The following is a 115,343-nucleotide window of genomic DNA, read 5'->3' as shown; positions in this document are numbered from 1 at the left end:
CGGCGTCGCCGTCGACCCGGACGACGCCGGGCCCATGTTCACCGTCTTCCTGTACCGCACGGGGGAGCAGGACAACGCAGTGCTGCGCGCGGAGCTGGACCTCGACGGCATGGAGCTGCGCGACCTCACGACGATCCTCGACGGCATCCCGAGCGCGTCCAACCACAACGGGGGCCGTCTCGCGCTCGGGCCGGACGGATACCTGTACGTCACCACGGGCGACGCCGGGGACACCGCGAACGCGCAGGACCCGGAGTCGCTGGGCGGCAAGATCCTGCGCATCACGCCCGACGGCGAGCCGGCGCCCGGCAACCCGGACGCCGGCTCGCCGGTGTGGTCCCTGGGACACCGCAACGTGCAGGGCCTGGGTTGGGACGCGAGCGGGCGGATGTTCGCGAGCGAGTTCGGGCAGGACCAGCTCGACGAGCTCAACGTCATCGAGCCGGGCGGCAACTACGGCTGGCCCGACGTCGAGGGCCCGGGCGAGGGGTTCGAGCCGCCGCCGGGCGTGACCTTCACGGACCCGGTGGCGTGGTGGCCGACGTCGGAGGCGTCGCCGTCGGGCATCGCCGTCACCGAGGAGGCCGTCTACCTGGCGTCGCTGCGCGGGGAGCGCCTGTGGCGCGTGCCGCTGCTCGGCACCGCGTCGGACGTGGCGGACGGGGAGAGCCCGGGCTTCGGGGAGCCGCAGGCGCTGCTGGAGGGCGAGTTCGGCCGGCTGCGTGCGGTCCACGCGGGGGCCGACGGCGAGCTGTACGTGCTGACGAACAACACGGACGGCCGGGGCACGCCGAGTGCCGAGGACGACCGGCTGCTGCACGTCACGCTGACGCCGGCGGGGTGATCCTGGGAGCCGCACGTACAGTTGCAGACGACTAGGGCTGTGGATAATCTGGTCGGCGAGAACGGGGCCCGTCGTAGGCTCGAAGCATCGTAAGAATCGGAAGGGGTGAACAGGATGTCCGCAGATCCCGGCGCGCACCGGAGGGTGCCGCGCAGCTTCGTCTACGCCGACCACATCCCGTACGTCACCCCGGAGTCATTGGATGATCTGCGGGGGCCGAAGCGCGGCGTTGTTCGCGTCTGGCCACCGATCTCTACGGCACCTGACCCTGTGTACGACGTGGACGATCCGGCGCAGCGCTGGAGCCTGTACAGCGCGACGGTCCGCGACGGCATCGCGCGTGATCACGTCCAGATCCTCGATCGGCGATTCCTGCTCGAGCTCTGGCCCGAGCTGAACCTGCCGATACGGTGCCGAGCGATCTGGGAGAGCAAGTTCCCGGAGCTCGCGGCTCGAAGCATGGCGAGAACGGCCTGATGCGCCCGTTCCACGACCGCCTCGCCCGGATCGGGCTCGAGGCGGTGGAGAAGTATGGGTTCGTGCTCGCGGGCGGTTACGCGATCTCGGCAAACGGCATGGGGGATCGACCGTCATCTGACGTCGACCTCTTCACCGATCTCGGCGACCCCGAGCAGTTCGCAGAGGCGGTCGAAGCGCTCCGCCATGCGTTCCGAGTGGACGGGCTCGTGGTAACCGACAACCGGATCGGTCCCACGTTCGCCGACCTGCGGGTTGTTGACGAAGCCACGGAGACCTGGAGCGACATCCAGCTCGGGTGGGACTACCGCGAGTTCCCGCCGCGAATGCTCGAGATCGGCCCCGTGCTCGACCCACGCGATGCCGTGGCGAACAAGATGGGGGCGCTCTGGTCGCGTGGTGAGGCGCGTGACTACATCGACATCCACACGGTCCTTGAGTCCGGCCGCTTCACCCGGGTGGACGTCCTTGCAATGGGCGACCAGATCGAGGCCGTTCCCCTGGACCGACGCATGCTTGCGGAGAGGTTTCGGCAGGCCGGCCGGTTCTCTGCCGCGGACTTCGCCCAGTACGACGTCGGCTCGGTGCAGCGCATCGCGATCGTCGAAACCTTCCTCGACTGGGCCGACGAGGTCGACCCCGCAGTAGTGCGCTGACCCGCCCCGCCGCCGTCGGGCAGCGGCTGTGGATAACGCACGGCTCGCCATCGCCGCGCAACTACCATTGACGTCATGCCGGAAGCCGAGAAGACCTTCTACCTCACGACGCCGATCTACTACGTGAACGACGCCCCCCATATCGGGCACGCGTACACGACGGTCGCTGCCGACGTCGTGACGCGCTGGCACCGCCAGCGCCAGGAGAGCGTCTGGTTCCTCACCGGGACGGACGAGCACGGCGAGAAGGTGCTGCGCACCGCCGAGGCGAACGGCGTGACCCCGCAGGACTGGGCGGACCGGCTCGTCGAGACGGCGTGGAAGCCGGTGCTCAAGACCCTCGACGTGCGCAACGACGACTTCATCCGCACCACGCAGGAGCGGCACGAGACCTCGGTGCAGGCGTTCCTGAAGGACCTGTACGACAAGGGCGAGATCTACGAGGGCGCCTACGAGGGCCCGTACTGCGTGGGCTGCGAGGAGTACAAGCTCCCGGGCGAGCTGATCGACGGGACCGGTGACTTCGCGGGGCTCAAGCTGTGCCCCATCCACGGCACGCCCGTCGAGATGCTCTCGGAGCAGAACTACTTCTTCAAGATGAGCGCGTACGCGGACCGGCTGATCGCGCTGTACGAGGAGCACCCCGAGTTCGTGCAGCCGGCGTCGGCCCGCAACGAGGTCGCCAGCTTCGTCAAGCAGGGCCTGCAGGACCTGTCGATCTCGCGCTCGACGTTCGACTGGGGCGTCCCGATCCCGTGGGACTCCTCGCACGTGCTGTACGTGTGGTTCGACGCGCTGCTGAACTATGCCACGGCCGTCGGCCTCGACAGCAGCGACCCCGAGCGCAAGGAGCAGTTCGCGCGGACCTGGCCGGCCGACGTGCACCTCGTCGGAAAGGACATCCTGCGGTTCCACGCAGTGATCTGGCCGGCGATGCTCATGGCGGCGGGCCTGCCGCTGCCGAAAACCGTCTTCGCGCACGGCTGGCTCCTGGTGGGCGGCGAGAAGATGAGCAAGTCCAAGCTCACGGGCATCGCGCCGTCGGACATCATCGACACCTTCGGGTCGGACGCGTTCCGCTACTACTTCATGCGGACCATCGCGTTCGGCGGCGACGGCTCGTTCTCCTGGGAGGACATGACCGCCCGGTACAACGGCGAGCTCGCCAACGGGTTCGGGAACCTCGCGTCCCGGACCGCGGCGATGATCGGCAAGTACTTCGGCGGCTCGCTGCCCACCCCGGGAGAGCTGACCGACGCCGAGACCGGCCTCGCCCAGGTCGCGGCCAAGGCGGTGGCCGACGCCGAGGCGGCGATCGACCGGCTGGCCATCCACGACGCGGTGTCGGCGGTGTGGACCCTCGTGGACGCCACGAACGGCTACCTCGCCGACACGCAGCCGTGGAAGCTCGCGAAGGAGCCCGGCGAGCTCGACGAGACCGGCGCGGGGGTCGACGGCGGACGCCTCGCGACGTCGCTCGTCACGGCCACGGAGGCGCTGCGGTCGCTCGCGGTGCTGCTCAACCCGATCACGCCGAAGGCGGCGGCCGGGCTCTGGGAGCTGCTCGGTGCGGAGGCCTCGCTGGGGGCGCTCGACGCGCAGCCGCTCGACGGCGCGGCGATGTTCGGGGTGCTGCCCGCGGGCGCCACCGTGACGAAGGGCGCCGCCCTGTTCCCGCGCCTCGACGACCCGGCGGTCTGAGCGACCAGAAGATGGCAAAGCGCACCCGCGAGCGCGGATTTCCGGCCGACCCGGATCCGCTGCCCGTCCCCGTCGTGGACAACCACACCCACCTCGACCACATCGCAGCGGTCCTGCCCAGCAAAGGGCCAGACGGCGAGCCGGGTGGTTACGCCTGGCCGCCGTCCATCACCGACCACCTGGCCCGCGCGGCGGCGGCAGGAGTGGACCGCGTGGTCCAGGTCGGCTGCGACCTCCCCTCGGCCCGCTGGACAGCCGACCTGCTCGCCTCGTTGAGCGCAGGGTATTCGCGGGGCCCGGGACCGGATGCCCCACACATACCCAGCACCCGACGAGGGGCTCAGGTGTTGGGGGCCGTTGCCGTTCATCCGAACGAAGCGACCCTGCATGCCGGCGTCGACGAGGTGGGGCCCGACGGGCTCACCCCCGCGTTCGAGGAGCGCCACACCGTGGGCCTCTCCGATGCGATCGCTGAGATCGCGGACCTCGCCAAGAGCAACGACCGTATCCGCGCGATCGGCGAGACCGGCATGGACCTGTTCCGCACGGGCCCGCGCGGCGAGCAGGCCCAGCGGGACGCCTTCCGCGCGCACATCGCCCTGGCCAAGGAGCTGGGCCTGGCCCTGCAGATCCACGACCGGGACGCGCACGCCCAGGTCATCGAGGTCCTGCTGGCCGACGGCGCGCCCGAGCGCACCGTCTTCCACTGCTACAGCGGCGACGCCGAGATGGCCCGCGTCTGCGCCGAGCACGGCTGGTACCTGTCGTTCGCCGGCCCGGTCACGTTCAAGGCCAACAACCACCTGCGTGCGGCCCTCGCGGTGGCGCCGCGCGAGCTGATCCTCCTGGAGACCGATGCCCCCTACCTCACGCCGCACCCGTACCGGGGGCAGCCGAACGCCCCGTTCGCGGCGGCCCATACGGTCCGGGCGATGGCCGCTCACCTCGGAGAAGACCTCGCGACGCTGTGCGCCGACATCGCCGCGAACTCGGAGCGCGTCTACGGGAACTGGTAAGAATGGCGCATTGAGGCGAAGAAAGCGGCATTTGATTTCATGCCCTGATCGCTTCTCCCACACCGTTTGTTCCGTTACGGTCTGGTGCTCGTGGTGAGGTACGCACGGCCGTGGCTCGCGAGCAGACCGGCCCGCTGGCTGGTCCGTGGTGCCGTCGTCGGCGCGCTCGCTGGTGTGAGCGGCATGTATGTCGCCAACGCGTCGATGCTGACGATCGACTACAACGGCGACGTCCGAACGGTCGGCGTCTACGGCAACACGGTCGCGGCCGCTCTCGCGTCGCAGCACATCGAGCTGGATCGCGACGACATCGTGCAGCCCGCCGCCACCGCCGCCGTCGGCCCCGGCGGCACCGTGGTGGTCCGCACCAGCCGCGAGGTCACGGTCGAGCTCGACGGCCAGATCATCACGCTCCGCACCACCGCGGGCACTGTCGGAGAGCTGCTCGCGGCCCTCGGGCCGCGCGGCGACGGCGCCCTCGCGACGGCCTCCCGGACCACGCGGCTGGACCGCGACCCGGTCCGGTTCTCCACGGTCAAGAAGGTCAACATCGCCGTCGACGGCTCAGTGCTCGCGTTCAGCACCACCCAGTCGACGGTGCGCTCCGTGTTCAAGGAGGCGGGCATCGCGCTGGCCGACGGCGACGTCACCTCCGTACCGCTCGACGCCGCGGCCGTGGACGGGATGATCGTCATGGTCAGCCGCGACGCGTCGTCGTCGCGTACGGTGACCGAGGTGGTGCCGTTCGAGACCGAGACGGTCGAGGACTCCAGCCTCCCGGAGGGCTACGAGTCGATCCGCACGGCGGGCGTGGCCGGCGAGGCCGAGGTGACGTACAAGGTGAAGACGGTCGGCGGCGCCGTCGTCGAGCGCACCGTGGTGGATCGCAAGGTCGTCCGCAAGCCTGTGAACGAGGTGCTCGTGGTGGGGACCATGGACGTCGCCACCGCCCCCGTGGACCCGGGCTCCGCCCGGGCGCTGGGCCAGGCGATGGCCGCCGAGCGGGGCTGGGGCGCCGACGAGTTCTCGTGCCTGGACCAGCTCTGGCAGAAGGAGAGCGGCTGGCGCTGGAACGCGGACAACCCCAGCAGCGAGGCGTACGGCATCGCCCAGGCGAACCCGGGCTCCAAGATGGCCACCGTCGGGAGCGACTGGCTGACGAATCCGGCCACCCAGATCGAGTGGGGCCTGGGCTACATCTCGGGGCGCTACGGCACGCCGTGCGGCGCGTGGGCGCACTCGGTCGAGATCGGCTGGTACTGAGCACCCTTTTAACCCGGGAAGATTTAGGACATTGGATACCTTTCCCGGCCTTTTGCAGGCTTAATCTCTGGATAGGCTTGCATTTGATAACGGTAGGGTTACGGTCTCTGGGACCGCCGGATCGGACGGTCGGGCCCGCGCCCCGCGCGGGAGGTGCGTGAGACTCGTGCCGCCCCGGCCCCCGTGCCCGGACCGCGCGAGGACTGGACCCGCGTGAGATCTCCCCACCAAGCTCAGGTCACCCCCGGTGATCCCCCCTTCAACCCCGAGGCCGGCGGCAGCGTCGGCATCACCGAGCTCTACGACTCACTTACCCCACCCCCTCAGCCCCTCCCGACGCCGTCCGCCCCGCCGCCGCTGCGGCGCCACCACAGGGCAGCCCTCCTCGCAGGTGCCGCGGCCATCGCGGTAGCCGGCGCCGGCGGCATCACGGCATACGCCTCCGCCCACAAGACCATCACGCTCGACGTGGACGGCAAGGTCACTACCGTCGAGACCTTCCAGGGCGACGTCGCAGACCTCCTCGCCGACCACGGCGTCGAGGTCACCGACCGGGACTCCGTGACACCCGGTACCGACGGCACGCTGCGCGACGGCGGCATGGTCGTGGTCCGTTACGGCCACCAGGTCACGATCCAGGCCGACGGCGAGCGTCGGACCACCTGGGTCGCCGCGCTCGACGCCGACCAGGCGCTCGCCACGCTCTCCGGGCGGTCGGGCGACGTCGCTCTCGTCCCGTCCCGCTCGGGCGGTCGCGTGACGCTCCCGATGCGGCTCGACGCCGACGGCCCGGTGAACCTGGTGGTCGGCGGAGAGACCCAGCGGGTGGCCGACGGCGCCGCGAACCTCGACGAGCTGCTCGCCGCGAACGACGTCACGGTCGACGCGGACGACCGGGTAACCGTCGAGCGCGGGCAGCCGGTCAGCCCGGGCGCCCCGTCGGTGACCGTCGTCGTCAAACAGGTCCAGACCTCGGTCGAGCGGACCTTCACCCGGCTGTCGTTCGACACGACGAGGGCGGAGGACCCGGACCGCTTCGAGGACCTCGACCCGTACGTGGCGACCGAGGGCGCTGTGGGCAAGCGCGTCACGTCGTGGGACGTCACCAGGGTCGACGGCAGGATCGTGGACCGGGAGAAGCGGGCGACGGCGATCGAGCGCAGGCCGGTCGACGAGGTGATCATGTACGGCACCAAGGCCCGTCCCGAGCCCGAGCCCGCGCCTGAGCCGGAACCTGAGCCCGCGGCGCCGGAGCAGGCCGAGGAGCCGGAGCCCGCGCCGGAGACCGGGTCGGTGGTGACCGGCGGTGTCTGGGCCAGCCTCGCGGAGTGCGAGTCGGGCGGTGACCCGACCACCAACACCGGCAACGGCTACTACGGGCTCTACCAGTTCTCCCAGCCCACCTGGGAGGCGATGGGCGGCTCCGGCCTCCCGTCGGACGCCTCGGCCGCCGAGCAGACGATGCGCGCCCAGGCGCTCCAGCAGCAGTCCGGCTGGGGCCAGTGGCCCGGATGTGCCGCGGCGCTCGGCCTGTACTGACCCTGTCCGCACCTGTCAGACGTACGGGTCACCAGAATGACCCGTACGTCTGACGCGGCGTTCCAGTTGGACGCTTGTCCTGGACGAGTGACCGAGAACACAGCCGGATTGCCTCGAGATTTTTGCCCGAGCGATAACAGATCAGTTACGTTCGGTTGTCCTCGCTGGCGTGAGGGTGCGATGTGGTGTAAGCCACAGCATCCCCGCGGCGGCAGGACGGCACTGAACGCGGAACCTCGTGGGCAGTGTGAGACCGCCGGATCGGCCGGTCGAGACCGCGACGGCTCGCAAGAGCCGCCTGGCCCCCAGGCCGAATCGTGGTAGGGACTCCCGCGCGAGCGGGCGCGTCCCGTCTCGCCGCCCGTGCCCGGAACGTCCGACGACTGGACACGAGTGAACCCCCGTTTTGAGCAGCAGAGTTCTGGCTCCATCCCCAGCACCAACTCAGAGTCCGAGGCCGTAACGCCTCAGGCCGCCCCCTCGAAGCGTCGCCGTCGCTGGCCTCTCGTCGCCGGCCTCGCAGCCGTTGCGATCGCCGCTTCCGGATCCGTCGCCTTCGCAGAGGCGCGCAAGACCGTCACGCTCGACGTCGACGGCACCGCCAAGACCATCACCACCTACTCCGGTTCCGTCGAGGGCATGCTCGAGTCGCAGGGCATCCGCCTGGGCGAGCGCGACGTCGTGGCCCCCGGAACCGATGCCAAGCTTGCCGACGGCGACCAGGTGGTCGTCCGCTACGCCCGCCAGGTCACCATGACCGACGGCGAGGACGAGCGTGACGTCTGGGTCACCGTCACCGACGCGAGCGAGGCCCTCACCACCCTCGCCGAGCGCGGCGGCGACGTCGCCCTGGTGGCGTCCCGCTCCGGCGACCGCGCCTCGCTCCCGCTCCGCCTCAACGACGACGGCCCTGTCGCCGTCGTGGCGGATGGTTCGACCCAGGTGGTCGAGGACCACGCGGAGAGCGTCGACAGCGTGCTCGCCGACGTCAAGGTCGAGCTCGACAAGGACGACCGCGTGAGCATCGTCCCGGTCTCCACCCTGGCCGAGGACAAGGCGATCGACGTCAAGACGGCCAAGTCCGCCAAGCAAGCCGGCGCGGACGTCGCCGTCCAGGTGCAGCGTGTCGAGACCAAGAAGGTCACCCAGAAGTTCGACCTGGACTACGACACCAAGACCACCAAGGACAACGACCGCTACGAGGACGAGGACAACCTCGTCCGGACCGAGGGCGAGGAGGGTGTCCGCACCCGCGTCGTCCTCCTGCGTACGGTCGACGGCGAGGTCGTCGCTCGCAAGGAGCTCTCCAACAAGGTGACGAAGCAGCCGGTCGACCGGGTCGTCGTCGAGGGCACCAAGGAGCGCCCGGTCGTGGAGGAGACCTCCGTCGAGGACACGAGCGAGTCCAGCACCACGGTGCCGTCGGGCTCGGTCAAGGAGATCGGCCAGCAGATGGCCGCCGCCCGCGGCTGGACCGGCTCGGAGTGGACCTGCCTCGACCTCCTGTGGGAGCGCGAGTCGGGCTGGAACTACCAGGCGGCCAACCCGTCGTCGGGCGCATACGGCATCCCGCAGGCGCTGCCGGGCTCCAAGATGGGCACGGCGGGCTCGGACTGGGCGACCAACCCGGCCACCCAGATCGAGTGGGGCCTCGGCTACATCGCGGACCGCTACGGCACGCCGTGCGGTGCGTGGGGCCACTCGGAGTCGGTGGGTTGGTACTGATCCAGTTAGGCTCACCTGCATGAACGACACCTCAAGCGCCCTGCTCGGTCCCGCGGAGATCCGCGACCTGGCAGGGCGCTTGGGTGTTCGGCCCACGAAGACGCTGGGCCAGAACTTCCTGCACGACGGCGGCACGGTCCGCAAGATCGTGCGCATCGCCGGGCTCCGGCCCGGCGAGCGGGTGGTGGAGGTCGGTCCCGGGCTGGGCTCCCTGACCCTGGGCCTGGTGGAGGCCGGCGCCTCGGTGGTGGCGATCGAGATCGACCCGGTCCTGGCCGGCCAGATCACCGACACGGTGCTGGGGCGGTTCCCGGACGCCGACTTCGAGGTGGTGCTGTCCGACGCGATGGACGTCACCGTCCTGCCCGGCGAGCCGCCGACGGCGCTCGTGGCGAACCTCCCGTACAACGTGGCCGTTCCCGTGCTGCTCACCATGCTGCAGCGGTTCGACTCGCTCGAACGCGTGCTCGTGATGGTCCAGGCCGAGGTGGCCGACCGGGTCGCCGCCGTGCCGGGCTCCAAGATCTACGGCATCCCTTCGGTGAAGGCCGCCTGGTACGCGTCGGCCCGCCGCGCCGGAACGATCGGGCGCAACGTCTTCTGGCCCGCCCCGAACGTCGACTCCGCGCTCGTCCAGCTGGAGCGCCGGGAACCGCCGTCGACCTCCGCGCCGCGGGAGCGGGTCTTCGCCGTCGTGGACGCCGCGTTCGCGCAGCGGCGCAAGACGCTCCGGGCCGCGCTGTCCGGGCTGTTCGGCTCCGGAGTCGCTGCCGAGGCGGCGCTCCGCGCCGCGGGCGTGGACCCGGGCGCGCGCGGCGAGACGCTCGTCGTCGAGCAGTTCGCGCGTATCGCGGAGCAGCTCCCCGACGCGTCGGACACAGGGGGCAGCCCGGTGACCCCCGCGGCTGACAGCACGGAGGGGGCCGAGTGATCCCGCGTCTCGCAGCGGCCCCGCCGCCGTCGGTCCGGGTCCGCGCGCCCGGCAAGGTCAACCTCGCGTTGCGGGTGGGCCCCGTCGGCGACGACGGCTACCACCCGCTGGCGACGATCTTCCAGGCCGTGTCGCTGTACGAGGAGGTGACGGCCACCCACGTGGCGCCCGGCACCGGCATCTCGCTGACGGTCTCGGGCCCGCAGGCCGACGCCGTCCCGACCGACGAGACCAACCTCGCCTGGCGCGCCGCCGTGCTGCTGGCCGAGCGCACCGGCCTGTCGGCCGACGTCAAGCTGCACATCACCAAGGGTGTGCCCGTCGCCGGGGGCATGGCGGGCGGGTCGGCGGACGCCGCCGCGGCGCTCGTGGCGTGCGACGCGCTCTGGGAGGCCGGGGTGCCGCGCCCCGAGCTCGTGGAGCTCGCCGCCGAGCTCGGGGCCGACGTGCCGTTCTCGCTGCTGGGACACACCGCCGTCGGAACGGGCCGGGGCGACCTGCTGACGCCCGCGATGACGCGCGGCGAGTTCCACTGGTGCTTCGCCACGCAGCGCAAGGGCCTGTCGACCCCCACCGTGTTCCGCAGGTTCGACGAGCTGGCCGGCCCGTCGACGCCGAAGGTGGCCCCCACCGACGACACCGCGATCATGCACGCGCTGCGCGCCGGAGACGCCGTGGCGCTCGGCAGGGCGCTGCACAACGACCTGGAGGCCCCGGCCGTCGACCTGCGGCCCGAGCTCGCCGAGGTGCTGGAGGTCGCCACCGAGTCCGGGGCGCTGGGTGCGGTCGTGTCCGGGTCCGGGCCCACCGTGGCCGCGCTGGGCCGGTCCAGGCAGCACGCCCTGGCGCTGGGCGCCGCGTGGACGGCGGCCGACGTCGTCGATGCGGTCTGGACCGCCACGGGCCCGGCTCCCGGAACCCAGCTGGTAACCGCGATCGCCCGCTGACGAGGCGCTTGGTTGTGGGCGTGATCGTTGCGACTACGTGCCCGCTTCAGGCGCAATGATCGCGCCCACAACCAGTTAGTAGGCGATCTGGGGGACGAAGACCGTTGTCAGGTGGGTGTGGCGGGTGATCCAGCTCGTGCGGCGTCTCGCCAGGTCCTTCTCGGTGGTCAGGACGCACTCGACCACACGCTCGACCGAGCCTGTCATCGCGCTGAGCGCCAGCGCGGCGCCCACGCCCCACTCCTCCAGCAGCACCTGGGTGCCCGCACCCTGCACGAGCTGCAGCGGAGCGCTCGCACGGCGGGCGAACGCGACCAGCGAGTCCTGGTGTGCCGCGGGGATGTCGCCCTCGACCAGGGCGCACGCGAGGTCGGGCAGCAGCCCCGCCGTCGCGACGGCGGCCGCGGCCACCGGACCGGTGCCGAGCACCGCGACGCGTGAGGGATCCACGCTCGCAAGGGTGCGCAGCGCCTGCACCGCCCGGACGGCGTCGGTGAAGACTCCGCGGTTGTACGGGTCGCCGGCGTCGTCACCGGGCAGCTCGACCACGAGGTGCGCGAACCCGCCGGGTGCGAGCCACTCCAGGTCGCGCGAGGCGTCGCGACCGGCGGGCCGCAGCTCGACCAGGCCCGGCAGGGTCGAGGCTGCCCCGACCGGTGTGACGAGCCAGCCCGCCACGGGGCGGCCCTGGAACCCGGCGAACGTCACGGTCTCGGCAGCGAGGTCGCGGGAGCGGGCGGACGCGGCGGTCAGGACCGGTGCTACCTCGATGTCGCGGTGCGCGGAGAGCGTCTCCGACCAGAACAGGTCGAAGTCCGCGGGTTCGTCGGTGGCAGGCGGCGTGGCCGGTGCCACCGTGACGAGCGGCAGGTCGTACTCAGACACGGCGGAGACCTCCGGGTGGTGGGCGTGCGCTGGGAGCCTACAGCCCGTACATAACAGGTAAATCTCGGCCCACGTCCGCGCCCTCGCTCCGCCCCCTCAGATGATCTTGCCCAGCCACGCGAGCTTGCGCGGGAACCGGTAGTCGCCGCCGCCCTCGTGGTTGTTGTACGGGTAGACGTCGATCTCCTTGACGACCGCCCCGGCGCTCCCCGGCCCCCAGTTGTTGAACGCGGCGTACACGGTGGACGGCGGGCAGGTGGCGTCCATGAGCGCCACCGAGAACAGGCCGGCCGAACGGGCCCGCCGGGCGAACGACACCCCGTCGAGGTAGGAGAATGTGCGCCAGACCTGCGCCTCGACCGCCGGATCGCGGTACACGGAGAGGTACTTCGTGATCTCGCCGTACGGGAGGTTGTCCGTGATCGACACCGCCCGGCGGTAGTGGCTCAGGAACGGCACGTCGGGCATCGCGGCCACGACGTCGGGCACGAGGCCCGCCACCGCGATGGTGATGCCGCCGCCCTGGCTGCCGCCGTGCACCGCCACGCGCCGCGGGTCGAGACCCGGGATCGCCCGCGCCGCGTCGACGGCGCGGGCACCGTCGGTGAAGACGCGCCGGTAGTAGTGGTCGTGCGGGTCGAGCACGCCGCGGGTCATGAAGCCGGGCGACGCCGGGCCGGACCCCACCGGGTCGGGCGTGTCCCCGCCGGCGCCCCAGCCCGAACCCTGGCCGCGTGTGTCCATCATGAGGTGCGCGTAGCCCGCCGCCGCCCAGTGGATGCGCTCGTGCGGCAGGCCCCGCCCGCCGCCGTAGCCCTGGTACTCGACCACGACGGGCAGGTCGCCGTCGGAGTGCGCGGGCCGCGTGAGCCAGGCCTTGACGGGGTGCCCGCCGAACCCGGGGAACGTGACGTCGTCGACCAGGATCTCGGTCAGCCCGACGTCGATGCGCTCCACCTTCGGCGCCTCGTCGAACGTGCGGGCCTCCGCAAGGGTCGTCGACCAGAACTCGTCGAAGTCACTGGGCTCGTCGACCTCGGGGGTGTACCTCTCGAGATCGGACAGCGGCATGTCGAACTGGGCCACGTTTGCTGCTCCTCGGCGTCGTCGTCGGCTGGGTCAAACGGCGGAGTCCTCCGGCTCGGTCGCCGTCGACCGGGGTGAGCCTAGCGCGCGACTACCCTTGGTAGGTGGCACATCTCCTCGGCGCAGACGGCATCGCGCTGACCATCGGTACTCGCACCCTCCTGGCGGACGTCTCGCTCGGGCTCGACGACGGCGACCGCGTCGGCGTGGTCGGCCCCAACGGCGCGGGCAAGTCGACCCTGCTCCGCATCCTCGCGGGCACCTCGCTGCCCGACGGCGGGCGGGTCACCAAGGTGGGCGGCTCCACCCTGGGCATGCTGGACCAGCGGGACGAGCTGGCCGCCGACGCCACCGTCCTCGACATCGTGCACGGCGACGCCGAGACCCACGTCTGGGCGTCGGACGCCCGGATCCGCGAGGTGCACGACGGCCTGCTCGCCGACCTCGCCTGGGACGCCCCGGCCGAGAAGCTCTCCGGCGGCCAGCGCCGCCGCGTGGCGCTCGCGGCCCTGCTCGCGCGGGACCCGGACGTGCTGCTGCTCGACGAGCCCACGAACCACCTCGACGTCGAGGGCGTGGCCTGGCTCGCCGCGCACCTGCGCGAGCGGTACGGGCGCCCCGGCGCGACCGGTGCGCTCGTGGTCGTGACGCACGACCGCTGGTTCCTCGACGAGGTCTGCACCCGCATGTGGGAGGTGCGCGGGGACGACACGGGCGCAGTCGACGGGTACGAGGGCGGCTACGCGGCCTACATCCTGGCGCGCGCCGAGCGGGCCCGGCAGGCCGCCACGGCCGCCGAGAAGCGGGACAACCTGCTGCGCAAGGAGCTCGCGTGGCTGCGCCGCGGGGCACCGGCCCGCACGTCCAAGCCGAAGTTCCGGCTCGACGCCGCGTCCGCTCTGATCGACGACGAGCCGCCGCCCCGCGACTCGATGGAGCTGACCCGCATGGCGACGCGGCGGCTGGGCAAGGACGTGCTGGACCTGGAGTCCGTCAGCGTGACGGTCCCGGGCAAGGTTCTGTTCGACGACGTGACCTGGCGCCTGGGCCCCGGCGACCGGTACGGCGTCGTCGGCGTCAACGGCGCGGGCAAGACGACGCTGCTCGCGCTGCTCGCCGGGCGGCGCGCCCCGGACTCCGGGCGGGTCAAGCGGGGCAAGACCATCCACGTGCGAGAGCTGACGCAGGACGTCGCCGAGCTGGACGAGCTCGGGGGCCTGACGGCCGTCGAGGTGATCGAGCAGGAGAAGGGCCGGGTCGTCGTCGACGGCAAGGAGCTCACCGCGGCGCAGCTCACCGAGAAGCTCGGCTTCACGCGGGAGCGCGCGTACACGCCGGTGCGGGACCTGTCCGGCGGCGAGCGGCGTCGGCTCCAGCTGCTGCGCCTGCTCGTGGCCGAGCCGAACGTGCTGCTGCTCGACGAGCCCACCAACGACCTCGACACCGACACCCTCGCGGCCGTCGAGGACCTGCTGGACGGGTGGCTGGGCACGCTGATCGTCGTCTCGCACGACCGGTACCTGCTGGAGCGGGTGGCGGACCGGCAGGTCGCGCTGCTCGGCGACGGCACGATCCGCGACCTGCCCGGGGGTGTGGAGGAGTACCTGCGGCTGCGGGCAACGGCGAAGGCCGCCGGCGCCTCGGCGTCGGGTACGCCCGCCGGCTCGGGCGGCGGTCCCGGCGCTGGTTCGGTCGGCGGCGGGACGACGTCGGGCGCTGCTCCGGCCGGGGACGGCGACGAGTTCTCGCAACGCGACATCCGCGCTGCACGAAAAGAGGTCTCCCGAATTGAGCGTCGTCTTGCGAAGATTGCCCAGAAGGAGGCCGAGCTGCACGAAACCATCGCACAGCAGGCAACGGACTACCAGGCTGTCGCACGGCTGGACGCGGACCTCCGCGACCTCGTGAGCGAACGCGACGAGCTCGAGGCGGCCTGGTTGGAAGCGGCGGAGGTGGCGGGATGACCGACAACGAAGTGGCACCGCTCGACGGCGTGGACCGAGCTCTGGTCGACGCACTGCGCAAGGACGGTCGCACCACGCTCGCGGTGCTGTCCGAGATCTCGGGACTGTCCCTGTCCGCGGTGCAGGTGCGCGTGCGAAAACTGGAGGCGCGCGGCGTCATCACGGGCTATCGGGCGGTGGTCAACCCGGAGGCCGTCGGGCTGCCGCTCTCCGCCTTCATCGAGATCACGCCCCTGGACCAGGCGCAGGAGGACGATGCGCCCGAGCGGCTGCGGGGCATGGCCGGCATCGAGTCGTGCTACTCGGTGGCGGGCAACGCGAACTACCTGCTCACCGCCCGCGTGGCATCGCCGCGCGCGTTGGAGGAGCTGCTCGGGAAGATCCGCCGCACGGCGAAGGTCTCGACGCGCACGACGGTGGTGCTCCAGACGTACTTCGAGGGGCAGACGACCGAGCCCGCCTGAGCTCCACCCGCGCCGGGCGCGCGTGAGCGACCTGGTGCCCCGCGCTGGGCGCTCAGCGCAGCGTGAGGGCCGGGTGGTCCAGCGTGAGCGTGCCGGCGTCGGCGTCCAGCTCGGCGGACACACCCAGCGGCACGGTGAGCGGGTCGGGCCCGTGACCGAACCCGAGCTCGCCCAGGATCGGGATGCCGAGCGGCCCGAGCAGGTCCAGGACTATCGGCTCGACCGGCTCGCAGTCCTGCCACGAGCCCAGCACGATGCCCACCGCTCCGTCGAACCAGCCGGCGCGCAGCAGGTGCGTGAGGAACGAGTCGATCCGGTAGGCCTTCTCGTCGACGTCCTCCAGCAGCACGATCCCGCCGGCGGCGGACGGCGGCGTGGTGCCGACCCCGACGGACGTGGTCAGGAGCGAGAGGCAGCCGCCGGTAGTGATGCCGCGGGCTGTCCCGCCGACCAGGGTGTGCGCCTGCGGGCTGGTGACCGTCTGCGCGGTCTCCGGCTCGAACAGGGTGCGCCGCAGGTGCTCGCGAGCCGGCTCGGACTTGAGGAACGACACCGTCCCCGACATCGGGCCGTGCAGCGATACCAGCCCGAGCCGGGCGGCGACCGCCTGGTGCAGCACCGTGCAGTCGCTGTACCCGACGAGTACCTTGGGATCGGTGGCGGCGAGCGCGTCCCAGTCGACGAGCTCGACCATCCGCGCCGCCCCGTACCCGCCGCGCGCCGTGACTATCCCGCGGACGTCGGGATCGAGCCAGGCCTCCTGGAAGTCGGCGGCGCGCGCCTCGTCGGAGCCGGCCAGGTACCGGTGTCCCGGGTGGGTGTCCTGGACGTGCGGCATCACCTGCACGTCGAGGCCCCAGTCCCGCAGGTGGGCGATGCCGTCGTCGAGCCGGTCGGCAGGCACGGGACCGGAGGGGGCGACGACGGCGACGGTGTCGCCCCGACGCAGTCGCGGCGGGCTGGTCAGGGGCCGCAGCATGCCGCCGAGATTACCTTTCGGTTCGGCTTGCGCTCGCTGACGGTACTTTCTTTCATCCATCTGAAATCTTCCTACGTACTGTCGTGGTGAGTCGGCCCAGCAGACCCGACAACAGTTGGTGATCTTCTGCCGACAGACCGGCCATCAGCTCCTCCTCATGGGTGAGCAGCTCGCGCACGGCACGCTCGACGAGCTCGTGGCCGGCATCGGTCAGGTTTACGGCGACCGCCCGCCGTCCGGCGTCGGACGACGACCGGGCCACCAGCCCGTCGCGCTCCGCCCGCGCGACCCGCTGGGAGATCGCCCCGGCGGTAACGAGCGTCTGTGCCGCGAGCTCCCGCGTCGTCAGGGACCACGGTGTGCCCGAGCGGCGCAGGGTGCTGAGCAGGTCGAGCGTCGCGGGATCGATCCCGATCCTGCGCAGGGTCCGACGCCGGTCGTCCGCCAGGGTCTTCGCGACCCGCCACAGCGGCGTGATCACGCTGATCGACGACACCGGCACGCCCGGCAGCTCGCGTTCCCAGGCCGCGGCGATCACCGCTGGAGGAACGGCCGCCGCGGTGTCGAAGGGGTATTCGGTCACGCGGACCTCCTGTACGTTTAGGTCTAAACATACACGCGATCGGGAGGCAGCAGCATGCCCAGACTTGTTCTCGTCACCGGCGGTTCCGGCGGCATCGGCGGCGCGGTGGCGCGCCAGTTCGTCGAGCAGGGCGACACCGTGGTCATCACCGGTCGCGACGCCGCTCGGCTCGATCGCGCCGTCGAGATGACGGGCGCGCGCGGGGTTCGTTGCGACGTCGGGCAGCCCGCCGACGTCGAGGCGCTCATGGCGCAGCTTGACGCGCCCGTCGACGTGCTCGTGGCCATGGCCGGTGGCAACACGGACTTCGACGGACCCGAACCGGTCGGTCTCGTGCAGGTGGCAGATGGCTGGCGTGCGAACATCGAGGCGAACCTGCTCAGCACGGTGCTGGTCGTGAAGGCCGCCCTGGAGGACATGCCGGCCGGCGGGGCCGTCGTCACCGTCGGTTCGATCGGTGCCGAGTACGCGGGAACGTCGTACGGCGTCGCGAAGGCGGCGGTGCAGGCGTGGACCGCGGGCTTGTCCGCGACGGTCGGTCCGCGTGGGATCACCGCGAACTGCGTAGCGCCCGGGTACATCGCGGACACCGGATACTTCAAGGGCAGACTCACCGACCAGCGCCGCGACCGGCTTGTCGCCGCCACGCACGACCGGCGCCCTGGTCTGCCCGAGGACGTCGCCTCGCTGGTCTCGTTCCTCGCCTCGCCCGGGGCTCGCCACATCACCGGGCAGACGCTGCACATCAATGGCGGGGCGCACGCGACGCGGTGATTCGGGCGGCCACCGAGCAGCGACTGGTCTTGATCTCTGCGACGGCGCTCATGTTCTGGTCTGAGCCGGATCAGTGGCCGGATCCGTGTTGCTTGCTATTCTTGGACCAGCCTCCCCCCATGGGGTGCGAGGAAGTGAAGCCGGGACCCCCCGCCGGAGGACGGGAGCCCGGCTTTCGCGTGTCTACTGCAGGTCGATGTCGATCTCCAGGACTGCGTCCCCGAGCAGTAGCCGGATCTCCACCTCGCTCGCATGCCGGGCGGCGCTTACGGCCCCCGCCACGGCGTCAGGAACCCACAGCATCGGTTCCTCTTTCGGTCGGCCGAAGTCGACGCGCAGGTTCTTTGAGATCATTTGCTGGCTGTAGAGCGCTGCAGCCATCGTTGTGTCGCGCCGGTTGAGGGACTCGTGCCGCGTCTCGAGCCAGACCTTGGTCACGCCCATCTGGTCAAGCTCGTACAGCAGGCGCTCCATGCACTTTCGTCTCGCCCGCTATTGACGTCGGGGGTCGACTGGCGCCGCGACCACGACGACGTGCGCAAGGTCCTGGATACTGATCGCGGAGGCGATCTTGGCGCGACGTGATCTGGTCTCGTCGCGCCAGTGGAGTCGACCGTTGGCTTTCCACACGAGCTCGCGAAGCGCATCGCGAACCGGCTCGCACGACGTCGGGTCGGCAACGACCGCCGCGAGCAAGTAGAGGCCGCGATGTCCGTCGGATGCACGGCGCATCGACTCGTCGACCCAAGCGTGCAGCACAAAGTTGCCGGGGTCGGCAAGGTCACTCTCCATCGGGCAATCATCACGCATGGTTCGTCTGGCTACATGTTGAAAACTGTTGCTTATACGCAACGGGTGGCCTTTCATGGCCAATGTATCCGAAGTACCGTCGTGTAACGCATCGTGATCATGATGGGTTTTCTCCCGGTGCGTCGCTTCCGTCTTTTAAGGGTGGATTGTTACGCTCGCGCTCGCCAGCACATTGCCCGGCTTCGGCGTCGGGCAGACGAAGGAGCGCCGAGGGAATGCCCACCACCCGAACCTGGCTGCAGGCGGGCGGAGGCACCGTGGTCGCCGCCCTGATCATCGCTGCCGTGGTGCAGGCGGTGAACTCGACCGCGACGTGGGTGTCGAACGACCCGGTCGGCGAGTGCGGCAACACGTCCGGTGGCGAGGTGGTCGCCGCCCAGAACGTGCTGTGGGCCGGCACCGGGCTGAAGCCCGTGGACGGGGCCTGGGACAGCGAGTCGGAGGTCGCGACCGAGGCGTTCCAGGCGTACAACGGCCTGCCCGTGAGCGGCTGCGTCGACACCAGCACGTGGGTCACCATGCGCGCGCTCGCGATCTCCCTGTGCGACCCGGAGTTCGAGTGCCAGGGCCCCGACCACCGCATCCGCTACGCCGCTCCGGGCGGCTCGCGCGAGGCGTACTTCGCCGAGAACGACTGCGACTGGGGCTCCTACGTGCAGCCCGGGGTGGCCCGGAGCCCGGTCGCGTCGAACAAGGTCATCGCCCTCTCGCGCGACGCCGTCACCGAGATCGAGTGCGGTGGCTGACGTGGTCACCACCATCGAGGAACCGAAGATCCGGCCGGAATGGCTGCTCGGCGGGGCCGTCACGCTGCTCGGCGCGATCATCATCGTCGTGGTCACGATGGTGATCGGTTCGGGGGAGGACGAGCCCGTCGTCGTCCCGGCGGACGCCACGGAGCTCACCTCCGGCACCTGTGCCGAGGACCTGCGCCAGCCGCACTGGGTGCCCGACGCCGTCCGGCACGCCGTGGCCGAGTGCCCCGCCGACATCTCGGCCGGGATCGGCCGCACGACGGCGGAGGACCACCTCGGGACGTGGATCACGTACACGCTGGACGGGGCAGAGAACGCCGAGACGTTCCGCGGCGAGCCGGGCCTCGCGTGGCCCGAGGAGGAGGTCCGCTCGGGCGCGTACCACCCGGCGTCGGCCATCACCTATGTGGCTTACCCGGGGTCGGGGGAGCTGTCCGAGGAGCTTTCCGGGGACAACGTGACGGTCGAGTCGCAGGATCTCCCGGAGTCGGGCCTGGAGGCGCGGGTCACCCGCGTGGACAACAACGGCTTCGGCCCGGTGCGCGTCGAATGGACCGACGACGCCGGCTCCTACCTGCTGCTCGCCACCCTCGGCCGCACCTCCACGGGGACCGCGGGGCCGACGGTGACGGAGCTGATCAAGATCGCGGACAGCGTCGCGGCCGAGGACAAGTGACGGGCCGGACGCCCAGGTCTGGGGCCTGAGCATCCGGCACGCCGGTCAGAGGGTTTCCGTCAGGACCTCGTCCAGGGCCTGCACCCCGGACTCCAGCGCCTCGACGGTGACGGTCAGCGCCGGGCGGAACCGGACCGACCGCTCGCCGCAGCCCAGCAGCAGCACGCTCCGCTCGGTGAGCGCGGCCAGCACCCGGTCGCGGACCTCACGGGACGGCAGGGTAAGTGCGCACATCAGGCCGCGGCCGCGGACGTCGGTCACGCCGTCGTGCCGGGTGGACAGCTCGATGAGCGCGTCGTGGAGCCGCTTGCCCATGGTCCGGGCCCGGTCCACGAGGCCCTCGGCCTCGTAGGTCTCGAGGATGCGGCGCGAGCGCACCATGTCGGTGAGGTTGCCGCCCCAGGTGGAGTTGATGCGCGACGAGACGGCGAACGCGTTCTCGGGGACCTCGTCCACGCGGCCGCCGGCCATGATGCCGCAGACCTGCGTCTTCTTGCCGAACGCGACGACGTCGGGCGTCACACCGAGCTGCTGGTAGGCCCACGTGGTGCCGGTGATCCCGGCGCCGGTCTGGACCTCGTCCATGATGAACAGCGCGTCGAACTCCTGGCACAGCAGCTGCATGCCCTGGAGGAACGAGGGGCGGAAGTGGTGGTCGCCGCCCTCGCCCTGGATGGGTTCCATGATGAAGGCCGCGATGTCGTGCGGGTTGGCCTCGAACGCGGCGCGGGCGGCCCCGAGCGCGGCGGCCTCGGCCGCGTCCATGTCCTTGCCCTCCGCGATGTACGGGGAGGGGATGCGCGGCCAGTCGAACTTGGGGAACCGGGCGACCTTGCCCGGCTCCGTGTTGGTGAGCGACATCGTGTACCCGGAGCGGCCGTGGAACGCGTGCTCCAGGTGCATCACCTGGGTGCCGAGCTCCGGGGAGCGGCCGTTCGCCTCGTTCAGGCGGGACTTCCAGTCGAACGCGACCTTGAGCGCGTTCTCCACGGCGAGCGCGCCGCCGTCGATGAAGAACAGGTGCGGCAGGGCGGGGTCGCCCAGCACGCGCGCGAACGTGTCGGCGAACCGCGCCATCTCGACCGTGTAGATGTCGGAGTTGGACGGCTTGTTGATCGCGGCGGTGGCGAGCTCCTCGCGGAACGCGGCGTCGTCGGCCAGGGCGGGATGGTTCATGCCGAGGGGTGAGGAGGCGAAGAAGGTGAACAGGTCGAGCCACTCGCGGCCGTCCCGCGCGTCGACGAGCGTGGAGCCGTGCGACCGGGTGAGGTCCAGGACGAGGTCGAACCCGTCGACCAGGAGGTGCTCGCGAAGGGTGGGGAGCACTGCGGTGGGCTCAAGGTGTGTCGTCATGCTGGAAAGGTTGGCAATGATCCTGCCAAGTTTCAATGACTATGGAAAAGTTCCTGTCAGGGCCGTGCGCGCCCCGGGCGCCTCGTGGCGAGCAGCTCCGCCGTTCCGAGCGCCAGCGTGGATGCGAGCATCACCAGCAGCGCCGCGGTCCAGCCGCCCGACGCCGCGTGCACCGCGCCGATCACGGCGGGTGCGGAAGCCGCCACCGCGTAGCCGAACGCCTGCACGGCCGCGACCGTCCGCCGGGTCTGGGCCACGGTGCGGCACCGCTGCGCGACGATGGTGAAGATCACTACGAAGTTCCCGCCCTGGGCGATCCCCGCGAGGCTCACCCACAGCAGCCACCACTGCGGCGCCAGCAGCAGGCCCGCGGGCAGCGCCACCCACAGGAGCCCCATCATCACCGCGGCGCCGCGCATCGGCACCCGGGCGGCCAGCGCGAGCGGGACCAGGACGCTGCCGGCGATGGCGAGGCCCTGGAACGGCGCCGCCGCGTTGCCCGCCGTGGTCACGGACACGCCCAGCAGGTCGCGCAGCAGCTCCGGCAGCCAGCCCGTCACCGCGAAGTACGAGAACGACTGCCCCGCGAACGCCACGACCAGCACCCAGGTGATCGGGCGGCGCAGGACGCCGCTCCACGTCTCGTCGGGCCGCTCGACGATCGCCCGGGCAGGGGTCCCGGTGGGGCCCTCGACCAGCGTCTCGGTGGGGGCCTCGCCTGGCGCGGCGCCGCCGTCGGGCACTGGCCTGGCGATCCTCCGGGTGGTGACCAGCCACACCACGAGCGCCGCTATCGCAACGAGCGACCACGAGGCGACCGCACCCTGCCAGCCCAGCACGGCCGCGAAGGACGCGGTGAGCGACGTCGCGAAGACGGACCCGAGGTTCATCGTCGACGAGTACAGGCCCGTCGCCAGCGCCGTCCTCGAGGAGAAGTCCCGCGCGATGATGACCGGGACCACCACGTTGCCCACGGTGATCGCGCAGCCCAGCACGACGGTCCCCGTGAAGGCCGCAACCACGGCCGCCGTACCCGAACCGGCCGACCGGATCAGCGTCCCCGCGATCACCCCGACCAGGGCGACAGTCACCGCCGCGTACGGCCCGACGCGGGCGATCAGGCCCGACGCCGCCGGCGCCACCACGCTGAAGCAGAGCGCCGGGATGCCCACGAGCAGGCCCGCCAGGGTCTGGTCCAGGCCGAGCCCAGCTGCGACGTCGGCCATGACCGGCGGGAGGGATGTGATGGGGGTGCGCAGGTTCAGGGCGAAGACGAGGACCGCGACGAGCAGCGCGGAGCCGCCTGCCGCTGTGCGGATGTTGCTCATGATGCCGTCATTGTGCGGGACGGGGGCAGTTGGTTGCGTCGGGCGTCCATCGCATCGCCACAAGCAGGGCCGATCGGTACCCCGGGTCCCCGGGAGGGAATGTGGCTTTCCCGCTAGATTGGGCGACCGGTCAGGACTGGATCAACCGAGGGTCTTTGAATGAACAAGCGGCAGGTCTTCCGAGGTGTGGGAGCGCTCGTCGGTGTACTCATGCTGTCGGGGTGCGGTTTCGACCTCGGCAAGCTCGACTACACGGAGCCCGAGTTCGTGGGCTCCTACGTGGGTGACGGGGCGGCGACCGTCGTCGCGCTCGGCGAGGACCGGACGTTCACGGCCGTCGGAGTCCCGAGCGACGTGCTCGACGACGCGATGGACGGCACCGCCGAGGACGCCCCTGCCGAGATCGAGGGCACCTGGAAGTACGTCTCGAAGAACGCGGCGGACCACGTCGAGCTGACCGTGACGGACGCCGACGGCATGCCGGCGAAGCTGGGCGAGCTGCCGCTGTACGTCGCCGACGCCGACGACCTCTTCTTCCTGCCCGACCAGCTCGGCCGCGAGAAGATTGTGGTGAGCCGGAGCCGCTGAGCGGCCGGCGCCACTGGCGCCGCTACTCGTCGAACTGGGCGGTCACCGTGCGCAGCAGGGCCGCCAGCTGCGGGCGCTCCGCGGGGGACAGGGCGGTCAGCACCTTGGCCTCGATGTCGAGCAGGTCGCTCATCGCCGCGTCGACCCGCGCCAGGCCCTCCCCGGTGAGCTCGACCAGGACGCCGCGGCGGTCGTCCGGGGACCGGTGCCGCTGCACGAACCCGCGCGACTCCAGGCGGTCGATCCGGTTGGTCATGGTGCCGCTGGTGACGAGGGTCTGCGTGACGAGCGTGCCGGGCGACAGCCGGTACGGCGCGCCGGCGCGGCGCAGCGCCGAGAGCACGTCGAACTCCCAGGTCTCGAGGCTGTGCCGGGCAAACGCGGTCCGGCGCGCGAGATCGAGGTGGCGGGCCAGGCGGGACACCCGGCTGAACACCGTGAGGGGCTCGAGCTCGAGGTCGGGACGCACGTGGTGCCACGCGGCGACGATGCGGTCGACCTCGTCGGCGGGACCTGTGTGCTCCATGGCGAGAGGCTACCGGATGTCTCGATATCAAGAATCTCGACAGGGCGCGTGGCGCTGCCCGTGGTCGGAGGCCTTGGGGCGACCGTAGGCTCAGGCCTCGTGGGAACAGACATCAGGGTGCACCAGGCGTACGCGGGCCGGGTGCTGCACGGCGCCGGGGCACGGTCACTCGTGCCGGACGAGATCGAACGGCTCGGGGCACAGCGGGTGCTCGTGGTGGCGGCGCCGTCGTCGGCGGAGGTTGCGGAGGACCTGGCCACGGCCCTGGGGGAGCGGTATGCCGCGACCTTCGGGCGTCCGGCCCAGCACACGCCGGTCGAGGTGACCGCGGAGGCGCTCACCCTGGCCAGGGAGGTGCGGGCGGACGCGATCGTCGCGATCGGCGGAGGGTCGTCGATCGGGCTCTCGAAGGCGCTCGCGATCCGGACCGGGATGCCACAGGTCGCCGTGCCCACCACCTACGCCGGCTCGGAGGCGACGCCCGTGCTCGGGGAGACCGAAAACGGCGTCAAGACGACGCGGCGCGACCCCGCCCTGGCGCCGGGCACCGTCGTCTACGACCCGGAGCTCACCTTGTCGATGCCCCACGGGCTCACGCTGACCTCCGCCCTCAACGCGCTGGCGCACGCCGTCGAGGCGCTGTGGGACACCGAGGCGAGCGCCGCGACCCGCGCGTACGGGATGGAGTCCGCCGACGGCATCCTGACGGCGCTGCCCGCGGTCCTGGACCGCCTGTCCGACGTCGTCCCGCGTGGCCGGCTCCAGGAGGCGGCGTGGCTGGCGGGCGCGTGCCTGGCGCAGGCGCGGATGGGCCTGCACCATCAGCTCGCGCACGTGCTCGGCGGGACCTTCGGCCTGCCGCACGCGGAGCTGCACGCCATGCTCCTGCCGCACGTCATGCGGTTCAACCTGGTCGCGGCGCCCGACACGGCCGCCCGGCTGGCGCGGGTTGCGGACGGCGACCCGGTCCTCGCGGTGTCGGCGCTCGCGGCTCTGCACGAAGGTCCGACGACGCTCGGGGCCCTCGGCCTGCCGCGCACCGCGCTGCGCGAGGTGGCCGAGCGGGTGGCGGCGAGCCCCTATCCCAACCCGCGGCCGGTGACCGCGGACGCCGTGGAGGAGCTGCTGCTCGCGGCGTGGTGAGGCTCAGCGGTCCGTGCGGTCCGTGCGGTCCGTGCGGTCCGTGCGGTCCGTGTCGTCCGTCTTGCGGCCGAGCAGGTGCGCCTGTGGGAAGCCCCGCACCTGGTCCTCGCCCGGCGCGATCACCATGTGGGCCACCTCGTGGACGCCGGTCTGCCTCAGCAGGCCGATGACGTGGTCGAGCGAATAGCGCCAGGCGGGCGACACCTTGTGGTCCCAGGGCTCGGCCGTCGCGCCGGCGGCGTCCAGCGCCGGGAATGCCGCGAGGAGGTAGCCGCCGGGTGCCAGTACGCGACTCAGCTCGGCGAGCGTCGCGGGCAGCACGTCCGGCGGCGTGTGGATGAGCGAGTAGTTCGCCAGCACACCGGCGAGGCTCCCGGACGTCACGTCGAGCGCGCCCATGTCGCCGACGTCGAACCGGATGCCCGGGCTGGCCTCGCGGGCCAGCGCCACGAGCTGCGGTGAGAGGTCGACGCCGAAGGCATCGACGCCTCGGTCTTGCAGGTACCTGGTCACGTGCCCGGGCCCGCAGCCGACGTCGGCCACGGGCCCGCCGCCTGCCTGCCGGACCAGGCCGGCGAATGCCTCGACCAGCACGTGGTTCAGCGGCCTTCCGGCAAACGCCTCGCCCGCGAACGCGGTGTAGGCCTGCGCCATGGCGTCGTAGTCGGCGCCGACGGTCGTGAGGTGCTCGGAGGACGTCACGACGGGCAGCGTAGAACAACGCATGGTGTGATGCGCCCAAAGCGCCAACTGCTTGCTGAGCACTGGGATATCAGTAGTATTAGCAGTGCGAGGGGCACTAGCCCCGAGAAGTGAGCCCGGGAGCCTACCCTTCAGGTGGGTGGCCCGGGCTTCGCGTTGTCAGGGCACCTCCTGAAATCGGACGACCATGGGGCGTACCCGGTCGCGCCAGGATCCAGCCCGTTGCCATGCCCACGCGACCGCGTCCGCAGCCCAGAGCAACGGCTCCTCGTGGCGGTGCATGTGGTCGTACCGGGTCTCGCTCTTGTGCAGCTCCTCGTACAACCACCGGCGGTCCTTGCCGACCACACTCTCGTCAAGATCCAGGACGACGATTCCGGCTTCCGTTGCCAAGCAGTGCTGCGCAAGCTTCCGGACGCACATCTCGCGTTGCTGCAGACCACGTCGCCCGGTGGCCTGGACGACCACTGCGGTGACGTCGTGCGCGACCAAGGTGTCCAGGACGGCGTGGCGAAGCTCGTCTCGCGCACCGTTGAAGTGCACGCTGCGTCGACCCCGTGGCCGAAGCTGACGGAGTGCGTGACGCAGGGACTGCAGATGCCTCGGATGAACGAATGCGGCCGCCATCAGGTACCCACGGGACTTCGACTCGTCGATGAAGGCGTGGGCGCGGCGGGGGACTTGATCTGGCGTGTGGCGGTTGGGATCGCTCGGCCTCACGGGCTTCCTGTCGTCGTAGATGCACGAAGGCGAGCCCGCACACCCGGGCTCGCCTTCTCGTTACATCAACTCTATGGCACCTGGTGCGGTGTTGCCCGGCGAATGCACCGACCTGTGGAGCGGGGCCTGGCGCGCCCGCCAGGCAGCCCACATCGAGTGGACCTTGACTCAAAGATATGTCCGGTTTATCGCAGTGTGCTGCTCGATTTCGGACCCACTATCACAGGGTGAAACTGGGCGCGCATTAAAGAGGAATATCCATTTCCCGTTGCAGAGTCCGTGTCGTGTGCTTAATGTGTGGAACGCGAACACTGTTCCGCTCGCAGGTGATCATCCTGTGATTCCCGTTTTCTGGAAGGAATAGCAACATGACCGTCGTTGACGTCCTCACCACTCTGCTCGACTCCCTCGGCATCACCCTGGCGCAGATTCGCGCCATCCTGGGTATCTGAGCAGGCAATACGCCGCGCGGGGAACTCGGCGGCGGCGTTAGCACCATCCCCAGCCAAACGAACACCTCCTGCGGAACTACGCAGGAGGTGTTCGTTCTTTTGCGCCCGCGCACACTTTGTTTCCCCGGCGCAAATGCGGTTGACAGGTTCGGGCATTTCACCGGCTGACCGGCATTTCACCGGGCGATATTGACGTGCCGTCAGTTTGTCGCGCTGCCGAGCCTTAGCGCGACAGTTTCGTCAGTGCCGGCTTCTTCTCCATGTTGTGCAGGCCGTTCCACGCCAGGTTCACCAGGTGTGCCGCGACCTCGGTCTTCTTGGGGCTGCGCGCGTCCAGCCAGTACTGGCCGGTGAGCGCGATCATCCCGACAAGCATCTGCGCGTAGAGCGGCGCGGTCTTGGTCTCGAGCCCGTTCCCCTTGAACTGCGGCTCCAGGATCGCCTCGACCTGGGTGGCGACGTCGCCGATCAGGCTGGAGAACGTCCCGGTCGCCTGCGCGACGGGAGAGTCGCGCACGAGGATGCGGAAGCCGTCCTCGGACGACTCGATGTAGTCCAGGAGGGCGAGCGCCGTGCGCTCCAGCAGGACCTTCGGGTGGCCGCCGGAGCCGAGCGCACCCGTCAGTGCGGTGGTCAGCGCCTGCACCTCGCGGTCCACTACCACCGCGTAGATGCCCTCCTTGCCGCCGAAGTGTTCGTACACGACGGGCTTGGAGACCTCGGCGCGGGCCGCGATCTCCTCCACGCTGGTTCCTTCGAAGCCCTTCTCGGCGAACAGTCCGCGGCTGACCGCGAGCAGCTGCTCACGACGCTGACTGGCCGTCATGCGAGGTCTGTGGGTACGTCGGTTGTCGGCGGCCATGGGGTTCATTGTGCCCGAATGGGAGTTACGGACATGTCCGGAGCAGGGCGGCCCGGCGAACCGTGTGGCTGACGCCCCGGCTGCTTCGGCATGGGGCATGCCCGCGGACCTGGCAGACTGTTCACGGACGTGCGACGGTGGCACACGCCCGCTTCGGGTCACGACGGAGCCTCGCGCGCGCCCGGTCCGCCTTGGTGTAATCGGCAGCACAGAGGTTTTTGGTGCCTTTAGTCCAGGTTCGAATCCTGGGGGCGGAGCCATCCGGATCTGACGAACCCACCGATCGGAGCACTCGTGACCGAGACACCTCAGCCGGCAGCAGTGATCGTTCTTGCCGCCGGCCAGGGCACCCGCATGAAGTCGGCGTTGCCGAAGGTCCTGCACCCGCTCGGTGGCAAGCCGATGGTGGGACACGCGCTGACCGCCGCTCGCGAGCTCGAGCCGGCGCAGGTGGCCGTGGTGGTCCGCCATGAGCGCGACCTGGTCGCGGAAGCCGTCGGGCAGCTCGATCCCGGCGCGGTCCTCGTGGACCAGGACGAGATCCCCGGCACGGGCCGAGCTGTGCAGTGCGCCCTGGCCGCGCTCGACTCCAAGGCGCAGGCGGCCGCGGCGGCCGCGGGTATCGCCGACGGCGAGATCCTGGGCGAGGGTGTCGACGGCCCCGTCGTGGTGGTCGCGGGCGACGTCCCCCTGCTCGACGGCGCCACGCTCGGCCAGCTGCTGGCGGCGCACCACGCGGACGGCAACGCCGTCACCATCCTCACCACCGAGGTCGACGACGCGACCGGCTACGGCCGGATCGTCCGCGAGAAGGACACGGGCGATGTGCTCGAGATCGTGGAGCACAAGGACGCGAGCGCGGACCAGCTCGAGATCCGGGAGATCAACTCCTCGGTCTACGTGTTCGACGCCGCCACGCTCCGCCGCGGCCTGGGCGGCCTCGACAGCAAGAACGCGCAGGGCGAGGTCTACCTGACCGACGTCGTCGCGTTCGCCCACGCGGAGGGCCTGCACGTGCGGGCCCTGCTCGCCGACGACCCGATGCTGGTCGAGGGCGTCAACGACCGGGTGGCACTCTCCGTCCTGGCCCGCGAGATGAACCGCCGCATCGTCGAGGAGTGGCAGCGCGCGGGCGTCACCGTGCAGGACCCGGCAACCACCTGGATCGACGTCGACGTCGAGCTCGCCCCCGACGTCACGCTCCTGCCCAACACGCAGCTCAAGGGCGCCACCGTGGTCGCGACCGGCGCCACGATCGGCCCCGACACGACGCTGACCGACGTCGAGGTCGGCGTCGGCGCCACGGTGATCCGCACGCACGGGTCGCTCGCCGTCATCGGCGAGGGCGCCTCCGTCGGCCCGTTCGCCTACCTGCGCCCCGGCACCAGCCTTGGCCGCAAGGGCAAGATCGGCACCTTCGTCGAGACCAAGAACGCCGAGATCGGCGAGGGCAGCAAGGTCCCGCACCTGTCCTACGTGGGCGACGCCGAGATCGGCGAGCACACCAACATCGGCGCCGCGTCGGTGACCGTGAACTACGACGGCGTGCACAAGCACCGCACCGTGATCGGCTCGCACGCGCGCACGGGCGCGGACAACATGTTCGTCGCGCCCGTGACGGTGGGCGACGGCGCGTACACCGCCGCCGGGTCCGTCATCCGCCGGGACGTGCCCGCCGGTGCGCTCGGCGTCACCGCCGGGCAGCAGCGGAACATCGAGGGCTGGGTCGCCCGTCGTCGGCCGGGGACGGCCGCGGCGGAAGCCGCCGCGAACGCCCAAGGCGGGGCAACCGGCCTCAGTGACCAGGCGCAGTGGCAGCTCGCCCAGCAGAATGCAGCCGGGGCCCCCGCGGCCCCGCAGGCCGCGGCCGCCCAGGCCGAGCCGGCCGACCAGGCCCCCGCCCCTGGGGCCGACAAGAAAGGAAAGTCCCACTGATGACCAGCACCATCCCCGGCCCGAACCGCCACCCGCTCGTCCTGGCAGCAGGCCGCGCACACCCCGAGCTGGCGAAGAACGTCGCGAAGGAGCTGGGCATCGACCTTCTCGGCGTTTCCGCGTACGACTTCGCCAACAGCGAGACCTACGTGCGGTTCAGCGAGTCGGTGCGCGGCATGGACCTGTTCCTGCTGCAGTCGCACACGATGCCGGTCAACCAGTGGATCATGGAGCAGCTGCTCATGGTCGACGCCGCCAAGCGGGCCTCGGCGCACTCCGTCACCGTCGTCGCGCCGTTCTTCGGCTACGCCCGCCAGGACAAGAAGAGCCGCGGCCGCGAGCCGATCTCGGCCCGCCTCATCGCCGACCTGTTCAAGACGGCGGGCGCGGACCGCCTGATGAGCGTCGACCTGCACACCGCGCAGATCCAGGGCTTCTTCGACGGCCCCGTGGACCACCTGTGGGCGATGCCGATCCTCGTCGACTACGTGCGTACCCGCGTGGACGTCGAGAACGTCACCGTCGTCTCGCCCGACGCCGGCCGCATCCGCGTCGCCGAGATCTGGGCCTCCAAGCTGGGCGGCGGCCCGCTGGCGTTCGTGCACAAGACGCGCGACGTCACCCGGCCCAACCAGTCCGTGGCCAACCGCGTGGTGGGCGACGTCCAGGGCCGCGACTGCGTGCTGGTGGACGACCTCATCGACACCGGCGGCACGATCGCCGAGGCAGTCAAGGTGATCATGGCCGCCGGCGCCAAGTCCGTGACCGTCGCGGCGACGCACGGCGTGCTGTCCGGCCCTGCGAAGCAGCGCCTCACCGACTGCGGGGCGCGCGAGGTGGTCGTCACCGACACCCTGCCGATCGAGGACGACCGCCGGTTCGAGACGCTCAAGGTACTCTCCATCGCGCCACTGCTGGCGTCCGCGATCAACGAGGTCCACTCCGACGGATCGGTGACCTCGCTCTTCGACGGCAACTCCTGATCCGCGACTCCTGATTCGCGGCGCGGAGGTGGGCACTTGACTCGGACACGGTCAACGGAGGACCGTGTCTTGACATCGATCTGGGAGGGTCAGTGACCGTCACCGTCGTGGTCCCTACGTTCAACGAGGGACCCAACGTCGCCGCGCTCACCGAGCGGCTCTGCGCCGCGTTCGGTGTGCTGCCCGACGACGGTCGCCGCTCCGGCGTCCTGCAGGGACCCGAGGGCGGTCCCGCGCCCGTGGGGGCGCCCGAGCTGGTCGAGATCCTCTTCGTCGACGACTCGACCGACGACACCCCCGACCGGATCCGCGAGGTCGCGGCCACCGCGCCCGTCGCCGTGCGGGTGCTGCACCGCGAGTCGCGGCAGGGCGGGCTGAGCGGCGCCGTCGTGGCCGGGCTGCGGACCGTCACGACCGAGTGGGCGGTCGTGATGGACGGCGACCTGCAGCACCCGCCGGAGCTCGTGCCGGCGCTCGTCACGCGCGGGCGCGAGTCGGGGCTCGACATCGTGGTCGCGTCCCGGTACACCGGCGACGGCGACGCCGGGGGGCTGGACGGCTGGTGGCGGCACGGCGTCTCGATCGGCTCGGCCCTGCTGGCGCGGTCGATGTTCCCGGTCCGGCTGCGCAACGTGACCGACCCGCTCACCGGGTTCTTCGCCACCCGGGTGGACCGGCTGGACCTCGACGCGCTGCACCCGCGCGGCTTCAAGATCCTGCTCGAGCTCCTGGCCCGCAACACCCTGGTCGTGGGGGAGGAGCCGTTCGTGTTCGGCGAGCGGTACGCCGGGCACTCCAAGGCCACCTTCAAGACGGGGCTGCGGTACCTGGAGCAGCTCGCGGCGCTGAGGTTCGGGCGGATGTCGCGGTTCGCGATCATCGGCGGCTTCGGCGCCGTGCTCAACATCGTCATCCTGTGGCTGCTGACCACGCTGAGCGTGCACTACGTGGTGGCGGCGGTGATCTCCGCCGTCGTGACGATCCTGATCAACTTCCTGCTGCAGGAGCGGTTCGTGTTCCGCGACCTGCGCAACGAGGGCCGCGGCGTCTGGTCGCGGTTCGCGCACTCGTTCGCGTTCAACGGCACCGAGGCGGCGATCCGCCTGCCCGTGCTGTGGTGGCTGGTCGAGCACACCGGCATGTGGCCGGTGCTGGTGCAGGCCATCACGCTCGTCGTCGCGTTCCTGCTGCGGTTCGTGTTCCACGTCCAGGTGGTCTACAAGCCCCGGCGCACGCAGCCGGCGATCGGTGTCACACCGCCTCTCGGTGCGGACCGCGCCGACGAGCGGGTACAGTAGTCAGGTTGCCTCGGCGAGGGACGCCTGACGGCCGCGGCGGGAGCTGATCCCGCAAGCAATCGGCCGGCGTCCGTGATCGACTGGGCGGCCGTCGGCGGCCCTGGGCGGAGTACCACTCCAGCACTCCGTCCCACGTGCCCGCTCCGCGCCCGTCACGTGTCCCGCGCCGACGCAGCCGCCCCCATCGAGTTGCACACAGACCTTCCAGGAGTGAATTCCCATGGCCGAGATCAAGCTCGTCGCCGAGTCCCGCACCGAGTTCGGCAAGGGTGCGGCCCGCCGCATCCGCCGCGACAACAAGATCCCCGCGGTCCTGTACGGGCACGGCGGCGACCCGGTGCACGTGACCCTGCCGGGCCACGAGTCCATGCTGGCGCTGCGCCAGACCAACGTGCTGCTGAACATCGACCTGGACGGCAAGGGCCAGCTGGCCGTCGCCAAGGACGTCCAGCGCGACCCGGTCCGCAACGTCATCGAGCACATCGACCTGCAGGTCGTGCGCGCCGGCGAGAAGATCACCGTCGACATCACCGTGAACATCGTCGGCGAGTCGGCCCCCGGCACCATCCACCTCGTCGAGGAGCAGTCGCTGTCGGTCGAGGCCGAGGCCACGCACCTGCCCGAGTCCGTCGAGGTCTCCATCGAGGGCCTCGAGACCGGCACGCAGATCCACGCCGGCGACATCACCCTCCCCGAGGGCTCGACGCTGCTCACCGACCCGAAGGCCGTCGTCGTGCTCGTCACCGAGCCGCGCGGCGAGGCAAGCCCGGACGAGGAAGAGGCTTCGGCCGCATCCGCCGAGTCGCCCGCCGAGGCGTCCTCGGAGGGCTGAGTCGCTTCCCGCGACCCAGCGCGTCCGGCCGTGAGCCCGAACGCGACCGGGCCGAGGTAGAACCTGCAGGCGCGCGCACGAGAGGATCGTGCGCGGCGCGGGGTCCTACCTCGGCCCGACGGCTTTCCGCGGGCGGGCCGTCCGCGTGAAGGATCTCCGTCGTCTTGAAAGGACGTGACATGAGTGACCGGCCCTGGCTCGTCGTCGGGCTCGGCAACCCCGGCCCCAAGTACGCCGGCAACCGGCACAACGTGGGGCAGATGGTGCTGGACCTGCTGGCCGAGCGCACCGGCGCGCGCTTCTCGAAGCACGCCCGGGCCCAGGCCGTCGTCGCGGAGACCCGGCTCGGGGTGCTGCCCGGCGGGGCCCCCGGCCCCCGCGTGATCCTGGCCAAGCCGACCACGTACATGAACACCTCGGGCGGCCCGGTCAGCGCGCTCGCGAAGTACTACGACGTCGAGCCCGACCAGGTGGTCATGGTGCACGACGAGGTGGACATCCCCTTCGACACGATCAAGCTCAAGATCGGCGGGGGCGAGGGCGGCCACAACGGGCTGCGCGACACCACCAAGGCGCTCGGGACCAAGGACTACCACCGGGTGCGGGTCGGGGTCGGCCGTCCGCCCGGCCGCATGGACACCGCGGACTACGTGCTGCGCGACTTCAGCGGGACCGAGAAGAAGGACCTGCCGATCCTGGTGGACGACGCGGCGGACGCCGTCGAGCTGCTCCTCACCGGGGGCCTGCTGGCGGCGCAGAGCAAGTACCACGTGGCCAAGGCCTGAGCCGTCCGGCAGGGCCTGACGGGCCTGGATGCAAACGGGTGAACCGCGGGTGATCATGCCTTCCTGGCACCGCGCAGGTGGCACTTACGCTCCTAGAGTGGCGACGTGCGCAACACTTCCGCACTACCCCAGAACCAGGCCCGCCGCGGCCTCCGCCCGATGGCGGGCGTCGTCGCTGCCGCCCTTGCTCTGTCGTCGGCCCTGCTGGCCGTGGTCCCGGCCACCACCGCGGAGGCCGCCCCCTGCGACCCCGGGGGCAACCCGATCGTCTGCGAGAACTCCAAGCCGGGCACGTCCCCCCAGGTGTGGGACATCGAGGACGCCGGCGACCCGAGCATCCAGGGCTTCGCGACGGAGATGAGCGTCGACACGGGCAACCGGGTCTCGTTCAAGATCGACACCAACGCGAGGGCGTACACGGTCGACATCTATCGGACGGGCTGGTACCAGGGGCTCGGTGCGCGCAAGATCGCGTCGGTCAGCCCGAGCGCCACGCTGCCGCAGAACCAGCCGGAGTGCGCCTGGGCCGAGGCGACCGAGCTGGTCGACTGCGGGAACTGGGCCGTCTCGGCCGGGTGGGACATCCCGGCCACCGCCGTGTCCGGGGTGTACATCGCGCTCCTGACCCGGACGGACACCGGCGGGCAGAGCCACATCACGTTCGTCGTGCGCGACGACGGGTCACAGGCCGACATGGTCTTCCAGACAGCGGACACCACCTGGCAGGCCTACAACACCTACGGCGGGTCCAGCTTCTACAGCGGCGGCGGCAACGGGCGGGCCTACAAGCTCAGCTACAACCGCCCGTTCAACACCCGCGGGCTGGAGAACGGGCGCGACTTCTACTTCAGCGCCGAGTACGCGATGGTGCGCTTCCTGGAACAGAACGGCTACAGCGTCACCTACATCGCCGGAGCCGACACCGACCGCGACGGGGCCAGGCTGCTGAACCACGAGGCGTTCCTGTCCGTCGGGCACGACGAGTACTGGTCGGGCCCGCAGCGGGCCGCCGTCGAACAGGCCCGGGACGCCGGGGTGAACCTCGCCTTCTTCGCCGGCAACGAGATGTACTGGCGCACGCGCTGGGAGCCGTCGGTGGCCGGTCCGGCGACCGATCGCCGCACCCTCGTGTCGTACAAGGAGACGTGGAGCCGCGCCAAGATCGACCCCTCGAGCCAGTGGACCGGCACGTGGCGCGATCCCCGGTACGCGAGCACCGCTGCCGGTGCGGGCCGCCCGGAGAACGGGATCATCGGCACCCTGTACACGACGAACTACTCGGACCTGGCGCTGACGGTCACGTCCGAGGAGGGCAAGCTGAGGATCTGGCGAGGCACGACGCTGGCCGCCCTGCCCGCCGGGACCTCCCAGGCGCTGGCGCAGCATACGGTCGGGTACGAGTCGAACGAGGACCTCGACAACGGGTTCCGGCCCGCCGGCCTGATCCGGATGTCGACGACGGTGGGCAACGTACCGGAGTACCTGCAGGACTTCGGCAACACGGTGGCGCCCGGCGTCACGAAGCACACGATCACGATGTACCGCGCCGCGAGCGGCGCACGGGTGTTCTCCGCCGGTACGGTGCAGTGGGCCTGGGGCCTGGACCAGCAGCACGACGGGAACGGCGCTCCCGCGGACTCGCGGATGCGCCAGGCGACGGTCAACCTGTTCGCGGACATGGGCGTCCAACCGGGCACCCTGGCGTCCGGCATCATCCCCGCGACGCGGACGACGGACACCACGGGGCCCACGACCCAGATCCAGAGCCCGGCTGCGGGGCAGTCGTACCGCGGCGGGTCGACCGTCACCGTCACGGGCACGGCCATCGACGTCGCGGGCCGGGTGGCCGGCGTGGAGGTGTCGCTCGACGGCGGCAAGACCTGGCACCCCGCCACGGGCCGCGCGAGCTGGCAGTACACCGGACAGGTCTTCGGTTCAGGGGCGGTCACGCTGCGCGCCCGTGCGATCGACGACTCCGCGAACATCGGGGCCGTCGCAACGGTGGGCGCATCGGTGACCTGCCCGTGCACCGTGTTCGGCAGCACGCCGCCACCGAACGGGCCGGCCGACGACTCGTCGGCGGTCGAGCTGGGCATGCGGTTCGTCCCGGCGGTCGACGGTTACGTCAGCGGCGTGCGGTTCCACAAGTCCGCGGCCAACACGGGCACCCACACCGGGACGCTGTGGAGTGCGGCCGGCGCGCAGCTCGCCCGGGTGCAGTTCACCGGTGAGTCGGCGACCGGCTGGCAGGAGGCGTCGTTCACCGGCGCGGTACCCGTCGTCGCGGGGCAGGCGTACGTGGTGTCCTACACCGCGCCCAAGGGGGGCTACACCGCGACCCCGTGGGCCTTCCAGACCAAGGGGCGCGACGCCGAGCAGCTCACCGTCGAGGGCGGGTTCGGTGCCGCCCCGGCCGGCCTCTACGGGGCGCCCGGCACGGTCCCGACCCAGAACTGGGACAACGCCGCCTACTACGTCGACCCGGTGTTCACGACTACCGACAGCTCGCCGTTGACCGTCACCGCGCGTACCCCGGTGTCGGGTGAGGTCAGCGTGCGCCTGGACGCCCCGGTGCGCATGACGTTCTCGAAGAGCGTCGTGGCGTCGTCGATCAGCATCACGCTGACCGACGAGGCCGGCACGGCGGCCCCCGGAACCGTGTCCTACGACGCCACCACCCGCACGGCCACCTTCACGCCGTCGGCACCACTGGCAGGTTTTGTCACGTACCGGGTGGTGGCCACCGCCCGGTCCGCCGAGGGCACCACACTGTCCGACGGCGGGACCTGGACCTTCCGGACGCTCCGCCCGCCGTCCACGACGTGCCCGTGCGGTCTGTTCGACGAGGCGACGGTGCCGGGCACCGCGGCCGCCGCCGACACCGCCGCCGTCGTGCTGGGCACGCGCTTCTCGCCGCGCGTGAACGGCAAGGTCCTCGGGCTGCAGTTCTGGAAGTCGACCCAGATCACCGGGCCCTTCGTGGCCTCCCTGTGGGGCAGCAGCGGGCAGCTGATCGCGCAGGCGACCGTCAGCACCCCGGTGGCGCAAGGGTGGCAGGACGTCACGTTCGACGTACCCGCCGACGTGACCGCCGGCCAGGAATACACGGTGAGCTACCGCGCACCGTCCGGCCGTTACCCGGTGACGCTCGGCGCGCTCGGTGCCGCCAGCACGGTCGGGGACCTGTCCACGCCGCAGAACGCGGGCGTTTACGTCTACGGCTCAGGTCGCCCCACTACCGCGACGTCCACGTCCTACCTCGTCGACGTGTCGTTCGAGCCGGCCGCCGTCGCACCCACCATCGTGTCGCGGACGCCGTCCGCCTCCGCGATCGACGTGCCGACGAGCACCAAGGTCTCCGTCACGGCGTCGCACTCGCTGGCAACCTCCGGCACGACGCTGACGCTGACCGGCCCTGGCGGCACGGCCGTGCCCGGCAGCCTCGCGATCTCCGGCACGACGGCGACCCTGACGCCCACGAGCGCGCTCCAGCCGGGCACGGCGTACACGGCGTCGTTCACGGGCAGGACCACAGGCGGGCAGACGATCGCGGCGAGCTCGTGGTCGTTCACCACCAAGGCGCTCGACGGCCAGTGCCCGTGCACGATCTTCGCCGGCGACGTGCCGCCGATCGCGTCGGCCGACGACGGCGCGGCGGTGGAGCTCGGCACGCGGTTCTCCGCGAACCGCAACGGGTTCGTCACGGCCGTGCGCTTCTACCGGGGGCCGGCGAACACCGGCACGCAGACGGTGTCCGTGTGGTCGGCCACCGGTACACGTCTGGCGACGGCTCAGGCGCCGTCGGGCGGGAGCGACGGCTGGCAGACGGTCACCCTGCCCCAGCGGGTGACGGTCACGGCCGGGACGACGTACACCGTGTCCTACCTCGCGCCCAACGGCGGCTACGCGGCAGGGTCGGGCTACTTCGCGCAGCCGCGCACCGTCGGCCCGCTGACGGCGCCGGCGAACGCCGGCACCTACGTCTACGGCGGCGGGTTCCCCCAGTACACCTGGCAGAGCACCGGGTACTGGGTGGACCCCGTGTTCACCGACCAGTGACGCCCGTGCCGATGACCAGACGCCCGAGGACCTTCCTGGCGCGGTGCCGACCGACCGCTCCGCTGCTGACCGCCGTCCTGGTGCTGGCCGCCTGCACGGCATCGCCGGCGTCCGGCCAGGGGCCGGATGCCGGGCCGGGCTCGACGCCGAGCCCCGGCACTACCCTGACCACGCCGTCGGCCGGGCCCGACGACGGCCGAACCGATACCGCCGAGCCGAGCACGAAGTCGAGCACGAAGTCGAGCCCGAAGTCGAGCCCGAAGCCGAAGCCGAGCCCGGCCGAGCCGAGCCCGGCAGATGCGCCGGCGTCGAGCGGGCGCAGCGGCGGGCAGAGCGGGGCCGACGGCAGCGAGCTCGCCCCACCGGAGTCGCAGGGCCGGTCGTCGGGCGACGACCTCGGCGACTCCACGGGCCCGGCCGCCGGCCGGCTGAGCAGGGCACCGGAGACGGGCAGCGCTGACGGGCTCCTCCGGGGCTTCCCCGACGACGTCGTGCTGGTGCCCGCGGACGCCGAGGTGGCCTCCAGCTCCGTGACCGGGTCGGACGGCCGGTACCAGGTGACGCTCGACGCGACGGTTGACGGCGTCTGCTCCGACGTGCTGCTCGACTACCGTGTCTGGTTCACGACCGGCGGCTTCGCCGAGTCCGGTGCGAAGACCCGCCCCGGCCGCACCACCGTGGACCTCGAGCGTGGCGACGGCACCGTCGTGCTGGAAGCCGCGCCGGCCAACAAGGCCTGCGACGTCACGGTGTTCGCCGCGCTGTCGGCGCGGTGACCGTCATCCCCGGACCACGCTCGGGGACCAGGCCTGCGGGATCGCGACGACCGGGTCGGCCGCGCCGTCGGCGGGCAGGGCCCAGACGTCGGTGGTGGCCGGCTCGTCCGTGCGGGGCATCCCGTACAGGAGCGTCGCGTCGTCGAGCCAGGTGATCTGGTCGTCCACGGACCGCTCCTCGGCGTCGAGCACGGTGACCGCCATCGTGGCCAGGTCGAGCACCGCCGGGGTCCAGCGGGGTGTCGCCGCGCCGGGCGCGCGGGCGTCGTGCTTGAAGGCCAGCCGGGTCCCGTCCGGGGACAGGGAGGGGCACTCCACGCCGTCGAGCAGCGTCACGAGGGTGCGCTCGGCGAGGTCGCCGCGCACGAGCCAGGTGCGGTCGAGGGACTGCGACTGGACGGTGGCGTAGAAGACCCGCTCGTCCGCGAAGGTCACGCCCCACACGTTCCGGTCGACGGGGGCGACCCGCTTGCCGTCGACCAGCAGCGTGAAGTCCTCGAGGTTGCCGGACACCTCCGCGCCGTCGGCGTCGTGCACCGTCGTCTCCGTGGAGAAGCCCGTCGTGGCGTAGGAGTGGCCCGTCACGAAGGACGTGGTGGCGACCAGGCCGTCCGGCGACTGCTGCGTCCGGCTGGGGAGGCCGGGCAGCGGCCAGCTCGCGGTGGTACGCCACGCGGCGTCGAGCACCTGGGCCTCGTACGTGGTGACGACGCCGCGGTGCGTGCGCAGGCAGACGGTCGTCGCGCCGTCGGAGTCCACCCGGTCGCACACGGCCGGCGTGACCTGACGGGGACCGGACAGGTCGTCCAGGGCGACGGCGGCCACCCTGCCGTACAGCTCGCCCGGGGCGGTGCCGCGGAACAGGACGTGCGGGCCGTCCAGCACGCCCTCGGTCACCTCGACCTGGGTCGGTGCCGCCTGCTCGGCCCGCGCTCGGCGGATCTCGGCCGTGACGTACCAGCCGGTACCGACCAGCACGACGAGGACCAGCACGGCGAACGCCGTCCGACGGCGGAGGGCCGCGTGCCCGCTCACGCGGAGGTCTCTCGCGTCAGGGCGTCGTCCGGCGCCAGGCGGCCGCCCCGCACCAGGTACGCGCAGACGGGGACGGCGACCACCAGCGCCGCCGCGACGATCCACAGCGCGTCGACGCGGCCGGACGCGTACCACAGCACGCCGAACCCGGCCGAGGCGATCATCCGCGCGACCGCGGTGACGGTCTGCGCGGTGCCGATGGCGGTCGCGCGGACCGACGTCGGCACCAGCGCGCTGGTCAGCGCGGCGAGGACGCCGTCGGTCATCGCGTAGAAGGTGCCGAGCAGCACGAGGGCCGCCAGCGTGGTGGCCGCGCCGGGGAACGGGGCCGCGGCGCAGGCGTAGGCGCCGGCCAGCAGGACGTGCCCCCAGACCAGGACGTGGCCCCGGCCGACGCGGTCCGCGAGCCGGCCGACCGGTGCGGCGAGCAGCATGTAGACGACGTTCGTGCCGACGAAGAGCAGCGGGAACCAGTGCGTCGCGAAGCCGTCGCGGTCCTGGAGCGCGAGGTAGACGAACCCGTCGCCGACCGTCAGGAGGCCGAGGACCCCGGCGACGAGCAGCAGCCGCACGGTCGCCCCGCCCCGCAGGAAGGCCCAGGAGAACGGCCGCCCCGCGGGCTGCAGGCCGCCCGCCGCGTCGCACGTGCAGCCCTTGCACTTGGGCAGCCCGCGGGACTCCCGGGTCCGGTGGGTGCGGAGCCAGGCCGCCTGCCGCGGGCGGAGGTCCGGGACGAGGAGCACGAGGGCGCCGACGCCGAGCACGGCCGCCCCGAGCGAGATCACGAAGACCGTCGTCCAGCCGTCCGGGACGGCCCACAGGACCGCGAACGCGAGCAGCGGCCCGAGCGCGGCCCCCGCGGTGTCCAGCGCTCGGTGCACCCCGAAGGACCGACCGAGGTTGCGCGGGTTCGCCGAGGCGGCGATCAGGGCGTCGCGGGGGGCCGTGCGGATGCCCTTGCCTATCCGGTCCGTCACCACGAGGCCCGCGACGGCCGGGAGGCCCGCGGCGAACAGGAGGCCGACCCGGGTCAGCGCCGACAGGCCGTAGCCCACCGCCGCCACCCACTTGGGCCGGTCGGTGCGGTCGGCGGCCCACCCGCCCGCGACCCGGACCAGGGCGCCCGCGCCCTGCACCAGCCCGTCGACGACGCCGTACGCGACGATCGACATGCCGAGCGCCGCCGTGACGTACAGCGGCAGGATCGCGGCGACCGCCTCCGAGGAGACGTCCGTCAGGAAGCTCACCACGCCGAGCGTCACCACGGTGGACGAGACCCGGCCGGTGCGGCGGCGGCCCGCGCTCGATCGGCCGGGGGGCCGGTCGCCCGGCGGGTCGCCCGGCCGGTCGCGGGACGGGGTACCCGTCTGCGAGCCGGTCTCTCCCGGTACGGCGCGGACGAGGCCTGACATGTGGCTCCAGCGGTCTCGATGCTGGCAGTTGCTCAGCCTCATCAGGCTACGGAGGTGTGGCGGCTCCCGGCGTGCTCGGGACGGGTGAACTGGGTACTTCACCCGGTGCCAGGCCCTCAGGTCCCCAGTGACCCGAGGGCCTGGCAGGTCAGTGCGCCTCGGCTCCCGCCCACGTCGTCAGGTAGCTCTCCGGGCCGCGGGCCAGGTCGTCGATGAGGTCCTGGCCGCCCACGAGGCGCAGGTCCTCGACGAAGTCGGGCACCAGCCCGTAGTGCGGGACACCGTCCACGTTGATGTCCCAGGTGCGCTCGCCGGTCGTCTGCCGGTCGAGCAGCGTGCCGCCGTCGAACGACCGGAACGGGTAGGTGACTCCGGTTCCCGCGGCGTCGTCCCTTGGCGGCGGCGTGCCGCCGAACCCGTTCATGTCGAAGCCGAACCCGATCCCCGCGCCGTACCGGTCGCGGACGGGCGCTGTGCGCTCGTACTCCGCGACGAACTCCTCGGCGGCGTGGCCGTAGATCGTGGCGAACCCGCCCAGCGCGTAGAGCCGGTCTAGGTAGCTCTCGTCCATCCACGAGTGCGTCGACAGGACGCCGGGGTAGCCCTCGGCCTCGAGGATGTCGAGGGTCTGGTCGGCGGCCTTGGCGCTCATGTGGTCGATCTCGACCATCATGTTGCGCTCGACCATGCCGCGGACGGCGTAGGCGCCGAGCCCGCTCAGGCCCTTCGTGTTGCAGAGGGTCCCGGGCGGGTAGAGGGGGAGGACGGGCGGGAGGTCGTCCTCCAGCTCGGGCGGGAGCTCGCCGTTGCCCGGGTTGTTGTCGTGCGGCTGGTCCGCCGGGCAGGAGCGCGCGTCCCACCAGGTGCCGGTGGAGAGGAACTGGCCGGCGTTGATGATGGTGCCCATGCTCCCGGCGTCGAACCGCACGCCGCACAGCGCGTTGTCGAACTTGTGGCACAGGTACATCGAGCGGACGCCCAGGTCGTAGAGCTCGTCGAGGCCGGCGTCGATGTCGGCCCTCGAACAGTTCGGGATGCGCAGGGTCTGCTTGCAGCCGAACGGCTCCGACGTCTCCACGCCGAGCACGACGGCGAGCTTGCCCTCCTCGATCACCTGTCGCGCCTGCTCGCTGCTGGTGACTATCCGGAACCAGCCGCGGCCCGGCCCGCCGTACTGCGCGTCGACGTAGGCCTGCAGGTCATAGGTGTCCTGCGCCTGGAGCCGGATCGCCGTCATCTCGTCGCAGCTCTGGTAGGTGCCCGGGTTGATGGAGCACAGCAGGCCGTTGGTGACCAGGTCGTTGACGAGCACGCGCTGCCCGCCGCGCCAGGCCCGCTCCACCCAGCGGTAGTACATCTGCTGGTGGGTGAGGGAGTCGTAGGCGGGCCAGTCGGCGAAGGTCGGCCAGCCCGTGGTGTCGTGCGTGCCGATGGGCGAGCCGTCCCGGGTCAGGTTCTCCAGCAGGGCGCCGAGGCCGTGCGGCTCGTGCGACGGGCAGTCCTGCAGCGCGGCCTCGACCCCGTCCTGGGAGAAGACCTTGCCGCAGACGGCGGCGCCGCCCATGCCGTCCTGCATGAACAGGTGGCTGTGCGCGTCGATGAGGCCGTACACCGTCCCGTCGGGCCGGGTGTCCGTGAAGGGGGTGCCGGTGACGTTGACCTCGGACTCCGGGGAGGGGAGGACCGACTCGGTGTTCGTGGCCGACGCCGGTATCACCAGCGCCGTCGCGCTGAGGCACGCTGCTGCTACCGCGGTCACGAGCACTGCCGTCCGTCTGATGCGTCGCACGAGACCTCCCGCTGGGCCAGGGCGAGGCTGTGGCCGCGCCGATCACGACGGCGTCGTTGCCGTTGCTGACCGCGCCACAGTAACAGCACAGGTCACGCACAGGGTAGATGTCGGTCAAGTACCTTTTAGGGCAGTATCGACCTCGGCGGTGCGAGCCTCCTGAATCACCACGCATTGACCCTCGAGCGGGTCGAGACCGCAGGCTCCCGGCATGATCCTCTCGTACGTTGCTCGACGTCGGCCGCCCCGCCGGGATGTCGGCCCGCCGCTCCCCGCGTCTTACCTCGTGTGGCTCGCGGCCGCCACTGTCTCGCAGCTCGGCGACGTGGTCCTCGGCTTCGCCGTCGGCTGGGTCGCGGCCGAGCACGGAGGTGCCGCCGCGGGCCTCGTGCTGGCTGCCGGAAGCCTGCCGTCGGTGCTGCTGCTCCTGCTGGGCGGGACGATCGCCGACCGGTTCGGTGCACGCCGCGTGATGATCGCGGGCGACGCCGTCATGCTGATGATGTCGGTGGCGCTGGCACTCGCCGTCGTGCACGCCGGGACGCCGCTGTGGCTCCTGCTGGCGGCGAGCGTGCTGCGCGGGGCAGTGTTCGCGTTCTACAGCCCGTCGGCCGGGTCGATGCCCCGACGCCTGGTCGCGGACGCGCAGCTCACCCGTGCACTGGCTTTGCGCCAGGGCGCCAGCCAGGCGGTTCAGCTGCTCGGAGCCCCGCTCGCCGGAATCCTGGTCGTGGCCGGCGACCTCGGCTCGGTGGCGCTGCTCGACGCGGGCACGTTCCTCGTGGTGCTGGTCGTGTTGCTGCAGGTACGGCCCTCGCACACAACCCCGCCGGCGGACCGGGGCGTTCCGGTGTGGCGGGCCGCCCTCGACGGCGTGCGCGTCGTGCGTCGCACGCCCGGCCTGGCCGGGGCCCTGGCGCTGCTCGCGACTGCGGCTGCGTTCCTCCTGCCGACCACGTCTCTCGTGCTTCCCCTCCTGGCGCGCGACGCCGGTTGGGGAGCGTCGGAGGTGGGGATCGTCATCGGTGCGCAAGGGGCGGGGATAATCGCGGTCACCGTGGTCGTCAGTCGGCAGGGCGGTTGGCGAAGGCCGGGCGTGGCGGCGTCGGGTGGGCTTGCCGTCGCGGCCCTGGGGCAGGCGGTGTTGGTGGTCGCGGCCTCGATGCCGGCCGGGGCGGGGCTGGCCGTCGTTGCGGCGACCGCCGTGGGTGCCGGCAGCGGGCTGTTCACTGTGCACCTCGCGCCCGTGGTGCTCGGGTCGGCCCCGCGCACACACCTCGCCCGGGTGCAGGCGCTGGTGGGGCTGGTGCAGGTCGGGGCATTGACGATCACCAACCCGGCCCTCGGGACGCTGGCGAGTGCGACGTCCCCAGCGGTCGCCGCAGGCGCCTCCGCGCTGGGGCTGCTGGCCGCTGCGGCCAGCGGCACGACCGCCCTGTGGCGATTGACCCTCGACCAGGTCGAGGGTGCACAGTGAGCCCATGCACGAGCACCTCCGCGGCATAGGAGCGGTGGCACGGGAGAGCGGCCTCCCCGTGAGCGCCCTGCGGTTCTACGACGCCGTGGGTGTGCTCCGCCCGGCCTGGTCCGATCCGGTCACGGGCTACCGCTGGTACTCGGGCGACCAGGTCGGCCAGGCCGCGCTGGTGGCGCGGCTGCGTCAGGTCGAGATGCCGCTGGCCGACATCGCCGAGGTGCTCGCGAGCCGCCATCGGTCGGCCGAGGCGCTGACCGTCCTGGACCGGCACCTTCGCGAGCTCGAGTCGCGGTTCGCGGCGGCGCGGAAGCATCTGTCCGACGCCCGCGAGTTCCTCGCCGACCCACCGGCCACCCGCTTGGAGGTGTCTGCGGCGGACCTGGCGCAGGCGCTCGCCGCCGTCCGCTACGCCGTGGGCTCCGACCCTGCATGGCCTGCGCTGACCGGCGTCCTGCTCGACTGCTCGGACGGGGTATTGCGGTTAGTGGCCTGCGACCGCGCGCGGCTCGCCGTCGCCTCGGTGCCGGTGCGACACCTGGGCGGGCTTCCCGTGCAGGTGGTCGTGCCGCTCGCGTTCCTGGCGTCGCTTCTCGACCGCGACGGTGACGGTGACGGCGGCGGCGGCGGCGACAGCAGCGAGTCCGACGCCGGAGGTGAGGAGCCCTTGCTGTCCGTCGAGCTGCGGGTCGACCGGGTCGTGATCGGAGATGCAGAGGGAGCACTGGTCGCCGCAGAACCGGTCGCGGCCGAGTACCCGGACTATCAGGCGTTGCTGCAGGCGACCTGGGTGCGGCAGGTGCGCATCCCGACGTCGGACCTGGTCAGCCGGGTTGTAGACGGGCCGCCGGGTTCCATCGAGGGGAGGCCGGCCGTCACCCGTCGGCCCGACTTCGTGGCAGTGCTCCTGGGAGACCACGGTGTCGACGTCGTGCAGCCGAGCGTGCCCGGTGCTGTGGCGTTCGACCGTGCGTACCTGCTGGAGGCGCTCGCGGCGGCCGGCGGGGACGACGTGGTCCTGGCGCTCGACGCTGCCCGCCAGGTGCTGGGGGTGGCCCGCCCGGCCCGGCCCGAGGACAGGAGCCTGCTGATGCCGGTGCGCCTCCGACCATGAGCAGTCGGCCAGCCGCCGCGGTTGGGTCGATCAGTGGGTGAGCTGGGAGACGCGGCCTCGGCTGACGCCGAGGACAACGGCGACATCGGCGACGGACAGGCCGGCGTCGCGCAGCTCGGCCACGACCGCACGGGCCCGGGCGGCGGCTTCGCGTTGAGCCACCGATGCCGCCTCGGTGGCTTGTCGGGCGGCGGCGGCGTGGGCGGCAAGATCGCCGAGCTCTGGCACCACGTCGATCGTGACGTTGGTTGTGTCGATCTCCAGCAGGGACTCGAGGTAGTCGCGGACCTGCCGGTCGGCGGTCGCAAGAGTGCGGACCTGAGTCACCCCGATGTCGTCGATGTGCAGTTCCCAGCCGCGCTTCCAGCGCTTGGCGCGGACGGTGTAGTGGTTCTGGGTCATTGCAACCACCCCTTCTTCAGGCAGGTGAACTTGCTGATGAGGTCCCGGACGATCCCAGGGGATACCTCACCCGGCTTGGTGACCACCGCCCGGTGCTGCCCGCACGGACAGGTCCAAACTTCGTGGTCGCCTTTTCCGGACCTGCTGGTGCACCCTAGGGCCTTGAGGATCTTGGCGATTTCCCGATACTTCATCGGCTTGACCATCACCCTAGTTTAGGCCAACTAGACAGTCAATGCTTAGTGGGGGTAGACATTCGTCGACCCGGCGCGTGTCAGTCGCTGCGGGCGGAGCCCGTCAGCCGATCGGGAGGGGCGAACAGCCAGCGGGCGCCGATCCGGGGCGCAAGGGCACCCAGCCCCAGCCCGACGGCGATCGCCGCCGCCCAGAGCGCCACGGGCAGCCACTGCGACTGCGGCGCCGGGATCCACACCCCGTTGCTGTACAGCAGGAACAGCAGGCCGAGCACCACCGAGGTGTGCGTGACGAACACGGGGAGCGTTCGCGCGCCGAGCCACTGCAACCCGAGTGACCTGGGCAGATACCGGGCGCCGGGGACCCGGGAGGCCAGGACGCTCACCGCGACCCCGGCCGGCACACCGGCGATATTGGCCAGGAGGTAGAGCCCCGGGACGTCGGCGAGGCCGAGCGTCGCGACCGACCACTGGATGCCCAGCCAGACGGCGACGGCGCCCACCGCCCAGGCCCAGCCGACCCGCCCGGTGATCCGCTCGGCGAACCCTTCGAGCAGCGGCCGCAGGTGCAGCCCGACCAGGAAGAACAGCACGAACTGGGCGGTGCCCCGCCACGCGATGCTCTCTGGCTCCCAGCCGGCCAGCGCCCACCCGCTCACGCCGGCCGCAGCCACCAGCTGCACGGGCACCGGGACCCGGTGCAGCGCCCGCGCGATGACGAAGAACGCGGCCAGCGTCCAGATGAACCACAGCTCGGAGCGGGGGACCAGCGGCGACCAGGCGAGGTCGTGCAGCAGGGTGCCCCAGTCGGCGTCCGCCACCTGGTAGTAGCCCGTGACCAGGCGGACCACCAGGGAGATCGGCTCCCACAGGACGAACACCCAGGCGAAGTAGAGCAGCTTGCCGCGGGCCAGGCGGGACCACGGCACGGTCATCCACTTCGCGGCGAACATGCCGGCGACCGCGAAGAACAGCGGCATCCGCAGGCTGCGCAGCGTCTCGTTGGCGTCGCGCAGGACGCTCACCTCGTACCCGGTCGACCACGTCCAGTTGGTCGCGTGGTACAGGACCACCAGTCCGATGGCGAGGCCGCGGGCGGCGTCGGGCCAGGCGAGGCGGGCGGGGCGGCGCTGCCCGACGGCGGCGTCGCGCCCCGGTACCGTCGCGCCGGCGTGCCGCGGGGATCCGGAGGGGGTGAACATCGCAGGTCATCGTACGTGCAGTGGCCGACATCGGGAACGACAGGAGGGCCGGCAGCGGGGCCGGCAGAGGGCACTGTCGGTGGCCCGGAGTAGCCTGGGACCAGCCCCTCACCCAGTGACCCCTACCCCGGGTCGTGCCCGTGATGGGCCCGTCGTCGTGCGCCCTCGAAGGACTGTTCTCATGAACCTCACCGGCCTGCTCCCCACTCTCCTGCGTGATCCCGGCGCGTCCGCCGCCGTGGAGCACGTGCGCGCCCGCGGCTTCGCGGACGTGGTGGGACCGGTTGGCGTGCGCCCGCCCCTGCTGGTGGCCGCGTCCGAACAGCGCCCGCTCGTGGTGGTCACCGCGACGGGCCGGGAGGCTGACGACCTGGCCGAGAGCCTGCGCGGCTACCTCCCGGAGGACCGTGCCGACGAGGTGGCGGTGCTCCCGGCCTGGGAGACCTTGCCGCACGAGCGGCTCAGCCCGCGCGCGGACACCGTGGCCAAGCGGCTGGCGGTGTTCCGCCGGCTGGCCCACCCGGCCGAGGGGCACGGGCAGGCAAGCTCGATCCGGCTCCTCGTGATGCCGGTCCGCGCCCTGTTGCAGCCCGTCGTCGAGGGCCTGGGGGAGCTGGAGCCGGTCCAGCTCGAGATCGGCGCCACGGCAGACCTGACCGACGTCGCCGAACGGCTCACGGCCGCCGCGTACACGCGCGTCGACATGGTGGAGCGGCGCGGCGAGTACGCGGTGCGCGGTGGCATCCTCGACATCTTCCCGCCCACGGAGGACCACCCGCTGCGGTGCGAGTTCTGGGGCGACGAGATCACCGAGATCCGCTGGTTCGCCGTGGCCGACCAGCGCAGCCTCGAGATCGCGGAGCGGGGCCTCTGGGCGCCGCCGTGCCGCGAGATCCTGCTGGACGACGCCGTCCGGCAGCGCGCGGCAGACCTTGTGGAGACCCTGCCGGGTGCGGTCGAGATGCTCGACAAGCTCGCCGCGGGCGTTGCCGTCGAGGGCATGGAGTCGCTGGCCCCGGTCCTGGTGGACCGGATGGTCCCCGTCCTGGAGCTGGTGCCCGACGACGCGCTGCTCGTGGTCAACGAGCCCGAGCGCGTGCGCCGTCGTGCGCACGACCTCGTGGCGACCACCGAGGAGTTCCTTGCCGCCGCCTGGACGGGCGCGGTCGCCGGTGGTGCGACGCCGATCGACCTGTCCGCGGCGTCCTTCGCGACGTTCGCCGAGGTGCGCGAGGTCGCGGCGCGGCGCGGCCTCGGCTGGTGGACCCTGTCGGCGTTCACGCAGGACACGGAGCTCACCTCGTCGGACGACGGCCCGGCCGGCGACGGCGCCGAGGCGGTGTTCACGATCAGCGCCCGGGACGTCGAGTCCTATCGCGGCGACCTTGCGCGGGCGCTGGACGACGTGCACGGGCTGCAGGTCGCGAGCTGGCGGCTCGTGCTGACCACCGAGGGCCACGGGCCGGCCAAGCGGATGACGGAGCAGCTGTCGGCGGCGGGTACCGCGGCCCGGCTGGCGATCTCGCTCGAGGAGGAGCCGGAGCCCGGCGTCGTGCACGTCGTCGCGGGCGGTGTCGGCAAGGGCTTCGTGGCCCCCGAGCTGCAGCTCGCCGTCTTCTCCGAGCAGGACCTGACCGGACGGGCCGGCTCGGGCACGCGCGATATGCGCAAGATGCCCAGCCGCCGCCGGAACGTCGTGGACCCGCTCCAGCTCAAGGCGGGCGACTTCGTGGTGCACGAGCAGCACGGCGTCGGCCGGTTCGTCGAGATGGCGCAGCGCACCATGGGCACCGGCGGCAACCGGGCCACGCGCGAGTACCTCGTGATCGAGTACGCGAGCAGCAAGCGCGGCCAGCCGGGCGACCGGCTGTTCGTGCCCACCGACCAGCTCGACCAGGTCACCAAGTACACCGGCGGGGAGTCGCCGTCGCTGTCCAAGATGGGCGGCGCCGACTGGAAGAACACCAAGGCCAAGGCCCGCAAGCACGTGCGAGAGATCGCGAGCGAGCTGATCCGGCTCTACAGCGCGCGCATGGCGACGCAGGGCCACGCCTACGGCCCGGACACCCCGTGGCAGCGCGAGCTCGAGGACGCCTTCGCCTACGTCGAGACGCCGGACCAGCTCGCGACGATCGACGAGGTCAAGGCCGACATGGAGAAGTCCGTGCCGATGGACCGCCTGGTGTGCGGCGACGTCGGGTACGGCAAGACGGAGATCGCCATCCGTGCCGCGTTCAAGGCGGTGCAGGACGGCAAGCAGGTGGCCATCCTGGTCCCCACCACGCTGCTGGTGCAGCAGCACTTCGAGACCTTCTCCGAGCGGTACACCGGATTCCCCGTCAGCGTGCGGGCGCTGAGCCGCTTCCAGTCGGCCAAGGAGTCCGAGGAGACGCTGGCCGGCCTCAAGGACGGCAGCGTCGACATCGTCATCGGCACCCACCGCCTCATCACCGGCTCCGTCGGGTTCAAGGACCTGGGCCTGGTGGTCATCGACGAGGAACAGCGCTTCGGCGTCGAGCACAAGGAGACGCTCAAGCAGCTCCGCACCAACGTGGACGTCCTGGCGATGTCCGCCACCCCCATCCCGCGCACGCTCGAGATGGCCGTGACCGGCATCCGGGAGATGTCCACGCTGGCCACGCCCCCCGAGGAGCGGCACCCCGTGCTCACCTATGTGGGCGCGTTCGAGGAGAAGCAGATCGCCGCCGCCCTGCGGCGCGAGCTGCTGCGCGAGGGCCAGGTCTTCTACGTGCACAACAAGGTGGAGACCATCCAGCGCACCGCCTCCCGGCTGAACGAGCTCGTGCCCGAGGCCCGCATCGGCGTGGCCCACGGCAAGATGAGCGAGCACCAGCTCGACCAGGTCATCCGCGCCTTCTGGGAGAAGGAGCTCGACGTCCTGGTGTGCACCACGATCATCGAGACCGGCCTGGACATCTCCAACGCCAACACCCTGATCCTGGAGCGCTCCGACATGCTGGGCCTGTCCCAGCTGCACCAGCTCCGCGGGCGCGTAGGCCGCGGGCGCGAGCGCGCGTACGCGTACTTCCTCTACCCGCCGGAGCGCCCCCTCACCGAGACGGCGCACGACCGGCTCGCCACCATGGCCGCCCACACCGACCTCGGCGCGGGCATGCAGATCGCCATGAAGGACCTCGAGATCCGCGGCGCGGGCAACCTGCTCGGCGGCGAGCAGTCCGGCCACATCGCCGGCGTCGGGTTCGACCTCTACGTGCGCATGGTGGGCGAGGCGGTCTCCGCGTTCCGCGGCGACCGTGAGGAGGAGGCCCCCGAGGTCACCATCGAGCTGCCCGTCGACGCCCACCTGCCAGAGTCCTACATCGCCACCGAGCGGCTGCGGCTGGAGGCGTACAAGAAGATCGCCGCCGCGCACGACGCCGCGGCGCTCGCGGAGGTGCGCGCCGAGCTCACCGACCGCTACGGCGCGCTGCCCGAGGTCGCGGGCGCCCTGTTCGACGTCGCCGACTTCCGCAACCACGCCCGCCACGCCGAGCTCACGGACATCACCGCCCAGGGCAAGTACATCCGGTTCGCGCCGGTGAACCTGCCCGAGTCGGCGCAGCTGCGGCTCAAGCGGCTCTACCCGGGGACCATCCTCAAGCCCGCCATCCGGGCGGTCCTCGTGCCGTTCCCGACCACCGCCCGGATCGGCGGCCGGCCGCTGCGTGGGGCCGAGGTGCTGGAGTGGGCCCGGGGCCTCATCGATGCGGTGATTCTGGCCGATGTGGGGGCTGCGGCGAAGGTCAGCGTCGGGGAGCGATGAGCACTCGCCGAGAGACCGACACGGTCGCACTGTGATGGATTGATATCGGCTGCGCCGGGCTGAGTCAATGCCTGGCGCTGGAAATCACCCTGCCGCAAACGTGTCACGGCCTCAGACGTCATAATTCCGCCGCCATTGGCGTTGACGCGCGTGCGCTGTGGACGGTTAAGTTTAGGTGCTGGATCGACAAAATGTCGGTGTTGATATCAAGGGGTGTGTCAATGAGGTCTGTAGTGGAAAACCGTCCGACGAAGAAACTGCTCGTGGCGTGGCTTTTTGCTGTCGCCATGGCGTTCGGAATGGTGGCAGTAGCGGTGCCCAGTGCATCTGCAGCGGCCGCACCGACCGCGTACGAGAAGTGCAACACTACGCGCGAAGTCTACAGCAACCCGGGATACTACCGGATACCCGCCAACGGGTCGGATATCACCTGCTGGCTGGCCTACGACCGGAGTTCTTCAAATCCGGCCGTTACATCACTGCAGGGCCACATCAAGATCTGCTACATCGACACGGGCCGGATTTCATGGAGCGGTGGATTCGCCTTGGATGGTTACTTTGGCGACGACACGTTGACCGCTCTCAAGAGGGTCCAGAACTATCACGGCGTCGGCGCCGACGGTGAATACGGCCCGGCTACTCGCGACGCGATGTTCCTGAGGTGGAGCCAAAACCCCAGCAACGGCGGTCGCACTGGCTGCAGTAACACACACACCTTCTAGTTCTCCCCGCCATCATTACGACGGCGTCGAGCCCCGGTTCAGGTCTCGACGCCGTCGCGGTCGATAGAGGCGCTGGATCGGCGAAGCCTTTCTTAGTCGCCGACCTATTACAGGGGCAAGGCTTCCACGCCGTTCGCCGCAACGGCATCCGCCGCCCAGGATGCTGTGTGTGCTCAGTTGTAGAGCGGGCAGCCGATCGGCGACTGGGCGGGTGAATGGCGGGTTGGATGCGCTCGACCTTTTACTCCTCTGAAGGTCGGGCTGGTCACGAGGTTGACGGGTCTCCGCGTTGACCAGATCACACCTATCGAGGGCGGGCCGACGCGCTGGCCGCGACGTGTCATCGGAGTGCCTGCTCGGATGCAGAGGGCGAGCGGCCGGGGTTGAGATTCTCACGGCATGCTCTATACATATACGACGCCAGCACTACGAAAATCGTAGCGATCGTGCGCGGGTCAGGAGTTGCCGGAGTGGGCCGTGGCCTCATCGACGCCGTGATTCTGGCCGACGTAAGGCTGCCGTTAAGGTCGGTGCTGGCGCCTGGCCTCGGGCGCGGGGCTCGTGGACGTTCGTGAAACTCGGATTCACGGCAACCGAGCCGGACCGTATAGGCTCCACCCGCGTAACCCGCTCATCCTGTTTTGTGGAGGAAACCGCATGGCACTCGGATACCGCGTGCGTGCGGTCATCAGCTCGGTCGCGGCGACAGCCGTGCTCGGTGGGCTGCTGACCGGCTGCTCGATCTATGCTCCCGACGAGCCGACCGAAGCTGCCGAGCAGGTGGAGGTGCACGAGGAGCTGCGCGCCATGCTCCCCGGCGAGCTGCGGGCGGAGTCCACGCGCATTACGGTCGGTACGGAGTCGGGCTACCCGCCCTTCGAGTACACGAACCAGGCCGGCCGCATCGTCGGGTTCGAGATCGACCTGTTCGACGCCGCTTCGGACCGGCTGGGCCTGAAGTACAACTTCCAGGACATGCCCTGGGACTCGTTGGTTGACGAGCTCTATGCGAGTAATGTCGATGCTGTCGCTGCGGCCATGTCGGACACCGCCGAACGTCAGGCTGACTCCGACTTCGTCGACTACTACAACGACAGTGACGCGATCATGGTCCCGGCTGGCAACCCCGAAGGCATCAAGACCCTCAAGGACCTCTGCGGTCGTACGGTCGCGGTCCTGGTCGAGACTACGCAGGCCGCCGCGCTCACCGCGCTGAACGTTGCCCAGTGCCAGACCCAGCCAGTAAACGTGGTCACGTTCGAGACTGACGCCGACGCGCTCGCGCAGGTCCAAGCCGGCAAGGCGGACGCGGAGCTCACCCAATGGTCGACCGGCACCTACAACGCGAAGCAGGTCGGTTCGGGGGATGTTTTTGAGGTGGCGAACACCGAGATCATCAACCCGACGCCGCTCGGCTTCCGGTTCCTCAAGGGCGACGTCGAGCTCGTACGTGCCTATCAGGCCGCGCTGCAGAGCCTGATCGACGACGGAACCTACGGCGAGATTCTCAAGAAGCACGATCTTTCCGAGGGCGCCCTGACGAAGGCCACGGTCAACAACCAGGAGCAGTAGGGCGCCGTCGAACGCCACGTAGAACGGGCCGCCCCACACCTGGGGCGGCCCGTTCTGCTTTGGTCGTGACTCCTGCCGTGAGGCCCGCGCGAAGTTTCGCGAAGGAATAGCGGTCAGTCTAGTGACCGTTACGTGGCGCGTCGGTTAGCCTGGTAACCGAAAGGAGCAGTCATGGCCAGAACATCCCTTCGTACCCGGCGCGATCTCGCCTCGCTAGGCGACCACGTGCGCGCCTGGCGCAAGATCCACGGCCTCACGGCCCAGCTCGTCGCCGACCGCGCGGGCATCACGCGCACCACGCTGCGGGCCCTCGAGAACGGCACCGGGACCGTCAGCCTCGAGAACACGTTCGCGGTGCTGCGGGTGCTCGGCATGGCCGACGCCGTCGTCGGCGCGAGCGACCCGCTCACCACCGAGATGGGCAGGTTCCACGCGGAACGCGCCCTGCCGCAGCGAGTAAGAGTTCCTAACTGAGGAGTGAGCGCCGTTGTCGATACGTGTCGAGGTCGAGCTGCCCGGCGGGGGACAGGCCCGCGCCGGTGACCTCGACATGCACCTCAACCGGGGCGGAGCCCTGGTGGGGTGCACGTTCCGCTATGCCGCCGAGTACCTGCGCGATCCGCGCGCGTACGCACTGTGTCCCGAGCTGCCGCTGACGCCGGGGAACATTCCCTCGGGCAGCGACCGGCCGCTGTTCGGCGTCCTCGCGGACTGCCAGCCGGACCAGTGGGGCCGCACCCTGCTCTTCAACGCGGAGCGGCGCGCGGCGCGCGCGGAGGGCCGCGGCTTCATGACCCTCACCGAGGTGGACTTCCTGCTCGGCGTGCAGGACGAGACCCGCCTGGGCGCGCTGCGCTTCTCGCTCGACGACGGCAAGACATTCATGGGGCCGCCGCGCGCCGAGGTCCCCGACCTGGTGGACCTGCCATCGCTGACCGACGCCGCGGACGCCGTCGCGCAGCACCGGGAGACCGACCACGACGTGAGCCTCCTGGTCGCGGCCGGCACCTCGATGGGCGGCGCCCGGCCCAAGGTGACCGTGAAGGACAGCGAGGGCGACCTGTGGATGGCCAAGCTGCCCGAGAGCAGCGACCGGTGGGACGTGCAGGCGTGGGAGTACCTGACGCTGCGGCTGGCGTCGGACGCGGGCATCGAGGTGCCGGTGGCGCGGCTGCACCGCATCGGCCCGGCCCGGTCCATCCTGCTGACACGCCGCTTCGACCGGCACCCGGACGGCGGCCGGATCGGCTTCCTGTCCGCCGACAGCCTCACGCAGAAGGCGTTCTTCGAGGTCATCGACTACCGGACGCTCGCGGAGACGCTCGCGGACCACTCGGGGCGGCCCGCCACGGACGGGCACGACCTGTTCCGCCGCGTCGCCTTCACGCTGCTCGTGCGCAACGTGGACGACCACATGAAGAACCACGGTTTCCTGCGCCGCGCGGACGGCTGGTCGCTGTCCCCGCTGTTCGACGTGAACCCCAACCCGTTCGCCGTCGTGGAGTCGACGCCGCTACGCCCAGGCGGTAGCCGCATCGACCGGGACGTACGGGCGCTGCTGGCCACCGCGGACTCCTACGGCCTGCGGCACGACGACGCCCGGCGCGTGCTCGCCGAGGTGGCCGCGGCGACGTCGGGCTGGACGCGCATCGCGCGGGACATGTCGCTCCCGCCCGAGGAGATAGCACTGATGGCGGAGGCGTTCGAGAACCCCAACCGGACCGAGGCCCAGGCGGCCTGACCGGCGGGCGGACCGCCCCGAAACACCGCGGGGTTACGCTCGACGGGTGACCAGCAACACCCGGCCCATCGAGGCCTCCATCCGCACGGACTTCCGCGACGAGATGGACTACGGCTCCTACCTGGGCCTGGACGCGCTCCTGTCGGCGCAGCACCCGATGAGCGACCCGCCGCACCACGACGAGCTCCTGTTCATCATCCAGCACCAGACCACCGAGCTGTGGCTCAAGCTGGTGGTGCACGAGCTGAGCGCCGTGCGGCGGTTCCTCGACGCCGACGACCTGTCGCGTGCCCTCAAGGGCCTGGCCCGCGTGAAGCACATCCAGCGCACCATCACCGAGCAGTGGTCGGTCCTGGCGACCCTCACGCCCAGCGAGTACGCGGAGTTCCGGGGCGCGCTGGGGCAGTCCTCGGGCTTCCAGTCGCACCAGTACCGCGCCGTGGAGTTCCTGCTCGGCAACAAGAACGCCGGGATGCTGCAGGTCTTCCGGGACAAGCCCGAGGCGCACGCCCTGCTCGCGCGGCTGCTCGGGGAGCCCACCGTGTACGACGCGTTCCTGCGCCTGCTGGCGCGGCGCGGGCACCCCGTCCCGGCGGAGATCCTGGACCGCGACGTCACGCTGGCCTGGACCGAGCACCCGGAGCTGACCGCCGTCTTCAAGACGATCTACGAGGACCCGCACGCCCACTGGGCGCTGTACGAGGCCTGCGAGGACCTGGTCGACATCGAGGACGCGTTCCAGCTCTGGCGGTTCCGTCACCTGCGCACGGTGCAGCGCACCATCGGCTTCAAGACCGGCACGGGCGGCTCCAGCGGCGTCGGCTTCCTGAAGCGCGCCCTGGACCTGACGTTCTTCCCCGAGCTCATCTCGGTGCGCACCGAGATCGACGGCCCGCTCGGTGCCTGACGGCGGCCGCGCGGCATCCGACAGCGTGTCCGAGACGATCCTGCCGGGTGTCGTCGACCACCACGTGCACCTGGGTCTGGTGGACCGGGCGCTCCTCGCCGACGGTCCGGTCACCGAGGTGCACGACCTGGGCTGGGACCCGCGCGAGTCGACCGCCTGGGCGGCCGCCCCGCCGTCGGGCGTCCGGGTGCGGTACGCCGGACCGTTCCACACCGCGCCCGGCGGGTACCCGACGGGGCGCTCCTGGGCGCCGGCCGCCGCGGTGCGGCACCTCGCCTCGCCGCGTGCCGCCGCTAAGGCGGTGGCCGACGTCGCCGCCGTGGGCGGCTTCGCGGTCAAGGTCGCCCTGCACGCGGGTATGCCCCTTCTGCACGACGACGTCCTGCGCGCCCTGGTCGCGGAGGCGCACTCGGCGGGGCTGCCGGTGCTCGTGCACGCCGAGGGCGCGGGTCAGGCCGAGCGCGCTATCGACGCCGGCGCGGACACGCTGGTGCACGTGCCGTGGACCAACGCGCTGTCCGACGCCGTGATCGCGCGGGCGACGCACATGACCTGGATCTCCACGTTCGCCATCCACGACGGGCTGGGCCGGCCGGTCGCGCTGGAGCGGGTGCTCGACAACGCCCGACGGTTCGTCGCAGCGGGCGGCACGCTCGCCTACGGGACGGACATGGGCAACGGTCCGACGCCGGTCGGGGTGAATGAGCGCGAGATCGAGCTGCTCGGGCGGGTTCTCGAGGGGGCGGCGCTGCTGCGCGCCGTCCTGGGGTCGCCGGACGGCCCCGCGCTCACCGCACCGCTACCCGTCCCCGGCACTGCTGCCGATCTGATCACCTGGCTGAGGGCGGCCCATCGCCTTCAGGGCCTCGTCGGTGATGCCGTGCATCCCGTGGTGAACGTCCATGAACCTGGGCATGACGAATCCTCCTGATCATCACCGTCGTGGCGCAGGCTCTGCTGTCGATCAAGAACTCTTGGTTGCGTATGCGGGGGACGCCCCGAAGTCGACAGTGATGCACGGCTCGTCACCGACGACCCAGGCGTCGTGGCCCGGCTCGACGTGAACTACCTGGTTGGGTCCGGCCTCGCCTTCGGTGCCGTCGTTCATCACCAGGTGCATCCGCCCCGAGAGCACGTAGAGGAAGTGGGGTGACTGGCAGCTGTCCGTGCCTGCGATGGGGCGCACGTGGTCCGACCACCGCCAGCCCGGTTCGAACCGGCCCTTGATCACCGAGTTCCCGGCGACGTTCACAACCTGGGCTTGGCCCTTGTCCGCGAACGGTCGCACTTCGTCCGGCGCGTCGAACCCCTTCGATTCCAGTGAAACCATGAGAAGCCTCCTCGATCGTCGTTGATCGGCGTTTGTCTTCCACCGTACGCCGGGGCGCGCCGTCCAACACTCCGAGCGCCAGACCGGGCCTTTTGTCGGGCTGCTCGGCACGTTCGCAGAACTCTGGCGAAGTAGAACCCACGCCGGGGTGCTACTTCGCCAGAGTCCCTGTCTTGGTCCGTCTCGCTGCAGTGCTACCTCGACGACCTCAGATGGATCAGTTGCGGTTGACCGTGAACGTCGACGTCGTGTTCTCGATGTCGCGGTAGTTGTTGCCGAACGTCAGGCCGTTGAACGTCGCCGATCCGACGGCCGGGCCCTGACCCGCCTCCGGCAGCGGGTTGGCCCAGATGCCGTAACCGGACTTGGCGTCGTACGCGTCACCGCTGCGCTGGGCACCGGTGATCGACGTGTTCGTGAACAGCGTGTCCTGGATCGGGTTGACCGGCTGCCCGCCGATGTACTGGGTCTGGAACATGATCCCGGAGTACGTCGGGTCCACGATGTCGAGGTCGTTCACCCGGATCGCGGTGAACGTCTTCGACGCCGAGAACAGCCACACCGCCGGGAACACCTGGGCGCCCCAGAAGTGCCCGCCGGAGCGCACCACGGAGATGCCCTCGAAGACGGTCGGCGCGGGGCCGAACCCCTCCATCGGGTACCCGAAGTCCAGCGAGCTGATGGTCACGCCCGAGTACACGAGCGTGTCGGCGATGTAGATGTTGCGGAACGTGTTGTCCTGCCCGCCGTAGACGGCCAGGCCCGCGGCCCGCCAGGTGTTCGTGGACGTCAGGTTCTCGAACACGTTGCCGCGCTGGCCGCTGCCCCCGGCGTCGGTCGCTGCGAACAGGGCGAACGAGTCGTCCCCGGTACCCCGCGCCTGGTTGTTGTGCACGTGGTTGTTCGCGCTGCCGTTGGTCATGTTGAGGGCGTCGGCGAACGTGTTGCGGATGCGAGAGTCCTTGATCTCCGAGCTGTCCATGTTGGCCGCCCAGAACATGCAGATCATGTGCTCGACCCAGATGTTGTCGATGGTCATGTCCGAGACGTTCGCGAAGTCGAAGACCTTGCCGGGCCCGTCGATGCGCGACGTGTAGTTGCCGAAGTAGGCGAAGTCCCGGAACGTCGAGCCGTTCGCGGTCCCCTCGGCCCGGAACCCGACGTCGGTGTTCTCCTGCGAGGCCGGCGCGTGGAACCGCGTGAACCAGGGCCCGGCGCCCACGATGTCGACGGCCTTGCCGTAGACCTGGAACTTGCTGGAGGTCTGGTAGTCGCCCGCGGGGAGGTAGACGCCGGCCAGGTTGCCGGTCGTGTCCATCCGGAACCGGTCCAGTGCGTTCTGCACGTCCTGGTGCGTGAACCCGGTGGGCACCACGTACCTGGCGGGGTCCGGGTTGGCCTGCGCTGTCACCTGCTCCAGGTCGACGAAGTCGACCGTGTACGTGCTGGTGTTGCCGGCCGTCTTCTGCAGCCGGATGGTGTGCCCCGCCTGGACCGTGGTGTCGAGCAGCGTGTTGGCCTCGTCGTAGATGTGCCGCGGGGCGCCCTGGCCCGGCTGGTTGCCTGGGCTGGCCTCGTTGCCGTACAGCCACGCGTACCGCGAGGTCAGGTCGATGTTCTTGAGGAACTGACCGTCGACGTAGACGGCGAGGGTGGAGCTGGTGCCCCCGCCACCCGCGGCGTCGGGCATCGAGAAGCGCACCACCAGGGAGTTGGTGGGCGCCCGCGTGGTCCACTCGACGAAGGCGCCGGTCTGGTCGAGCGTGACGGCCTTGCGGCCGGAGGCCTCGCCCGCGAGGTCGCCGACCACCCGGTTCGGCCCGATGGCGTCCGCCCCGCCGCCGGCCACGCCGTCCTCCGCCTCGTAGGTGTCGAACGGCATGTTCGCGCCGCGGCCGATGAACAGCGACTGCGTGACCTCGTTGTTCGCGCGCTTGGCCGCGACCTCCGTCGGGTCGGGAGCCGCGGTGACGGTGACGTCGTACGAGCCGTCGGCGGCCGGCCACGTACCGAGGTTCACGCTCTGGCTGGTGGCGCCTGCCGCGATGGCGCCGGAGACGGAGCCCGTCAGGGTGCGCACCACCGAGCCGGCGGAGTTCTTCACCGTGAGCGTGAGCCCGTGCGCGCCGGACGAGGCCGGGAGCGTGCCCCGGTTCGCGATCGTCGCCGAGAAGGTGACGGTCTCGCCCGCCGCCGGGGTGCTCGGCGTCCACGACACCGTCGGGACCAGGTCGGAGCTGGCGATCTCGGTGACCACCAGCGGATCCGGCCGCGTGTAGCCGTTGTCGCTCTCGGACTGCTCGGCCACGCCGCCCGACGGGTCGGCCACCGCGCCGATCTCGTACGACCCGGCCGGCTGTGCGCCGATGTTCGCGTTGACCGTGGCCTGGGCGCCCGCGGCGAGCGCGCCCACCTGGCCGGTCGCCGCCTCGTCGCCATCGACGGTGAACGAGACGTCGGTAGCCGCAGAGGCCTGCGTACCGATGTTCTTCACGACGGCGGACAGCGTCACGTCGTCCGACTCGGTCGGCGACGCCGGGCTGGCCGTGACACCGGTGACCACGAGGTTCGGGTTCGCCGCGGGCACGCCGAACAGCTGCAGCTCCGCGACCTGGCCGTTGCCCGCCCCCGTGTTCGCGGTGAACCGGAGGCGCACCTCCCGCGCGGTGCCCGTGACCGGGACGGTCACGGTGTTGCCTGTCGCGGGGGAGAAGGCGCGTGCGGCGGACGGCGCGAGCGTGGCCCACGCGTCGCCGGAGCCGGTACGGCCCTGCACCTCGAAGGTCTGGGTCCGCGGCCCCCACGCCGCGGCCGGCGGCAGCTTCACGACGACGTCGCTCAGCTCGGCCGCCGACTCCAGCGTCACCGCGAGCGTGCTCGGGTACTGCCCGCCCGCGCCCTCCCAGTAGGTCGAGGTGTCGCCGTCGTTCGCGTTCGCCGCGACATAGGTCCACTCCGTCGACGACGCCTGGATGGGGCGGCCCGCTGCCAGCTCCGCCCCCTCGACCGGCTCGTCCGGATCGGGATCGGCCCGCGTACCGCGCACCTCGAGCTCCGACAGCTGACCGGCCGGCCAGCCCGTGTTCGCCGTGACGGCCACCCGCACGTAGCGCGCCTCCGTGTTCGGCACGTCGATGGTCACCGTGTTGCCCGACGCCGGGTCGAACCGCCGGTCGGCGCTCGCGGCCAGCGTGGTGAAGGATGCGGCGTCGGCGCCGGCCTGCACCGACAGGGTCTGGGTCCGGGCCTCCCAGGAGGCGGGGAGCTTGAGCACCACCTCCTCGACGGTCGCGCCGCTGCCGAGGTCGATCTGAGCCCACTGCGGGAAGCTGTTGTTGGTCGACTCCCAGTACGTGGCCGGGCTTCCGTCGGTCAGGTTGCCGGCCAGGTAGGGCGCGTTGCTGCTGCTGGCCGCGGCGGGTGCGCCCGCGGAGAGGACGACGGGCGCGGCCGAGGCCGAGACCGGTACGAGCACCGTCGCGGTGAGCGCGGCGGCGGTGAGCACTGACATGAGGCCGGGAGCGAGTCCCGGCCTGAGCGCGTGGCGTGTGGTGGAGCGGAACATCATCGTCCCCGATCTCCCGTCGTCGTCGACGGGTGTCGTCACCAGAGTTGACCTTGGGTACTTGCCATAGATCTGTGCATAAAAACGCAGCCTCTTGTCGAGTTCTTGCGTTCCGATGGCACGGACATTACTGACGGGATCGTTGGGGCGTCAAGGGTTCCGACCGTCCGGCCTGGTAGAGCACGTACGCTCGGGCCGGAACCGAACGACCCTGGAGCACCGTGACCGACTTCTTCTCCTCCGCCGACCTGCCCTCCGGTCTACCTGCCGACCTGCCCGCCGACCTGCCCTCTGGCCTGCGCGAGCGCGCCGCCGCCCTCGACGTCGCCGACCCGCTGGCGGGCTACCGCGACCTCTTCGCCCCGAGCGAGGGTCTGATCGCCTACCTCGACGGCAACTCTCTGGGCCGGCCGCTGGCCGCCACCCGCGAGCGGTTGGCGTCCTTCGTCGACGGGCCGTGGGCCGCGCGCCTGATCAGGTCCTGGGACGAGGGCTGGATGGACGCGCCGACCGAGCTCGGCGACACGCTCGGCCGGGTCGCGCTGGGTGCGGCGCCGGGGCAGACCGTCGTCGCCGACTCCACTACCGTGCTGCTCTACAAGCTGGCCCGCGCCGCGGTCGACGCCCGCCCGGGCCGTCGGGTGATCGTCGCCGACACGGAGAACTTCCCCACGGACCGGTTCGTGCTGCAGGGCATCGCGGCCGAGCGCGGCCTGGAGCTCCGCTGGATCACGCCCGACGCCGAGGCCGGGGTGACCCCCGAGGAGGTCGCGGCCGCCGTCGGGCGGGACACGGCGCTCGTGCTGCTGAGCCACGTCGCCTACAAGTCCGGCTACATCGCCGACCTCCCTGCGATCACGCGGATCGTGCACGACGCCGGGGCGCTCATCCTGTGGGACCTGTGCCACTCGGCCGGCTCGGTCCCGCTGGACCTGGACGCCGACGGCGTGGACATCGCCGTCGGCTGCACCTACAAGTACCTGAACGGCGGGCCGGGCTCGCCCGCCTTCGCCTACCTGGCCGCCGGCCTGCAGGACGAGGTGCGCCAGCCGGTCCAGGGCTGGATGGGGGCCGTCGACCCGTTCGCGATGGGGCCCGACTACGAGCCCGCGACCGGGATCCGGCAGCTCATCAGCGGCACGCCGCCGGTGATCGGGATGCTGCCGATGCGGGACATGCTCGCCCTGATCGACGAGGCGGGCATGCCGGCGGTGCGCGAGAAGTCGCTGGCGCTGACCGGGTTCGCCATCGACGTCGCGGACGAGTATCTGGCCGGGGTGCGCGTGGCCTCGCCGCGCGATCCGGAGCGCCGGGGGAGCCACGTCATGCTCGACCACCCGGACTTCAAGCGGGTCGTCGCCGAGGCTTGGGCGCGCGGCGTCGTGCCGGACTTCCGCCCGCCGCAGGGCCTCCGCGTGGGACTGTCCCCGCTGAGCACAAGCTTCACGGAGGTCGCCGAGGGCCTCTGGACGATCCGAGACCTCCTGGCCTGAGCAATCGACGGTGGGGCCGGGTCAGGCCAGCGAGACCGCCAGGGCGCCAAGGGACTTGAGGGTCTCCTCGGCGGCCTGCTCGTCGTAGCCGCGCGTGCACACGGCGATCACCAGGGCGTCGGGCCCCGGTTCGCCCACGAACGCGACGTCGTGCCGGATGCCGTCCACCCAGCCGGATTTGGAGCCGAACGGGACGGCGCCGGGTTCGCCGGGGGCCGGGACGGCGGCGGTGAGCTGGCGGTCCGTCTGGCGGCCGAGCAGCTCGCACATCCAGGCGGTCCACTCCGGGCCGGCGAGCCGGCCCGTGACCACCGCGGACATGAGCAGGCACAGGTCGGCCGCCGTCGTGCGGTGCGAGGCACCCGCCTGCTCCGCGGCCAGGTCGGAGTACTTGCGGCCGAAGACCGAGCGGGTGGCCCCGGCGTCGGCCAGGGCCTGGTTCACGGCCGCCAGCCCCACGCGCTCCGCGACGATGTTGGTCGCCTCGTTGGAGGAGACGGTGATCATGCGGTCGAGCACGTCGCCCAGCGGCATCGGGGTGCCGTCGGGCGGGAGGCCGCCGTCGACGTCGTCGGGCTCGATCGTGTACTCGCCCGCGCCGGGGACCTGCGAGGTGAAGGTCCGGGTGGCGGTGCAGGCCTCGTCCAGGCTCGCCGTCCCGGCGTCGAGCTCGCGCGCGGCCGCGACCAGCACCGCGAGCTTCACGGTGGAGGCCGCGTAGAAGTCCAGGTCGTCCTGGCGCGCGGCGAGCACCTCGCCCGACGCCCGCGCGATCCGGTAGGCCACCACCGGCACCCCGTCGCTGTGCGTCCCTGTCGACACCATGCGCGCCCCGTCCTCTACTTCGCGGTCTCGTGGACGACGTCGGCCCAGGCGCGGGCCAGGGCGCGCGCCTGCGCCTCGTTCTCGGCCGCGTGGGCCAGCGCCTCCTCGGCCAGCGCTGCCCGGTCGATGCCCAGCTCCGACAGCGCCGCCTCGTCCCAGGACGCGATGCGCTCCGGCCGCGCCTCCGGGTGGAACTGCAGGCCCCAGGCCCGCTCGCCCACCCGGAACGCCTGCACCGGGCAGTCCTCGCTGGAGACCAGCAGCGTGGCCGACGGCGGCAGCGCGGTCACGGAGTCCTCATGGTTCTCGATCATCCACAGGGGCTCGTCCGGCACACCCGGCAGGGCGCCGAAGACCGGGTCGTCGGCGGCGGCGGGCAGCACCGTGAGCGGGCGCATACCGCGCTCCGTCTCGCCCGACCTCGCGGTGACCTGACCCCCGGCGACGTGCGCCAGGAGCTGCCCGCCGAGGCACACGCCGAGCACCGGCACGCCCCTGTCCAGCGCCTCGACGGCCAGCGCTCGCTCCCGCGCCAGGAACGGGTGGTTGGCGTCGTCGTCGGGCATGAAACCACCGCCCAGCAGGACGGCGCCCGCGAACCCGTCGAGGCGGTCCGGAAGGTCGGTGCCGGGGGTGATGACGGGCTCGATGCCCGCCTCCGGGAGCCACTGCTCGAACCTGCCAATGGAGCTCGTGGGGGAGTTCAGGGCCACGAGGACGCGCGTCATGCGCCGACCCCAGGGACGATCAGCTCCCGCGCGAAGTGGCAGGCCACGACGTGGGACGCCGCAGAGTCGGCCGGATCGGTCGGGGTTCCGGCACGACCCGCGCCGGGGTGGGCGTCCAGCGCGGGCACCTCCGTCTCGCACACCGACGGCACGAGCCGCAGCCCGGCGTCCGGTCGGTCGGTCGGCGGATAGGACGGGATCGGGTCGGGCTGCGCCTCCGGCAGCGTCGGCGCGAGCCAGCAGCGCGTGTGGAACGGGCAGCCCGACGGCGGGTCCACCGGGGAGGGCGGGTCGCCCTCCAGCACTATCGGCAGCCGCCGGACGGCGGTGGTGCCGACGCCGTTGGTCGAGCCGACGCCGTTGGTCGATCTCTCGCCGTTGGTCGAGCCTGTTGAGACCCCGGACTCGACGGGCGGCGAACCGCCCGCCGGGACCAGCCGCACCGATGGGTCCGGAACGGGCACCGCGGAGAGCAGCGCCTGCGTGTACGGGTGCTGAGCGGCGTCGTACACCTCGGTCTCGGGCCCCTCCTCGACGATGCGGCCCAGGTACATCACTGCGACGTCGTGGGCGATGTGCCGCACCACGCCGAGGTCGTGCGCCACGAACAGGTACGACAGGCCGAGCTCGTCCTGGAGGCCCTCCAGGAGGTTGATGACCTGGCCCTGCACCGACACGTCCAGCGCGGAGACCGGCTCGTCGCACACCAGGATCTTGGGCCGCAGCGCGAGCGCGCGGGCGATCCCGACGCGCTGCCGCTGCCCGCCCGAGAACTGGTGCGGGTACCGGTTCGCGTGGTCGGGGTCCAGGCCGACGAGCTCCAGCAGCTCGCCTACCGCCGTCCGCCGTCCGCCCGCCGGGTCGATGCCGTGGATCGCGAACGGCTCGCCCACGATCTCGCTCACCGACATCCGCGGGTTCAGCGACGTGTACGGGTCCTGGAACACCATCTGCACGTCGCGGCGCAGCTGCTTGCGGCCCGCCCGGTTCAGGCGCGTCACGTCCTCGCCGTCCACGAGCACCTCGCCGCTGGTCGGCGTCTCGATGCCGACCAGCACGCGCGCGAGCGTCGACTTGCCCGAACCGGACTCGCCCACCAGCCCCAGCGTGCGGCCGCGGCCGAGGCTGAGCGAGACGCCGTCGACGGCCTTCACGGCGCCCACCGAACGGCGCAGCAGGCCGTTGCGCACCGGGTAGTGCTTGACGAGGTCGCGCACCTCGAGCACGGGCTCAGTCATCGCTGCCTCCGGTGTCCTGGTCGTCGAGCGTCGGCACGGTCGCTTGATCGGCGGCCATGGCGTGACCATCCCGATGTTCGACGGCGGCCGGGTCGGCGTCGGTCGGGCCGACGGCGTCCGCGTCGGCGGCGGCCGGTTCGCGGCCCGCCATGATGTCGGCCGCGAAGTGGCACGCCGACGTCCGGCCCGGCGCCGGGGTGGCCAGCGGCGGCACCTCGGTGCGGCACACGTCGCGGACCGCGTCGCAGCGCGGGTGGAACGGGCAGCCCGAGGGCATCGCGGCCGGGCTCGGCGGGCGGCCCGGGATCACAGGCAGGCGGCCCGTCCCGGCAGCGGACGGGATCGAGCGCAGCAGCGCCCGCGTGTACGGGTGCGCTGGCGTCGTGTACACCGGCACCACCGGCGCCTGCTCGACGGCGCGGCCCGCGTACATGACAGTGACGTCGTCCGCGACGCCGGCCACGACGCCCAGGTCGTGCGTGATCAGCACGAGGCCCATCTGCCGCTCCGCCTGGATCTCCGCGAGCAGGCGCAGCACCTGCGCCTGGACGGTGACGTCGAGGGCGGTGGTCGGCTCGTCGGCGATGAGGACGTCGGGGTCCATGGCCAGCGCCGACGCGATCATGACGCGCTGGCGCATGCCGCCGGAGAACTGGTGCGGGTACTCCTTGATGCGGGCCTTCGCGTTCGGCACCTTGACCAGGTCGAGCAGCTCGACGGCCCGCTTGCGGGCGTCGCCGCGCGACAGGCCGCGCCGCGCCCGCAGCGCCTCGGTGAGCTGGTAGCCAACGGGGTGCACGGGGTTGAGCGCGGCCAGCGCATCCTGGAACACCATCGCCACCTGCTCGCCGCAGCGGGCGCGGTGCTCCTTGCGGCTCAGGGCGAGCAGGTCGGTGCCGGCCAGCCGGACGCTCCCGCGGGTCACGCGCGCGTTGTCCGGGAGCAGCCCCATCACGGCCAGCGAGGAGACGGACTTGCCGGAGCCGGACTCGCCGACTATTGCGAGGGTGCGGCCGGCCTCCACGCGGTAGGACAGTCCGTCGACGGCGCGCACCGCGCCGTCGGGCGTACGGAACTCGACGGCGAGGTCGGTGACCTCGAGGAGGGGGGTGCCCGACGCCGGGGTCGTGGCCGGGTGCTGGTCGGTGCTCGGGTGCGCGCTCATGCGGTGAGCCTCGGGTCGAGGGCGTCGCGCAGCGCGTCGCCGAGCACGACCAGGGACAGCACGGTCGCGAGCAGGCAGGTCAGCGGCACGAGCAGCATGTGCGGGTACCCGCCGAGCACCCACGAGGAGCCGTTCTCGATCATGATCCCCCAGGAGATGGCGGGCGGACGCACCCCGATGCCGAGGAACGCGAGCACGGCCTCCGCGCCGATCACCCCGGCGATCGCCGTCGGGACCAGGGCGGTCACCGGGCCGATCGCGTTGGGCAGCACGTGCCGGAACATGATCCGCAGGTCGGAGGCGCCCAGCGCGCGGGCGGCGGTGACGTAGTCGAGGTTCTTGGCCTCCAGGACGCTCGCCCGGACGTACCGGGCGTAGCCCATCCAGCCGAACAGCGTCAGCACGATAGCGGGCAGCATGATCGTGGCGAACGCGCCCGAGCCGAGGTCCACGTTCTTGAACAGGCTCAGCAGCAGCATCGCCGCGAGCAGGTACGGGATCACGAGGAACACCTCGACGGCGCGGGACACGAAGAAGTCGACCCAGCCGAGGTAGTACCCGGCCAGCAGGCCCAGGGTCACGCCGATGACCAGGGCCGTGCCGACCACCACGAGGGCGAGCAGCAGCGACGGCCGGGAACCGTGCGCGAGCTGGGCCAGCGTGTCGCACCCGAACGAGTCCGTGCCGAGCGGGAATTCGTTGCCGAAACCCTGCGGCTTGATCTTGGCGTCCCCGATGATGCAGTGCCGCGGGTCCACGGAGGTGAACAGCGTGGGGAACACGGCCATCACGACGAAGAACACGATGATCACCGCGGAGATGATGACGTCGGGCCTGCGGCGCAGGCTGCGCCAGGCGTCAGTGGCCAGCGTGCGGGACGCGGCGCCGGCGGCGTTCCCGGTCGCGGCGGAGGCTGCCTCACTCATAGCGGATCCTCGGGTCGAGCGCGGCGTAGGCGATGTCCACGACGATCATCACCACTACCGTCACGGCGGTCAGGATGGTCACGATGCCGAGCACCAGGCCGACGTCGCTGCTCTGCACGGCGTCCCACAGGACGCCGCCCATCCCGTAGATGTTCATGATTCCCTCGGTGATGACGGCGCCGCTCAGGGCCTCCGCGAACGTGAGACCCACGGCCGTCACCACGGGGATCGACGAGTTGCGCACCACGTGGTGCACGACGACGCGCCCCTCGCTCAGGCCCTTCGACCGGGCGGTCCGCACGTGGTCGCCGGTGTACGACTCGAGCTGGCTCGCGCGCACGAGGCGGATGAACGCCGCGGACCCGGCCAGGCCCAGCAGGATGCCGGGCACCGCGACGGTTGCCCACGGATGCTCGGCGTCGAACGACGGCTTGAACCAGTACGGCGGCCAGCTGTTCTCGCCGAACGTCTCCTCGGACCAGGTGCTCAGCGGCACGGTCACGATCTCCTTGTAGACCAGGAGCAGCACGAACACCGGCAGGGCGTCGATGAGCACCGACGTCAGGCGGATGCCGTGGTCCGACGGCGAGCCGCGCCACCGGGCGGCGACCGAGCCCAGCACCATGCCGAGCACGAGCCACGTGATGGTGACCATGACGAACAGCCGCAGCGTGTTGGGGGCGGCGCTGGCGACGATGTCCGTGACCTCGCGGCCCCGCAGGTTGGTGCCGAAGTCGCCCTGCGCGTACTGGCCCAGCCGCTCGACGAACGGCCCGAGGCAGGGGTTTCCGGGCTGGTCGTAGCACGGGTCGTCGAGCCCGTACCGCTGCTCGACGGCGGCGACCTGCGCCGGTGAGGGAATCTTGTCGCCGAAGAACGCGAGGGCAGGGTTGCCGTTGAGCTGGATGGCGAGCGTCGTGAGCAGGTGCAGCACGAACATCACCAGGAACAGCATCCCGACCGCCTGCGCGACACGGCGGAGGATATAGCGCCCCATGAGGTCCTTCCGGGGGGTTATGGGGTCCGCCGGAACAAAGCGCTACCCGTTGGCCGAGCTCGCCGAGACCTGTGTCTCGACAAGCCCGGCCAACGGGATCGCTCTGCTCCGGCGAGGTGGGTCGGTTACTCCGTCACCGTCAGCAGGCGGATCTTCACCGCACCGCTGAACGGGTCGAGCACCACGTTGTCCAGGCGCTCGCTGTAGTACTCGGCGCCCGCGCTGAAGCGGAACGGGATCGTCGGGAACTCCTCGGCGAGGATCGCCTCGGCCTCCTGGTACTTCACCACCGCCTCGTCGAGGGTCGCGGCCTGGTCGCCCTCGGCGAGCTTGTCCTCGAACTCCTTGCTGTACCAGCCGAAGTTGCCCGCACCCTCCTCGCCGACGGCGTAGAAGGACAGGTAGTTCTCGTTCAGCGGGTAGTCCGGGAACCAGTTGTTCCGGAACGCGCCGTCGAAGCCCTGCTCGGACCGGATAGTGAAGAAGTCCGGGTTCGGCTTGAGCTCGTACGGGATGCCGAGGTTGGCCTCGATGGAGTCACCGATGGCCTTGAAGTACTCGATCTCGGTCTCGTCGTCGCTCAGCCCGATGGTCAGCGTCTCGCCCCCGGGCCAGCCGCCGGCCTTCTCCAGCGCGGCCTTCGCCGCCTCCGGGTCGAACGTGCACCACTCGCAGGTGCCCGCCTCGCCGCCGGGGACGCCGCCCGGCACGACCCACGAGTCGGCCGGGGTGGCCAGGCCGCCCGACAGCTCGTTGATGATGGTGTCCCGGTCGATCGCCATGGAGATGGCCTTGCGGAACTCCTTGTCCTGCCACGGGCCGTCCTTGTACAGCGGGAAGCCGATGTAGGTCAGGGCAGCGCCCGGTGCCTCGGCGAACCGCTCGGAGAGCTCGGGGTCCTCCTGCGCCGCGGCCAGGTCGGCCGGCGCCGGGTAGCTGACGTCGATGTCGCCGGCCTCGAAGTCGGCCCAGGAGGAAGCACCGGAGTACTCCTTCCAGTTGATGGCGTCGATGCCCTCGGGCGTCTCGTCCAGCGGGTAGTCGGTCCAGCGTTCGGCGTCGACGGCGACGCCCTGCTCCCACTCGGTGACCTGGAACGGGCCGTTGCCGATCGGCGTGATCGCGCAGGCCTCGACGTCCTCGAGGCACTCCTCGGCGACCGGGAAGAAGCCCGTGTAGCCGAGCATCGTGGCGAAGCCGGCGAACGGCGCGTTGAGCGTCACCTCGAAGGTGAGGTCGTCCACGACCTTGAGGCCGGACAGCTCCTCGATCGGGTTCTCCTCGACGATCGCGCCCTCGTCGTCGAGCTCGTCCTGCATCTCCTCGTAGCCCTTGAAGCGCTCGAAGAAGTAGTTGCTGTACAGCTCCGTGTGACTGGCCGTGTAGTTCCAGGAGCGGACGAACGCCTCGGCGTCGACGGGCTCACCGTTCTGGAACGTCAGGTCGGGCTTGACCTTGATGGTCCAGACCGTGTTGTCGTCGGACTCGATCGACTCGGCCACGTAGTTGTACGGCTCCGTGGTCTCCGGGTCGTAGCGGACCAGGCCGTCGTAGACGACGTCCAGGATCGCGATGTTGTCCGCGTTGCCGGAGTCGCCCGGGAAGAGCGTCTCCATGTCCTGGTCGATCGTCAGGTTCAGGGTGACCGGTCCGTCGTTCTCGGCGGTGTCGTTCGGGCTACACCCGGCCACGGTCAGGGCCACCACGGCCGCCCCCGCGGCGATCGTGGTGATGCGTGTCTGCCTCACTGATTGCCTCCCAAGTTGTCTCCCCGGACAGAAAAGGCGGGGAGGTTTGGACCATATCGCCGCAGGACCTGGGTCGCTTGGAAACTCGTGTTAACCATCTGTAACGATTCGGCAGGTTCCCTTCCTTGCGTTCACAAGGAAGGGAACCTGCCTGCGAGCGGCCCGTCAGCAGGCGCCGATATCCTGCCAGGGGCCCCACGGCGTCGACCCGGGCTCCTGGTTGCGGCTGTACCACCGGGCGGTCCAGCGGTGACCGTCGTGCACCACCGTCTCGCCGCCGTCGTACTCCCACGACTCCGTCCACGCCGGATCGGTGCCGGAAGCGCAGACCACCGGGGCGCCGACCTCGGCCCATGGCCCCCACGGCGTGGCGCCGGGGCGCTGGTCCCGCGTCCACCACAGCGCGGTGAACACCGCTCCCTCGTGGCTGACCTGGTCGCCCGCCGTGTACACGGTCCCCGCCTTCCAGGCCGGGACCGGCAGGCCAACGAGCTGCCCCACGCCCCAGCGGGCGGTGGACTGGTAGCCGGCCCCGGTGGGGTCGGCCCAGTTCCGGACGGCGGTCCGCGCGCCGCCCGTCGCGTCGTTGACCTGGAAGTCCAGGCCGTGGAACGTGCCCGGCCCGCCGTAGGACAGGAGGTCGACGGACGCCTCGACCCGGTACCCGCCGTCGGTCAGGGCGGTGGCGCTCGCGACGCGGGCGCGCTGCGCGGCCTCGTCGCCCGTCCCGAACGACACGGCGTTGCGCGCCGAGACGCGGATCTGCGTGTCGTCGGCCCGGTACCCGCCGTTCTTGGCGTTGCCGCCGTCCACGTAGATCTCCACCGAGTCCTGGACCCACGGGTCCGAGCCGGAGACGTCGACCACCGGGTCGGCGACGTCGGCCAGGACGAACAGCGTGCCGCCGCTCCACAGCGTGCGCACGGTCGCGACCGCGCCGCTCGAGCCCTCGACCTCCTTGGCGGTGGTCACCTCGTCGGCCGAGGCCCACACGTCGTCGACGTCGCCGTCGATCACCGGCGTATCGCTCGCCTGCGCGACCTCCAGGTACGACAGCTCCTCGATCAGCGTCAGGGTGCCCAGCGCCCCCGGCGTGTTCCACGCCGTCGTCTCGTCGCCGCTGGTCACCCGGGCATCGAAGGTGGCCGTAGCGCCCTCTTCGAGGGCCGCGGGCAGGTGCACGACGACGTCGTAGCCGCCCTCCCGCTCCGTCGCCACCGCATCCGCGCCGGTCCCCGGCCCCGTCCCGCCGCCGGTCTCGCCGCCGGTCGCTGTCCCGTCGCGGCCGACCGTGTACTCCACACTGGACTCCGCATCGCCGAGCTCCAGCGTGACTGCGTCGCCCGGCGCCGCCTCGGCGTCGTCCACCGAGACGAACGCCGTCAGGTGGTCGGCCGCCCAGCGCAGCTGGAAGGCGGTCTCGCCGCCGCCCGGCGCCGCGAAGGTGTGCCGGGGCAGCCGGTCCCACTCCGGGGACGTCGTCGCCGAGCCGTCCAGCGGCACGTCGCCCGCGAAGACGTTCGCGGTGCGCAGGCGGGCGGGCAGCTCGGCCCCAGCCGCGCCGTAGTAGGCGGGCTTGGCCTGGTACCGGTCGTCGAAGATCAACGGTGCGCCGCTGTCGGCCCGCCACGACCGGCCGTCGGTGAGACCCCACGCGGTCACGCTGAACAGGTCCTCGGCGTGCGCGCGGAACACCTCGAACGCATCACGGAACCAGTACCCCTGGTCGATCAGCCGGGCCTGGCTGACCGGCGTGCCCGTCGTCACGTCGAGCTCCGTGACCGCCTGCGTGACCGGCAGGTCCGCGAACCGTTCGATCGCCGCATCCAGCGCGCCGACCGGCATGGCGAGGGACACGTGGAACTGGTGGCCCACACCGTCCACCGGCACCCCGCGCGCCAGCAGCCGGTCCACGAGGGCGCGGTACCGGTCCTGCTTGCCGCCCTGCTCCGTGTTGTAGTCGTTGATGAACAGGGTCACCGGGCGCTCGCCGACGGTGTCCGACGGCGGGGCCGCGTAAGTCTCGTTGAACGCCTCGTCCGCGTACTCGAACGCCAGGTCGATGTACTCCTCGCCCAGGATCCGGAACCACTCGCTGCGGCGCAGGCCGTCCGGGTTCTCCCCGCCGTCGGACACGACCTCGTTGACCACGTCGAACGCGACCAGGGGATTGGTGTCCGAGCCGAACGGCCCGTAGTCGGCACTGAGGTTCTCCGCGATGCCGAACACGTGGGCGCGCAGGCGCTCGCGGAGGATCGCCTGGCCCGTGGCGTCGGCGGGCAGCGGCTCGCCGGCGTCGTCCTGGAAGAACCACTCGGGGGTCTGGCTGTGCCACACCAGGACGTGGCCGTAGACCCGCAGGTCGTTGGCCCGCGCGAAGTCCATGAGCGCCGTCGCCTCGGGATGACGGCGCAGCGTGCGGTCGGCGTCGTACCAGGCCTCCGGCTTCATGTGGTTCTCGGGCGTGATCTGGCCGAAGTGGCGCGTGAGGAGCTCGGCGGCCGCGCCCGACGTCTCGCGGCTGTCGATGGCGACGCCCACCGGGAAGTCGGTGGTCTCCTTGATCCCGGTCAGGTCCTCGATCACCGGCGGCTCACCGGTGGAGACGAGGACGTCGTCCACGAGGATCGTGTACGGCGCGTCCTGGTCGGTGCTGCCGATGTACGCCTGCAGCTCCGCCGGGTCGCCGTCGGCCGTGTACGTGCCGGTGACGGTGGTCCACTCCGTGCCGATCGTCGTGTTGCCGATCCAGGTGTAGGACGGCTTCATGACGAACCGGATGCCGGCGCTGGTGGGGGCGGTCGGTCCGGCGGGCTCGGGCAGGCGGGCGCGCATGCTGAACGTGTAGGTCACGCCGGGCTGGAAGATGCCGGTGGGGGACTGGATGCCCTCGTAGTCGGCAGCCCGGGTGATGGCGAGGACGCTGCCGGCGCCGTCGGGGTCCGCGACGACGTCGAGGCCGGCGCCGCCGCTGGGGGTCCAGGTGCCGGTGGTGCCGTCCTCGAAGTCGACGGCGGTGACGACGGTGTCGGCGGGGGTCGCGGGGGTCGTGGTGGTGGGCGCCGTGGTCGCGGGGGCGACGGCGCCGGCCGGTGTCGCGATCAGCGCACCGGCGGAGACGAGCACGGCGACGCTCAGACCGGTGGCCCACCTGTGTGCAAGGCGGCGGGGGGTCAGACGTTCGCGTATGAAACGATTTCGAAGAGTGAGCGGACTGCGCTGGATGAAACGATTTCGACGAGGCATGCTGCGCTCCCTTGCGCGTGTCTCCGGTGGGGCGTACGCCGGAGCGACGGTGCCGCGGCGAACGTAGCTGCAGCGTAACCAGACCGCGCGTCGTCGTCGAGAGGTCACCCAGGTCGGCACATTGCCGCGACATCGGCAGTTGGCATCGAGATCGGCATCGAGATCGGCACAGGCCTGGACCGATCTCGATGCCAACTGCCGACCTCGCGCGGCAACGTCCCCAGGTCAGGCCGCCGTCAGGTCCTTGACCGTGCCCTTTGCGATGCGGAGGCGGCGGGGGGCGCGCTTTGCGACCACGGAGTCGTGCGTGACCAGCACGATCGTCAGTCCCTGCTCCTTCCACAGGCCGACGATGAGGTCCACGATCTCGTCGCGGGTTTCCTCGTCGAGGTTGCCGCTGGGCTCGTCGGCCAGCAGCACCTTCGGGTTCTTCACGAGCGCCCGCGCGATCGCGACGCGCTGCTGCTGCCCGCCCGACAGCTCCCCGGGCAGGTGGTCGCCCCGGTCGCCGAGACCGACCGACTCCAGCGCGGCCAGTGCCCGCGCCGTCCGGCTCTGCCGCGCGACCTTCGACGGCACGAGCGCCGTCTCCACGTTCTCCAGCGCGGTGAGCGTGGGGATGAGGTTGAAGTTCTGGAACACGAAGCCGATGGTCTCGGCCCGCGCGGCGGTCAGCTGCGCGTCGCTCATCCCGGCGAGGTCCGTCCCGTCGAGCTTGACGGTGCCCGACGTCGGACGGTCGAGCCCGCCCAGCATCTGCAGCAGGGTGGACTTGCCGCCGCCCGTCGGCCCCTGGATGGCGACCAGCTCGCCGTCGCCGATCGTCAGGGACACGTCCTTCAGCGCGCGCACCACGCGCTTGCCCTGGCGGTACGTCTTGGTCAGGTCGTCGATCTGATACATGGGTCTACCTCTCTTCGGGTCAGGGCTCGGGCTCACGCGAGGGAACGGAGGGCTTCGGCGGGCCGCAGCTTCGCGGCGCGCTGGCCGCCGACGATGCCCGCGAGCAGCCCACCCAGCACCGCCAGCCCGACCGCGGCCAGGACTATCCACAGGCTCACCGGCGCCTGGAGCACGATGTCGACTGCGTTGCCCGCGGCGCCCGCCATCGCCTCGGCACGGTCACCGAAGCCGCCCCCGCCGGTCGGGGCCTCGCCGCCCTGCACCGCACCTGCAGGTGCCTGCCCGCCCGGGCCGCCCATCGTGAAGCCGCCACCGCCCGAGGCGCCGCTCAGCGTGATGCCCGCCAGGTTCACGGCCAGCACGGCCAGCGCGCCGAGCGCGAGGCCCGCGACGCCGCCGATGAGGCCCTGCACCACGGACTCGCCGGCGACCTGTCCGACGACGCGGCCCTTGCTCCAGCCGATCGCCTTGAGGGTGCCCAGCTCGCGCGTCCGGCGGTTCACGCCGGAGACGGTGAACAGGATCGCGAGGCCGAAGGCCGCCGCGAGCACGATGACGCTCAGCCAGGTGCCGAGCGTGCCGATCAGGCTGGACGCCGTCGAGAGGGACCCGGTGACGCCCTCGGCGAGGTCGGACTGGGTGCTCACCGAGGCGTCGGGAAGCTCGCTCTCGATCGCGGCGGCGACGGCGTCGACGTTCTCGGCCGAGTCGACCTGCACGTAGACGTCGGTGACCTGGTCGGCGAGGTCGGCGAGGGTCTGGGCCGTGGCGAGCGGCAGGTAGACGTCCGACGCCGTCGCGACGCCGTCGCCCGTCGAGGACGAGACGGTGCCCACGATCTCCAGGTCCTTGCCGCCAACGGTGATCGTGTCGCCGACGGCGAGCTCCTGCTGCTCGGCGTAAGTGGCGTCCAGGACGGCGACGTTCTTGTCGCTCGCCTCCAGCGTCCGGCCGTCGGCCACCTCGGCGGTGGTCAGCGGCCCGACGGCGGCGGCGTCGGGGTCCACGCCCGTGACCGTGAACTGGTCGATCTCGAAGGACGAGCCGCCCGCCGAGCCCTCGCCGGAGCCGTCCGGGCCCATCTCCATGGTGACGGGGCCGTCGGCCTCGCTCATGTCCGGCATCTCGCCGGAGAAGGACATGTTCTGCAGGTCGAGCGTCGCGGCGACGCCGGACACGTGGTCCAGGCCGGAGATGGACTCCAGGGCGGTGGCGTCGAACGACGTCGACCCCATGGCGGTGCTCAGGCGGTCCTGCGAGAGGCTGCGGGTGCCCTCCTCGGTCGCCTCGCCGTCCTCCTCGCCGAAGTCGAAGCGGCCGGGGCCGCCCTCACCCCGCTCGGCAGCCTGGTTGACGGTGATGTCGGTGCCGACGCCGTAGACGGACTCGAGCACCTCGGACTGGGCGTCCTTGACGCCGGTCGATACCGCGTTGACGACGATGACCAGCGCGATGGCAACCGCGAGACCGATCGCTACCACGACGGTCTGCTTGCGTCGGTTGCGCAGCTCTCTGCGCAGATAGGTGAAGAACATGGGCTCCTGCCTGGGGTCCGGAGGGGACGTGCGGAACGTTTGGTGTCCGTGCGGACCGCCTCGTGGGCATCGGCGCCACGCCCTGGGTGGGAGGAACGAGCAGGCGGGCGAGGTGCGCCGCCAGGCGGTCCGCCGGACGGTCTGGACGCTAGGTGCGCTCGCTGTGGTCGCCCTGTTGCCAACCTGTGGTGACCCTGTGAATCGCGGTCGTAGCGCTCAGGAAGGGCCGACGGCGGACGGTTCCGCGCCTCGTCGCCGGACGTCCTAGGCTGGGGGCCGTAACCTCCGAGCAACATCCTTAGAAGGAGACCCCGTGGCTAGCATCGAAGCCGTTGGAGCACGCGAGATCCTCGACTCGCGCGGCAACCCCACCGTGGAGGTGGAGATCGTCCTGGACGATGACACCTTCGCCCGTGCGGCGGTCCCGTCCGGCGCATCGACCGGCGCGTTCGAGGCCGTCGAGCTGCGTGACGGCGACAAGGGCCGTTACCTGGGCAAGGGCGTCGAGAAGGCGGTAGCGGCCGTCAACGACGAGATCGCCCCCGAGCTCGTCGGGTACGACGCCGAAGAGCAGCGCATCATCGACCAGGCCCTCCTCGACCTGGACGGCACCCCGAACAAGGGCAAGCTGGGCGCCAACGCGATCCTGGGCGTGTCCCTCGCCGTCGCGAAGGCCGCCGCCAAGAGCTCGGGCCTGGACCTGTTCCGCTACGTGGGCGGCCCGAACGCGCACGTCCTGCCCGTGCCGATGATGAACATCCTCAACGGCGGGTCCCACGCGGACTCGAACGTGGACGTCCAGGAGTTCATGGTCGCCCCGATCGGCGCCCCGACGTTCCGTGAGGCGCTGCGCACCGGCACCGAGGTGTACCACTCCCTCAAGTCCGTGCTGAAGGAGAAGGGCCTGGCCACCGGCCTGGGCGACGAGGGCGGCTTCGCGCCGAACCTCGGCAGCAACCGTGAGGCGCTCGACCTGATCCTCGTCGCGATCGAGCGGGCCGGCCTCAAGCCGGGCACCGACGTCGCGCTCGCGCTCGACGTCGCCGCCACGGAGTTCTTCTCCGACGGTGTGTACGCGTTCGAGGGCGGCAAGAAGACCTCCGACGAGATGATCGCGTACTACGAGCAGCTCGTTGCCGACTACCCGCTGGTCTCGATCGAGGACCCGCTGTCCGAGGACGAGTGGAGCGCCTGGTCCGGGCTCATGGGCAAGGTCGGCGACAAGGTGCAGATCGTCGGTGACGACCTGTTCGTCACCAACCCGGAGCGCCTCGCCAAGGGCATCGAGCTCAAGTCGGCGAACTCGCTGCTGGTGAAGCTCAACCAGATCGGCACGCTCACCGAGACGCTCGACGCCGTGACGCTGGCCCAGCGCAACGGCTTCACCACGATGACCTCGCACCGCTCCGGCGAGACCGAGGACACCACCATCGCGGACCTCTCCGTGGCGACCAACGCCGGCCAGATCAAGACCGGTGCACCCGCCCGTGGCGAGCGCATCGCCAAGTACAACCAGCTCCTGCGCATCGAGGAGGCGCTCGACGAGGCCGGCACCTACGCCGGCCGGTCGGCGTTCCCGCGCTTCCAGGGCTGAGCCCGCACGTCCTCGCTGGTCCGGCGAGCTGTTCGCGGGTCGGGCCGGTCGAGACCGCGTTCGCCCGGCGGTCGCCGGAAGGTCCGCTTCGATCAAGCCTTCCGGCATGCGTTTCACGCGAAACGTATGCCGGATCGCTTGGTCGGGGCGGACTTTCGCATTCCACGGTTTCGACACACGGCGCGCCGTGGGTAATGCCGGTACAAAGGGTCGGCGAATCGGCACAATCGACCCATGCCTTCCTCACGGCGCCCGGCGCGGCCCTCGGGTTCGGCGCGTGGCTCGGGCGCGCGCCCGTCGTCGACCCCGCGTTCGGGTTCGGGCGCGGGTTCCTCGGGCGCGAAGGGCGCCAAGGGCGCCAAGGGGACGACGCCGGCGAAGGGCAAGGCCGCGTCGAAGAAGCCGTCCGGGCCGACGGCGAAGGGTGCCGCCGCGAGGGGCTCGGCGGCCAAGGGGGCCGCAGGGAAGGGTGCCGCCGCGAGGGGCTCGGCGGCCAAGGGGGTCGCAGGGAAGGGTTCCGCCGCGAAGGGTTCGCCGGGCGCCGCGGCCAAGAAGCCGGGCACGACGTCCGGGCGGCCGGCAGCGAAGTCGTCGGCGGTCCGGTCATCGTCGGGTGCGCCGGCTGCTCGGAAGCCCGCGTCGCCGTCGGCGTCGTCGGGCCGCCGCGCGGCCGCACCCCGGAGCGCCCCGGCCCGGCCGACCGCCCGCTCGGGTGGTGCGGCGCCGCGGGGCGCGCGTCCGGCGTCGGGCAGCGGGGCGAAGCGGCCCATGCAGCCGCGCCGCCGGAGCACGGCCACGGGCAGCGTCGCGCCGCCCACCCGGCCGCCGCGCGCCGACCGCAGGCGCGGCAGCTACGGGCTCGTGGTGCCCGAGGTGCTGACCGTCCGTGCCATGGTGCTGTCCGTGGTGGTGCTCCTCGCGGTGGTGCTGCTGCTGCCGACGGTGCGCGCCGTCGTGACGCAGCAGGCCGAGCTGCGCGAGCTGCGGTCCGAGCTGAGCCAGCAGGAGGAGCAGAAGGCCGAGCTCGAGACGGAGCTGGCCCGCTGGGACGACCGGTCCTACGTGATCGAGCAGGCGCGGTCGCGCCTCAGGTTCGTCATGCCGGGGGACAAGGTGTGGCGCCCGCTGGACACCGACTCCGTGCCGCAGGAGGAGCCGGAGCCCGGGGTCGTCGAGCCGTCGCCGGGTGCCTCCGAGGACGCGGCCACCCCCTGGTACACGAGCGTGTGGGACTCGATCCGGATCGCGGGCGGCGACTAGGCCCGCGGGCGGTGGAGGACGGCGAAGTTCGGCAGAACGTCAGGAAGTCGGCAGCCCGGGCCGCTGACCTCCTGGCGCTCTGCCGAGCACACGCTGGCTCGCGGGCTGGGGGACAATAGGACGGTGAACACCGCGACCGAGACCGTGTCCGACGACGATCTGCGCGTCCTGGCCGAGCAGCTCGGCCGCGAGCCGCGCGGCGTCGTGGGGATCGCGGCGCGCTGCGTGTGCGGCCGGCCGACGGTGGCGCGCACCGCGCCCCGCCTGCCCGACGGCACACCCTTCCCGACCGTCTTCTACCTGACGCACCCCGGCGCGGTCGCCGCTGCCTCGACGCTGGAGGCGAACGGCGTGATGAGGGAGATGACGGCGCGGCTCGAGTCCGACGAGGAGCTCGCCGCCGCGTACCGGAAGGCGCACGAGCACTACCTCGCCCAGCGCGAGGCGATCGGCCACGTCGACGAGATCGACGGCATCTCCGCCGGTGGCATGCCGACGCGCGTCAAGTGCCTGCACGTCCTCTTCGCGCACGCGCTCGCGGCCGGCCCGGGCGTGAACCCGCTCGGTGACGAGGCGCTCGCGCTGGTCCGCGACACCTGGCGCCCGGACCGCTGCACCTGCTGAAGCCCGTGCTGTCGGGCCTTGGTCGTGAGCGGTTGCGCCCACGTGACCGTTCCGGGCGCGACGGTCGCGCCCGCGGCCAGGGCCTGAGGCCGCTTTCCGGGTGTCCGGAGTGAGGTTTCTCGCGAACCGGCACGTCCGACGTCGTGCGGCTGGGGCGCCTGGGAGAATCTTCGCGTGACTTCCTCTCGCGTGGCCGCGATCGACTGCGGCACCAACTCGATCCGCCTGCTCGTCGCGGACGTCGACGCCGCCGGAAACCTCACCGAGCTCGACCGCCGCATGGAGGTGGTGCGGTTGGGTCAGGGCGTGGACCGCACGGGTGAGCTCGCGCCGGAGGCGCTGGAGCGGACGCTCGCGGCGACCCGCGAGTACGCGGCGGCGATCGAGGCGGCGGGGGCGGAGCGGGTGCGGTTCGTGGCGACGTCGGCCACGCGGGACGCGCGGAACCGGGACGCCTTCTTCGACGGCGTGCGGGGTGCGCTCGGCGTCGGCGTCGAGGTGATCAGCGGGCACGAGGAGGCGCAGCTGTCGTTCCGCGGTGCCACCGGCGTGGTGGCCGGGGCGCACGCCGGCCCGTTCCTCGTGGTCGACCTCGGCGGAGGTTCCACCGAGCTGGTCCTCGGGACGGACACGGTGGACGCGAGCGTCTCGATGGACGTGGGTTCGGTGCGGATGACGGAGCGGCACCTGCACAGCGATCCGCCGTCGGCCACCGAGATCGAGGCGGCCCGCGCGGACGTGCGCGCCCACCTGGACGACGCCGCCCGCGTGGTCCCGCTCGGGAAGACCGCCACCCTGGTCGGGCTGGCCGGGTCGATCACCACCGTGACCGCGCACGCGCTGGGGCTGGCCGAGTACCGGCACGACCGCGTGAACCAGGCGGAGCTGCCGGTCTCGACGGTGCTGGCCTCCTGCGCGGCCCTGATCGCGGCGCCGCGAGCCGAGCGGACCGCCATGGGTTTTCTGCACCCGGGGCGGGTCGACGTGATCGCGGCCGGGGCGCTCGTGTGGTCCGAGGTGATCACGCGCGTCGCGGCCGACGTCGAGGCGGAGGGCGGGTCGCTGACACACGTCGTGACCAGCGAGCACGACATCCTCGACGGGATCGCGTTGTCGATGGCGTGAGCGGGAACCTCTGGCAGGGGTGGTCCGTTGTCAGGCCGGAGGATCGAGGGAGTTCCTCGCAGCGGCGAAGGCGGCGTGGTGGGCATCACGCACCCGCCGCTCTCAGTCATGTGAAGAAGTACGCGAAGTGCGCGGTACCCTGGGAATCATGCCTCAGAACGACCTGACCTCGGTCAGCCATGCTTCCGATCCGGCGAGCACGCCGCGCCCGCGGAAGGTGCCGCGCATCGTGGTGCTCGGCGGCGGGTCCGTCGGCCTCTACGTGGCGCGCCGCCTGCGCAAGAAGCTGAAGAAGCGGGAGGCGGCCATCGTCGTCGTCGACCCGCGCCCGTACATGACGTACGCACCCTTCCTGCCCGAGGCGGGTGCGGGCTCCATCGACGCCCGCGACGTCGTCGCACCGCACCGCAAGGCTCTCAAGGGCATCGACGTGCTGCAGGGCAAGGTCACCACCATCGAGCACGGGCGCAAGGCCGTGAAGATCCAGCCCGAGGAGGGCGACGAGTACGAGGTCACCTACGACCAGCTGGTCGTCGGTCTCGGCTCGGTCTCCCGAACGCTGCCCATCCCGGGTCTCGCGGAAGCGGCCATCGGCTTCAAGAACGTGGAAGAGGCCATCGCGGTCCGTAACCACGTCATCAACCGCCTGGACGTCGCGTCCTCCACGTGGGACGCCGACCTGCGCAAGCGCATGCTCACGTTCACCTTCGTGGGTGGCGGGTTCGCCGGGATCGAGGCGCTCGCCGAGATCGAGGACATGGCGCGCTACGCGACGCGGCAGTACCACACGATCGAGGCGTCCGACCTGCGGTTCGTCATGATCGAGGGCGCCGGGCGCATCCTGCCCGAGGTCACGGAGCCGATGGGCGAGTACGCCCTCGCCGAGCTGAAGAAGCGCGGCATCGAGTTCCACCTCAACACCTTCCTCTCGTCCTGCGTGGACGGGCACGTCGTGACCTCGACGGGCGTCGAGTTCGACACCGAGACCATCGTGTGGACCGCCGGCGTCAAGGCGAACCCGGTCATCAAGGAGGCGTCCGACCTCCCGTTCGACAAGCTGGGCCGCGTCATCGTGCTCCCCACCCTGCAGGTGGCCACGGAGGACGGCGAGATCGTCGAGGGCGCCTGGGCCGCGGGCGACTGCGCCGCCGTGCCGGACGTGCTCAACCCGGGCAAGTTCTGCCCGCCGAACGCGCAGCACGCGATCCGCGAGGCAGTGCGCCTGGCCGACAACATCGTCGCGCTCTACAAGGACAAGCCCGCCGTCGAGTACAACCACAAGAACGTCGGTGTGGTCGCGTCGCTGGGCCTCTACAAGGGTGTCGCCGAGCTGTTCGGCTTCATCAAGCTGCGCGGGTTCCTCGCCTGGGTCGCGCACCGCGGCTACCACGTCATGGCGATGCCGACCGGCAACCGCAAGGTCCGCATCCTGATCGGCTGGATCGGCCAGTTCCTCATGGGCCGCGAGCTGGTCTCGCTGGGCTCGCTGCACGACCCGCGTCAGGAGTTCCGCAACGCGTCCGTGCCGCCGAAGCCGGCGGGCGAGAAGGTCGAGCAGAAGGCGGAGTCGTCCGCCGCGCGGGCGGAGTCGGGTTCGAAGGTCTGACCGGGTCTTGTCTCGCGCTGGTCGTCTGCGGGGGTTGAGCTCGGTCCGCTTCGTGACTGACGTGAGTTCGGTCGGTTGTCCTCGTCGTTGACGTGAGTTCGGTCGGTTGCTTCGAGATCGGTCAATTAATCGACCGATCTCGAAGCAACCGACCGAACTCGGTGCTGAGACCGTGCAGCTGACCGAACTCGGTGCGGGGACCGCGCAGCCGACCCAACTCGGTGCTGGGACCGTGCAGCTGACCGAATTCGGTCTGTCAGAACTCCCGTTCGGTGATCGCTGCTCGGTAGTCTCTGGTGTGCGCCCCCATAGCCCAACTGGCAGAGGCAGCCGGCTTAAACCCGGCACAGTCCCGGTTCGAATCCGGGTGGGGGCACGATCGGACGGTCCGGCGCCGTCAGGCGACCAGCTCCGCCAGGTGGCGGCCCGTCAGTGATGCCTCCTGACGCGCCAGCTCGGCAGGGGTTCCCTCGAAGACGATGCGGCCGCCGTCGTGCCCGCCGCCCGGTCCCATGTCGATCACCCAGTCGGCCCGGGCGACGACCGACAGGTTGTGCTCCACCACGATCACGGACCGGCCGGAGTCGACAAGGCGGTCCAGCAGGCCGGCCAGGTTGTCGACGTCCTGCATGTGCAGGCCGGCGGTGGGCTCGTCGAGCACGAAGGCAGGGGTGTTGCCGCCCATCTCGATCGCGAGCTTGAGGCGCTGCCGCTCGCCGCCCGACAGGGTGTTGAGGTGCTGGCCCAGGGAGATGTAGTCCAGCCCGACGTCGGACAGGCGGGACAGCATCGGGAGCACCGACTTCTCCGTGAAGAAGCCCAGTGCCTCCTCCACGGACATGTCGAGCACGTCGGCGATGTTCTTGCCGCGCAGCGTGTAGCCCAGCACCTCGTCGGTGAACCGCTTGCCCTCGCACGCCTCGCACACGCTGGCGACCCCCGCCATGAAGGCGAGGTCGGTGTAGATAAGGCCCACGCCCTTGCACCCCGGGCACGCGCCTGCCGAGTTGGCGCTGAACAGCGCCGGCTTGACCCCGTTGGCGCGGGCGTACTGCTTGCGGATGGGCTCGAGGATCCCGGTGTAGGTGGCGGGGTTGGACCGCCGCGACCCGCGGATGACCGACTGGTCCACGAACGTGACGCCGTCACGCGGCAGGCAGCCGTGGATGAGCGAGCTCTTGCCCGACCCGGCAACGCCCGTCACCGCGACCAGCACCCCGAGCGGGACGTCGACCGACACGTCCTGGAGGTTGTGCAGGTTCGCGTGCTCGATCCGGAGCCTGCCGGTCGGGGTGCGGGGTGTGGCCTTGAGCGTGACCGCCTGGTCCAGGTGCTTGCCCGTTGCGGTCCCGGAGGTGCGCAGCCCCGTGATGTCGCCCTCGTAGACCACCGTGCCGCCGTGCGTCCCGGCGCCGGGGCCCATGTCGACGAGGTGGTCGGCCGCCGCCATGACCTCGGGCTTGTGCTCCACGACGAGCACTGTGTTGCCCTTGTCCCGCAGGCGCTGGAGCAGGGCGTTCATCTGCCGCACGTCGTGCGGGTGCAGCCCGATGGTCGGCTCGTCGAACACGTAGGTCATGTCCGTCAGGGCAGACCCCATGTGCCGCACCATCTTGGTGCGTTGCGCCTCCCCGCCGGACAGCGACGACGACTCCCGGTCCAGCGACAGGTACCCCAGGCCGATCTGCTCGAACGTGGCGAGCAGGTCGTTGAGGCCGTCCAGGATGGGCTGGACGTGCGGGTCGGCGAGGTCACGCACGAGCTCGGCCAGGTCGGTGAGCTGCATCGCCGCGGCCTCGCCGATGTGCTTGCCCTTGACGAGCGACGATCGCGCCCGGTCGTTGAGGCGGGTGCCGCCGCACTCGGGGCACGGCGTGAACGTGGCGAGCCGGTCGACGGCCGCCCGCATCGCTCCCTTCATCGACTCGACATCCTTGACCAGGTAGAGCCGCGTGATCTTGGGGACCAGCGACTCGTAGGTGACGTTGATGCCGCCCGAGACGATCTTCCGCTCGTCGCCGTGCATCAGATCGTGCCACTCGGTGTCGGTGTAGTCCTTCAGGGGCTTGTCGACGTCGAACAGGCCGGAGTCGGCGTAGACCTTCCAGTACCAGGTGCCGACCCCGAAGTTGGGGAACGTGATGGCCCCCTCCTTCAGCGACTTGCTGCGGTCCACGAGGGCTTCCGTGTCGATCGCGGAGACGCGGCCCAGACCCTCGCAGTTGCCGCACATGCCCTGCGGGTCGTTGAACGAGAAGAGGTTCGATCCGCCGACGTACGGCTGGCCGAGCCGCGACCAGATGACACGCAGCATCGTGTACGCGTCGGTGGCCGTGCCGACGGTCGAGCGAGCGTTGGCGCCCATCGGCTCCTGGTCCACGACGATCGCCGCCGACAGGTTCGACAGGGTGTCGACGTCGGGCCGCGGGCGCGACGGCATGAACCCCTGCAGGAACGCCGAATACGTCTCGTCGATCAGGCGCCGCGACTCGGCCGCCACGGTGCCGAACACGAGCGAGCTCTTGCCCGAGCCGGAGACCCCGGTGAAGACCGTGAGCTTCCGCTTGGGGATATCGACCGAGACTCCCTGCAGGTTGTTCTCGCGAGCTCCGCGCACCTCGATAGATCCGAACACCACGGTCCTTTCCTGGTCGGTGGTCCAATCGTGCCAGGAGGCACTGACAGTGACTCGGCCATCGCCCGCCGCCCGCCGCGGCGTTACGCCAGCAGCAGACGCCGGAACGACCCGCGGTGTCAGTGGGGTTGGGTAGCGTGACGGGTACCAACGGCGGGAGTGGGCAGATGGCAATGATCTCGATGGGTACTGCGAGTACTGCTGGGCTCGGCACCACGAACAACGGCACGCCAGGAACCAGCCCTGGGACGCTTGAGCACGCCCGCGAACCGCTGTTGCGTGACCTGGTGGGTGGCATCCTGCGGCGCGCGCGCCGCGAGCAGCGCCGCACCCTGGCCGACGTCGCTACGGACGCCCGGGTCTCGACCGCCTACCTGTCCGAGGTGGAGCGGGGACGCAAGGAGGCTTCCTCCGAGGTGCTCGCCGCCGTGTGCGATGCGCTGGGCATGCGCCTCGTCGACCTCATCGAACGCGCGTGGGCCGAGCTCGCGATCGCGCTCGCGGCCCAGGAGGAGGGCCGCCGGGTCCGCGTCCTGTCGTCCGCCGCTCGCCGGTCGGCCGGCTTCTCTTCCTCCCAGCACCCCCTGCAGGCGGAGCGCGCGGCACCGGCCGGCGCCCCCGCCGTCGGGCAGCGAGGCGAGGCGGTGCTGCTGGCGGCGTGAGCGTCGCGTATATGCAATAACGTCTCCCTGGTTTCTGATTCCCTGGAGACGATCCGCAGCAGCACACACAGCCGTTACTTCATGGCAGAGTCGGCCTGACGCCTCTGGCGCGAATGGCATGCCCGCTGACGATCGATGAACCATTCGTCGTGACGGCAGAAATCAGTGGACTGCTGAGTACCGCCAATGGTGAACTCCGTCGCGTGACCGAGACCCACGTCGACCGTCGCCGGGACCCATCGGCCACTGACCGGATCCTCCGCTCACTGCCAGCCTGGTTCGGGATCGAGCGATCAATCCGGGATTACGTGGCAAGTGCCGCGATCGAAGACTCGTTCCTCGCTACGCAGGACGGGCGGACTATCGGCGTAGCCCTCGCGAAGCAGCACTTCCCCGAGACTGCCGAGCTCACACTCCTCGCCGTGCACGCGGACGTGCGGAGAAGCGGCGCCGGGACGGCGCTTGTCGAGGCGGTGGCCGAAGCCGCCAGAGCAGCCGGCGCATCCCAGCTGGCCGTCCACACGGTGGGGCCCTCGTTCGAGAGTGAGCCGTATGCCGAGACTCGTGCGTTCTACCGGAGGGTTGGCTTCCTGCCCCTGCAGGAGCTGCACGGGATCGACTGGGACGGTCCGACCCTGATCTTCGTCCGCCACCTCTGACTGGTTGTGGATCAGAGCCCGGCGCGCCTCTTTCCGCCCGGGCGGACGTCGTTGACCCGGTCCACGATCTTGTCGATCATGCCGTAGGCGAGGGCCTGCTCAGCGGTGAACCAGCGGTCGCGCTCGGAGTCCGCGGCGATGGTCTCGACGGTCTGGCCGGTGTGCTCGGACTGCAGCCGGGTCACGACGTCCTTGACGTGCCGGATGTTCTCGGCCTGGATGACGACGTCGGTCGTCGTGCCGCCTATCCCGCCCGCCGGCTGGTGCATCATGATCCGCGCGTGCGGGAGCGCGTACCGCTTGTCCTTGGTGCCCGCGGCGAGCAGGAACTGGCCCATGCTGCCCGCGAACCCGACCGCAACGGTCGAGACGGCGTTCGGCAGCAGCTTCATCGTGTCGTAGACGGCAAGGCCTGCGCTGATGGAGCCGCCGGGGGAGTTGATGTAGAGGCTGATGTCCGCTGCAGAGTCTTCTGCTGAGAGCAGCAGGAGCTGCGAGGTCACGCGGTTGGCGACGACGTCGTCGATCTCGCTGCCGATCAGCACGATCCGCTGGTGCAGCAGCCGCGTGGCGAGGTGGTCTTCGAAGGGGTGGATCTGGGTGGTCTCGGTCATGCCTCCACGATGACCCGGCGCCGGCGCCCTGGACAGCGATCTCTGCCCGCCGCAGATCTGCTCATGGCAGAGGTGCTCGTGCCAGAGGCATGACGCGTCAGAGCGGGTTGCCCTCTGCGTCGACCGTCGGGAACGCGTCGAAGTGGACCTCGAACGGCACGGCTCCGGGCACGCCCTCCTGCCGGCTCAGCGGGTCGATGTGCTCGGCGGCGAAGCGGTCCCACGCCTCGACGATCGCCTTCATCTGCTCCGGTGTGGCCCACTTGTTGGACGTGACGAAGGCCGCGGTGCCCAGCCATGCCTTCAGGGTCTCCTCGTCCGCGTCCTGTCCCGCACGGATGAAGGCCATCACCCGCTCGTGGCGGAGCCGGAGGAACTCGATGTTGACGGCCTCGGCGGTCTGTCGGCCCGCGGGGGAGTCCTTCCCCGCGTTGGAGATGCTGAACCCGCCGGGTGTGCGTTCCCACCACCGCTCCCGTGCGGTGCCCTTGCCCTCGACCTCGCGGACGAGGCCGTGCTTGGCGAGCTGTCGCAGGTGGTAGCTCGTCGAACCGCTCGACTCGCCGACGATCTCGCCGAGCTTGCTGGCGGTGAGCGGACCGCGGCTCGGGAGCAGGTCGAGGATGCGGATGCGGAGCGGGTGAGCGAGCGCGCGCAGGGCCGCGGGGCCCAGCTCCGCCGGCGGGCCTACCGCAGGGGGCTCGGACGGGCTGGGCGCCGCGCGCGGGGCCTGCGGCCCCGACGGGGAGGGTGCGTCCTCTTCCGCTGGCCGGCCCGGGGAGTCCTTGCGTGCAGTCGCCATAGGCAGGACGTTACCCAGTGCCCGGCCCGATCAGCGCAGCGCGAGGGGGTGGCGCGCGGCCGCGTTGTCGCGCGCCCGCTCAGCCTGAGCGCGCTGCCGGGCCACGCGCTCGGCCTCCCGGCGCAGTGCCTCGCGGTCCTGGACGGGGGTCTCCCGACGGCGGCCCTGGGACGACGCCGCGGCGGCACGCGATGCGAAGAGGTGGAAGGCCTGGGGGACAGCGGTGGGGGCGAAGGCGCTCATCGTGCTTCTCCTGGCTCGGGGTGAGGTAGCTCGTGCGCCCCACCCTACGCATGCAAAGAGTTCTTTGCAAGAGAATCTTTGCAACCAAATCTTTGGAAGCTGTGCTCAGTCGTCCGGGTCGCGCCGGAAGGCGTCCAGGTCCTGGTTGAGGCGCTCGAGCAGGCCCGCGAGCAGGGACTGCTCGGCGGGGGACCAGTCGGCGAGGATCTGGTCGTACATGGCGCTGCGCCGCTCGCGCTCACGCTCCAGCTGCGCTTTGCCCGACGGCGTCGCCTCCACCCGCACGGCCCGCCCGTCGCGCGGGTCTCGGCTGCGTCGCGCAAAGCCTGCCTTCTCGAGGCTGACGACCTGCCGGGTCACGGTGGACGCGTCGAGGCCCTGGCGTTCGGCGAGCGCGTTGATGCCGAGCGGGCCCTCGGTGCTGAGCACCAGGAGCAGCAGGTAGCCCGACCGCTCGAGCGCCGGGGTGTGGCCCGCGCGGATGGCGCCCGTGCGCTCGGCCCGGCGCAGCAGGAGCGCGAGCTGGAGCTCGACGCGCGACAGCGGGGCGCCGCCGGGGTGCTCGGCGTCCGAGTTCTCTTTCGTCTTCCCTGACATAGGTGTAGCCTACAGGCATATACCTGTGGGGTACAGGTAAATCATCGTAAGGAGGCCGCGTGGCCAGCGCGCGCAACGAACCGAACAAGACCGCCATCTATGCCACGGCACTCACCGCGTTCTTCGCGATCGCGGGCATCGCCGTCGTGGACCCGATCCTTCCCGTCATCGGCGCGGAGATCGGCGCCACCACCTGGGAGATCGAGCTGCTGTTCACCGCCTACATCGCGGTCATGGCGATCGGCATGATCCCGGCTGTCATGGCGACCGGGAAGTTCGGGTACAAGAAGATCCTGGCGACCGGCGTCACACTCGTCGCGATAGCGGCGGTGCTCGCCGCGCTGAGCGGGAACATCGTCCAGCTCGCGGTGCTGCGCGGCGTGTGGGGCCTCGGGAACGCGATGTTCTTCGCCACCGCCATGGTGCTGCTGGTCGCGCTCGCGAAGGACCGTGAGTGGGTGGTGGGCCTGTTCGAGACCTGCGTGGGGCTCGGCTTCGCTGTCGGGCCGCTGATCGGCGGGCTGCTGGGGCACATCAGCTGGCGGGTGCCGTTCTTCGTCTGCGGCCTGCTCATGGTCGTCGCGCTGCTGGTCTCCGCCACCCGGCTCAGGGACCCGGCAGAGAAGCCCGCGCCGCTGAAGCTCGGGCAGGTCTTCGGGCTGTTCCGCAAGCCGGGCTTCCTGGCGCTCGCGGTCGTGACCGCCGCCTACAACTTCGTGTTCTTCGTGGTGCTCGGGTACGTCCCGGTGTTCCTCGGCCTCGACGTCGTGCCGCTGGGCCTGGTGTTCACCGCCTGGGGGATCGGCGTGGCCGTCGGCATCCTCGCGGTCGGCCACCGGCTGGCGCACGCGATCGGGTTCGTGCAGACACTGGGCGTCGCGATCGTCGGCGTGCTGGCGTGCGTGGCGGTGCTCGCCATCGGCGTCGGGACGGTCGGCTCCATCGTCGTGACCATCGTGGCCGGGGTGTTCATGGGTATCGCGAACGCGAACCTCACGGACCTGTCGCTCGCCCTCGGCGACCCGGACCGCCGCGTCACCACCGGCGCGTTCAACCTGGTCCGCTGGGGTTTCGCGGCTCCCGCGCCAGTGGTGGCCGGGTTGCTCGCCGAGGGCGTCGACCCCGCGTCGCCGTTCTGGGTGGCGTCGGTGGTGCTGCTCGTCGGTGTGATCGTGTTCGTGGTGACGGCGCACGTCATGGCCCGGCCGATCGGGGAGCGTGTGCTCTGGCAGCGCTGGAACGGAGCCGCGAAGAGCGTCGAGGGCTCACCCGAGGAGGCGATGTCCGAGCTGTGACTTCTCGCCCCGGCCAGTGTGCGGACGGGCCGGGCAGCACCCCGAGATCGGCGTCCGTCGGGCACACCGAAGATCACGGCGCGCTTGCGGCCGGTGGAGCATACTGCCCTACTCTGTGACTTCGGTCGGTTTCACCCCGTTGGTCCGCCCGGGCCACGACGGCGGCGTCGCGCCGTATGTCCGATCCTCGTCCGCACAGTGGAGTCTTTGTGTTCCATCTCGCCCGGCTGTCCCTCGCGAACCGAGCCGTCGTGGCGCTGGTGACGATCGCGATCGCCGTGTTCGGGGTGCTGAGCATGACCTCCCTGAAGCAGGAGCTGATCCCGTCCATGCAGCTCCCGACGGGCATCGTGAGCGCGCAGTACCAGGGCTCGTCGCCCCAGGTCATGGAGGAACAGGTCACCGATGTGATCGAGGAGGCCATCGCCTCCGTCGACGGGGTCGCGTCGGTCCGCTCGACGGCGTCCACCGGCATCTCCCTGACCACCATCGAGTTCACCTACGGCACCGACATGGAGGACTCCACCCAGCGCCTCCAGACCGCCGTGGCGGGGGTCCGGCCGGCCCTCCCGAAGGATGTCGAGCCGCAGATCACTACCGGCTCCGTCGACGACGTGCCCGTGGTCCAGATGGCGATCTCGGGCGACAAGAGCCCCAACGCCCTCGCGGACACGGTCGAGAACGTCGTGGTGCCCGCGCTGGAGGAGGTCGACGGCGTCCGCTCGGTCGCGGTGACCGGACAGAGCGAGACCGAGGTCCGCATCCTGCCAGACCAGGAGAAGCTCACTGCGGCCGGCCTCACGACGGAAGACCTGACCACCGTGCTGCAGGACAACGGCGTGGTCATGCCGGCCGGGGAGATCACCGAGGGCGGCCGCGCCTGGTCCGTCCAGCTCGGCAAGCCCGTCGACATGGTCGACCAGCTCAAGCAGCTCCCCGTCCTCCCGGGCGGAACCGCTGCCCCGGGCGCGGCGACCGGCGACGCGGCGGGCGGCGCGACGACGTCGGACGTACTCCCGACCGAACCGGTCGCGCCCGTGCTGCTGGGCCAGGTCGCGGCCGTGCAGCTCAAGGCGGTCGAGGCGACGTCCTACTCCCGCCTCGACGGCTCGCCGTCGCTCGGCCTGGCCATGACGAAGACGCCGGAGGCCAACACGGTGGAGGTGTCGCACGCGATCGAGGCGGCGCTCGCCGAGCCCGACGTGGCGGACACGCTGTCCGAGCGCGGCATCGAGACGGCCGTCGTGTTCGACCAGGCCCCGTTCGTCGAGGAGTCGATCCACGGCCTGGCCACGGAGGGCGGCCTCGGGCTGCTGTTCGCGGTGCTCGTCATCCTCGTCTTCCTGATGTCCATGCGGTCCACGCTGGTGTCGGCGATCTCCATCCCGCTGTCGCTCGCGGTGACGTTCATCGGGATGAGCGCGGGCGGCTACACCCTGAACATCCTGACGCTGGGCGCACTCACCATCTCGATCGGCCGCGTGGTCGACGACGCGATCGTGGTGATCGAGAACATCAAGCGGCACATGTCGTACGGCGAGGACAAGGCCGAGACCATCCTCGCGGCGGTGCGCGAGGTGGGTGGGGCCATCGCGGCCTCCACGATCTGCACCGTCGCGGTGTTCCTGCCGATCGCGTTCGTGAGCGGCATGGTGGGCGAGCTGTTCCGGCCGTTCGCCCTGACCGTGTCGATAGCGATGCTGGCCTCGCTCGTCGTGGCCCTGACGATCGTGCCGGTGCTGGCGTACTGGTTCATCAGTCCCCCGAGGAAGGCCGGCCGCGGCGCGGCGCTCGCTCGCGAGGCGGCCGAGGAGAGGGAGAGCCGCGGCATCTGGCAGCGCATCTACGTGCCGACGCTGAACGGTGCGCTCGCGCGGCCCGTCGTCACCATCGGGGTGGCCGTGGCGATCCTCGGCGGCACGGCCGCCCTCGTCCCGAACATGGAGACCAGCTTCCTCGGGGACAGCGGCCAGGACACCGTGACGGTCACGCAGCACTACGCGCCCGGGACGTCGCTGAAGGGTCAGGACGAGGCGGCGAAGCAGGTGGAGACCGCGCTGGCCGACGTCGACGCCGTCGACAGCGTGCAGACCACCGTTGGCAGCGGCGGCGACATGTCGATGGCGGCGTTCGGCGGTGCGAGCGCCGGGCTCAAGGCCTCGTTCGCGGTCACGCTCGACGAGGACGCCGACGGCACGGCCGCAGCCGCGGACATCCGCGCCGCCGTCGAAGGGCTGACCGAGGCGCCCGCGACGGAGATCTCCGTGTCCGGCGGCGAGTCGGTGGGCACGTCCTCCATCGACCTCGTGGTGAGCGCGCGCGACGACGCTGCGCTGACCGAGGCCACCAACCAGCTCCAGGAGTCGATGAGCGGCCTGGGCGGCGTCGCCGACGTCAGCAACGATCTGGCGGCCGCGCAGGAGATCGTCGAGGTCACCGTCGACCGCAAGGCCGCAGCGCAGTTCGGGCTGACCGAGACGCAGGTCACCGGGATCGCGTCGGCCGCGATGACCGGCTCGCAGGACCTGGGTGAGCTGCAGACCGCCGAGGGGCCCGTCGGGGTCACGCTCTCCGCAGGCGTCGTGCCGACCACGATGGCCGAGATCGGCGAGATCCCGGTTCCGACGGCGGCCGGCGCCGTGCCGCTGAGCGACGTCGCGAACGTGGAGGTAGCCAAGTCGCCGACGTCGATCAGCCGCATCGACGGCGACCGGTCCGCCACTGTCTCGGTCACGCCCGCCGGTGACGACCTCGGCGCGGTCACCGACGCGGTGAACGCCGAGATCGAGTCGATCGACCTGCCGGCCGGCGCGACGGTGGCGGTCGGCGGTGCAGCCGCAGACCAGGCCGAGGCCTTCAGCAGCCTGGGCATGGCACTGCTGGCCGCGATCGCCCTCGTGTTCATCGTCATGGTGGCGGCCTTCCGGAGCCTGGCGCAGCCGTTCATCCTGCTGGTGTCCATCCCGTTCGCGGCAGTCGGCGCGCTGGTCGCGCTGGTCGCCACGAACACGCCGCTGGGCGTGCCCGCGCTGATCGGCACGCTGCTGCTGGTGGGGATCGTGGTGTCGAACGCGATCGTGCTCATCGACCTGATCAACCAGTACCGCCAGGACGGCATGGGCCTCGACGAGGCGGTGCGCGAGGGCGCGCGCAAGCGGCTGCGCCCCATTGTCATGACGGCCCTGGCCACGGTCTTCGCGCTGGCGCCCATGGGAGTCGGCCTGACGGGCGGCGGGGCGTTCATCTCGCAACCGCTCGCGTTGGTGGTGATCGGCGGGCTCGTGTCCTCGACCCTGCTCACGCTGTACGTGGTGCCGGTGATCTACACGATCTTCGAGCGCCGGGCCGAACGGCGTCGGGCCGAGGACGAGGCTGCCGGACGCCTCGCACGCGGGCCGCTGACGGGCGCGTTCCCCAGCGTCGCGACGGGCGCGTTCCAGACCGTCGGGCGGCAGGCGGCCGCAGCTCGACGAGCGCAGGGTGGCCCGATACCGCAGGGCGCTCCGATACCCCAGGGTCGCCCGGCGCCGCAGGGCGCTCCGGCACCCCAGGGTGCTCCGATGCCACAGGGCCGTCCCGTACCTCAGGGCGCTCCGGTGCCGCAGGGTCGCCCGGCGCCGCAGGGCCGTCCCGAACCGCAGGGCGCTCCCGTACCGCAGGGTCGCCCGGTGGAGCAGGGCTGGCCGCCGGCCAGGGAGGCCGCACCCGACTCGTCCGGCGCCTGGATGGAGCCCGACCGGCCGCGCCGGGCCCGGCACAGCAAGCCGACGCCGGCTCAGGCCGCGTCGAGCCAGATCCCGCCCGCCCATGTCCCGGCGGTCGAGCTGCCGCCCCAGCATGCGGCGCACTACGACGGCTCGGCGTATCAGGCTCCCGCCCAGTACGGCGGGCCGCAGCAGGCACCGCCGGACTGGCCAGGGCAGCCCGCCCCGACCCCGCCGGCGCAGCAGCCGCGGCAACGGCGAACCCCGCCGCGGCAGCCGCAGGCTCCGCCGCAGCAGCAGGCCGCGCCGCGGCAACAGTGGCCGAACCCTCCGCACCAGGCGCAGCATCACACGCCGCCTCAGTTCCAGCCCCAGCCCCAGCCTCAGGCCCAGGCCCAGGCCCAGCCCCAGCCCCAGTGGGAGCCGGAGCCCGAACCTGAGCCCCAGCCGGACTATCAGCGGCCGGCGCCGCCTCCGGTCTGGCCCCACCCACTCGACCCGCTCGACTGAGCTGCCGGACGGCGCCTCCGTCAGCAGGATGCCGAGCAAGATCCAGCCGAGCAAGATCCAGCCGAGCAAGATCCAGCCGAGCAAGATCCAGCCGAGCAAGATCCAGCCGAGCAAGATCCAGCCGAGAAACAGCTACACCCCCGGGCTGTGTTGCTGTAAGTAGATCTTGTCTACTCACAGCAACACAGCCCGGGGTGTACCTGTTTCCCTCAAGGACCGAGGGTTCCGAGTCCCGGCCGATGCCGGCCGGGCGTCTTTGTCAGGCGTCCTGGAGCTTCAGGCGCGTCGCCGCGCCCGCTAGCGCCAGCACGGTGTAGCCGGCCAGCACGCTGATCCCGACCCACGGGTCGAGCACGTCGGGGAACGCGCCCGCCGACGGAGTGATCTGCGCGCCCGCCACGCTCGGCAGCAGCTTGTTCACCACCCCTACCCATTCCACCTGGGCGGCCGCCAGGGTAGCGATCTGGAAGACGATCGGGATCACGAGGAAGATCGCGACCACTGTGAAGATCGCGCCGGCGGTGTGCCGCAGCAGGGTGCCGACCGCCAGTGCGAACAGTGCCACGAGCGTCACGTACAGCACCGTGCCGAACAGCGATCGCACCTGGGTGCTGTCGCCGAAGTCCACGGTCGCGTCACTCGCGTTCAGGATCGGGTAGGTGACGAGCCAGCTCAGCGCGAGCGACACGGCGGCGAGCACCGCCGTCACGAGCACGAGGACCACCGCCTTGCCGAAGAAGGCCGGGAGGCGTGCGGGCACCGCCGCGAACGTGGATCGGATCATCCCGGTGGAGTACTCGCCGGTGATCACGAGGGCACCGAGTACGGCGACCACGAGGGCCGCCATCTCGTACCCGGCGGCCACTACCGTCGTCCCGCCGAGGACGCCGCCCATCGCGGCCTGATCCTCGGGCGGGGCGCCCTCCATCGCGTCACCGGCGAGCTGCACCACGAACGCCAGCAGCAGCGCGAAGCCGACCATCACCACGACCGTCGAACCGAGCGTCCACCAGGTCGAGCGCAGCGTCCACAGCTTGATCCACTCCGAGCGCAGGACGCGCCAGAAGGTGACGTTGTGCACCTGGGTGTGTTCCGCCGTCGTGCCGGACGCCGGACCGCCCGCGGCGATGGCCGTCGCGCTCATGCCTTGCTCCCCTCGAGGTCGGACGACGTGCCGGTGATGGCGGCGAGGTCCTCGGACTGGTACTCCACCGAGTCGGCGGTGAGGGACATGTACGCCTCCTCGAGCGTGGACGCGACGGGCGTGAGCTCGTGCAGCACGACCCGCGCGGAGGCGGCGAGCTCGCCGACGGCCGCCGCATCGGTGCCCCGGATCTCCAGCAGGCCGGGCTCGATGGCGTCCACCTCGGCGTCCGTGCCCTTCAGGAGCTCGACGAGCACCGTGGCCTGCGGTGACCGGACGCGCACCAGCTTGCGCGCGGCGCCGTCGACGATCTCCGAGACCGGGGCGTCGGCGAGGATGCGGCCCTTGCCGATCACGATCACGTGGTCGGCCGTGAGGGCGACCTCGCTCATGAGGTGGCTGGACAGGAAGACCGTGCGTCCCTCGGAAGCCAGGTACTTCGCGATGTTGCGGACCCAGAGCACGCCCTCCGGGTCGAGCCCGTTGACGGGCTCGTCGAGGATGAGCGTGCGCGGGTCGCCGAGCAGGGCCGCCGCGATGCCGAGGCGCTGGCCCATGCCGAGCGAGAAGCCGCCCACACGCTTGCTCGCGACGGACTGCAGGCCGGTGAGCTCGATCACCTCGTCGACGCGCTTGGTCGCGATGCCATGCGTGGCGGCCATGGCGAGCAGGTGGTTCCGGGCGGTGCGGCCGGTGTGGACTGCCTTCGCGTCGAGCAGGGCGCCCACCTCCGCCAGCGGACGGCGGTGCGTGGCGTACGGCTTGCCGTTCACGGTCACCGTGCCCGCCGTGGGCCGGTCCAGCCCCACGATCATGCGCATGGTGGTCGACTTGCCGGCGCCGTTCGGGCCCAGGAAGCCCGTCACCTGGCCGGGCTGCACCGTGAACGTGACGTCGTCCACGGCGGTCTTGGCGCCGTACTTCTTGGTCAGGCCTCTGGCCTCGATCATTACTTGCCCTTCCATCTGCCACGCCGGGGTGGCCTGTGCGGCCACCGGTCGGTCACTAGGAGACTGGTTGCAACGAGAGTAGGGAGCCGACGGCGGCCACCGCACCCATTACCGGCCCTGATCATCCTGTGGGCGGACCCACTTCATCCATTGGTATGACCTGGGAACTCCCGAGCAGTTCCCAGCGTTCCCTAGGATGGTCAGACAGACCAGGAGGAGCAGATGAGCAACCCCGTCTTTTCGAGAAGCGACGTCTTCGGTGAGCCCCGTCGCACCGGTGCCAACGGTGCACGCCGCGGCGGCACCGCCACCTACCCCAACCAGACTCCCGCATATGGCACTCCGCCGCAGCCTGGCCAGTACGGTCAGTACGGCGCCGCGGGACAGCAGGCGATGGATGCATCGCAGCTCGACGCGATGTACACCTCGCCGTCCGCCACCACGGCGGACACCAAGCGACTGACCTACGACGACGTGATCATCAAGACCGGTGGGCTGCTCGCCCTCCTGGTCGTGGTGGCCGCGGCGACGTGGACGCTGGTGCCGCCGGCCATGCTGAGCATGGTCATGATCGTGGGCCTGATCGGCGGACTCGTCCTCGGCCTGGTCAACGCGTTCAAGCGGAACCCGAGCCCGGCGCTCATCGTGGCCTACACGGTGTTCGAGGGCGCATTCCTCGGCGCGATCTCGCTCGTGTACAACACCCTGTACGAGGGCGTCGTGCTGCAGGCAGTGCTCGGCACGGTCTCCGTGTTCGCGGTGAGCCTGTTCCTGTTCAAGAGCGGCCGTGTCCGCGTGACGCCCAAGTTCACGCGCTGGCTGATGTTCGCCATGATCGGCTATGCGCTGTTCTCGCTGATCAACCTCGTCCTGATGCTGACGGGCGTGCTCGGTGACTTCGGCATGCGCTCGTGGGGCGGTGGCATCGTCGGGATCGTCGTCGGCCTCATCGCCGTCGGCCTCGCGGCTGCGTCGCTGATCGTGGACTTCGACTCCATCAAGCGGGGCGTCGAGGCGGGCGTGCCCGCCAAGATGGCATGGGCTGCGGCCTTCGGCCTGATGGTGACCCTGATCTGGCTGTACCTGGAGCTGCTGCGCCTGCTGGCGATCGTCAGTAGCTTCGCCCGCGACTAGCGGGCCGGCTGTCTGACAGAGGCGTGAACCCCGGACGGGGTTCACGCCTCTGTCATGTCTGGCGACTGCAGACCTGGTTGCGGTTCACACGCGACTGCAGACTTGGTTGCGGCTGGAGACCGTCCAACCGCAACCAAGTCTGCACTCGTCAAGTCGCGGCGGAGTCTGCAGTCGGCAGAGGGTGGGGCCGGAGAGTGGCCGCGATCAGGGTGCAGGCCGCCGCTACCAGGAAGCCGTGCGTGATGCGGAGCTCCGGCCCGCCGAAGAACTGCGGGAGCACAAGCACCAGGCCGATCGCCAGCGGGATGCCGGCCCACCGCGGCCGTGCGCCGGAGCGCCACAGCGCGACAGCGACGAGCACCCCGGACGCCGCCAGCAGGAGCAGCCCGGCGCCGAACAGGGTCATGGCCCACGGCTGCAGACGCAGCACCTCGATCTCGGCGAGCAGGCCGAGGTCGCTCTCCCGCAGCGCCGCCTCCGCGATGGTGCGGATGCCGAAGATCTCCGCGCCGAAGTAGAGGGCCGCGCACCCGGCACCCACCCAGGCGGTGACGAGCGCCCAGGTCGCGGCGCCGACACCGGCACCACGGCCGGCACCGGCCCCGCCGTCGTCGGCGAGAACCGCCCGCAGGCCCAGCAGCGCGGGGGCGAGGAGGCCGAGGCCGAGGATCCCGCACAGGTGCGCCAGGACCCAGCGGTCGGAGGCGAACGCGGTGGCGAGGCCGGTGGTGGCGACCGTCTCGTCGGGCCACGGCCGCAGCAGCGGGAAGAGAAGGAAGGCGAGGCCGGCCGCGACGAAGGCGGCACTGGTCCAGCGGGCGGTGGTCATCGGTGGCTCCCAGGGGTGTCGTGTTCCAGCAGAGCGTTGGGGGTGCCGAGCGCCGCGACGCCCGCGACGAGCATGTCCAGCAGCACGGCGAAGCTCTGGTCGACGTCCTCCCGCATCCGGAAGCCCCCGCCGAGCTCGAGCATCACGAAGCCGTGGACGCCGGCCCGGACGGCCCGGACGGCGTCGATCACCCGGTCGTCCGGGAGGCCGAAGCCTCGCAGCACGGCGACGACCACCTGGACGCCCTCGGCCGCCGCGTCCCGCTGCCGGGCGTCGGCCGGGTCCTCCGGGTCCGGGCCGATCTGCGTGGCCGCGTACCGCCCGGGGTGCTCGCGGGCGTAGCTGCGCCAGGCATTCGCCAGCGCGTGGAGGGCGTCGGCGCCGGCTCGGCCGACGGTCGCCGCGGTGCTGGCGGCCGTGACCTCCCGGATGGCGAGCACCGCTACCTCGCGCCGCAGGTCGGCGAGCGAGCCCACGTGCTTGTAGAGGCTCGGGGCCGCGACGCCGGCCTTCGCTGCGACCTTCGCCAGACTCAGCTCGGCGAACCCGCGCGACCCGCCGTCGTCGACCACCTGGAGGGCCAGGCGCACCACGGCGTCGTGGGACAGGCCGGCCCTAGGCACGCGGGCCGCCGTCCTGCGCCGAGGCGGCCGGGCCGCCGTCCTGCGGCCGGGCGGCTGTGCCGGCTGTGCCGGCCGCGTCGGCCGCGCCGGGCCTGGCCGGGGTGCCCGGGAGCCCCGCGAGGAAGTCGAGCACGGCCGGCACGACGACGTCGGGCGCCTGGTGCTGCGGGTAGTGGCCCACCTCGGGGACGAGGACGCCGCGCGCGCCCAGCGTGTCCGTCATCCAGTCGAGCTCCGCCGCGGGGTCGGAGAAGTCGGGGTCGAGCGCGCCGACCACGACGAGTGCCGGGGCCGCCACCGCGGGCAGCCGGGGCTCGACGACCGAGTGGTCGAGCGCCACGGCGAGGTCGCGGAAGGAGCGCAGGCGCCCCGGCTCGCGCATGCTCCGCCGGATCGCGGCGACGTGCTCGGCGTGCCGGGGCGAGCGGCGGCCCTTGGTGATCGACGAGTAGTAGGACGCCCAGAACGCGGCGCCCCACGGCCGGGCGAGCAGGACGCGGTAGACGGCCGGCATCACCCGCTGCATGGCCGATGACCCGGGCTGGCGCAGGAACGGGCTGAGCAGGACGAGCCCGCGCACGAGGTCCGGACGCTCGGCGGCGGCCCACGCGGCGGACGACGCGCCCATCGAGTTGCCGAGCAGCACCGCCGGGCCGGCGTCGAGGTGCTCGACGAGCGCGAGGAGATCCGTGCCGGTGGCTTCGTCGCCGTGCGTGCGGAACGTGGTGTCGGAGTCCCCGTGGCCGCGCAGGTCCGTGACGACGACGCGGTAGCCCGCCTCGACGAGCGCCGGGGCGAGGTCGTCGTAGGTGGACCGGAGGTCGCCCATGCCGGGCACGGCGACCACGAGCGGGCCGGAGCCCGAGTCGGTGTAGGCGATGTCGCCCTCGGGTCGCGGCAGGAGGGCGACCGGTTTGCTCTGGCTGGTTGTCATAGCCATAAAGCTACGCCCATTAGCCAAGGCGGGCAAGAGGCTCCGGAAAAAAGTTGAGTGCGGGATCCCCGCCCCTGCCGGCCGGGGCCGGCGGAGCGAGGATCCCGCACTCAACGGGGCAGGTCACATCGGGCGGGGCGCCCCGAAGTAGCCCTTCTCCGCCTCGCCGGTCTCCGCCTTGATCACGTGCATCACGGCGTTGATCAGGGCCAGGTGCGTGAACGCCTGCGGGAAGTTCCCCAGGTGCCTGCCGCTGCCCGGGTCGATCTCCTCGGCGTAGAGGTCGAGCGACGACGCGTAGCCGAGCAGCCGCTCGCACAGCGCCCGGGCCCGCTCGACCTCGCCGATCTCGACCAGCGCGGACACGAGCCAGAACGAGCAGATGGTGAAGGAGCCCTCCTCGCCGCGCAGGCCGTCGTCGGTCTCGTCCGTGCGGTACCGCAGCACCAGGCCGTCCTCGGTGAGCTCGTCCGCGATCGCCAGCACGGTAGCCCGGACCCGCTCGTCGTCCGGCGGCAGGAACCGCAGCAGCGGCACGAGCAGCAGCGACGCGTCGAGCGCCGGGTCGCCGTAGCGCTGCGTGAAGACGCCGCGCTCGTCCACGCCCTTGGTGCAGATGTCGTTGAAGATCTCGTCGGCGATCTTCTGCCACGCCTGGGCGTAGTCGGGCTCGTCGTACAGCCGGGCGAGCTTGGCGCCCCGGTCCATCGCCACCCAGCACATGAGCTTGGAGCTGGTGAAGTGCTGCGGCTCGCCGCGCACCTCCCAGATGCCCCGGTCCGGCTCGTGCCAGTGCTTCGCGGCCTCCTCGACCTGCCGCTTGAGGATGGGCCACAGCGACTCGGGCAGCTGGTCGCGCGACTTGGCGTGCAGCCACACGGAGTCGAGCACCGCGCCCCACACGTCGTGCTGGCGCTGGTCGTACGCGGCGTTGCCGACCCGGACGGGCTGCGCGCCCTCGTAGCCCGAGAGGTGCGGCAGCTCGAACTCCTCCAGCGTCTCCTCGCCGCCCACCCCGTACATGATCTGGAGCTGCCTGTTGTCGCGGCAGACGTCCTGGATGAACGCGAAGAAGTCGTTGGCCTCGCGCTCCAGGCCCAGGGTGTACAGCCCCCAGAGCGCGAACGTCGAGTCGCGGATCCACGCGTACCGGTAGTCCCAGTTGCGCTCCCCGCCCGGGGTCTCGGGCAGGGACGTGGTCGCCGCGGCGATCAGCGCGCCCGTGGGGGAGTAGGTCAGCCCCTTCAGGGTGAGCGCGGACCGCTGCAGGTAGACGCGCCACGGGTGGTCGGGGAACTGGCCCTGCGTGATCCAGTCGCGCCAGAACCGCTCGGTGCGCCACATCGCGTCGAGCGCTTCCTTGTAGCTGGTGGGCGGGTTCTGCGAGCCCCAGGACATCGCGACGAAGTGCTCGGCGCCCTGGGCCATCCGGGTGCGCGCCGTGGCCCGCTTGCCCTCCAGCCCGAACCGCAGGCTGGAGCGCAGGTGCAGGTCCGGGGTGGCGTCGCCGATGTGGGCCACAACTGCGGAGTACCCGCTGTTCTCGTACTCCCAGTCGACGTCGGACCGCGCGTAGTCCGGGCGCGGCTCGCACTCGACCTCGAGGTCCACCGTGCCCGACACGCACTTGATGGTGCGCAGCAGGATGTGCTCGGCGTCGTCGTCGGTGGGGGTGCGGCGGTGCGTGCCGGAGCGCGACTCGAGGTCGTGCCACGGGCCCATCAGCATGGCGTCGCGCACCACGAGCCAGCCGGTCTCGGTCTGCCACGTGGTCTCGAGGATGAGCGTGCCGGGCAGGTAGCGGCGCGCAACGGGCACGCGCACGCCGTGCGGCCCCACCCGGAAGTGGCCGGCTCCCCGGTCGAGGATCTTGGCGAAGATGCTTGGCGAGTCGGGGCGGGGCACGCACATCCACTCCACGCTGCCCGACGGCGCGATCAGCGCGTTGGCCTCGCAGTCCGACAGGAACCCGTACTCGCCGATGTGCGGAAACTTGCTGCGTCCGTCCCACACGTGCGGGAAGGCGCCGTCGCTCGACGTGTGTCCCGTTGCCGGGCCGGGGTCCGCGGGCTTCGCCGGCGTCTTGCGGCGCCGAGGGGACGTGCCGGATGTCGTGGGGGCGTCGGCGTCGGCCCCCAGCGACTCAATCGATTCGAGCGTCATGGGGATCAAGGGTTCCGCACGTCCCTCGCGCGTGGCAAGCCGGATCGGTGTGACGCGCAGAACCTGTTCTCGTGCCGACCGGAACAACTTCTCGGACCGTGTCGATCTGGGCGTTCCCCGTTCGACCTGAGAGTGTGAAGGCCCCATCAGGGACCTCCGAACCAGGGGAGAAGGAACCATGACGAAGTACATGCTGATCATGCGCTCGACGGACGAGACGATGGCTGTCTACGAGAACATGGACTTCGAGAAGATCATGAACGACATGGGCAAGTTCAACGAGGACATGGTCCAGGCGGGCGTGCTCGTCGCCGGCGAAGGCCTTACCGACGCGACCGAGACCGTCGTCGTCGACTACTCGTCCGAGACACCCGTCGTGACCGACGGTCCGTACGGTGAGACCAAGGAGCTGTTCAACGGCTTCTGGATCGTCGACGTCGCCTCCAAGGAGGAGGCGATCGAGTGGGCCAAGCGCGCGCCGCTGGCCGGGCCGGGCAGCAAGCTGGAGATCCGCCGCGTCCAGCAGATGGACGACTTCCCGCAGGACAACGAGCACGTCCAGAAGGAACGCGCATGGCGCGAGTCGACCGGCCAGCTCTGAATCACTCACGGTTCCGAAGCAGAACCGGGGCGAGGCAGAACTCGCCCCGGTTCGGTTTCGCCCCGGTTCTCGACGAGGAAGGACCGCGATGAGCGAGGACGCCGCACGGCGGGCCGTCGAGGCGGTCTGGCGGATCGAGTCGGCACGCATCGTGGGCGCGCTCACCCGCTACACCCGCGACTTCGAGCTCGCCGAGGACGTGGCCCAGGAGGCGCTCGCCGCGGCGCTCGTCTCCTGGCCGCGCGACGGCACGCCGCGCGATCCCGCGGGATGGCTCATCGCGACGGCCCGGCGCCGGGCGATCGACGCCTACCGGCGTCGGGCAGGGCGGGACGAGCGGTACGCAGCGCTCGCGCACGGCCTGGCCGAGGGCGAGACGACGTCGGGCGCCCCGGGCGCGCCGCCGCCGTCCGGCACCGGCATCGTCGCAGGTGACCCGGGTTCTGAGCCCGGGATGTTCGACCCGGACCGGATCGACGACGACGTGCTCGCCCTCATGTTCGTGTCCTGCCACCCCGTGCTGTCCAGGGAGGCGCGGATCGCCCTGACGCTGCGCGTCGTGGGCGGCCTGACCAGCGAGGAGATCGCCCGCGCCTTCCTCGTGCCCGTCGCGACGGTGCAGGCACGCATCACCCGCGCGAAGAAGACGATCGCCGCGGCGCAGGTCCCGTTCGAGGTGCCCGACGGCGCAGACCGTGCCGCCCGGCTCTCGTCGGTGCGGGGTGTGCTGTACGTGATCTTCACGGAGGGCTCGTCGGCGACGTCGGGCGACGACTGGATCCGGCACGGCCTCGCCCGCGAGGCCGTGCGCCTGTCCCGCGTGCTGACCCGGCTCGCGCCCGAGCCGGAGACGTTCGGCCTGCTCGCGCTGCTGGAGCTGACGGCGGCGCGGTTCCCGGCCCGGGTGGGGCCGTCGGGGGAGCCGATCCTCCTGGAGGACCAGGACCGGCGCCGCTGGGACCGGGCGGCGATCATCCGGGGCCGCGCGGCGCTGCGGCGGGCCGTCGGACCGGCGGGCATGGGCGCCTACGCCCTGCAGGCGGCGATCGCCGAGCGCCACGCGGTGGCGCACTCGGTGCCGGAGACCGACTGGGAGCGGATAGTGGTGCTCTACGAGGCGCTCGGCCGCCTCGCGCCGTCGCCCGTGGTGGAGCTGAACCGGGCGGTGGCGGTGGCGATGGCGCACGGGCCCGACCTCGGCCTGCGGGTGGTGGACGGGCTGGTCGACCGGGGCGTGCTCACCGACTCGCACCTGTTGCCCGGTGTGCGCGGCGAGCTGCTGGCGCGCCTGGGCCGCACGGCCGAGGCCCGAGGCGAGTACCTACGCGCGGCCGAGCTGTGCGGCAACGCAGCCGAACGCTCGGTCCTGGAGCGCAAGGCCGCCGCCCTCGCCTGACCGTTGAGTGCTGGACAGCTGTCCTCTCGAACCGTCTCGAGAGGACAGCACTCAACGGGCGGGACGGAGGTGGAGGGTGGCTACCAGGACGCCCGTCAGGCACAGGGTGCCGCCGATCAGGGCGATCGGCGTCGGGACCTCGCCCAGGAGGGCCCAGGACATGAGCACTGCCAGCGGCGCGGCGGCGTAGGTCGCGGCGCCGAGCTGGCCCGCCGTCGTGCGGGTGAGGGCGAAGCCCCAGGTGACGAACGCGATGGCGGTGGGGAACACGCCCAGGTAGGCCACGCTCAGGGTGGCCGACGTCGGCGCGGCGGCGAGCTCGGCCAGGAGCGGCGGCGCGAACGGGAGCAACGCGACCACGCCGGCCAGGCAGCCGAGCCAGGTCATGGTCAGCGAGTCGACCTTCGGCAGCAGGCGCTTCTGCAGGATCGTGCTCCCGGCGTAGATGACGGCGGCGGCCAGCCCGAGCGCGACGCTGATCGCGTCGGAGGCGCCGCTCGACGTGGCCAGGGCGATCCCGGCGACGCCCGTGAACGCGATGCCGATGCCCAGCAGGAGCCGCGCGGGGAAACCCTCGCCGAGCGAGATCCCGGCGAACACCGCGATGAGGATGGGCGCGAGCCCGACCAGGAGGGACGCGGTGCCGGCGTCGAGGGTGCGCTCGGCAGTGTTGAGGGCGAGGTTGTACAGCCCGAACCAGAGGACGCCCCAGACGACGATGCCCGCCAGGGTCCGGCCGCGCGGCAGCCGGAGCTTGCCGGCCAGGCCGGCGATGAGGGTGAGCGCCAGGGCCCCGACGAACATCCGGCCCAGGGCGAGGGGGCCGGGGGAGAAGTCCTGGCCGGCGGCCCGGATACCGATGAACGCGGACGCCCAGAGCACGACGGTCACCGCTGCGGCCGCCGGGACGAGGAAGCGGTTCGTGGCCGGCGGGGTGATCGTGGCGGTCAGGGTCATGTCCGGAACACTGCCCGGCCCGAGAGGCGAGGTCTGGCGGCTTTCGGCCGTGGCGTTGGTCATGGTGCGATCCTCGCCCGAACCACTGTGAAGCACTAGCGATTGTTTCTACATCTGGATTCAGTCTCGCTGTACAGTGGGTGCATGCTCGACGTCCACCGCCTCCGCGTCTTCCGCTCCGTCGTCGCCTCCGGATCCATCGGTGCCGCTGCGGCGAATCTCGGCTACACGCCGTCCGCCGTCAGCCAGCACGTCTCCGCGCTCCAGCGGGAGACCGGGCTCAAGCTCCTGGCGCGCCATGGCCGCGGCATCCGGCCCACCGCCGCGGGGCGTGCGCTGGCCGTGCAGGCCGACGGCGTGCTCGAGCGGCTCGGCGAGGCGGAGTCCATGGTCGCCGACCTGCGCGCCGGCCGCACCGGCTCGCTCTCCGTGGCCTACTTCGCCTCGGTCGGCTCGGCCTGGCTGCCCGACGTCGTCCGCACCATCACCACGCAGTTTCCCGGGGTGCGGCTGGACCTGCAGCTGGCCGAGAACATCCCGGACAAGGCCGAGGACCGGGCCGACCTGCAGGTGGTCGTGGCCGACACGGAGTTCACCGCCGGGAGCGGCTTCACCGCGTACCACCTCGTCGACGACCCGTACGTCGCGATCCTGCCGCGGAGCCACCGGTTCGCCGACCGGGACGAGATCGAGCTCGCCGAGCTCGCCGACGAGTCCTGGGTCGACAACGACTTCGCGCGCGGCTGGTGCCGCCGCAACCTCCTGGAGGCGTGCACAGCGGCGGGGTTCAGCCCCACGTTCCACGTGGAGGCGCACGACTACCCGACGGCTGTCGCGTTCGTGGAGGCGGGGATCGGCATGACCGTGCTGCCCGAGCTCGGCGCCGTCCAGCTGCCGCCGGGTGCCGTCGCCGTGCCCGTGGTGCGCCCCACCCCGGTGCGCTCGATCTACGCGGTGCTGCAGGACGCCGTCGCGCACACCCCGCCCGCGATCGCGGCCCTGGAGGCGCTGCGACAGGTCGCCGCCGCTTCGCGGGCAGCCGTGGTGGCCGCATAGGGTGGGTCGGTACCGGCGCCGGGAGCATCCGGCGTCACCCCGATCGAGAGGTTATCCTCGTGACCACGCTTCCTACCGCCTCCGGCACCTTCGGTGACAAGCCGGAGCTGACGTTCCCCGAGGGTGAAGCACCCTCCGGCCTGCAGGTGCAGGTGCTCGCCGAGGGCAACGGTCCGGTCGTCGAGTCCGGGCGCACCATCGTGGTGAACTACCTGGGCCAGACCTGGGGCGGCCACGTCTTCGACAACTCCTACGACCGCGGCACCACCATCGACTTCCCGATCGGCGTCGGCGCCGTCATCGGTGGCTGGGACAAGGGCATGGTGGGCCAGAACGTCGGCTCGCGCCTGCTGCTCTCGATCCCGCCGGAGCACGGCTACGGTTCGCGCGGCGTGCCGCAGGCCGGCATCGGCGGCGGCGACACCCTGGTCTTCGTGGTGGACGTCGTCGACGTCAAGTGACCTGACCTGAACCGCTGAGTGCGGGGTTGTTCGTCGGCCAGCGACTGCTCGGCCGACGAACAACCCCGCACTCAGCGGTTTGCGGCTTACGGGTAGGTGACCACCTGGGACCGCTGCGTGCCCTGCTGGACCGCGCCACCGGTGTTGTTGATGACGTGGTTGATGCCGCCCGAGCCGTTGAGGAAGATGGCGGTCATCGACCGGAACGACACGCCCGGCGTGCTCGGCGCCTGGATGCCGGACTCCAGGCGGATGTCCTGGCCCTGGTTGAAGAACGAGTAGGTACCCGTTCCGACGGCGGAGTGGTTCTGCACGTCGTCGGCCACCCGGTAGGCGGCGTAGCCGAGGCGGCCGCCGTCGTTCCACGCGGCCTGGTTGGGCACGTCGTAGGGCAGCTCGTTCTGGTAGAAGAGCGTCTGGCCGTCCTCGCCGTTCCAGATGGTCTGCTCCTCCTGGTAGTGCTCCACGAACAGGCCGGTGGCGGTGACCCGGTCACCGTTGACGACGACGCCGTGGGCGCCGGTGTTGACGTCCCAGCCGATGCCGTTGCCGTGGTCGCCGCGCCAGGCCCAGATGTGGTCAAGGAGGGTGTCGGGGCTGTTCACCTCGATGGAGGTGACTGCCTTGCCCGCCCAGGGGCCGCCCACGCGGACGAAGACGTCGGTCAGCGTGGTCGGGTCGGCGGCGTCGGACGCGGTAGCGCCCTCCGGGCCGACCTTGATGAGCGTCTGCGACTCGGGGACGTTGGCGTCGGCGGTGATGCCGGCGATCTTGACGCCCGCCACGTCGCCCACCTCGACGACGGAGTTGCCTGCCGTCGGGGTCAGCGAGGCGTAGCCCAGGCCGAGCACCACCGTGTCGGCGCGGTCGATCCTCAGGGGCGCGTCGAGCTCGTACACGCCGGGGGTCAGGATGAGATTCTTGCCGCCGGCCAGCGCCGCGTTGATCGACGCGGCGTCGTCGGAACCCTCCTTGGCGACGTAGAAGTCGGAGATCCCGATCGACTGACCGGCGTCCGGTCCGGTGGACCAGTCGGTGCCGCTGCTGCCGGTCTTCGCGTTCGGGACGAACACGGCGAGCTCACCGGTGCCGTCCCGGTACAGGAACGGGGCCTCGCGGCTGACCGGCGTGGAGCCGATCGTCGTCGTGACGCCCACTCCTTCACCTACCGGCTGGCCGAAGTTGGTGGCGGGCGCGCCCGTCACGCCCGAGAACACCATGTTCCACACTCCGCCGTCCCAGCCGCCCACCTCGGAGTTGCGGGTGAACCACTGCTGCTGCGAGCCGGACACGATGGTGCCGGAGACCCGCGAGTTGGCGAGGTAGCCGCCGGAGGCGAACTCGCCGTACCGGCCGAAGATCGTCAGGTTGCCCTGGATGTCCATGCGGCGCATGGGCGCCGCCTGCGAGACGGCGAACCGCATCTGGTGCGGTTCCGTCACGCCCGCGGGGTACGGCAGCGCCGCGTCCTCGCCGATCGGACGCTGGATCGGGTTGATCCCCATGTTGGAGATCGACCGCCAGAAGCGGGTCAGTGAGCCCGGGTCGGCGCACGCCCAAGGCTCGTTGGGGCAGCCGACCACGGGTTCCACGTGCAGCGCGCCGTTGATGTGGACGTCGTCAGGCTGGGCGCCGAGGCCCGCTATCGACTCGTAGTAGCCCACGTGGGCGTTGACGATGCCGGTCGCCGTGGCCGGGTCGTCCTGGCCCGCGGCGCTCCCGTACGTGCCGGGCTCGAAGTAGACCTGGTGCCGGTCGAGGCTGAACTCCGCCTCGTCGTTCACGGTCTCGAGGAACTGGTTGATCCGATCGACGGACCAGGTCTCGTCGATGAACGTGACGTTGGGCCCGAAGTCCGGGTCGGCGGCTGCCTTCTTCGGCTTGTGCGCCTTCGGTTTGTGCGCCTCGGGCTTGGTCGGCTTCGTCGCGGAGGCCTTTGCCATGGTCCTGCCCTCGTTGGCGGCGGTCGGCGTGGCGGTGGCCGGCAGGGCCGTGACCGCGGCTCCCGCGGCGAGCGATGCGGCGACCGCCGCCACGGCGGCGCCGCGCAGGGTGGTGCGAAGTGTCCTCATCGACAGTTCCTTCGAGCTCGGGGCAGGCCGGCAGGACCGGGCATGCTGCCGTGCGGATGCGCCCGGGTGAACGCTCAGCCAGGCTAACGGCGGGTCTATGACACGTCGTTAAGTACTTTCCGCAGACTCCGGGTCACGGTGAACTTGGGACTCTGGGCCACGTGCTCCGTCGGCCCGACGGCGCGCTCCAGCGCGCGGCGGTAGTGCAGCCCCGTGTTGAAGACGGTCCAGAGCTCGCCACCGTCGCGCAGGATGCGGCCCGCGGTGGCGAACATGCGGTGCGCCGCGTCCGTGCTCAGCGCGGCGCGGTCGTGGAACGGCGGGTTGAGCATCACCAGGTCGGCCGAACCGTCGGGGAGCGGGAGCGAGTCCCCGGCGTCGCCCCGCACGACGGTGGCCCGGACGCCGTTCGCGGCGAGCGTCGCCCCGGCCGAGGCGCAGGCGGCGGCGCTCCGGTCCGTTGCGAGCACGTGGGCGCCGGGGAAGCGCAGCGCCAGGACGGTGGCGAGGATCCCGGTGCCGCACCCGAGGTCGACGGCGACGGGGCGTCCGTCCAGGTGGTCCGGGTCAGGCCTCGGGGTCACTGGTGTGGCCGGGGCCGCCGACAGGTCGGGCCAGCGGTGGGCCTGCGCCAGGAGGAAGCGCGTGCCCAGGTCGAGAGCGGCACCGGCGAAGGCGGCCCCGTGCGCGACGACGGCCAGGCCCGCGGGGTTGGCGAGGCCGGGCGGCGCGAGCGCCCCCAGGATCTCCGGGTCGGTGAGCCGGGCCGTGACGGGGTAGGTGAGCGGCCCGACGTCGGCCCGCGGCTCCCGCGCGATCAGCAGCCGCGACTTCTGCCGCGCGAGCGACGCGCTGACCTGCACGAACGACGCGCCGAGCACGCCGTTCATCGCGTGCGTCATGTGCTTGACCCGGCCGCCGGCGAGCAGCGTCACCGCCGGGTCGGCGTACCGGGCGACGTGCTCGGCGATCTCGGTCAGCTCCGCCAGCGACGTCGGCAGCTGGAGCAGCACGAGCCGTGCGCCCTGGAGCAGCCGGGGCTCGAGCCGGTCGTACCCGGTCCACCCGGGCCCGGCCGGCTCGTGCGGGACCGGTGCGCTCGCGGCGGTTCGCTCGTGCCCTGCCCGCAGGGTCCGGGACGCGCGCGAGGAGTTGGCGGAGAGCGCTGCCTCGGCCGTGATCGCGTCCTGGTGCACCCGGACGTCGCGGGCGCCGAGCGCAAGGGCGCCCAGGGTGAGCGCGCCGAACCGGTCGCCGATCACCACCACCCCGTCCCGGTCCTGCCGGATCAGCGCGGCCGCCTCGTCGAGCAGGAGCCTGTCGGTCGCGTCGACGGCGACGGGGCCGTCGGCGCGTGCGCCGTCCTCGGGGTAGGGGAGCAGCCGGGCGAGGACGGCGTCGGCCTCGGGGCTCACCGCGCGGAGCGGGCCTTCTTCTCCGCAGCCTTGCGGGCCTCCTCGACGCGCTCCTCCTCGGCACGCACCTGTGCGGCGATCTCGCGCTCCTGAGCCAGCCACGCCGGCGGGTCCTCGCGCAGCTCGTTGATCTGCTCGGTGGTCAGCGGGTCGGTGATGCCGCCGCGGGCCAGGCCGGCGATCGAGATGCCGAGGCGTCCCGCCACGACCGGGCGCGGGTGCGGGCCGTTGCGGCGCAGCTCGGCCAGCCACTCGGGCGGGTTCGTCTCCAGCTCCTCGAGCTCCGCGCGCGTCATCGGGGTGTCCTGGAACTCCTGCGGTGTTGCGGGCAGGTAGACGCCGAGTCGCTTGGCGGCGTTGGACGGCTTGAACCGCTGCGAGGCGAAGGAGGAATTCATGTTCCCAGGGTATCGGCGTGCGCCCGCGGCGCTCTCCATGGCGGGCGTGATCCTCGCCGCTCGCGCTCGGCGCTGTCGGGATCGTCGCCCACGGACTATCGGGATCGTTGCCCACGGACTATCGGGATCGTCGCCCACGGGACTGGACCGGTAGGAGTGGTGGGACTGGCTGGTGGGAACTGGACCGGCAGCAGCTCCGATATGAGCTCGGAGGGACGGACCCGGTGCCGAGTGCAGAGTTAGCAACCGAGCCGGCTCACGACTGCAGAGCTTGTTCCGGTTACGGCCCCTCAAACCGCAACCAAGTCTGCACTCGCCAACGAGGGCCGCGTTGAAGTCTGCAGTCGTCGGGGGCAGCCTGCCGGACGGCGTGGCGTGGCCGGCCGACTCCATTCGGCAGAAAGTCCTCAACAGGCTCCGGCCCGGTTCACGGCGGCACAACGCTTCGAGCGCGACCACAGCCTCAGTTGTCCACAGGGGTGAGCCGCCCGGCCTTCTCCACCAGCGTCGATCACGTTCTGATCCGTGTGTGAGGCATCCCGAGACAATCCCCGACGAGATCTGGACCCTTGCGGCGCGCCAGGAGGAGCTGGTGAGTATCTCCCAGTGCGCCGCCGCCGGACTCAGCAAGCATGCGGTGGCGCGGCTGGTCCGTTCTGGGGCCTGGACCAGGGTCACCCGCGGGGTCTACGACACCTGCCCGGTCCCCGTCCAGGAGCGGATCCGCGCCGACTTTCACGACCATGTCCGCCGTCGGGCAGCGTGGATCGGGCTACTTGCCTACCCCGACGGCGTTGCGACCGGGGGATGTGCGCTGGCGTTGCTAGGGGTGGGCGGCTTGCCATCGGAGCTGGATCCGGAGGTTTCGCGACCGGCCTGGATGGATGCCGGGGTGCGGCCCGGAACGGTCCTTCGCCGGTACGGCACCTTTCCGGTGGTGCAGCATGGCGGGCGCGATGTCGCAGAGCTCGTGCACGCCTTGGCCCAAGGGCTGCTGACGCTGCCCCGCGACCACGCCGTGGCGTCGATCTGCGACGCCCTGCGAGAGGACCGCATCTGCGCAGCAGACCTCGGACGAGTCCGGATGCTGATCCACGGGCGGCGCGGGGTCGTCGCGGTGCGACCTTGGCTCGACCTCGTGACCGGTCGGGACGCCTCGCCGGCTGAGACGTTCGCCCGGTTGTCGTTCGTCGACCACGGGGTCCCACCCGACGGGCAGCAGGTCGCCTTCTGGTCGGGCGGCAAGTTGCTCGGGCGGGTTGACTTCGCCTGGATCCTCCCCGACGGGCGCTATGTCGTGGTCGAGATCGACGGCCGCGAGTTCCACTCCGGGAACGAGATGCTCGCGGACGATGCGACCCGCCAGAACGGGCTCGTGGGCACCGACCGCGTGATCGTCCTGCGATTCCCCGCGCCCCGGAACAGCTCTCACGGCGATATCGGTCTTCAGGTGGCGGAACGGCTCCACTGGCTCGGCTGGTTGCCCGGCACAAGCATCGGCCCGGTGGTGCACCTCGACGGGTAACGGCAGCGGGATGCCGCCGATCGCAGACTTGGTCGCGGGCCACCAGCGCCAGTGCAGACCTTGTAGCGGTTAGGACCCCTCAAACCGCAACCAGGTCTGCAGTCGTCAACGAGGGGCGCAACCAAGACTGCGGTCAGCGGTTGATCGTGCTGGCGGAGCTGATGGGGCTTCCGTCTTGGGCGGGTGTTCGGCGTGGGTCCGGAGTCGGTGCGTGAGCACGGCCCGTAGCCTTGGCACGTGAGCCAGCCCCTACCCGACGTCGGTCCGCCCGCACCGGACGGCGAGCCTGCCGACCGCCCGCCTGACGTCGGACCGCCCGCACCGGACGGCGAGCATGCCGACCGACCGCCCGCCGAGGACGAGGTGCCGGCCGAGGACGTGGCCGGCCCGGTGCCGGCCGAGGACGTGGCCGGCCCGGTGCCGGACGAGGACGACGATCGCCCGCGCTTCCGCCTGGCCTACGTGCCGGGCGCGACGCCGGGGAAGTGGGCGAGCGTGTGGCACGAGCGGCTGCCCGATGTATATCTCGAGCTGGTGCAGGTCGATGCGGCCGCCATCGAGCAGGCGCTGGAGGCCGGCGACGCCGACGCCGCGATCGGCCGCCTCCCCGTGGACAAGGACGTGTTCTCCGCGATCCCGCTCTACGAGGAGACGTCGGTGGTGTGCTTCTCGCGGGACCACCTCCTCGCCGCCCTCGCCGACGACGAGACCGTGTCCAGCGCCGATATCGCAGGGGACCCCGTCTGGGTCCCCGCCGACGACGTCCTCTTCGCCACCCACCCGGTCCCGGGCACCGTGCCGGCCGACCCGGACGGGCACCCACTGGACCGGGTCCCGACCACTGCCGACGCCGTCGCGACCGTCGCGGCGAACGTAGGGGTCGCGGTGCTGCCGATGTCGCTCGCGCGCCTGCACCGTCGTAAGGACGTGACCTACCGCCCGCTAGTGGACGGGCCGACGGCGCCCGTGGGTCTGGTCTGGTCCATCGACCGCACCACCGACCTGGTCGAGGAGCTCATCGGCATCGTCCGTGGGCGCACGGTCAACAGCTCACGCGGTCGGGGTGGCCCGTCGTCCCGGCAGGCTCAGGACGCGTCCGAGGGCAGATCTGCTGGAAAAACGGCAAGAACCGGGGTGAAGAACTCGGCGAAGGGCGGGTCCTCAGGGGCCAAGGGGCGCTCCGGAGCGGGACGCGGCGGTGCCAAGGCTGGCGGTCGCGGGGGTGTTCAGCGGGGTAAGGCTGCACGTCCGGCGTCGAACAGGAAGAAAAAGGGCAAAGGATAGTAGGGCGGGATACAAGTCCCTGTAAGGCATTTTGCTGGAATGACCGGTTGTTGGTGATCTGCGCCATAGTCGCTACGATCCGGGAGTCGTGCTCGACGCCGGGCACGGGACGACCCCCCCGTTTCGTAAGGAGCGCCCAGTGCGCAAGATGACCGTCTTGGGAGCTTCCGCGCTCCTCGTCGCCGGCCTCGTGGCCTCCCCCGCCGCCGCGTTCGCCGCTCCCGTGTCTACCGACTCCGAGGACTACCTGGAGAACGTCCAGGTCTGCGCGGGTTACGACTCCGGCAAGATCGACACGACGGGCGACCCCGAAGAGGTCACCCTCAAGGCCCCCGAGGGCCAGCTCATCACCGGCTACTGCGTCAAGGCCGGCTCCGCGAAGCAGGGCGAGGATGTGGGCGGCGCTTACTTCGTCGAGCTCGACGAGCCCGTCGCCGAGTTGACCATCGACTACCCGTGGGGCGGCGGCCGCGCCATCAGCCACTACTCGTTCGAGTGTGGCGAGGACACGCCCGAGGAGCCGACGCCGTCGCCGTCCGTGCCGAGCGTCGAGCCCAGCGTCGAGCCGAGCGTCGAGCCGAGCAGCGCCGCGCCGTCGGAGCCCGCCGTGGCGCCGTCCGACGACACGGCCGAGCCGACGGCCGACGAGTCGGCCGAGGCGTCCGCCGCCCCGGTCGACGGGGAGGAGCCCGAGGTGCTCGCCGCGACCGGTGCCAGCACTGTGATCGGCTTCACGCTCATCGCGCTGGCCCTTGTGGGCGGCGGCGTGACCCTGATCGTGCTCCGGCGCAAGGGTGCACTCGGTAGCTGACGGGCGCCCTGCGCCGAGGTAGAGCCAGAACGGGTCAGACCCTCAGGCCACTCCGGTGGCCTGAGGGTCTGACCCGTTCTCGGGCGTTCTCGCCCCGGTGCTACCCCGGTGCTACCTCGCTGTGGTTCTGCTGCGCCTGGTGCTACCTCGACGGGGTGGCCGTGACCTGGATGATCAGCGCCTGCATCGGCCACAGCGTTGGCAGCTGCAGCCCGACGCCGGTCAGCACCGACCCCGGCACGTCGATCGGGTCCTTGCCCAGCCAGCCCGGGGTGATCCCGCCCAGCCACTTGGCGGAGCCCACCTCGTCGCGGACCTGCACGCTGTATCGCCGGGCGGGGTCGAGACCGTCGAGCCGCACCCGCTCGGTCAGCGCGTCCTGCGGCGCGGCGACCGTCGCGACGGTCCACATCCCCGTGGTCCGGTCGGGGGACACGAAGCCCGTGACCCGCAGCGCTGGGTCCACGGTGTCGGCGTGCACCACGGTGCCGGTGTGCACGAGGGACCTGAGCTCCTTGTAGAGCGCGGCGTACGCCGCGACGGCGACGAGCTCGTCGTCGGTGCAGGTCAGCAGGTCCCACTCGAACCCGGCGTGCCCCTGCAGCGCCGTGGCCACCCGGAACGAGAGGTCGGTCGTCCGACCCGACGAGTGCGCCGGCGACGGCCCCACGTGGGCCCCGATCAGTTCCGGCGGCAGCACGAGCGACGTCCACCGCTGGATGTCCTGGCGTTCCACGGGGTCGTTGGAGTCGGAGGCCCACACCCGGTCGGTGAGCTCCAGGATCCCGAGGTCGGTACGTGCGCCGCCCGAGGAGCACGACTCGATCTCCAGCCCCGGGTGGTCCGCCTTGAGCCGCGCGATCAGTGCGTACGCGGCGAGGGTCTGCACGTGGGTGCCCGGCCGCGCGATGCCGTCCGGCCCCACGTGGACGGGCTCGGTGAGGTCGCGGTTGTGGTCCCACTTGATGAAGTCGATCCCCAGCTCCGTCACCAGGGCCGAGATCTGGGAGCGCACGTGCTCCCACGCCTCGGGGATCGCGAGGTCCAGCACGTACTGCGTGCGGAACGACAGCCCGTCGGGCGACGGTACGGCGGCCGGGTTCGACAGGATCCAGCCCGGGTGGGCGCGGGCCAGGTCGGAGTCGAGGTTGACCATCTCGGGCTCGAACCACAGCCCGAACTCCATCCCCAGCTCGTGGACCAGGCCGGCGAGCGGGCCCAGGCCCTCGGGCCAGACGTCGTGGTCGACCACCCAGTCGCCCAGCCCGGTCGTGTCGTCGCGCCGGGAGTGGAACCAGCCGTCGTCGAGCACGAAGCGTTCCACGCCAACCGCGGCGGCGCGCCGCGCCAGCCGCTCCAGCTTGCGCGGGGAGTGGTCGAAGTACACGGCCTCCCACGTGTTCAGCACGAGCGGCCGTGGGCTCGTCACGTGCTGCGGGCGCGCCCGCAGCCAGGTGTGGAACCGGTCCGCGACGCCGTCCAGGCCCGCCGGCGACCACGCGAAGTACGCCACCGGCGTGCGGTACGTCTCGCCCGGTGCAAGCCGGACCTCGCCCGGTCGCACCAGCTCGCCCGCCCCGAGGAGCGTGGTGTGCTCGGTGAGGTGGTCCACGCGGTGCGTCACGTCGGCGCTCCACCCCAGGTGGGTGGCCCACGCCTCGCCGGTCCGGTTGCGTGGCACGCCCGACGTCGCCACGGTCACCCAGGGCGCGTCGTGTCCCGACCGCCCGCGGCGGGTCTGGCGGGCCGTGCTGCCACCCGGCATGGCAGTGGTGACCGGGGCCTTCTCGCGGGACCAGCGGCCGGTGAACTGGGTGAGATGGTCTGCCGACCTCGGCACCGGCAGCGTCGCCTCGAGCCAGTGCACGTCCACCGGGCCTGTGCCGTCGTTGGTGAGCTCGTGCCACAGCAGGACCAGCCCGCCCGCGCCGATCTCCAGGTGCGACCGCAGCGTGAGCCCCAGGTCCGTGTCCCGGGCCGTGATCAGCAGGTCGGCGGTATCACGCTCCGCCTCCGTGACCGTCCAGCGAGGGTAGAGCGAGATGCCGTCCGCCGCCACGAGCAGGCCGGGACGGCCCGCCCAGCCGTCCGACTCCTGCGGCAGCAGCGAGGGCCGCCACGCCGCGTCGAGCGTGCCGGGCGCGGTCTGCCTGCTCGTCACCGAGTCGAGGCCCTGCAGGTCGGCGGGCGAGAGCT

The 115,343-nt window shown here is 71.3% G+C and carries 97 protein-coding genes and 2 tRNA genes (2 of these 99 only partly in view); 53 read left to right on the top strand and 46 right to left on the bottom strand.

What is annotated here, in order from left to right; genetic code table 11:
- From C8K30_RS27150 to C8K30_RS27105, 10 genes are all read left to right on the top strand, one after another.
- On the top strand, positions 1 to 844 hold the 3' portion of the coding sequence (locus C8K30_RS27150; RefSeq protein ID WP_199230731.1) for a sorbosone dehydrogenase family protein. 365 nt of this gene lie to the left of the window's left edge; only the last 844 of its 1,209 coding nucleotides appear in the window; the start codon falls outside the window, past its left edge; the stop codon is at positions 842 to 844.
- 144 nt (positions 845 to 988) lie between these two features.
- Positions 989 to 1,321: a hypothetical protein gene (locus C8K30_RS30510; protein WP_233257505.1), complete on the top strand. Its 333-nt coding sequence runs from the start codon at positions 989 to 991 to the stop codon at positions 1,319 to 1,321.
- A complete protein-coding gene (locus C8K30_RS27140; protein ID WP_108496016.1) occupies positions 1,321 to 1,977 on the top strand; it encodes a nucleotidyl transferase AbiEii/AbiGii toxin family protein in 657 nt (218 codons plus the stop codon). Before C8K30_RS30510 ends, C8K30_RS27140 begins: the two co-directional genes overlap by 1 nt.
- Before the next feature lie 75 nt (positions 1,978 to 2,052).
- A complete protein-coding gene (gene metG, locus C8K30_RS27135) occupies positions 2,053 to 3,678 on the top strand; it encodes a methionine--tRNA ligase (RefSeq protein WP_108496015.1) in 1,626 nt (541 codons plus the stop codon).
- An 11-nt stretch (positions 3,679 to 3,689) separates the two neighbouring features.
- Positions 3,690 to 4,694, top strand: a complete 1,005-nt coding sequence (locus C8K30_RS27130; RefSeq protein ID WP_108496014.1) for a TatD family hydrolase — start codon at positions 3,690 to 3,692, stop codon at positions 4,692 to 4,694.
- A gap of 93 nt (positions 4,695 to 4,787) precedes the next feature.
- On the top strand, positions 4,788 to 5,957 hold the full coding sequence (locus C8K30_RS27125; protein ID WP_233257504.1) for a ubiquitin-like domain-containing protein: 1,170 nt from the start codon (positions 4,788 to 4,790) through the stop codon (positions 5,955 to 5,957).
- 213 nt (positions 5,958 to 6,170) lie between these two features.
- Positions 6,171 to 7,496: a resuscitation-promoting factor gene (locus tag C8K30_RS31725; RefSeq protein WP_304590817.1), complete on the top strand. Its 1,326-nt coding sequence runs from the start codon at positions 6,171 to 6,173 to the stop codon at positions 7,494 to 7,496.
- A 393-nt stretch (positions 7,497 to 7,889) separates the two neighbouring features.
- Positions 7,890 to 9,221 carry a ubiquitin-like domain-containing protein gene (locus C8K30_RS27115; RefSeq protein ID WP_108496012.1) on the top strand — a complete coding sequence of 444 codons (1,332 nt, stop codon included), beginning with the start codon at positions 7,890 to 7,892 and terminating at the stop codon, positions 9,219 to 9,221.
- A 19-nt stretch (positions 9,222 to 9,240) separates the two neighbouring features.
- Positions 9,241 to 10,152: a 16S rRNA (adenine(1518)-N(6)/adenine(1519)-N(6))-dimethyltransferase RsmA gene (gene rsmA / locus C8K30_RS27110; protein WP_108496011.1), complete on the top strand. Its 912-nt coding sequence runs from the start codon at positions 9,241 to 9,243 to the stop codon at positions 10,150 to 10,152.
- Positions 10,149 to 11,099, top strand: coding sequence for a 4-(cytidine 5'-diphospho)-2-C-methyl-D-erythritol kinase (locus tag C8K30_RS27105; RefSeq protein WP_108496010.1), 951 nt, complete (start codon positions 10,149 to 10,151; stop codon positions 11,097 to 11,099). The genes rsmA and C8K30_RS27105 overlap by 4 nt, the downstream gene beginning before the upstream one ends.
- Before the next feature lie 75 nt (positions 11,100 to 11,174).
- Here C8K30_RS27105 and C8K30_RS27100 read toward each other — a convergent pair whose 3' ends face one another.
- Together C8K30_RS27100 and C8K30_RS27095 are read right to left on the bottom strand one after the other, a co-directional pair.
- A complete protein-coding gene (locus C8K30_RS27100; RefSeq protein WP_108496009.1) occupies positions 11,175 to 11,984 on the bottom strand; it encodes an acetylxylan esterase in 810 nt (269 codons plus the stop codon).
- A gap of 96 nt (positions 11,985 to 12,080) precedes the next feature.
- The gene (locus C8K30_RS27095; protein ID WP_108496008.1) at positions 12,081 to 13,070 is read right to left on the bottom strand and encodes an acetylxylan esterase; all 990 of its coding nucleotides are present in this window, start codon (positions 13,068 to 13,070) and stop codon (positions 12,081 to 12,083) included.
- Positions 13,071 to 13,174: 104 nt separating this feature from the next.
- Here C8K30_RS27095 and C8K30_RS27090 point away from each other — a divergent pair, with 104 nt between their 5' ends.
- Positions 13,175 to 15,034: an ABC-F family ATP-binding cassette domain-containing protein gene (locus C8K30_RS27090; protein WP_108496007.1), complete on the top strand. Its 1,860-nt coding sequence runs from the start codon at positions 13,175 to 13,177 to the stop codon at positions 15,032 to 15,034.
- Entirely contained in the window at positions 15,031 to 15,498 is a 468-nt protein-coding gene (locus C8K30_RS27085; RefSeq protein ID WP_108496006.1) for an Lrp/AsnC family transcriptional regulator, read from the top strand. Before C8K30_RS27090 ends, C8K30_RS27085 begins: the two co-directional genes overlap by 4 nt.
- A gap of 52 nt (positions 15,499 to 15,550) precedes the next feature.
- On the opposite strand, the gene C8K30_RS27080 is transcribed toward C8K30_RS27085, so the two are convergent.
- Together C8K30_RS27080 and C8K30_RS27075 are read right to left on the bottom strand one after the other, a co-directional pair.
- Positions 15,551 to 16,477: an LD-carboxypeptidase gene (locus tag C8K30_RS27080; RefSeq protein ID WP_108496005.1), complete on the bottom strand. Its 927-nt coding sequence runs from the start codon at positions 16,475 to 16,477 to the stop codon at positions 15,551 to 15,553.
- Positions 16,478 to 16,529: 52 nt separating this feature from the next.
- The gene (locus tag C8K30_RS27075; protein ID WP_108496004.1) at positions 16,530 to 17,060 is read right to left on the bottom strand and encodes a MarR family winged helix-turn-helix transcriptional regulator; all 531 of its coding nucleotides are present in this window, start codon (positions 17,058 to 17,060) and stop codon (positions 16,530 to 16,532) included.
- A 54-nt stretch (positions 17,061 to 17,114) separates the two neighbouring features.
- On the opposite strand from C8K30_RS27075, the gene C8K30_RS27070 reads away from it, so the two are divergent.
- On the top strand, positions 17,115 to 17,834 hold the full coding sequence (locus C8K30_RS27070) for an SDR family NAD(P)-dependent oxidoreductase (RefSeq protein WP_108496003.1): 720 nt from the start codon (positions 17,115 to 17,117) through the stop codon (positions 17,832 to 17,834).
- Positions 17,835 to 18,017: 183 nt separating this feature from the next.
- On the opposite strand, the gene C8K30_RS27065 is transcribed toward C8K30_RS27070, so the two are convergent.
- A complete protein-coding gene (locus C8K30_RS27065; protein ID WP_108496002.1) occupies positions 18,018 to 18,308 on the bottom strand; it encodes a hypothetical protein in 291 nt (96 codons plus the stop codon).
- 18 nt (positions 18,309 to 18,326) lie between these two features.
- Positions 18,327 to 18,701 (bottom strand): hypothetical protein, encoded by a 375-nt coding sequence (locus tag C8K30_RS30815; protein WP_233257503.1) that lies wholly within the window; start codon positions 18,699 to 18,701, stop codon positions 18,327 to 18,329.
- A gap of 158 nt (positions 18,702 to 18,859) precedes the next feature.
- On the opposite strand from C8K30_RS30815, the gene C8K30_RS30810 reads away from it, so the two are divergent.
- A complete protein-coding gene (locus C8K30_RS30810) occupies positions 18,860 to 19,390 on the top strand; it encodes a peptidoglycan-binding protein (RefSeq protein WP_158281132.1) in 531 nt (176 codons plus the stop codon).
- 1 nt (position 19,391) lies between these two features.
- Complete coding sequence (locus C8K30_RS27055; RefSeq protein ID WP_132239360.1) at positions 19,392 to 20,075, top strand: hypothetical protein; 684 nt, start codon at positions 19,392 to 19,394, stop codon at positions 20,073 to 20,075.
- 45 nt (positions 20,076 to 20,120) lie between these two features.
- Here C8K30_RS27055 and lat read toward each other — a convergent pair whose 3' ends face one another.
- Both lat and C8K30_RS27045 read right to left on the bottom strand, forming a co-directional pair.
- Positions 20,121 to 21,428 (bottom strand): L-lysine 6-transaminase, encoded by a 1,308-nt coding sequence (gene lat / locus C8K30_RS27050; RefSeq protein WP_108495999.1) that lies wholly within the window; start codon positions 21,426 to 21,428, stop codon positions 20,121 to 20,123.
- Positions 21,429 to 21,484: 56 nt separating this feature from the next.
- Positions 21,485 to 22,756 carry a CynX/NimT family MFS transporter gene (locus C8K30_RS27045; protein WP_108495998.1) on the bottom strand — a complete coding sequence of 424 codons (1,272 nt, stop codon included), beginning with the start codon at positions 22,754 to 22,756 and terminating at the stop codon, positions 21,485 to 21,487.
- A gap of 159 nt (positions 22,757 to 22,915) precedes the next feature.
- On the opposite strand from C8K30_RS27045, the gene C8K30_RS27040 reads away from it, so the two are divergent.
- A complete protein-coding gene (locus C8K30_RS27040; protein ID WP_108495997.1) occupies positions 22,916 to 23,344 on the top strand; it encodes a hypothetical protein in 429 nt (142 codons plus the stop codon).
- 22 nt (positions 23,345 to 23,366) lie between these two features.
- On the opposite strand, the gene C8K30_RS27035 is transcribed toward C8K30_RS27040, so the two are convergent.
- Positions 23,367 to 23,870 (bottom strand): MarR family winged helix-turn-helix transcriptional regulator, encoded by a 504-nt coding sequence (locus C8K30_RS27035; protein WP_108495996.1) that lies wholly within the window; start codon positions 23,868 to 23,870, stop codon positions 23,367 to 23,369.
- Between the two features lie 99 nt (positions 23,871 to 23,969).
- Here C8K30_RS27035 and C8K30_RS27030 point away from each other — a divergent pair, with 99 nt between their 5' ends.
- Entirely contained in the window at positions 23,970 to 25,013 is a 1,044-nt protein-coding gene (locus C8K30_RS27030) for a maleylacetate reductase (protein WP_233257502.1), read from the top strand.
- 3 nt (positions 25,014 to 25,016) lie between these two features.
- Here C8K30_RS27030 and C8K30_RS27025 read toward each other — a convergent pair whose 3' ends face one another.
- From C8K30_RS27025 to C8K30_RS27015, 3 genes are all read right to left on the bottom strand, one after another.
- Positions 25,017 to 25,715, bottom strand: coding sequence for a class I SAM-dependent methyltransferase (locus C8K30_RS27025; RefSeq protein ID WP_108495994.1), 699 nt, complete (start codon positions 25,713 to 25,715; stop codon positions 25,017 to 25,019).
- A 159-nt stretch (positions 25,716 to 25,874) separates the two neighbouring features.
- Positions 25,875 to 26,435, bottom strand: a complete 561-nt coding sequence (locus tag C8K30_RS27020) for a DUF3800 domain-containing protein (protein WP_158281131.1) — start codon at positions 26,433 to 26,435, stop codon at positions 25,875 to 25,877.
- Between the two features lie 675 nt (positions 26,436 to 27,110).
- On the bottom strand, positions 27,111 to 27,713 hold the full coding sequence (locus tag C8K30_RS27015; protein ID WP_199230726.1) for a TetR/AcrR family transcriptional regulator: 603 nt from the start codon (positions 27,711 to 27,713) through the stop codon (positions 27,111 to 27,113).
- Between the two features lie 221 nt (positions 27,714 to 27,934).
- Between C8K30_RS27015 and C8K30_RS27010 the strand changes: the two genes are divergently transcribed.
- The 8 genes from C8K30_RS27010 to C8K30_RS26975 all read left to right on the top strand — a co-directional run bounded on the left by C8K30_RS27010 (position 27,935) and on the right by C8K30_RS26975 (position 38,417).
- Positions 27,935 to 28,009, top strand: a tRNA-Gln gene (locus C8K30_RS27010).
- Between the two features lie 94 nt (positions 28,010 to 28,103).
- Positions 28,104 to 29,684 (top strand): bifunctional UDP-N-acetylglucosamine diphosphorylase/glucosamine-1-phosphate N-acetyltransferase GlmU, encoded by a 1,581-nt coding sequence (glmU, locus tag C8K30_RS27005; RefSeq protein WP_233257513.1) that lies wholly within the window; start codon positions 28,104 to 28,106, stop codon positions 29,682 to 29,684.
- Positions 29,684 to 30,667 (top strand): ribose-phosphate diphosphokinase, encoded by a 984-nt coding sequence (locus C8K30_RS27000; protein ID WP_108495990.1) that lies wholly within the window; start codon positions 29,684 to 29,686, stop codon positions 30,665 to 30,667. Before glmU ends, C8K30_RS27000 begins: the two co-directional genes overlap by 1 nt.
- A gap of 92 nt (positions 30,668 to 30,759) precedes the next feature.
- On the top strand, positions 30,760 to 31,965 hold the full coding sequence (locus tag C8K30_RS26995; RefSeq protein WP_108495989.1) for a glycosyltransferase: 1,206 nt from the start codon (positions 30,760 to 30,762) through the stop codon (positions 31,963 to 31,965).
- 220 nt (positions 31,966 to 32,185) lie between these two features.
- Positions 32,186 to 32,797 carry a 50S ribosomal protein L25/general stress protein Ctc gene (locus C8K30_RS26990; RefSeq protein WP_108495988.1) on the top strand — a complete coding sequence of 204 codons (612 nt, stop codon included), beginning with the start codon at positions 32,186 to 32,188 and terminating at the stop codon, positions 32,795 to 32,797.
- A gap of 179 nt (positions 32,798 to 32,976) precedes the next feature.
- Positions 32,977 to 33,582 (top strand): aminoacyl-tRNA hydrolase, encoded by a 606-nt coding sequence (gene pth, locus C8K30_RS26985; RefSeq protein WP_108495987.1) that lies wholly within the window; start codon positions 32,977 to 32,979, stop codon positions 33,580 to 33,582.
- Positions 33,583 to 33,687: 105 nt separating this feature from the next.
- Positions 33,688 to 37,641 carry a DUF4082 domain-containing protein gene (locus C8K30_RS26980; RefSeq protein ID WP_146197610.1) on the top strand — a complete coding sequence of 1,318 codons (3,954 nt, stop codon included), beginning with the start codon at positions 33,688 to 33,690 and terminating at the stop codon, positions 37,639 to 37,641.
- An 11-nt stretch (positions 37,642 to 37,652) separates the two neighbouring features.
- A complete protein-coding gene (locus C8K30_RS26975; RefSeq protein ID WP_146197609.1) occupies positions 37,653 to 38,417 on the top strand; it encodes a hypothetical protein in 765 nt (254 codons plus the stop codon).
- 3 nt (positions 38,418 to 38,420) lie between these two features.
- Here C8K30_RS26975 and C8K30_RS26970 read toward each other — a convergent pair whose 3' ends face one another.
- From C8K30_RS26970 to C8K30_RS26960, 3 genes are all read right to left on the bottom strand, one after another.
- Positions 38,421 to 39,452 carry a hypothetical protein gene (locus C8K30_RS26970; protein WP_108495984.1) on the bottom strand — a complete coding sequence of 344 codons (1,032 nt, stop codon included), beginning with the start codon at positions 39,450 to 39,452 and terminating at the stop codon, positions 38,421 to 38,423.
- A complete protein-coding gene (locus C8K30_RS26965; RefSeq protein WP_369941445.1) occupies positions 39,449 to 40,714 on the bottom strand; it encodes an MFS transporter in 1,266 nt (421 codons plus the stop codon). Before C8K30_RS26965 ends, C8K30_RS26970 begins: the two co-directional genes overlap by 4 nt.
- A 298-nt stretch (positions 40,715 to 41,012) precedes the next feature.
- Positions 41,013 to 42,653 carry a membrane dipeptidase gene (locus C8K30_RS26960; protein WP_108495982.1) on the bottom strand — a complete coding sequence of 547 codons (1,641 nt, stop codon included), beginning with the start codon at positions 42,651 to 42,653 and terminating at the stop codon, positions 41,013 to 41,015.
- 211 nt (positions 42,654 to 42,864) lie between these two features.
- Between C8K30_RS26960 and C8K30_RS26955 the strand changes: the two genes are divergently transcribed.
- Together C8K30_RS26955 and C8K30_RS26950 are read left to right on the top strand one after the other, a co-directional pair.
- Complete coding sequence (locus tag C8K30_RS26955) at positions 42,865 to 44,130, top strand: MFS transporter (RefSeq protein WP_108495981.1); 1,266 nt, start codon at positions 42,865 to 42,867, stop codon at positions 44,128 to 44,130.
- A 4-nt stretch (positions 44,131 to 44,134) separates the two neighbouring features.
- On the top strand, positions 44,135 to 45,241 hold the full coding sequence (locus tag C8K30_RS26950; protein ID WP_108495980.1) for a MerR family transcriptional regulator: 1,107 nt from the start codon (positions 44,135 to 44,137) through the stop codon (positions 45,239 to 45,241).
- Positions 45,242 to 45,271: 30 nt separating this feature from the next.
- Here the strand turns inward: C8K30_RS26950 and C8K30_RS26945 are convergent, their stop codons facing one another.
- The 3 genes from C8K30_RS26945 to C8K30_RS26935 all read right to left on the bottom strand — a co-directional run bounded on the left by C8K30_RS26945 (position 45,272) and on the right by C8K30_RS26935 (position 47,039).
- Positions 45,272 to 45,643 (bottom strand): sigma factor-like helix-turn-helix DNA-binding protein, encoded by a 372-nt coding sequence (locus C8K30_RS26945; RefSeq protein ID WP_108495979.1) that lies wholly within the window; start codon positions 45,641 to 45,643, stop codon positions 45,272 to 45,274.
- Positions 45,640 to 45,849, bottom strand: coding sequence for a type II toxin-antitoxin system HicA family toxin (locus C8K30_RS26940; protein WP_233257501.1), 210 nt, complete (start codon positions 45,847 to 45,849; stop codon positions 45,640 to 45,642). The genes C8K30_RS26945 and C8K30_RS26940 overlap by 4 nt, the downstream gene beginning before the upstream one ends.
- A 68-nt stretch (positions 45,850 to 45,917) precedes the next feature.
- Positions 45,918 to 47,039, bottom strand: a complete 1,122-nt coding sequence (locus C8K30_RS26935; protein WP_108495977.1) for an acyltransferase family protein — start codon at positions 47,037 to 47,039, stop codon at positions 45,918 to 45,920.
- Between the two features lie 181 nt (positions 47,040 to 47,220).
- Here C8K30_RS26935 and mfd point away from each other — a divergent pair, with 181 nt between their 5' ends.
- From mfd to C8K30_RS26900, 7 genes are all read left to right on the top strand, one after another.
- Positions 47,221 to 50,823, top strand: coding sequence for a transcription-repair coupling factor (gene mfd, locus C8K30_RS26930; RefSeq protein ID WP_108495976.1), 3,603 nt, complete (start codon positions 47,221 to 47,223; stop codon positions 50,821 to 50,823).
- Positions 50,824 to 51,056: 233 nt separating this feature from the next.
- Positions 51,057 to 51,545, top strand: a complete 489-nt coding sequence (locus tag C8K30_RS26925) for a peptidoglycan-binding domain-containing protein (protein WP_233257500.1) — start codon at positions 51,057 to 51,059, stop codon at positions 51,543 to 51,545.
- Between the two features lie 657 nt (positions 51,546 to 52,202).
- A complete protein-coding gene (locus C8K30_RS26920) occupies positions 52,203 to 53,117 on the top strand; it encodes an ABC transporter substrate-binding protein (protein WP_108495974.1) in 915 nt (304 codons plus the stop codon).
- Positions 53,118 to 53,288: 171 nt separating this feature from the next.
- A complete protein-coding gene (locus C8K30_RS26915; RefSeq protein ID WP_108495973.1) occupies positions 53,289 to 53,591 on the top strand; it encodes a helix-turn-helix transcriptional regulator in 303 nt (100 codons plus the stop codon).
- A gap of 13 nt (positions 53,592 to 53,604) precedes the next feature.
- Complete coding sequence (locus C8K30_RS26910; protein WP_108495972.1) at positions 53,605 to 54,858, top strand: type II toxin-antitoxin system HipA family toxin; 1,254 nt, start codon at positions 53,605 to 53,607, stop codon at positions 54,856 to 54,858.
- Between the two features lie 103 nt (positions 54,859 to 54,961).
- A complete protein-coding gene (locus tag C8K30_RS26905) occupies positions 54,962 to 55,765 on the top strand; it encodes a tryptophan 2,3-dioxygenase family protein (RefSeq protein ID WP_233257512.1) in 804 nt (267 codons plus the stop codon).
- Positions 55,766 to 55,790: 25 nt separating this feature from the next.
- Positions 55,791 to 56,696: an amidohydrolase family protein gene (locus C8K30_RS26900; RefSeq protein ID WP_108496053.1), complete on the top strand. Its 906-nt coding sequence runs from the start codon at positions 55,791 to 55,793 to the stop codon at positions 56,694 to 56,696.
- Between the two features lie 33 nt (positions 56,697 to 56,729).
- On the opposite strand, the gene C8K30_RS26895 is transcribed toward C8K30_RS26900, so the two are convergent.
- Both C8K30_RS26895 and C8K30_RS26890 read right to left on the bottom strand, forming a co-directional pair.
- Positions 56,730 to 57,095, bottom strand: a complete 366-nt coding sequence (locus C8K30_RS26895; RefSeq protein WP_108495970.1) for a cupin domain-containing protein — start codon at positions 57,093 to 57,095, stop codon at positions 56,730 to 56,732.
- A gap of 217 nt (positions 57,096 to 57,312) precedes the next feature.
- Positions 57,313 to 60,702, bottom strand: a complete 3,390-nt coding sequence (locus tag C8K30_RS26890; protein WP_233257499.1) for a discoidin domain-containing protein — start codon at positions 60,700 to 60,702, stop codon at positions 57,313 to 57,315.
- Positions 60,703 to 60,881: 179 nt separating this feature from the next.
- On the opposite strand from C8K30_RS26890, the gene C8K30_RS26885 reads away from it, so the two are divergent.
- The gene (locus C8K30_RS26885; protein WP_369941399.1) at positions 60,882 to 62,153 is read left to right on the top strand and encodes a kynureninase; all 1,272 of its coding nucleotides are present in this window, start codon (positions 60,882 to 60,884) and stop codon (positions 62,151 to 62,153) included.
- A gap of 21 nt (positions 62,154 to 62,174) precedes the next feature.
- On the opposite strand, the gene C8K30_RS26880 is transcribed toward C8K30_RS26885, so the two are convergent.
- From C8K30_RS26880 to C8K30_RS26835, 10 genes are all read right to left on the bottom strand, one after another.
- Positions 62,175 to 62,978, bottom strand: coding sequence for a serine hydrolase (locus C8K30_RS26880; protein ID WP_108495969.1), 804 nt, complete (start codon positions 62,976 to 62,978; stop codon positions 62,175 to 62,177).
- Positions 62,979 to 62,992: 14 nt separating this feature from the next.
- Positions 62,993 to 63,706 (bottom strand): type 1 glutamine amidotransferase, encoded by a 714-nt coding sequence (locus tag C8K30_RS31720; protein WP_108495968.1) that lies wholly within the window; start codon positions 63,704 to 63,706, stop codon positions 62,993 to 62,995.
- A complete protein-coding gene (locus C8K30_RS31460) occupies positions 63,703 to 64,944 on the bottom strand; it encodes an ABC transporter ATP-binding protein (RefSeq protein ID WP_233257498.1) in 1,242 nt (413 codons plus the stop codon). The genes C8K30_RS31720 and C8K30_RS31460 overlap by 4 nt, the downstream gene beginning before the upstream one ends.
- On the bottom strand, positions 64,937 to 66,109 hold the full coding sequence (locus C8K30_RS26865; RefSeq protein ID WP_233257497.1) for an ABC transporter ATP-binding protein: 1,173 nt from the start codon (positions 66,107 to 66,109) through the stop codon (positions 64,937 to 64,939). Before C8K30_RS26865 ends, C8K30_RS31460 begins: the two co-directional genes overlap by 8 nt.
- Positions 66,106 to 67,035, bottom strand: coding sequence for an ABC transporter permease (locus tag C8K30_RS26860; protein WP_108495967.1), 930 nt, complete (start codon positions 67,033 to 67,035; stop codon positions 66,106 to 66,108). The genes C8K30_RS26865 and C8K30_RS26860 overlap by 4 nt, the downstream gene beginning before the upstream one ends.
- Complete coding sequence (locus tag C8K30_RS26855; protein WP_108495966.1) at positions 67,028 to 68,032, bottom strand: ABC transporter permease; 1,005 nt, start codon at positions 68,030 to 68,032, stop codon at positions 67,028 to 67,030. The genes C8K30_RS26860 and C8K30_RS26855 overlap by 8 nt, the downstream gene beginning before the upstream one ends.
- A 125-nt stretch (positions 68,033 to 68,157) precedes the next feature.
- A complete protein-coding gene (locus C8K30_RS26850) occupies positions 68,158 to 69,780 on the bottom strand; it encodes an ABC transporter substrate-binding protein (RefSeq protein WP_108495965.1) in 1,623 nt (540 codons plus the stop codon).
- Positions 69,781 to 69,945: 165 nt separating this feature from the next.
- Complete coding sequence (locus C8K30_RS26845) at positions 69,946 to 72,906, bottom strand: endo-1,4-beta-xylanase (RefSeq protein ID WP_158281129.1); 2,961 nt, start codon at positions 72,904 to 72,906, stop codon at positions 69,946 to 69,948.
- A 345-nt stretch (positions 72,907 to 73,251) separates the two neighbouring features.
- Positions 73,252 to 73,929 (bottom strand): ABC transporter ATP-binding protein, encoded by a 678-nt coding sequence (locus tag C8K30_RS26840; protein WP_108495963.1) that lies wholly within the window; start codon positions 73,927 to 73,929, stop codon positions 73,252 to 73,254.
- Between the two features lie 32 nt (positions 73,930 to 73,961).
- The gene (locus C8K30_RS26835) at positions 73,962 to 75,464 is read right to left on the bottom strand and encodes an ABC transporter permease (protein ID WP_108495962.1); all 1,503 of its coding nucleotides are present in this window, start codon (positions 75,462 to 75,464) and stop codon (positions 73,962 to 73,964) included.
- Positions 75,465 to 75,777: 313 nt separating this feature from the next.
- On the opposite strand from C8K30_RS26835, the gene eno reads away from it, so the two are divergent.
- The 6 genes from eno (at position 75,778) to C8K30_RS26800 (ending at position 82,049) form a co-directional block, all read left to right on the top strand.
- Positions 75,778 to 77,058: a phosphopyruvate hydratase gene (gene eno, locus C8K30_RS26830; protein ID WP_108495961.1), complete on the top strand. Its 1,281-nt coding sequence runs from the start codon at positions 75,778 to 75,780 to the stop codon at positions 77,056 to 77,058.
- Between the two features lie 234 nt (positions 77,059 to 77,292).
- Positions 77,293 to 78,318, top strand: coding sequence for a septum formation initiator family protein (locus C8K30_RS31455; protein ID WP_233257496.1), 1,026 nt, complete (start codon positions 77,293 to 77,295; stop codon positions 78,316 to 78,318).
- A 123-nt stretch (positions 78,319 to 78,441) separates the two neighbouring features.
- Positions 78,442 to 78,942: a DUF501 domain-containing protein gene (locus C8K30_RS26815; protein WP_108495959.1), complete on the top strand. Its 501-nt coding sequence runs from the start codon at positions 78,442 to 78,444 to the stop codon at positions 78,940 to 78,942.
- Positions 78,943 to 79,116: 174 nt separating this feature from the next.
- Positions 79,117 to 80,067, top strand: a complete 951-nt coding sequence (locus tag C8K30_RS26810) for a Ppx/GppA phosphatase family protein (RefSeq protein WP_199230724.1) — start codon at positions 79,117 to 79,119, stop codon at positions 80,065 to 80,067.
- A 148-nt stretch (positions 80,068 to 80,215) separates the two neighbouring features.
- The gene (locus C8K30_RS26805) at positions 80,216 to 81,673 is read left to right on the top strand and encodes an NAD(P)/FAD-dependent oxidoreductase (RefSeq protein ID WP_108495957.1); all 1,458 of its coding nucleotides are present in this window, start codon (positions 80,216 to 80,218) and stop codon (positions 81,671 to 81,673) included.
- Between the two features lie 302 nt (positions 81,674 to 81,975).
- Positions 81,976 to 82,049: transfer RNA gene (locus C8K30_RS26800), tRNA-Leu, on the top strand.
- 21 nt (positions 82,050 to 82,070) lie between these two features.
- Here the strand turns inward: C8K30_RS26800 and C8K30_RS26795 are convergent.
- Positions 82,071 to 84,311, bottom strand: a complete 2,241-nt coding sequence (locus C8K30_RS26795) for an excinuclease ABC subunit UvrA (RefSeq protein WP_108495956.1) — start codon at positions 84,309 to 84,311, stop codon at positions 82,071 to 82,073.
- A 164-nt stretch (positions 84,312 to 84,475) separates the two neighbouring features.
- Here C8K30_RS26795 and C8K30_RS31715 point away from each other — a divergent pair, with 164 nt between their 5' ends.
- Both C8K30_RS31715 and C8K30_RS26785 read left to right on the top strand, forming a co-directional pair.
- The gene (locus tag C8K30_RS31715; protein WP_108495955.1) at positions 84,476 to 84,970 is read left to right on the top strand and encodes a helix-turn-helix domain-containing protein; all 495 of its coding nucleotides are present in this window, start codon (positions 84,476 to 84,478) and stop codon (positions 84,968 to 84,970) included.
- Positions 84,971 to 85,119: 149 nt separating this feature from the next.
- Positions 85,120 to 85,629, top strand: a complete 510-nt coding sequence (locus tag C8K30_RS26785) for a GNAT family N-acetyltransferase (protein WP_199230723.1) — start codon at positions 85,120 to 85,122, stop codon at positions 85,627 to 85,629.
- Positions 85,630 to 85,640: 11 nt separating this feature from the next.
- Here the strand turns inward: C8K30_RS26785 and C8K30_RS26780 are convergent, their stop codons facing one another.
- From C8K30_RS26780 to C8K30_RS26765, 4 genes are all read right to left on the bottom strand, one after another.
- Positions 85,641 to 86,243 (bottom strand): ClpP family protease, encoded by a 603-nt coding sequence (locus tag C8K30_RS26780; RefSeq protein WP_108495953.1) that lies wholly within the window; start codon positions 86,241 to 86,243, stop codon positions 85,641 to 85,643.
- 97 nt (positions 86,244 to 86,340) lie between these two features.
- Positions 86,341 to 87,045 (bottom strand): transcriptional regulator, encoded by a 705-nt coding sequence (locus tag C8K30_RS26775; RefSeq protein ID WP_108495952.1) that lies wholly within the window; start codon positions 87,043 to 87,045, stop codon positions 86,341 to 86,343.
- 30 nt (positions 87,046 to 87,075) lie between these two features.
- The gene (locus C8K30_RS26770; RefSeq protein ID WP_108495951.1) at positions 87,076 to 87,288 is read right to left on the bottom strand and encodes a hypothetical protein; all 213 of its coding nucleotides are present in this window, start codon (positions 87,286 to 87,288) and stop codon (positions 87,076 to 87,078) included.
- 105 nt (positions 87,289 to 87,393) lie between these two features.
- Positions 87,394 to 87,885 carry a MarR family winged helix-turn-helix transcriptional regulator gene (locus C8K30_RS26765; RefSeq protein ID WP_108495950.1) on the bottom strand — a complete coding sequence of 164 codons (492 nt, stop codon included), beginning with the start codon at positions 87,883 to 87,885 and terminating at the stop codon, positions 87,394 to 87,396.
- A 59-nt stretch (positions 87,886 to 87,944) separates the two neighbouring features.
- Here C8K30_RS26765 and C8K30_RS26760 point away from each other — a divergent pair, with 59 nt between their 5' ends.
- Together C8K30_RS26760 and C8K30_RS26755 are read left to right on the top strand one after the other, a co-directional pair.
- Entirely contained in the window at positions 87,945 to 89,180 is a 1,236-nt protein-coding gene (locus C8K30_RS26760) for an MFS transporter (RefSeq protein WP_108495949.1), read from the top strand.
- A gap of 209 nt (positions 89,181 to 89,389) precedes the next feature.
- Positions 89,390 to 93,394 (top strand): efflux RND transporter permease subunit, encoded by a 4,005-nt coding sequence (locus C8K30_RS26755; RefSeq protein WP_108495948.1) that lies wholly within the window; start codon positions 89,390 to 89,392, stop codon positions 93,392 to 93,394.
- A gap of 259 nt (positions 93,395 to 93,653) precedes the next feature.
- On the opposite strand, the gene C8K30_RS26750 is transcribed toward C8K30_RS26755, so the two are convergent.
- Complete coding sequence (locus tag C8K30_RS26750; RefSeq protein ID WP_108495947.1) at positions 93,654 to 94,538, bottom strand: ABC transporter permease subunit; 885 nt, start codon at positions 94,536 to 94,538, stop codon at positions 93,654 to 93,656.
- A complete protein-coding gene (locus C8K30_RS26745) occupies positions 94,535 to 95,488 on the bottom strand; it encodes an ABC transporter ATP-binding protein (protein ID WP_108495946.1) in 954 nt (317 codons plus the stop codon). The genes C8K30_RS26750 and C8K30_RS26745 overlap by 4 nt, the downstream gene beginning before the upstream one ends.
- Before the next feature lie 222 nt (positions 95,489 to 95,710).
- On the opposite strand from C8K30_RS26745, the gene C8K30_RS26740 reads away from it, so the two are divergent.
- Positions 95,711 to 96,622, top strand: coding sequence for a Bax inhibitor-1/YccA family protein (locus tag C8K30_RS26740; protein ID WP_108495945.1), 912 nt, complete (start codon positions 95,711 to 95,713; stop codon positions 96,620 to 96,622).
- A 148-nt stretch (positions 96,623 to 96,770) separates the two neighbouring features.
- Here the strand turns inward: C8K30_RS26740 and C8K30_RS26735 are convergent, their stop codons facing one another.
- The 4 genes from C8K30_RS26735 to C8K30_RS26720 form a co-directional block, all read right to left on the bottom strand.
- Positions 96,771 to 97,451, bottom strand: a complete 681-nt coding sequence (locus tag C8K30_RS26735) for a hypothetical protein (protein ID WP_108495944.1) — start codon at positions 97,449 to 97,451, stop codon at positions 96,771 to 96,773.
- Positions 97,448 to 98,074 carry a TetR/AcrR family transcriptional regulator gene (locus tag C8K30_RS26730; RefSeq protein ID WP_108495943.1) on the bottom strand — a complete coding sequence of 209 codons (627 nt, stop codon included), beginning with the start codon at positions 98,072 to 98,074 and terminating at the stop codon, positions 97,448 to 97,450. Before C8K30_RS26730 ends, C8K30_RS26735 begins: the two co-directional genes overlap by 4 nt.
- On the bottom strand, positions 98,067 to 99,008 hold the full coding sequence (locus tag C8K30_RS26725; RefSeq protein WP_108495942.1) for an alpha/beta fold hydrolase: 942 nt from the start codon (positions 99,006 to 99,008) through the stop codon (positions 98,067 to 98,069). The genes C8K30_RS26730 and C8K30_RS26725 overlap by 8 nt, the downstream gene beginning before the upstream one ends.
- A gap of 123 nt (positions 99,009 to 99,131) precedes the next feature.
- Positions 99,132 to 101,171 carry a glycoside hydrolase family 15 protein gene (locus tag C8K30_RS26720; RefSeq protein ID WP_108495941.1) on the bottom strand — a complete coding sequence of 680 codons (2,040 nt, stop codon included), beginning with the start codon at positions 101,169 to 101,171 and terminating at the stop codon, positions 99,132 to 99,134.
- A gap of 178 nt (positions 101,172 to 101,349) precedes the next feature.
- Here C8K30_RS26720 and C8K30_RS26715 point away from each other — a divergent pair, with 178 nt between their 5' ends.
- Together C8K30_RS26715 and C8K30_RS26710 are read left to right on the top strand one after the other, a co-directional pair.
- Positions 101,350 to 101,772: a YciI family protein gene (locus tag C8K30_RS26715; RefSeq protein WP_108495940.1), complete on the top strand. Its 423-nt coding sequence runs from the start codon at positions 101,350 to 101,352 to the stop codon at positions 101,770 to 101,772.
- Between the two features lie 88 nt (positions 101,773 to 101,860).
- The gene (locus C8K30_RS26710) at positions 101,861 to 103,168 is read left to right on the top strand and encodes an RNA polymerase sigma factor (RefSeq protein ID WP_108495939.1); all 1,308 of its coding nucleotides are present in this window, start codon (positions 101,861 to 101,863) and stop codon (positions 103,166 to 103,168) included.
- Between the two features lie 51 nt (positions 103,169 to 103,219).
- On the opposite strand, the gene C8K30_RS26705 is transcribed toward C8K30_RS26710, so the two are convergent.
- Positions 103,220 to 104,188, bottom strand: coding sequence for a DMT family transporter (locus C8K30_RS26705; protein ID WP_233257495.1), 969 nt, complete (start codon positions 104,186 to 104,188; stop codon positions 103,220 to 103,222).
- Between the two features lie 81 nt (positions 104,189 to 104,269).
- On the opposite strand from C8K30_RS26705, the gene C8K30_RS26700 reads away from it, so the two are divergent.
- Positions 104,270 to 105,181 (top strand): LysR substrate-binding domain-containing protein, encoded by a 912-nt coding sequence (locus C8K30_RS26700; RefSeq protein WP_108495938.1) that lies wholly within the window; start codon positions 104,270 to 104,272, stop codon positions 105,179 to 105,181.
- 59 nt (positions 105,182 to 105,240) lie between these two features.
- Positions 105,241 to 105,642 carry an FKBP-type peptidyl-prolyl cis-trans isomerase gene (locus C8K30_RS26695; protein ID WP_199230722.1) on the top strand — a complete coding sequence of 134 codons (402 nt, stop codon included), beginning with the start codon at positions 105,241 to 105,243 and terminating at the stop codon, positions 105,640 to 105,642.
- Between the two features lie 86 nt (positions 105,643 to 105,728).
- Here the strand turns inward: C8K30_RS26695 and C8K30_RS26690 are convergent, their stop codons facing one another.
- The 3 genes from C8K30_RS26690 to C8K30_RS26680 form a co-directional block, all read right to left on the bottom strand.
- Positions 105,729 to 107,714 carry an adenylyl cyclase gene (locus tag C8K30_RS26690; protein WP_108495937.1) on the bottom strand — a complete coding sequence of 662 codons (1,986 nt, stop codon included), beginning with the start codon at positions 107,712 to 107,714 and terminating at the stop codon, positions 105,729 to 105,731.
- Between the two features lie 95 nt (positions 107,715 to 107,809).
- On the bottom strand, positions 107,810 to 109,129 hold the full coding sequence (locus C8K30_RS26685; RefSeq protein ID WP_108495936.1) for a methyltransferase: 1,320 nt from the start codon (positions 109,127 to 109,129) through the stop codon (positions 107,810 to 107,812).
- Positions 109,126 to 109,527 (bottom strand): DUF5997 family protein, encoded by a 402-nt coding sequence (locus C8K30_RS26680; RefSeq protein ID WP_108495935.1) that lies wholly within the window; start codon positions 109,525 to 109,527, stop codon positions 109,126 to 109,128. Before C8K30_RS26680 ends, C8K30_RS26685 begins: the two co-directional genes overlap by 4 nt.
- A 370-nt stretch (positions 109,528 to 109,897) precedes the next feature.
- On the opposite strand from C8K30_RS26680, the gene C8K30_RS26675 reads away from it, so the two are divergent.
- From C8K30_RS26675 to C8K30_RS26665, 3 genes are all read left to right on the top strand, one after another.
- Positions 109,898 to 111,052 carry a type IV toxin-antitoxin system AbiEi family antitoxin domain-containing protein gene (locus C8K30_RS26675; protein WP_369941371.1) on the top strand — a complete coding sequence of 385 codons (1,155 nt, stop codon included), beginning with the start codon at positions 109,898 to 109,900 and terminating at the stop codon, positions 111,050 to 111,052.
- A gap of 237 nt (positions 111,053 to 111,289) precedes the next feature.
- Positions 111,290 to 112,336, top strand: a complete 1,047-nt coding sequence (locus tag C8K30_RS26670) for a LysR substrate-binding domain-containing protein (RefSeq protein WP_108495933.1) — start codon at positions 111,290 to 111,292, stop codon at positions 112,334 to 112,336.
- A gap of 139 nt (positions 112,337 to 112,475) precedes the next feature.
- The gene (locus C8K30_RS26665) at positions 112,476 to 113,147 is read left to right on the top strand and encodes an LPXTG cell wall anchor domain-containing protein (protein WP_108495932.1); all 672 of its coding nucleotides are present in this window, start codon (positions 112,476 to 112,478) and stop codon (positions 113,145 to 113,147) included.
- Between the two features lie 142 nt (positions 113,148 to 113,289).
- On the opposite strand, the gene C8K30_RS26660 is transcribed toward C8K30_RS26665, so the two are convergent.
- Positions 113,290 to 115,343: the 3' portion of an alpha-galactosidase gene (locus C8K30_RS26660; RefSeq protein ID WP_108495931.1), read on the bottom strand. It continues 121 nt past the right edge of the window; 2,054 of the gene's 2,175 nt are visible here — the last part of the coding sequence; the start codon falls outside the window, past its right edge; it ends in the stop codon at positions 113,290 to 113,292.

The organism is Promicromonospora sp. AC04 (genome assembly GCF_003058225.1).
In the GTDB taxonomy this organism is placed as follows: Bacteria; Actinomycetota; Actinomycetes; order Actinomycetales; family Cellulomonadaceae; genus Promicromonospora.
This window is presented reverse-complemented; position numbering and strand designations above follow the sequence as displayed.

What these genes read in the sequence shown, in the direction of transcription:
- C8K30_RS27140 (WP_108496016.1), top strand. Translation starts at nt 1,321, where the DNA reads ATGCGCCCGTTCCACGACCGCCTCGCCCGGATCGGGCTCGAGGCGGTG.
- metG (WP_108496015.1), top strand. Translation starts at nt 2,053, where the DNA reads ATGCCGGAAGCCGAGAAGACCTTCTACCTCACGACGCCGATCTACTAC.
- C8K30_RS27130 (WP_108496014.1), top strand. Translation starts at nt 3,690, where the DNA reads ATGGCAAAGCGCACCCGCGAGCGCGGATTTCCGGCCGACCCGGATCCG.
- rsmA (WP_108496011.1), top strand. Translation starts at nt 9,241, where the DNA reads ATGAACGACACCTCAAGCGCCCTGCTCGGTCCCGCGGAGATCCGCGAC.
- C8K30_RS27085 (WP_108496006.1), top strand. Translation starts at nt 15,031, where the DNA reads ATGACCGACAACGAAGTGGCACCGCTCGACGGCGTGGACCGAGCTCTG.
- C8K30_RS27080 (WP_108496005.1), bottom strand. Translation starts at nt 16,477, where the DNA reads ATGCTGCGGCCCCTGACCAGCCCGCCGCGACTGCGTCGGGGCGACACC.
- C8K30_RS27070 (WP_108496003.1), top strand. Translation starts at nt 17,115, where the DNA reads ATGCCCAGACTTGTTCTCGTCACCGGCGGTTCCGGCGGCATCGGCGGC.
- C8K30_RS27065 (WP_108496002.1), bottom strand. Translation starts at nt 18,308, where the DNA reads ATGGAGCGCCTGCTGTACGAGCTTGACCAGATGGGCGTGACCAAGGTC.
- C8K30_RS30815 (WP_233257503.1), bottom strand. Translation starts at nt 18,701, where the DNA reads ATGAAAGGCCACCCGTTGCGTATAAGCAACAGTTTTCAACATGTAGCC.
- C8K30_RS30810 (WP_158281132.1), top strand. Translation starts at nt 18,860, where the DNA reads ATGCCCACCACCCGAACCTGGCTGCAGGCGGGCGGAGGCACCGTGGTC.
- lat (WP_108495999.1), bottom strand. Translation starts at nt 21,428, where the DNA reads ATGACGACACACCTTGAGCCCACCGCAGTGCTCCCCACCCTTCGCGAG.
- C8K30_RS27045 (WP_108495998.1), bottom strand. Translation starts at nt 22,756, where the DNA reads ATGAGCAACATCCGCACAGCGGCAGGCGGCTCCGCGCTGCTCGTCGCG.
- C8K30_RS27040 (WP_108495997.1), top strand. Translation starts at nt 22,916, where the DNA reads ATGAACAAGCGGCAGGTCTTCCGAGGTGTGGGAGCGCTCGTCGGTGTA.
- C8K30_RS27035 (WP_108495996.1), bottom strand. Translation starts at nt 23,870, where the DNA reads ATGGAGCACACAGGTCCCGCCGACGAGGTCGACCGCATCGTCGCCGCG.
- C8K30_RS27015 (WP_199230726.1), bottom strand. Translation starts at nt 27,713, where the DNA reads ATGACGGCCAGTCAGCGTCGTGAGCAGCTGCTCGCGGTCAGCCGCGGA.
- glmU (WP_233257513.1), top strand. Translation starts at nt 28,104, where the DNA reads ATGAAGTCGGCGTTGCCGAAGGTCCTGCACCCGCTCGGTGGCAAGCCG.
- C8K30_RS27000 (WP_108495990.1), top strand. Translation starts at nt 29,684, where the DNA reads ATGACCAGCACCATCCCCGGCCCGAACCGCCACCCGCTCGTCCTGGCA.
- C8K30_RS26990 (WP_108495988.1), top strand. Translation starts at nt 32,186, where the DNA reads ATGGCCGAGATCAAGCTCGTCGCCGAGTCCCGCACCGAGTTCGGCAAG.
- pth (WP_108495987.1), top strand. Translation starts at nt 32,977, where the DNA reads ATGAGTGACCGGCCCTGGCTCGTCGTCGGGCTCGGCAACCCCGGCCCC.
- C8K30_RS26975 (WP_146197609.1), top strand. Translation starts at nt 37,653, where the DNA reads ATGACCAGACGCCCGAGGACCTTCCTGGCGCGGTGCCGACCGACCGCT.
- C8K30_RS26955 (WP_108495981.1), top strand. Translation starts at nt 42,865, where the DNA reads ATGATCCTCTCGTACGTTGCTCGACGTCGGCCGCCCCGCCGGGATGTC.
- C8K30_RS26950 (WP_108495980.1), top strand. Translation starts at nt 44,135, where the DNA reads ATGCACGAGCACCTCCGCGGCATAGGAGCGGTGGCACGGGAGAGCGGC.
- C8K30_RS26945 (WP_108495979.1), bottom strand. Translation starts at nt 45,643, where the DNA reads ATGACCCAGAACCACTACACCGTCCGCGCCAAGCGCTGGAAGCGCGGC.
- C8K30_RS26940 (WP_233257501.1), bottom strand. Translation starts at nt 45,849, where the DNA reads ATGGTCAAGCCGATGAAGTATCGGGAAATCGCCAAGATCCTCAAGGCC.
- C8K30_RS26935 (WP_108495977.1), bottom strand. Translation starts at nt 47,039, where the DNA reads ATGTTCACCCCCTCCGGATCCCCGCGGCACGCCGGCGCGACGGTACCG.
- mfd (WP_108495976.1), top strand. Translation starts at nt 47,221, where the DNA reads ATGAACCTCACCGGCCTGCTCCCCACTCTCCTGCGTGATCCCGGCGCG.
- C8K30_RS26920 (WP_108495974.1), top strand. Translation starts at nt 52,203, where the DNA reads ATGGCACTCGGATACCGCGTGCGTGCGGTCATCAGCTCGGTCGCGGCG.
- C8K30_RS26915 (WP_108495973.1), top strand. Translation starts at nt 53,289, where the DNA reads ATGGCCAGAACATCCCTTCGTACCCGGCGCGATCTCGCCTCGCTAGGC.
- C8K30_RS26905 (WP_233257512.1), top strand. Translation starts at nt 54,962, where the DNA reads ATGGACTACGGCTCCTACCTGGGCCTGGACGCGCTCCTGTCGGCGCAG.
- C8K30_RS26895 (WP_108495970.1), bottom strand. Translation starts at nt 57,095, where the DNA reads ATGGTTTCACTGGAATCGAAGGGGTTCGACGCGCCGGACGAAGTGCGA.
- C8K30_RS26880 (WP_108495969.1), bottom strand. Translation starts at nt 62,978, where the DNA reads ATGGTGTCGACAGGGACGCACAGCGACGGGGTGCCGGTGGTGGCCTAC.
- C8K30_RS31720 (WP_108495968.1), bottom strand. Translation starts at nt 63,706, where the DNA reads ATGACGCGCGTCCTCGTGGCCCTGAACTCCCCCACGAGCTCCATTGGC.
- C8K30_RS31460 (WP_233257498.1), bottom strand. Translation starts at nt 64,944, where the DNA reads ATGACTGAGCCCGTGCTCGAGGTGCGCGACCTCGTCAAGCACTACCCG.
- C8K30_RS26865 (WP_233257497.1), bottom strand. Translation starts at nt 66,109, where the DNA reads ATGAGCGCGCACCCGAGCACCGACCAGCACCCGGCCACGACCCCGGCG.
- C8K30_RS26860 (WP_108495967.1), bottom strand. Translation starts at nt 67,035, where the DNA reads ATGAGTGAGGCAGCCTCCGCCGCGACCGGGAACGCCGCCGGCGCCGCG.
- C8K30_RS26855 (WP_108495966.1), bottom strand. Translation starts at nt 68,032, where the DNA reads ATGGGGCGCTATATCCTCCGCCGTGTCGCGCAGGCGGTCGGGATGCTG.
- C8K30_RS26840 (WP_108495963.1), bottom strand. Translation starts at nt 73,929, where the DNA reads ATGTATCAGATCGACGACCTGACCAAGACGTACCGCCAGGGCAAGCGC.
- C8K30_RS26835 (WP_108495962.1), bottom strand. Translation starts at nt 75,464, where the DNA reads ATGTTCTTCACCTATCTGCGCAGAGAGCTGCGCAACCGACGCAAGCAG.
- C8K30_RS31455 (WP_233257496.1), top strand. Translation starts at nt 77,293, where the DNA reads ATGCCTTCCTCACGGCGCCCGGCGCGGCCCTCGGGTTCGGCGCGTGGC.
- C8K30_RS26805 (WP_108495957.1), top strand. Translation starts at nt 80,216, where the DNA reads ATGCCTCAGAACGACCTGACCTCGGTCAGCCATGCTTCCGATCCGGCG.
- C8K30_RS31715 (WP_108495955.1), top strand. Translation starts at nt 84,476, where the DNA reads ATGGCAATGATCTCGATGGGTACTGCGAGTACTGCTGGGCTCGGCACC.
- C8K30_RS26780 (WP_108495953.1), bottom strand. Translation starts at nt 86,243, where the DNA reads ATGACCGAGACCACCCAGATCCACCCCTTCGAAGACCACCTCGCCACG.
- C8K30_RS26775 (WP_108495952.1), bottom strand. Translation starts at nt 87,045, where the DNA reads ATGGCGACTGCACGCAAGGACTCCCCGGGCCGGCCAGCGGAAGAGGAC.
- C8K30_RS26770 (WP_108495951.1), bottom strand. Translation starts at nt 87,288, where the DNA reads ATGAGCGCCTTCGCCCCCACCGCTGTCCCCCAGGCCTTCCACCTCTTC.
- C8K30_RS26765 (WP_108495950.1), bottom strand. Translation starts at nt 87,885, where the DNA reads ATGTCAGGGAAGACGAAAGAGAACTCGGACGCCGAGCACCCCGGCGGC.
- C8K30_RS26750 (WP_108495947.1), bottom strand. Translation starts at nt 94,538, where the DNA reads ATGAGCGCGACGGCCATCGCCGCGGGCGGTCCGGCGTCCGGCACGACG.
- C8K30_RS26745 (WP_108495946.1), bottom strand. Translation starts at nt 95,488, where the DNA reads ATGATCGAGGCCAGAGGCCTGACCAAGAAGTACGGCGCCAAGACCGCC.
- C8K30_RS26740 (WP_108495945.1), top strand. Translation starts at nt 95,711, where the DNA reads ATGAGCAACCCCGTCTTTTCGAGAAGCGACGTCTTCGGTGAGCCCCGT.
- C8K30_RS26735 (WP_108495944.1), bottom strand. Translation starts at nt 97,451, where the DNA reads ATGACCACCGCCCGCTGGACCAGTGCCGCCTTCGTCGCGGCCGGCCTC.
- C8K30_RS26725 (WP_108495942.1), bottom strand. Translation starts at nt 99,008, where the DNA reads ATGACAACCAGCCAGAGCAAACCGGTCGCCCTCCTGCCGCGACCCGAG.
- C8K30_RS26720 (WP_108495941.1), bottom strand. Translation starts at nt 101,171, where the DNA reads ATGACGCTCGAATCGATTGAGTCGCTGGGGGCCGACGCCGACGCCCCC.
- C8K30_RS26715 (WP_108495940.1), top strand. Translation starts at nt 101,350, where the DNA reads ATGACGAAGTACATGCTGATCATGCGCTCGACGGACGAGACGATGGCT.
- C8K30_RS26710 (WP_108495939.1), top strand. Translation starts at nt 101,861, where the DNA reads ATGAGCGAGGACGCCGCACGGCGGGCCGTCGAGGCGGTCTGGCGGATC.
- C8K30_RS26705 (WP_233257495.1), bottom strand. Translation starts at nt 104,188, where the DNA reads ATGACCAACGCCACGGCCGAAAGCCGCCAGACCTCGCCTCTCGGGCCG.
- C8K30_RS26700 (WP_108495938.1), top strand. Translation starts at nt 104,270, where the DNA reads ATGCTCGACGTCCACCGCCTCCGCGTCTTCCGCTCCGTCGTCGCCTCC.
- C8K30_RS26690 (WP_108495937.1), bottom strand. Translation starts at nt 107,714, where the DNA reads ATGAGGACACTTCGCACCACCCTGCGCGGCGCCGCCGTGGCGGCGGTC.
- C8K30_RS26680 (WP_108495935.1), bottom strand. Translation starts at nt 109,527, where the DNA reads ATGAATTCCTCCTTCGCCTCGCAGCGGTTCAAGCCGTCCAACGCCGCC.